Origin of the sequence: Coprococcus sp. AF51-11b1, assembly GCF_027682785.1 — a bacterium.
Taxonomy (GTDB): Bacteria; Bacillota; Clostridia; order Lachnospirales; family Lachnospiraceae; genus Allocoprococcus; species Allocoprococcus comes.
Map to the genome: position 1 here is coordinate 44910 of NZ_JAQCZB010000008.1, position 115343 is coordinate 160252.

The following is a 115343-nucleotide window of genomic DNA, read 5'->3' on the forward strand; positions in this document are numbered from 1 at the left end:
TTTGTCTCTCGACAATATCTATTTATATCATAAATAAAAGAAAAGCGCAAGGGAATTTATCCAATTCTCCTGCACTTTTTCCAAATTTTTATACCCAGAATGACCACGCTGCATTCATCTGATTTATAATTGTATTCAGATCCCATTTCTTACGGCTGTTGATCTTACTGTTCGGATCATTGATCAGTACCTTGCCCTCCTCTGTCAGCCCGGAAAGGACGATAAAATGTCCCTGGTTTGTAAAATCACCCGGTCCCATACTGCAGATGATCGGATGTCCTGCCGAAAGCTCGGATTTGAGAGTGTCTTCTGACCAGTTTGTAAGCTGTGCAGAGTTTATTCCAAGTTCTGAAGCTCCTGCAGTCATAAGCGTCCAGTCTGTTCCGACTTCATCTACATAATATCCCATATTGACACTCATATCTGCCACATACTTCGGTGTAAATGAAGTATTGCCTGTAAGTCCTGTCGCCACCATGGAAAGGCTGGTCGGTCCGCATCCACCCATTCCGATATTCTCGGAACCATAAGATGCATATCCCCATACTTCGCTCCACTGGAAATATACCGGAATATGGTTCTGGATTCTGTAATCTTTCAAATCTACCGCCTGAAGTCCCTGCGCACTGAGTTCTTCCTCTGATCGTGCTGACTGTTCCGGATAATCAATCACCCACTGCAGTGCTTCCTGATGATCAAACAGCCATGTCAGCAGATCATCGGAATACTTTTCTCTGTTCAGAATGATTTCCTTCGTCTCCGGGTTTTTCTTATATAATTCGCCCAGCTGGTCTTTATACTGGTCAGAATCCAGCACCTCCTGGACTTTCTCAGCTTCTATCTCTTCTGGTGTCTTTGTTTCTGTCTCTGTCTTTGTCTTGGCAGAGGATGTCTTTTTTGCAGATTTCTTTGCATTTCCACTTCCACAAAGCATCAGGATCACAGCCAACACGATAATTCCTGCTGCTGCAAGAATGCCTGCTTTATATAGCTTTCTTTTCATCCTTTGTACTTCCCGCTTGCGCCTCGCTATTTTTTTCTGGCGCTGCTCCGCTCTTTTCCTGTCTTCTCTCATCATATGTCTATGGTTCTTCCTTCCTTAAACGACATCTCGTTAATGTTTGTTCCTTTTTACGCATATTTCAGCCTTACTTTAACATATTTCTTCATGAGAAAACAGTCTTTTCCGACAAGTTTAGAATTTTTTAAGTTTAAAGCTCTGTATAATTACTCTCCAGAGTTACCTCTGTTTTCTGATCTCCGATACAGATCGTATAAGATTTTCCGGAAAATCTGTGAAAAAAAATGAAACAAAAAAGCCAGGCATTTGCTGCAAGTTCTGACAGCAAATGCCTGGTTTTGATATGCGCCCCGCAGGGGCGCCCGCGATTTTATTTTTATTTTGCACAGAGGTCCTTCACTACTTCCCCTGCGATAATCAGTCCGACTACAGATGGCACAAATGCCACACTTCCCGGAATATCTCTTCTCTCCGTACATTTATGCTCTGCTCCTGGCGGACAGATACAATGGTTTCTGCAGCTGATTGCCATGTCCTCGATTGGTCTGGTCGGTTTCTCTTCTGAATAAACAACTTTCAACTTCTTAACATGACGCTTCTTTAACTCCCGGCGCATAACTTTTGCAAGCGGACACATCTGTGTCTTATAGATATCCGCCACTTTAAATGCACTTGCATCCAGCTTGTTTCCGGCTCCCATACTGCTGATGATCGGCACATTCATTGCCTGCGATTTCATGACAAGCTCAATCTTTGCAGTCACCGTATCAACTGCATCAACTACATAATCATACTCATCAAACGGAAATTCATCTGCATTTTCCGGAAGGAAGAAGCATTTGTGGATCCGCACATTCACGTCCGGATTGATCTCCAGCATTCTCTCCTTCATAACATCTACTTTGTATTTCCCTACCGTCTTTCTGGTTGCAATGATCTGACGGTTTAAGTTGGTCAGACATACCTTGTCATCATCGATCAGGTCAAATGCCCCGACTCCGCTTCGTACCAGTGCCTCACATACATAACCGCCGACTCCGCCGATTCCAAATACGGCAACTCTTGAATTCTTCAGTTTATCCATCGCCTCTTTGCCAAGAAGCAGTTCTGTTCTCGAAAATTGTGTAAGCATCTTCTTCTCCTTCTTCTCTCATAAAATACCTGTAAACTCTTAACCAATCCACTTCTTGTTTCATTGGCTTATTTTCAATCTTTAAGTTCCACAATCATTTCTCTTTTGTAAATATCTGTCATATCCAAAATATTTTCGTCAAAATTCGGATTTGTTGAGCACACCGCAATCCTTGCTCCATCTGTCTGATATTCTTTTAAATAATAAGTTTCCCGGATCTCTTCCGGCTGCCTTAAAAAAAACGGATCTCCCTGCTTCGGAATCTGGATCTCGCTGGTATTCAATCCCATCACAAGACCTTTGCGCGTCGCTTTTAAAAAGCTTTCTTTTAAAACCCAGTAGCGGTAAAACATTTCCGTCCGCTCTGCTTCATCTGCATTCCGGATTCTCTCATATTCAGAAGAACAAAAATATTTTTCTGCCAGCCTTTCATGATATTTCCGCATGCATTCGATGTCGCAGCCTACCCTCTCTCCGGATACGCCTGCGCTGCACAGAACATATTTCCCAGAATGTGATAAATTAAAGGACTGCCCTGCATCTTGCGGTATCTTGTGTCTCTCCTGTATCTTCATCCAAAGATACCATGCACCCACGCTTTGAGCCTGATCCTCCCTGTGCTTCAGCCGGTCTGCTTTTTCCTGTCGGAACGCCGGAACTTTTTCATAAATTTTTTGATAATTTTTCTCATTAAGCAGATCAGATATATCTGCCAGGAAAGTTTTTACCTTTTCCATTTCCCGGATTCCCCTTTTCTTTGCCGGCTTTTACGCATCTATCCGCATTTTTCACTATATAACACCTGTAAAAAATATGCAAGGAATATCCTACTGATTTTATTGGATATTCCTTTCCGGTTTTTTATCCCTTGTTAATCTTATATAGACTATGGTATAATGAATAAATCTACAGGCAAAATTAAGTTACTATAATATTTTTAATATGTATCAATTCAGAAAGGATGTGCAATTTATGTGTGGATTTGCAGGCTATTATGGCGCCGGCGATTTTAATAGAGAAGAAGTCATCGACCAGATGGGTGAACGCATTGCCCACCGCGGACCTGACAGCAAGGGAAGCTTTGTTGATGACTATGTAGCCCTTGGCTTCCGCCGTCTGAGTATCATCGACCTTGAAGGCGGATCTCAGCCGATTCACAGTGCAGATGGCAAACATGTCATTATTTTCAACGGAGAAATTTACAACTATCAGGAAATCCGTAAAGAACTGATTGAGAAACACGGATGTCAGTTCCAGACAAACTCCGATACAGAAGTTATTCTTCAGGGATACAAAACCTATGGCGAAAAAATTGCTTCTATGCTCCGCGGAATGTTCGCATTTGTAATTTACGATAAAGAAACTCACAACTTATTCGGAGCAAGAGACTACTTCGGAATCAAACCATTCTACTATGCACAGATGAATGGAAGCCTTTTATTTGGTTCTGAGATCAAGTCCTTCCTGGCTCACCCACATTTCCATAAAGAGGTCAACAAAGATGCCCTCAAGATGTACCTGATTTTCCAGTACACCCCACTTCTTGAAACCATGTTCAAAGGTGTATTCAAACTGGAACCGGGAACATACTTCACTTATGATGGAAAAGAACTTAAGAAAACAAAATACTTCGATCCGACTTATGCAAAGAAAGACCGCAGCTTTGACGAGACAGTAAAACTCATCGGTGAGACAATTCAGGATTCTGTTGATTACCATCAGATTGCTGATGTAGAAGTAGGATCTTTCCTTTCAGGTGGTGTTGATTCAAGCTACATCGCATCTACTGTAAAACCGATGAAGACCTATTCCGTAGGATTTGAAGTCGGCGGATTCGATGAGACAACCTTCTCCAAGGATCTGTGCGATATCCTTCATATGAGCAATGCAAAGAAAGAAATCTCTTCTGACGAATTTTTCGATGCTCTGCCGGAGGTTCAGTATCATTCCGATGAACCACATGCCAACCTTTCCGCTGTACCGCTGTATTATCTGTCACAGCTCGCAGCCAAAGATGTAAAAGTAGTCTTAAGTGGAGAAGGCGCAGATGAGATGTTCGGTGGATACGAGACATATATCCCAAGCAAATCCGGTGATATGTACCGCAAGATCGTACCGGCATCTATCCGTAAAAAACTCGGAGACTGGGCAAAACACCAGCCAGACAAGAGAGGACTTAACTTCCTCAAGAGAAATGCAACTTCCGTAGAAGATTCCTACATCGGCCAGGCATTCATCATGGACAACGAAGAAGCAGATGAAGTACTCTCTCCTGCATATAAGAGCAAGATGCGCTACCAGGACGTAACCAAACCGTACTTCGACCAGGTAAAAGATCAGGACGACCTTCATAAAAAGCTCTTTCTCGATATGCATCTGTGGCTGCCACACGACATCCTGCTCAAAGCAGATAAGATGACAATGGCACACTCCCTCGAACTGCGTGTACCATACCTCGACAAAAAAGTCTGGGAACTCGCCCGCAGCATCGACAGCAAATACTGCGTAGACGGCATGGAAACAAAAAAAGCCTTCCGTACCTCCGCCCTCTCCCATATCCCAATGGACTGGGCAAAACGTAAAAAACTCGGATTCCTCGTACCATTCAGAGTATGGCTCCGAGAAGATAAATACTATAATAAAGTAAAAGAAATGTTCCAGAAAGACTTCGTATCCGAATTCTTCAATCAGGAATTACTGCTGAAATGGCTGGAAGATCATAAGAATAAAGTCGGAAATTATCATAGAAAGATTTATACCGTATATTCATTCTTACTGTGGTATGAACAGTACTTTGTCCTCAGATAGAGCAGTGCCAAAATAAAGGAATAGCCAAATTTCATGCTCGCATGAAAATTTGGCTATTTTTTTATTTTGATAGAGCAATAGCTCGCACAGCGAATGAACCGCCAGGTTCACGAGCTGTGGTGCACTGCTCCTTCCCTAAATCATTCGACCAACAAACTTTCTTATCTAAAACACACAAATCCCCAAGGGGAACAGCGCCAACACCTTCCCCGCCCCTGGCACCATCCTCCCCAGATTGGCTACTCATCTATCGCTACGATGATGATGTCCTTGTCCTCACTCTTACTTGAACCGGCAGTCACAGCGACTTATTTAATCTTTAAAAAATAGAAGCAACTAGTCAATGGTGTGCTACCACAATTCCCATTTTAACTGGCTACTTCTATTTTTATTCTTCTTACACCAACCCAAACGATCTCAGCACATCCAGCCACATTGTAAGCGTAAACGCACTCAATAACGTCGTCATCATAATCACCCCGGAACTAAGCGTCCCCTCATGTCCCATATTCCTTGCCATAACAAAACAGCTGACCGTCGTAGCAGATCCAAGCATCACCAGAATCGCAATCATCTCTTCATTCCTAAATCCAAGAAGTGCCGCCATCGGCAAAAATATCGCACAAAATCCAACCAGCTTCATAAACACTGCAACAAGTGTAGGCTTCATCTTCGATGTTGCCTTTTTCATCTCAAAGGTTGCACCCATCGACATCAGTCCCATCGGCGTCGCTGTCGCCCCGACATTGGATACAACCTTATGTAAAATTGTCGGCATCGGAAGCTTAAGTGCAGACCAGACAAATCCCGCCACAATTCCAATAATGATCGGATTCGTTGCAATCCCCTTCAGCGTTTTCTTTACCAGCGCCTTATCAAAAGAATTATTCCCCGGTTTAAACACTGAAAGCACCACAACCGCCATAATATTATAAAGCGGCACACTGCCGATGATCATAAGCGGTGCCATTCCCGCAGTTCCGTAAATATTCTGGATAAAAGCAATTCCAAGAAGCGCCGCACTGCTCCGGTAAGTCGCCTGTATAAATTCGCCTTTAATGCTCCGGTCTTTCCACAGCAGTGAAATCAAAGTTGATATCGTAATACTGATCGCCGTCACCACAAAACAAAAAAGAATGAACTTAATATCCCATACTTCCGAAAAATCCACGGTCGCCAGCTGTTCAAACAGCAACACCGGAAGCGGAACCAAAAATACAAACTTGTTCATCTTTGCTGCAAAGACTTCATCCATCCACCCCAGTTTTCTGAATAACATTCCAAGTAACATCATCAAAAAGATCGGAATCGTTGCATTCAAACTGAAAATTAAATTTTCCATAATCGTTCCTCATCCTACTCATTTATATTTGCATATCGTTATTTTGAACTCTTTCCAGAAACCTGTCAACAGCATTTTCTCACATCAAAAGAATGATTGAGATTTAAAACAATTTATACTATAATGAAATAACACTTCGGGGTATGGCTCAGCTTGGTCAGAGCGCACGGCTGGGGGCCGTGAGGTCGCAGGTTCGAATCCTGTTACCCCGATTTTTCCTTTATTTACAAGGGTTTCCGGCTTTGATATAGTTTGTAGATTTTATTACTTTTATTACCTTTTTACCCACACGTATGTATTTTAGCAACTATATCTGTTTTGTCTTTCATTGTAGAAGTATCAAATGTATAGTAAGTTCTATTGACTTGTACTGAATGTCCTAGTATTGCAGACATAATAACTTCTGATACTCCCTCACACCTCAATCGTGAATTTAAAGTTTTTCTAAAAGCATGTATTCCCCTTTTGGGTATTCCTAATTGTCCACATTTATTCTTTATACATGATGATACTACGGGCGCATGTATTCTTCCCTCTTCATTCGCAAACATCCATTCACAGATAAAACCATTTTGTATTTGAACTTTATGTATCTTATGGTAAAAATCTTTTATTGTATTATCAACTGGAAATGCTCTTTCTTTCTGATTTTTTGTTTTGTCTATGAAATATTCTTTTGTCATGCGATTATATTTTTCTGACCTACTTATAACAAAATATGGCTCTTTCTCGTCTAAATGAAAATCTTCCCATTTTAAAGCCACTAACTCTCCTACCCTCATTCCTGTTAAATACGCTAATTCAACAACATAATTAGGTATGTACTGTGGTTTTCTTTCATATTCCAAATGTAACAAACCAATAATCTTTTGTTCCTCTTCCTCGGAATATACTTGTTTTTCTATAGGTTTTTCTTTCTCTTCACAATAACGATAAAATTGCTTACATTCAAAATATATCATTGGATTCTCTGTGATATATTTTTCTCGATATGCTTTTTTCAATGTATTATCCACATACCCATATAGCTTTTTAAATGCTCCTTTTGTTAAACAATTCTCCTTAATAGAACCATGAAAAAATACCTTAATCTTATCTTCTGTTATCTCTGTCAGTAATTGTTTTTCAAATTCTTTGTCCTTAAAAAACCTATTGTAATCTGTATTATATTTATACGCCGTATTACCAGATACCATTTTATCTTGAACTTCTCTCCATTTAAAATACATATCTTTAAATGTTAAAGCCTTATTCTGACAACCTTTGTAATACTCAACAATCGCATCTTCTATCCCTTTTTTTGTCGTTCTTTTAATCATTCTAAAACCTTTAGGGTGCGTATCATCATCTATGTATGTTCTCCACTTTCCATCCTTTCCTTGTGATATTTTTCTGGAATGTTGTTTTAAAATTTCCTCTCGTTTCATTCTCTGTATATACTCTTGTATATATGCTACCTCTATAATACCATTATCTATTACAAAATTTAAATCCCTTTCGGTAATTTTTTTCATTTATAAAATCTCCATTGTGAATCAAATACATATATAGTTACCTCCTTTTAAAAAATGTTCTCTTAAATTATTTTCTCAAAATGTTCTCTTTATGTTCTCTCAATAAAAAAACAAGAACCCCAGATAAATAATTAAAAAATGTTTTATTACTTACTGTTGTTCTTGTTTTGTTTCGGGGATATCTGATATCTTCTTGAAACATTGTTGCATTTTGACTATGTTACATCTATACGACAAATAAGTGTTTGTTTTATAGATTAGCTACAATTCTGATACAATTCGCTTGTAACAATATTGCCATCTGCGATATCTATATCCGTTTTTCCTTCAAATTTGTTTGTTTTTTGTTCTTGCTCTAAAATTGTGTAAACAATTCGACTATTGTTTTAACTCATGCAATACGTTCATTTCATGCATTAACATGAATATCACAGCATCTTCTGGTAAGTGATTTAAGGCACTTTCCAAACCCTCATGTAATAATTCATAGCTTTTCTTATGAGATTCCTTATATGCATCATATAGGAGCTTATAAGTGGCAAGGGTATCTTTTTCCTGCTCTGTCATTGTTTCCACCTCCTGTTAGTTCAATTCATCTATATAGTTGAGAAAGTGTTGATAATTGATATAATACTTAGCATTTATTTTTAAGTACGGGATTTTATTCTGTTCTATTATCAGATGCCTTAAAAACTTATATGGTAAACGTGTCTTGTTTGCTAGTTCATTCAGTGATAGAAGAGGGGGACAATTTGGAAGTCCCATAACAAAATCCTTTCTCTTTTGTAAACTCTGTTTTCTACGTGTGTTTGCAATGTCCTGTGCTGTTTTTTGTATTGCATTGGCTGTTGTTTTGTTCATCAGTTTTCACCATCCTTTTCTAACGCCGTTAATTTGTTTGACATCTGCGCTTGAATGTTACGCAACCCAAACCCGTTTAAATATGTTTTGGCAAGTTGTGAATTTTTTTCCTGTAGTACTGGTTGCACAGCCTGTTCGTGAGCTACTTCCTCTGGATTTCTGCCGTTTGCAACAATCACTTCTTTCTGATGTGCTGTAAAAAGTTTCTGGTATTGTGGAAGGGCGTATAACTTCTGTAACGCAATTGACTCCTGTCTTGATGGATTCTTACACCAGTTTCCAACCCTACGTCTATCACTGTTTTCATTTATACCGTTATGTAATTGTGCCATCATTGAATATAAAATATTATTACTTTCGTATTCTAACTTCTGTAATTGTTCTGTAGATTCTTCAACTTGAATTGATTTGATATCAGCAATTTCCTTTTGTATTTTCTTCATGTTTTCGTCATTTTGTTGTAATAAAGAAGCTATCTTCTCAAATAACAGTTTATTCAATCTGTAAATATCCAATTGGCTGTCCGTTTCATCTGCATAAGAATTGATAAGTTCCTGTGCTTTCTTATAATCTGTTCTATTTTTGATTTCACTAATAACACAAGAACAGTTATTATACATTCTGGATAACCTATAGTTTTTATCTTCGAGACTTTCCCGTTCCTTTTTCGCTTTCGGATTCCTCTCGTAATACATTCGCTCGGCATTACTTGTATGCATAATTGTCATGTTAATTTTCCTCCTTTTTTATATACTCTTGTAAGCTCGTATTTGCCTGTTTAAGGAATTTTCAAATTACCCCTTATAAATTGTCTGCTCCCATTCTTCATCTTCTGTATCAATCGTGTTTTCTGCCTGTTCTAACTCTGCTGTTAAATTGTTCATATCGATTTTGTTCCGTGGATTTATTACTGTCAGTGTCATGTGTGTTTCTATGTTCTGTTCTTTCTGTTCTTGTACTACAGCTCTGTAATCTCGTCCATAACAACGGTCTAAAATGTACTGATTTGCTTTTAATCGAACATTTACATCAAAACTATTTTCAGCTATGGAAATAATGTTTTTAAGAGCTGTTGCACTATATGATTTTAGTTGCCTGTTAAAATCTTGTTTTGTTTGTTTCATTCCCACTGAAAGTGGTTTTCTTCCTCTCACACCTAACACCTCTCTTATATTGTATTTGTTTAATCTTTAGTAGTATTTTTGGGGAAAAATAAACGTATTTTCGTCTGTTCTGGATTGTTACACGTGACACAAACGTCACGCAACAACCTGTCTACAAAACATAACGAACTGTGTTGCAACCCCTTCGTGTATCTCTATTTCACCGCTTTTTCGTACTCTATAAATTGCTTGTCTAGCGCTAGCTGAATTATTATAGTGACTTTTCACGGCTCTGATAAAAAATTCAAAATCCTGTTCTACGATATTTCTATTCATAAGCGCAACTGTTAAGGGTTTCTTTGTTTTTAAATCATTCTTTAATATTTGAATACATTGCCTGTAATATGGCAAACTCCCTGTATTTGACCAGTAACGATCGCAAAAGTATAATTTAAAATCCCGTTTGAAACACATAATCAAATTATGTATAGAACCAACTGTTAGGAATTCTTGCAAGCTATTCCCTGTATGCGCATAATTTAAACCACGTTTGTTGTATATGTGTTCTACTCTAATAATTCCGTGTTCATCTGCAATATCCTTTTCCAGTCCCTTATCATAATATTTACTAGCGAACCTTCCAGAACTGTTTTGTGGAAGTTTAATAGACTCTACATTTATACCAGATGCCAATGTCTGAACCTTGTTGTACCTTTGTCCTACTTTCTTACCTCTGCAAGCTATATAGACAATATTCTCTTTGTCTTGCAATAGCATACCTGTTATCATGTTCAAAATGGGTTGTACATTTTTTTTGTTTGCAATTTCCATAGTAGCGCCCACCTCGGCTGATTTGACTGTTAGGTCTGGCAATTGTTCTCCAAAATGCTTTTTTAACTGCTTTACTACTATAGTTGTTATCTCGTATATTTTATCTGCATCTAAAACGCTAAAAGGTTGTATGTTGTTCTGCCTAACACAACGAGGAAGATTTAATATCAAATTGTATCCCTTTTTCTTTCCCTGTCTGTGTACAAGCTTTCCTACTTCGTTTCCATTACTACTATAAAATGTTATATTGTTTTTGTTTAATATGGTTTGCGTATCTATCACAACTTCTATTGTATCGATACCTAAAAGTACTTCATGTTTCAAAAATCTCTTTTTCCTCCTGTTCGTATTTCTGTAACAAAAAAAGACCTAAAACATAAGAATAGTCTGGTTAGGAACTTTTCTGAGTTAAAGGTCTTTTCATTCAATAAAGAACAGGCAGAAAACACACTAATATGGCTGTTTTTAAGATTATCATTTAATACACTATCTTATTATACGTGCAACCATAAAATAATATTGAACAGAGAAAACGCTAACCAATATCGGACTCTTACAATAATTACAATATTTAATTATCTACACATTTTGCTTTGGGATTGCGGTACTGACTTAGTACCCAATGAATTTTGTTTACTTTACTATCTAAAGAAAGATAGTATATTTTGAATATAAATGTATTATATCAGATAACAAAAAAAATGTCAATAGCTATTCTTGATTTTTTTTAAATAATATGATATAATTTTTTGTTAAATATATATTATTCTTATAATGCTTTTATAAGCTCGTATTTTCCAATTTAAAGCATATTTCTTTATTACTCTATATAGTTTAATTTTTATATAAAGAATCATGTAAATACACTGTTTTACAATATCCTTGCATCATTCCTTATTATTAGCATATATACAAAAGCTCTCCTTTCTCAAATATGATTTATTACCTTTTTTATTACCTTTGAAATATCATGTCTTAAAACCATTGATTTTACGCCATTTTTTCTGCCAACTGCGCACCGTGAGGTCGCAGGTTCGAATCCTGTTACCCCGATTTATAATTAAATTTTTACTTATCATATATAAAAAATAAGCCGGGACATTCGCCCCGGCTCAGCATGAATATGCAGTATTACATTTCCAATGCAACTATTATGAAAATTTTTTATTAGTCTTTCTGTTTGCTTTCTTCAATCTTCCGCTTGGAATCTTTCCTCACTTCATCCCGAAGCCTTTGGATATATTCCGTAAACTTACATTCTTCATTCCCATACGTCATCTGAAGATCATACTCCAACGGAATCCATGTCGAGATATCCGCCTCATTATGCTGGATCAGCGCCTCCAGCTTATCCAGTGATTTATAAAGCCTCGCCTCCTGTGTCTCCATCGCTTCCATCTCTTCAAATAATGACTTCCATTCTGCACGGACCGGTTCCGGAAGTATATCCGTCAGCTGCTCCACCTTTTTATTCTCAACCTTTCGGTCTTTATCCGTCTTTTCAAATGCCGGAATATCTCCGGTGATCGCCTCACCCATATCATGGATCAGACACATTTTTATCACCTTATCCATATCCAGCTCCGGAAATTCATCCCCAACCAGCATTGCCATCAAAGCCAGTCGCCAACTGTGCTCTGCCACACTCTCCAACCTGCCACTTGAAGTATACGAATGTCTGGTGTTACATTTCAGTTGTTCTGCTGTCTTTAAAAAATCCAGTAATCTTCCTATTTCCATAATTTTCTTCCGTTCCTCCATAATTTAAGATACCAGCGTCAAAATACCTCTTGACCCCAACATCTAATTTAATTTTCCATCATAAAATAAGACAATCGAGTAGGCTGACTCCTACTCGATTCGTATACTTTGTACACTATCTCGCTTAACAGCTCGATGATGTACATTCGCCAAGTACAGATTCTTGTACAAGTACAAATCTGTACTTGGCTCATCGTATACACAAAATCCCCGGGATGCTACCTGCCTCTTTGCAAATAGCATCCCAGGGACATATTCTTCCACTTAACTTGTGTATCATTTAGGTAATAACTCTGCTTTTCGCAGAAAATACCCTACTCTTTTTTCACTTTTTCGCGCTCTTCTATGTATTCCTGATAAAGATCCAGTGTCATCTGTGCTTCTTCCAGCGTCTTTCCTTTGAACTTGGATACTTTTTCGTTCTCATACCACTTTTCTTCGATACATTTTCTGAGCCATCCGACCAGATTATTGATGTATGCCTGCTCCTGTGACAGCTTAAAAGCTTTCCGGATCACATCCGGCTGGTTATCGGATACCTGAAGCAGCACCTTAATCTCCTGAATCGTGATCGGTTCATTTCCAAAAATATCAGCAACTTCTAAAATCAGTTTTTCATTAACCGGAGTTTTCTTTGCAGCCAGTACATTTGGCGCAATCTCTTCGCCCTCTTCTTCTCCGGATGGCATACGCTGAAGATCTGAATGATGGATACACTTCGGATTCTTCTTCACAAAGAAACGGATTCCTGTAACCTTTCCGCCCTTCCCGCTCTTAACCGGCTCATAATCAAAGCAGATCTCGGAATACTCGGATTCTTCCAGCTCTTTTTTCGCAACTTCAAGTACTTTTCTACGGAAATTACGCCAATCTTCAAACGGTGCATCCTTAATCTCTGCAAGCGCTTCTTCAAAACGTCCCTGCTCAACAAGACGTTTTACTGCTTTAGATGCATTTGCATCCACTACATTCAGTGTAAATTTAAGCTCTGCGATCGTGTATGGATTCTTCGGCGGTCTCGGTACGATCAGCTGGTCACACTGTTCCCTGTCAAAACGATAATACTGGGTTCTCAGGATTTCGTAAACACGGGTTGTGAACAGGGATTTAAAAGAGCACAATACATCAAGACTCATACGGGTATAGTCTTTTTTCAGGTTATAGATATGAGGTTTCATCTCTTTAGTAAATCTGGTTGTAAACACGCCATCTCTATATTCACATTTATTCACTACATTGAACATGATGAAGTTCTCTTTTTCGTCGTCCTCGATACTTACTACATGTCCCAATGTCTCTTTTGATACTTCTTTCAAACGAGAATAGATGGAGTTTCCTGTTATATGAAGATAATTCTTAACATCCTTGGTGGAAACCTTTGCGATCAGCTCACCGTCTTCTACATATGCTTTTGCGATTGCAATATTAAGAAGCTTTCTTTCAAATAATGATGTACTGGATTTACTTTCGATCAGCACATTGGACCGGGAGACCGTATCATGATCCAGCAGTTGTTTCTCTTTTGGTTTTTTCTGTGTTTCCTTCATCGCTCATACCCCTTAATTGTTTTCTTCTGTATTATTGTGTACTTTTGAGGTGTATTAAAATCCCCTCTACACCCCATATAATCCCTTATTGTGTACCATTCGGGGTAACCAACCCCTTTATATTGGGGATTTGTGTACCAAAAAGGAACACCCTCCCCTAAAAAGTACCCCATAAAATGGGGTTTCTGTCTTTTTTTACATTTTGTGTACGTTTAAGGTGTGTATTGTTCTTTTCGTGTACCATTAAGGTACCTTTTTTGATAAAAATTGTGTACCAAAACGGTACATCTAGGTTGATTATATACAAGAACCCCCCTCTTGTAAAGCCTTTTTTTAAATTTTTTCGACACTTGTGTACAGAAAAGGTAAAATCGCCAACCCTTCAAGTACACTGCGTAACCCCGCAAAGTAAACAACAACCCCCATATATGTACACCTCTTTGCCCTCTGAAGTAAACAACCTACCCCGTTTCCGTACACAAAATATGCCCCAAAATGCGTCAACCACGGGCTTTTTCAGCCCTCCTAATATAAACAAAGGAATTTTAATAAGCTGTTGTTATCTTTAATATATATATACATGCAAATTTTCACCCCAAAAGGTACACATCTAGCGATTTCGTGTACTAAAAAGGGGAAAATTAAAATTATCAGGTAGCTTCGCCAATGAAAATATAAACAATCATAGACAATTTCCCAGTAATTCAGTATAATTCCTCTGTGGATATTCTGAAAAAAAGTTATCCACAAGCTTGTCGAAAAATGTGGATAAGTATCATTTCGGCAAGTTATCCACAATTTAATAGAATGAGAGGATTTTTTATGCAACGAGAAAAATTTTCTTCAAGACTCGGATTCATCCTTATTTCTGCAGGATGTGCGATCGGTCTTGGTAATGTCTGGCGTTTTCCTTATATTGTAGGAAAATATGGTGGAGCAGCATTTGTTCTTATTTACCTTGCATTTTTACTGATTCTTGGACTTCCGATCATGGTAATGGAATTTTCTGTCGGAAGAGCCAGTAAAGTAAGTGCGGCGCTTTCCTTTGACCGGCTGGAGCCAAAAGGAACGAAATGGCATTGGTATAAGTATGGAGCTATGGCCGGAAACTATCTGCTGATGATGTTCTACACAACAATTGCAGGCTGGATGGTCCAGTATTTCATCAAGATGATGACTGGTGAATTTGAGGGAAAGGATACTGCCGCTGTTGCAGGTGTGTTTTCCGATATGCTTGCAAAACCCGGAACAATGACTTTCTTTATGATCATTGTTGTTGTTGGATGTTTTGCAATTTGTGGAATGGGGCTTCAAAATGGAGTGGAAAAGATCACAAAGGTTATGATGCTGCTTCTGCTTGCACTGATGTTGATCCTTGCAGTACGTTCTGTAACGCTTAATGGGGCTTCTGAGGGGCTTCGCTTCTATCTGGCACCGGATTTCCACAAAGTCGTGGAATATGGCTTATTTGACACGATTTTTGCTGCTATGGGACAGGCTTTCTTCACATTAAGCCTTGGAATCGGCGCAATTGCTATTTTCGGAAGCTATATCGACAAATCCCGCAGTCTTACAGGAGAAGCAGTCCTGGTAACACTTCTGGATACCTTTGTTGCTTTGATCGCGGGTCTGATCATTTTCCCGTCATGCTTCGCATATGGGGTGGATCCGGGAGAAGGTCCGAGTCTGATCTTTATCACACTTCCGAATGTATTTAATTCCATGGCAGGCGGAAGAATCTGGGGAGCCTTATTCTTCTTATTTATGATTTTTGCTGCGGCATCGACCGTAATCGCCGTTTTTGAGAACATTTTATCCTTTGCCATTGATTTGACCGGATGCAGCCGGAAAAAGGCTGTAATCGTCAATATCGTGGTTGTGGCGGTACTTTCCATGCCTTGCGTTCTCGGATTTAATGTATGGAGTGGATTTATGCCGTTCGGAAAAGGTTCCGGAGTACTGGATCTGGAGGATTTCCTGGTAAGTAACAACCTGCTTCCACTTGGAAGTCTGATCTATCTTCTGTTCTGTACAAGCCGTTATGGATGGGGATGGAAGAACTTCCTGAAAGAAGCGGATACCGGAGAAGGATTGAAATTCCCGAAATGGGCGAAATTTTATGTAAGCTATATCCTGCCGCTGATTGTATTATTTATCTTTGTACAGGGATATATCAGTAAATTTATGTAGGATAAGAAAAAAACCACCCTAAAAGGTACACAAAAAAGATCATGTGTTCGAATTTCGGACGGTAAACATGATCTTTTTTATATGTGCCTTGGCACATTCTTTTTCAGCAAAAAAATCTATTTAAAAAAATTTTAAAATTTATGAAAAAAAAGCTTGCATTTTTTATAGCTGTCTTATATAATAAATCTTGCGTTACGGAAAACCGAATAATGTATGCGCTTTTAGCTCAGTTGGTAGAGCAGTAGACTCTTAATCTATTTGTCCAGGGTTCGAATCCCTGAAGGCGCAGTATCAGCACTGTTTTTGATGAATTAGCATCGGGGACGGTGCTCTTTTTTTAGAATCTGTTTCTACAGATGGAGACATATGTAACAGATGAAGACATATGTAAAAGTAATCGTTTATTTCATTTGTGGAAAGTTACTGGATCTGTGGAAAAATAAAGGAAAATCTATTTCGTGTACTAAAAAGGGGACTATTTTAGTCCCCTTCTACTACATCTTGCATAAAATATTGATTGCATCCTTGTTCAGGAGGCATTTTTCATGTTCATTCAGATAAGCTTCAGAAATTGCATCTTTTTCGACCATGCCACCGAATTCACCGGCGGATACGATGCGCTGAGCCTTTTTATTGCCGTCTTCTGTATTCGGGAAGTCTACCATCAGGTAGTAGACACCGTCATCTTTATACAGACGGCTTTCTGATGCCTGGCCGTATCCAAGGATCTTGCAGAAGTTGATTGCATTATCCAGACTTGGAAAGAGAATCTGCCAGCGAACGGTCTCTTTCTCACTGCTGTCAGGCTCGATCAGCATACCGGAAGCTTCAGAACCATCTTTTTGGATGGATTCCAGAGAATTCTCAGCCTGGCAGGAGATCGACAGCATCAGGCTCCGGTCAGGAAGAAATGCACCGTAAAATCCCTGGATTCCATTGTCTGTGTTAAGCCCAAGAACTTCTTTCCCTTTCTTGAGAAGAAGATTCAAAAATTCTTCGGTACGCTCCCTGTCCTGTGTCAGATCTTCCAGTGAGTAGCCAAGTGCGGCAATCTCTGCTTCTGTGATAAGGCAGTTCATTCTGGTGTCGGATACTTTCCAAAAAGTCATATGCTCACCCCCTGATTTGTAAAATCTATTGCTTTTGTAATCTTATTTGTTCTATAAGTTATATAACAAAACGGGTGTATTGTCAATATATTTTCTATATTTTATGATTTTTTCAGAAATATTATTTGTTTTTCATTCGTTTGATCACTTTTAGTCGGGTAAATTCTTCCCGTTCCTTCTCTTCCAGTGCATTTGTAATCGTATATACGAGATTGTCATACATCGGAATCGTAATATTTTTCAGGGCATTTGCCCTTTTTTGTGTCTTTTTGATACTTGAAGCCAGCCGGTACGCTGCATTTTCTACCTCAGAAAGCTTGAGTGTCAGCTCCTTTACACGGCAGAATGCATCACGGGCGATATCGATGGATTCTCTGGAAGTACTGAATGCATAGGTTGGTCTGGTATTTTCTTTTTCGTACTTCACTTTCGGGATTTCTGTTCCCATAATGCTTCGCGTCTGGATGCGGATAGAATCCTCGATCGGAACTGTATAGGCAAGTTCTTCTACTGTACTGATCCCGTGCTCGATATTCGCCCTCTGAAGGCACTGATAGGCATAGGTGAAGGTTTTATCGATTTCTTCCTGAATATCCTTTGCTTCGTCGATTAAGCCCATCAGCTCGCGGATCAGAATGTTCCGCTTCTTGTCCATCAGCTCATATCCCTGTCTGGCAAGTGTCAGTGAATTTTTCGCAAGTATCAGATTTCCCTTGGTGGGAAATGAACGTGGATCCATAGACTTCCCTCCTTAGCCTTTGTAGTATACGTCAAGAATCTTGGTATCGACACGGTCAAGTTCTTCTTTTGGAAGGATTCTAAGCAGTTCCCAGCCAAGATCCAGGGTTTCCTCGATGGTACGGTTTTCATTCGGTCCCTGGCCGATATAACGCTCCTCGAATGCCTTTCCGAATTCCAGGTATTTTTTGTCAATCGGAGAAAGCTCGTCTTCTCCGATAACGGAAGCAAGATTCCGAGCCTCTCCTACTTTAGCATATGCAGAGAAAAGCTGGTTTGCCAGGTCCTGGTGGTCTTCCCGGGTATATCCTTTTCCGATACCGTCTTTCATCAGACGGGACAGGGACGGAAGAACGCTGATCGGCGGGTAGATTGCCTGTCCGTGAAGATTCCGGTCAAGTACGATCTGTCCTTCGGTGATATAACCGGTCAGGTCAGGAATCGGGTGGGTAATGTCATCATTTGGCATGGTCAGGATCGGGAGCTGTGTGACAGAACCATTTACTCCTTCTACGATTCCTGCACGTTCATATAAGGTGGCAAGTTCACTGTACAGATATCCCGGATATCCTTTACGGCTTGGGATTTCTCCTTTGGAAGAAGAAACCTCACGCATGGCTTCGGCAAAGGAAGTCATATCGGTAAGAATGACCAGAATGTGCATATTTTTTTCAAATGCAAGGTATTCAGCGGCGGTCAGCGCAACCTTCGGGGTGATCAGACGCTCGACGACAGGATCGTTGGCAAGGTTCAGGAACATTGCCACATGGTTTGCAACACCGCTCTCCTCAAAGGTTCTGCGGAAGAAATCAGCTACGTCATGCTTGACACCCATTGCGGCGAATACGATGGCGAAATCCTCATTCGTGTTGCCGCCCAGAGAAGCCTGCTTTACGATCTGTGCGGCAAGCTGGTCGTGCGGAAGACCGTTGCCGGAAAAGATCGGCAGCTTCTGTCCACGGATCAGTGTGGTCAGTCCGTCAATCGCAGAAATTCCGGTGCGGATATAGTTACGAGGGTATTCACGTCTGACCGGATTTAACGGAAGTCCGTTGACATCGCGCACCTCTTCAACCGTGATCGGTCCAAGGTCGTCGATCGGTTCGCCGATTCCGTTAAAGGTTCTTCCAAGCATTTCTTCGGACAGACCGATTTCCATCGGATGTCCGGTAAGTCTGGTGTGGGTATTGTTAAGAGACATATTTTCCGTGCCTTCAAATACCTGGATGATTGCTTTGTCCTTGTAGACCTCCACAATACGTCCCATTTTGTGTTCTTTGCCGTTTACGACAAAATCTACGATTTCATCATAAAAAGCATCCTGAACGCCTTCCAGCGCGATCAGAGGGCCGTTAATGCTGCTGAGGCCTAAATATTCAATTGCCATTTTGTTTTCCCTCCTTACGCGTTCTTTTCCATGATGCGGTCATGGAAAGCATCAATGTCTGCCAGATACTGGTCAAGAAGCTGAAGATTGTCATTTGGAACATCGTATTTGATCGCAATGACACGTTCAAAAATATTTTCCTCCTTGAGGACAGACATTGGCATATTCATGGCTACCAGTTCGCGGCAGCGTTTGTATAAATATAAAATGATTTCCATCATTTTGTACTGCTTCTGCAGAGAGACACAGGTATCATCCTTGTGGAATGCATTCTGCTGCAAAAATCCGAGACGGATGACTCTTGCAATTTCCAGAACCAGTTTCTGATCGTCCGGAAGTACATCACTTCCGATCAGCTTTACGATTTCCATCAGGCTGCTCTCCTGGTTCAGAAGTGCCATGATGCGGTTGCGGTAGTCAACGAATTTGGGTGATACATTGTCGTGGTACCAGGCGGCGAGATCGGTCAGATACTCGCTGTAGCTGGTCAGCCAGTGGATCGCCGGAAAATGTCTTGCGTAGGCAAGGCTCTTGTCCAGGCCCCAGAAGCAGCGGACGAAACGTTTGGTGTTCTGTGTGACCGGCTCGGAGAAATCGCCTCCCTGAGGCGATACGGCGCCGATAATGGTCACGGATCCGTCACTGCCATTTAAGTTATGCATCATGCCTGCGCGCTCGTAGAAAGCAGACAGACGGCTGGCAAGGTAAGCCGGGAAACCTTCTTCTGCCGGCATCTCTTCCAGACGGCCGGAAAGCTCACGTAAGGCTTCCGCCCAGCGGGAAGTAGAGTCTGCCATGATCGCTACGTCATAGCCCATGTCACGGTAATATTCAGCCAGGGTAAGTCCGGTATAAATACTTGCTTCACGGGCAGCTACCGGCATGTTGGAGGTATTGGCGATCAGAGTGGTTCTGTCCATCAGCGGATTGCCGCTCTTTGGGTCCACAAGCTCTGAAAACTCTTCCAGCACCTGTGTCATTTCATTTCCACGCTCGCCGCAGCCGATGTAGATGATAATATCGGCATCAGACCATTTGGCGATCTGGTGCTGGGTCATGGTTTTTCCGGTACCGAATCCGCCTGGGATTGCGGCAGTTCCACCCTTTGCGATCGGGAACATGGTATCCAGGATCCGCTGTCCGGTGATTAGAGGGACACTTGCCGGGAAACGGTAGCTTGTCGGGCGCGCCTTACGGATCGGCCAGTGCTGTATCATGTTGAGCTGTTTTTCTGTTCCGTCGGAAAGCCGCAGAGTGACAAGTGTATCTTCAATCCGGTATTCTCCGTCCGACGCGCAGCAGATTACTTCACCTTCCACATCCGGCGGAACCATACATTTGTGTACGATCGCACTGGTCTCCGGAACCTCCGCTATAATATCTCCGCCATGAAGGTAATCTCCTTTGGCCACGGTGATGTGGGTATCCCATAATTTGTCGCGGTCAAGCGAATCAACGCTGACGCCGCGGGTGATAAATGCACCGCCGCCCACATTTGCGATCTGCTCAAGCGGGCGTTCGATTCCGTCAAAAATATTGTTCAGGATTCCAGGTGCCAGAGTTACAGATACCGGACTTCCGGAAGCCTCTACGATTTCTCCCGGTTTCAGCCCGGAAGTCTCTTCATAGACCTGAACAGTCGTGATGTCTTTGTCCAGGGAAATAACTTCGCCAACCAGCTTTTCCTTTCCCACATAGACCATTTCCGACATCATGAATCCGGTGTCACCCTTCAGATAGATGACCGGACCGTTTATTCCATAAATAGTTGCTGTCTTATTCAATTCCTGCACCTCCTGCTGCAAAACTGAACTGATGATATTCATAATCGACTGCAGCCTGGAAGCTGTGATCGATCAGAATATTACGGCCTCGGATTACAGCACGCATACCGCCCATAAAATCATATTCACTGATGGTGATCGTCATGCCGGTACGTTTTTCCAGTTCTGTCTGTTTCTCCTTATCAGAAGGAGAAATATAAATGGTCATCTCCTCGCCATCTGCAAAGCGTGCGGCTTCGCGGATTTTGCTGCAGAGATAGTCCAGATATTCGTCTGTTTTTGTAAAGTCAGAAAGAAGTTCCTTTACTTCATCAAACAGCCTGACTTTTAATTCATTTTGTGTTTTGCCAAGAGCACGTTTCAGTTCGGTTTCGGCTTTTGCCGCAGCTTGATTTACCTGCCTTCTGGCTCTTAAGGTCTCGGATTTGATACGGACCTCAGACTGTGCGGTCGCTTCTTTTTTATGCTTTTCAAATAAAGATTCAAGCGCTTTTTTGTGATTGTCAATGATCGCATTTCCTTCAGAACGGGCTTCAGTCATGACCGTTTCCTGTAAATGCGCTATTTTCTCTTCAAGCGTCATTGTCTCACCTTCTATGCCTTTCTAGTTAAAGTTTCAGTCCAATCGCTTCATTGACGTATGAGGTAATGAAATCCTTTTTACGTCCTGTTCCGTGTCTGTCCGGAATTTCGATCAGAAGAGGCATCTTTCTTTTTAACTTGATCTCATCGATGAGATCCGGAAATTCTCTTCCAAAGCGTTCCGTCAGAAGAATGATACCGATCGACTTGTCGTTCATGGCAGTTTCCAGCGCATCACGCAGCTCCTGCTTTTCATGAACTACGACACCGTCCACGCCGGCAAGCCGCATTCCGGTATAAGTATCCACGTTGTCACTGATCAGATACATTTTCATGATTACAGTCTGCTGATGATCATGAAGGAGATGATAAGACCGTACAGGCATACACCTTCTGCAAGACCTACGAAGATAAGGGATTTACCAAGGACGCTGGAATCCTCGCTGATAGCTCCAAGAGCTGCGCTTGCTGCACTTGCTACGGCAATACCGCCACCGATGCAGGAAAGACCGGTAACAAGAGCTGCTGCAATGTAACCAAGACCGGTTGCAAGGCCTGCGCCTGAGGCAGCGGCGTCTGCCGCATGTACCGGTACACTTCCAAAGAGCATGATCCCTGCTACAAGGAAGGTTCCAAAGTAAGAAAGAACATTGAAGGCAAGCGCACATTTATAACGTCCTTTATTTTTTTCTCCGAGCAGGTAATATCCGAATGGAATGAAAATGCTTAAAACCAGTGCGGCAATGAGAATAAGTTTAGTTGCTAAAGTCATGATAATTTCCTCCTAAAATGAAAAACTAATTTTTTGCAGTACCTGTATAAGGTTTAAATTCGCGGCCGCTGCCTTTGTAGAAGCGGCTGAACATCTCGTAATAGACAAGTCTCAGGACCTGGATTCCAACGATCAGTCCTTCGAATCCACATACAAACAGGTTGCCGAGTACGATCACTACCCAGTTAATATGCCCGCTTTCGGCACCGGCAAGCATCAGTACAACCTCCATGATGGAAGCGTGGCTGACTGCGAATGCACCGATACGGATAAAGGAAAGCGTATTTGAAAAATAGCTGAGCAGGGTTTCAAATAATTCAAAGAATGCCTGGGTGACAAACATTGCTTTGCTTTGTTCCATTTTTTCGGTTTTCTTTTTGATCTTGTTCGTCAGCGGTTCTTTCAGTGCGATCAGAAGAAGCGGTACTCCGAACATCACTGCAAGAACGATTCCACCCGGCAGAGAGTGACCTGTCATGAAAAGAACGATGCAGGTAACTGCTGCCCCGTAGAATATCAGCCCTGCCACGCCGTTTGCATCAAACCAGGTTGCTTCGGTATCTTTGGCACGAATGCCGTTGATAATATGGAAGATCATAGAAATCAGGATGATTCCCATACCAAAAGCAATCGATACGATAAATACGGTATTCAGCTTTCCGATAAATGGTAAGGTGGTCATATGATTGATCGGTCGGATCCATTTGGCTTCTATAATGTTTTCAAATCCAAACACACTTCCAAACATAAATCCAAAGAAGGTGGAGAAGATTCCGGCAAGTGATACGATTCCGGCAAGGTTCATTTTCTTTGTGAAATACAGGATTGCACCGCCGATAAAGAGCAGCAGCCCCTGACCGACATCCCCGAACATGGCGCCGAAGATAAAGCTGTACATGATACCTATAAAAATGGTCGGATCCATCTCACCGCTCTTGGGAAGTCCGTACATCTTGATGAACATTTCAAATGGTTTGAAAAGCTTTGGATTCTCAAGCTTGGTAGGAGGTTCTCCAAAATACTGTTCCCGGTCCTCTTCTACTACGATATAAACCTTGTCATCTCCCTGTGCCTCTTTGATAAATGCATTTGCATCTTCTTCGGACATCCAGCCGCAGAGGATGTAGTATTCTTCCTGCTCGTCTGTCTCGGTTCGTGCCGCAAATTTCCGGATATCAAAGTTATCGGAAAAACGTTCCAGCTGAATTCTTGCACCGAGTAGTCTGGAAGCGTTCTTGCGAAACATCTCCTGACGTTTATCCTTCACTGCCTGGATTTCATCGGTCAGATTCTGGACTTCTTTATCCAGGCTCCGGTAAGCTTCCAGCGGGGTTCCGCCAAAGTCTTCCAGCAGATCGATTTTTTCAAAGTGGAGAGACCGCATGATCGAATCGACCTTTCCTGCATCAGCATCCGATACAAAATAAACGCCATAGACATAAGAGGCATCTCTGGAGCCTTCCAGAAATAATGCATCAATGTCTTCAAGAAGCGCTTTTTCCAGCCGGTGATAATAATCTACATTGATTTTTCCAAATCTTGTGCGGATGTATTTGTACTGCATGATCTCATGCAGGTCAAAATCCAGAGAAGTAAAAGGTTCCAGGACTTTCATACGTGCCTGGATATTCTCTCTCTTTTTTTTCAGTTCTTCTTTTTGCTGCTGCAGATCCATGTAGTCATGATTGATAGAACGAATCATCTCAAGGATCTCGTCTTCGCTCTGATCAAAGGATGGCTCTGCTGGCATGTCTTTCATATATCCCAGAAACTGTGTCACTTTTGCGAGTGGATCACGGTAAGGGTTCATTTCCAGAAATGGCATCAGATTATCTACTGTCTTGAGCTCCGTAAGTGCATTTTCAAGCTGCATCTCATATTTGGAAAGATATCGGTTTGTCATGCGGTCGATGTCGGCGCGTGGTCCGGTAATGCTCAGGAACTTCATCTTAACAATCATTTCGCTGTTCCTCCTATATAAGTTAATGTCTCACGTGCAGGAAGTCCGTAGCGAACACATTCGAGCACAGTTGTAAGCTTATCAAGCTCCTCCTCTTTCAGAAAAAGATAGGTATTCACGGTTGCGATGGAATAAGGGTTACTTCTTCTGTCTGCCAGGTAGAGACGGTACAGGCAGTCTTTGTAAATCGTCTCGATGGACGCTGGTGTCTGAGTATCGGTGTGACGCAAATAAGGCGTTCTGGTAACCAGCTTTAAAAATTCATCGACAGACGGTGCTTCTACAAGATCCTTCAGCTGATCTACATGAATCCGGTAGTGTATCGGGATCAGCAGTGCGGAAATATCCGGCGGAAGCATGTTGTAATATTTTTTTGCACGGTAGATCCACTGCAGGTTCAGCAGGTCGATCTTTGCTCCGGCATCTCTGGTGAAAATTTCCAATTCCTTATGCTTCAGAATCTTTTTGCGTTTCTTCCACATGGTTGTAAAATAGTACAGATTCAGTGCCAGATCGTAATCAAAAAGGGTAGGGTTCTCCGCATTTTCCAGACGTTTTAACGGCGCATAGTATTCTGTGTCCTTTAAATTTTCCACCAGCTCACTGATATTCCCCGAAGTGATCAGTTTATCGATGGAGAGATCCGAATATTTGTCGAAGAATATTTTCTTATGATCCAGATCAAAAGGCTTTTCATAATGATTAAATACGATACGCAGGCAGTAATTGATCAGATTCATCTCATAGCGCTTCAGATAAAGCTCCAGGAATTTTTTCTGATCCATTCCGGAAAAACGGTACAGGCGTGTATAATCACTGTAAAGTGACTGCACAAGAAGCTTCTCAATCTCACCGCGGTGAAGACGGTTTTCGTCCATATCTGCAAGGACATTCCGATATCCGGGATGTTCTTTGAGATAGGCAGCAACTTCGGTTACTGTATGAAATGCGGCGATATTCCGGAAATCTTCATCAGTGAGCAGTTTCGCCTGCATGGCGCGTACTTTTGTTACGATGCCACTGTATGCAAGTAAATTTCCCATATGCTATCCCTCTATGATACGTCTGACAATTTTCTCGGCATATGCCGTATGCTTCTCTTCAAAATCTTTTTTAAGTTCTTCGATCGCTGTCTGGTTCTTACGGTTCTGCCTTGCAAGAATCTCATCCATCTGACGATTTAATCCTTTGTGGATATCGTTCAGCTCCTTTTGGGTGTGATCTTCAAGTTGTTTGTCGAACTGATTGCGTTCATTTTGAATGCGTTCTTCCAGTTCTGATTTTTCCAGTTCCGCGTGTTCCACAACAGCTTCGGCTGCGTGTTCGATTTCGGAGAGCTTTTTAACAATATGATCCATTGTCCGACTCCTTTCTTAGAAATTATTTATATATTTTTAATAATGCATACATATTCTACTACTTTAAATTGGAAAAATCTACTAAATAATAAGAGAATATCATAAGAATATTTTATACAAAACTTATAAAATATATTTTTGGGTTTTCAAATATTTCAGAATAGTATAAAATAAATAAGGTTATACATATTTTCACTAAAGGAAGAGAAAGATATATGAGGTTAAGAAATGTACCGGGAGCAGATGCTTATCTGACAGCTCATCCCCTTGTAATTAAAAATGAGACCAGATATCGCGGCACCTGGAAAGAGACTTTTCAGAATCCGGAGAATCCGATCCATATTGAGATCGGGATGGGAAAAGGACAGTTTCTTCTGACACTTGCAAAGGAGAATCCATCCATCAACTATATCGGTATCGAACGTTATTCAAGCGTACTGCTTCGGGCGCTGGAACGCTTTGACAATGACGAGGAATACAAGGATGTCAACAATATTCGTTTTATTTGTATGGATGCGACAAATCTGCCGGAGGTTTTTGCTGTCGGAGAGATTGACAAGATTTATCTGAATTTTTCAGATCCGTGGCCGAAAGCACGTCATGCAAAGCGCAGACTTACTTCCAAGCAGTTTTTTGAGCGGTATGACAAGATCCTTGCCTTTGACGGAGTCGTTGAATTTAAGACAGACAACAGAGAGCTGTTTGACTTTTCACTGGAGCAGGTGGAGTTGGCAGGCTGGGTACTTCTGGCGAAGACCTATGATCTTCACAATGATCCGACACTCAGCAGAGGGAATGTTATGACTGAGTACGAGGAGAAATTTTCCGGGCAGGGACATCCGATCCATAAACTGATCGCAATGCGCCAGTAAGACAATTGAATAAAATGCAACAGGCAGATCATAAAGGCGCTGAGTGCGTAAGATGATCCCTGGCAATATAAGAGACAGCAGATACGGAGCAATCCGCACATCGGCTGTCTTTTTGCATATATTGTAGAAAGAGGAAGTCAGGAAGGAACAGATATGCGGAAAAAGCATCATTTTCAGAATTGTATGCGGGGGTTTTGCTATAAGAATCCAAGATTTAATAAAAAGCTGATCTGTTTCAGAAATTCTTTTCAGGAAGTCTATAAAATCTTAAACCCGAAATGTGGATGCCACTAATCCAGTCCTTTTTACATAGCCTGAGATGGCAGAAATGAGGAAAGTGTATGGGTATCGCATTGATCACGAAGGATTATGAAAATATAGTCGGAAAGCAGAGGATGCCGGTAATTGTGGAATTTTACGCATCATGGTGTCCAAAGTGCGGAATGATGTATCCTGTTGTGGAAAGGATTGCCAGCCGGTATCAGGGAAAATGGATTTTTTATAAGATTGATATTGATATATCGAAAGAGCTTGCAGAGTATATAGGCATTGAGATCGTACCGACGTTTGTGGTGTACAGAGATGGAAAAATCTGTGGATATACAACCGGAGTTCTTCCAGAAGAAACTCTGGAAGAACGAATCCGGGAAATGTTAAGAAAATAATTGGTGGAATCAATTATTCGTATGATGAATATTTTGCGCAGGTTGCATTGACTTGCTATGTTAAAATTCGAATACAGCAACACCGTATGGCGGAAGATCGTAACCAAATGAATATGGTCTTCCATCACATTCCTGTTTCTTTGCTTTATATACTGCCGGGCGGGCTTTTCCGCTTCCGCCATACTGCAATTCATCACTGTTCAGTACCAGGCGGTACTGTTTGCCGCGTGGTACGCCGACACGGTACTCCGGTCGTTCGATCGGTGTGAAGTTACATACGAATAAAAGGTTCTTTTTTGCGCCCTTTGAATGACGGATGAAGCTGTAAATACTTCGTGAGCTGTCATCTGCATTGACCCACTCAAAGCCTTCCATGCAGGTATCCTGTTCATACATGGCTTTGTTGTGTGTGTAAAGATGCAGTAGGTCACGGTAGAAATTCTGGAGTGCCTGATGCTCCGGCTCTGCAAGGAGATACCAGTCAAGCTCACGCGCCTCGCTCCACTCGCGGAGCTGTCCGAAATCCTGTCCCATGAAGAGAAGTTTCTTTCCAGGATGTCCCATCATGAAAGCATAACCGACCTTCAGGTTGGCGAATTTCTCAAATCCAAGACCAGGCATCTTATTGAGCATAGAGCATTTTAGATGTACCACTTCATCATGTGATAATACAAGAATATAATTCTCGCTGTATGCATAGGTTAAGGCAAATGTCATACCGTAGTGGTCGCCTTTGCGGAAATATGGATCCAGCTTCATGTATTCGGTAAAGTCATGCATCCATCCCATGTTCCACTTCAGGCTGAATCCAAGACCATCATCTTCCGGTTTGCCTGTTACTTTTGGCCATGCGGTGGATTCTTCTGCGATCATCAGTGCGCCAGGGTTACGTCCGGTAGTAACGGAATTCAGATGCTTGAAAAATTCGATTGCTTCCAGATTCTCATTGCTGCCGTATTTGTTGGCGATCCACTGACCGTCTTCTTTACCGTAATCAAGATACAGCATGGAAGCAACAGCATCTACGCGGAGACCATCGATGTGATAATGTTCGATCCAGAACAGTGCGTTGGCGATCAGGAAGTTCTTAACTTCTGCTTTACCATAATCGAAGATCTTGGTTCCCCAGTCCGGATGTTCCCCTTTCTTAGGATCTGCATATTCAAAGGTAGCTGTGCCGTCAAAATCAGCGAGTCCGTGTGCATCGCGTGGAAAATGTGCCGGTACCCAGTCAAGGATTACGCCAATCTTATTCTTATGGAAATAATTGATCATATATGCGAAATCTTCCGGCGTACCATAACGGGAGGTCGGAGCATAATATCCGGTCACCTGATATCCCCAGGAGCCGTCAAATGGGTATTCTGAAATTCCCATCAGTTCGATATGAGTATACCCCATCTTTTTTATGTAGTCTGTAGCTGCATGCGCAAATTCACGGTAGCTGTAGAACCCCTCATCTTCACGTCCCGGATGGCGCATCCAGGAACCGATATGTGCTTCATAAATGGAAATCGGTGAGGAATGGAAATCCCATTCTGCCCGGTGCTTCATCCAGACACTGTCACTCCATTTTAAATGGGAGATATCAGCAATCCTTGAGGCTGTTCCCGGTCTCAACTCTGCACTGTTCGCAAATGGATCAGCTTTGTAAAGCTTATCTCCGGTCTGTGTCTCGATACAGTACTTGTAAAGCTGTCCGAGCTGTGCTTCCGGAACAAATGCGGTATAGATTCCAAGTGGTTCCTGACGCTTCATAACGTTTGCATCTTCACTCCAGCCGTTGAATTCACCGACTACGGCAACTGATCTGGCGTGTGGAGCCCATACTGCGAAATATACGCCGGTTTTTTTTCCATCTTTTACAAAATGTGCACCCATTTTTTTATAGATTTCATAATGGGTTCCCTGTCCGAATAAATATTGATCTAATTCGCCGATTCTATAATCAGCGGGTTTATCTGTTGTTACAGTTTTTACAGACTTTTTAGCTGTAGACTTTTTAGCAGCAGTTTTAGCAGCTGCCGGTTTTTTTACAGTAGATTTTTTTACGGCCGTCTTGCGGGTCGTGTTGGTCTGTTGTGCTGTTGTTTTTTTTACTGCCATCCCATTCACCTTCTATCAAAGATATTTAGGAATATTATACTAGAAATAGCGATAAAAAGAAAGAGTTTTGGACAACTTATACATTTCTTATGTAAGATATCTAAAACTCTTTGTTTATAGTTATCGGTTTTGTCTGCGTATACAACAAAAGAACGCGCCGGAAGCGCGTTCTTTGTAGAAATCTTATGCTTTAAAATCTTCTTCTTTCAGGATGATGTGGTCTGAATTATCAGTGCTTCTTCCAAATACCCGTTTCACAAGATGTTTTACATTTGCTTTCTGGGAATGTGAAATTGCTTCATCCATGATCTCTTTTACTTCTGCAACAGTAACCGCATGATCTTCTCTCTGCATCATATCAATCCGGCTGTATAATGCAAGGATTCCCATTTCATCGATACGGTATCCGTTTTCCTTAGCATAGGTCTGACCGAATGTAACCAGTTCATCATTGATGAATACCGGAAGCTCCAGTCTGGAAGTAAATTTACGTTTGAATTCGCGATGGGATGCAAACATTCTTTCCAGCGGTTTCTTCTGGTCTTCCAGAAGGAAGAGAAGTTCGCCGGTCTGTTCATCCATCATGTCATTCAGTTCGCGGATGGTTCTGTCATTCATCTTGGAAGCTTTTTCGATGATCAGTGCGCCACCGTTCAGCTTATCGATGATACTTCCGATGTCCTTTTTGTTCAGAGAATCACCGGTTACGATTGCAACTTTACCCTGTTTGAGTCTGCGCTGTTTCTGGATTGCTTTTACAATATCAACTGCGAGGACTGTTTTTCCGCTTCCCTTGCGGCCAAGGATCAGGATGTTGCCTGTGCGGGAAGTTCCATAACGGTTACGGCAACGTTTGTCGTTATCAAGGATTTCAACAAGCTGTTCACTGACACCACGGATCGGTACAAAGTAAGAGAACAGCTGCTTCTGCTCTTCAGTAAGTCCAAGCTTCAGTCCAATCTCACTTGTTGCACTCAGATCGTAACGACCCTGTACAACGAATCCGGTATCGAATTTACCCATGCGTTCGGTGATTTCATCTTCTGACGGTTCTTCGATTTCAAGAACTTCGTCAATATCAGGAGTTGGCGCTGATTTTGAAGTTTCTTTCTCTGGCTCAGGAGCCGGTTTCTCGTCAAATTCAAGATCAAGATAATCATCACTGCTATCTAATTCTTCTTCATCTTCAAAGGAATCAAGGTCTGCAAAATCACTATCATCTTCGTCAGAATCATGATCATCGATATCGAGAGCAGATTCTTTTTCAAAATCAAAATCCTCTTTATGATCTTCATCTAATTCATCATCGATCTGGTAGTCATCTTCGTCTTCATCCTCGTATTCTTCGTCATCGTCATACTCGGAATCGTCTTCATCCTCGTATTCCTCGTCATCGTCATACTCGGAATCGTCTTCATCTTCGTATTCCTCGTCATCGTCATACTCGGAATCATCTTCATCTTCGTATTCCTCGTCATCGTCATACTCGGAATCATCTTCATCCTCGTATTCCTCGTCGTCGTCATACTCGGAATCGTCCTCATCCTCGTATTCCTCGTCGTCGTCATACTCGGAATCATCTTCATCCTCGTATTCTTCCTCGTCATACTCGGAATCATCTTCATCCTCGTATTCCTCGTTGTCATCATACTCGGAATCATCCTCATCTTCGTATTCTTCCTCGTCATCATACTCGGAATCGTCTTCATCCTCGTATTCCTCGTCGTCGTCATACTCGGAATCATCTTCATCCTCGTATTCCTCGTCGTCATCATACTCGGAATCATCTTCATCCTCGTATTCCTCCTCGTCGTCATACTCGGAATCATCCTCATCCTCGTATTCAGCTTCTTCATCGTAAACCGCATCCGATTCATCATCTTCTTCGGAGTCAACGATTTCTTCAAAATCATTTTCTTCCGGCTCTTCCTCGTCAGTGTCTGAAGCTTCTTTGGATGAATCTTCCGGGCTTTCAGTCGCTTCATCCTCTTCATCATCAACGAAATCTTCAGCATCTTCATCGGTGATTTCAGGCTCTTCACCATTTTCAAGCTGTTCCATCAGTTTGCGGATATCATCAGAAAGGATTGGTTTTGTAGCTCCAAGAACTTCCTCTTCTTCTTCTTTCTTCTTCTCGCGCAGGGCTTTTTCTTTCTCAGCTTCCTCCTGGCTCTTTTCAAGAATCTTTGCATTTTCACGCTGAGTTGCTTCCCAGTTGGCAAGAATTTCTTCAATCTTCATCTTACCGGTCATCTGTGAATCGTCTGAAGCAGATTCAGGAGCAACTGCACCACTTGCAACGGCAACACCGGCTTTCAGGGCATCTGAAAGGGAAGCACCGGAAATGGTTGTGGAAATATCGGAAGTGCTTCGAATCCGGGTTTTTGGCTGTGACTCAGCTTCTGGTTCGGAAGCATGTGTCCGGGCCATTGGCTCTGGAAGATCCGGAAGATCAATACTGTCTGTGACATGTACATCTTTGCGGACCTTGTCTGCAATTCGTGGATTCGGTGCCGGACGTTCTTTGGATTTTCGGAAGGAAGGTTTTCTCTTGGAAGAATCCTTACGGCCGATACCATCATTTCGATGATCGTATTTTTCCTGCTGAAGTGGAGTCAGCGGTTTGTATTTCATTTTAAGTTCCATTGCCTGGTATACATAAGTACCTTCGCTGAACCAGAGAATCAGATCATCACATTCATCAAGACATTCGGAAGTCATACCGGCTTCAGCGTATAATCTGGCAAGTTCATATGCCCATTTTTCAACGTATTCAGAATGCTTGAAATCTTCAAGAGCTTCAATCTGTTCTTTGACTGGCGCTTTCTGTGCTTTTAAGATCTTATACCGGAGAATGTACTGGTTTGGATCTTTCGGAGCAAGCTTGACAAATTCTTCGTAGCAATCAGCTGCTTCATCGAAATGTCCCAGCTTCAGAGAAATAATTCCCAGGCGGTATACAACCTTTCTGCTGGAAGGTGCTTTATCATACGCAATAAATAAGGTATCACGTGCTTTACCAAGTTCCCCCGCATTTTCATAGATTTCGCTTACGGTAGAGAGCATGGCGGTATTTTTTACTTTACGCCAGTCGATCGTATCTGCAATCGACATCGCTTTCTGGTAAGACTTCTGTTCGGCATACGCAAGCATCTGCTCTGTCTTTGCGCGATATTCATATTTATCCAACGTTTCTCACCTCATATGATTATTATTAATTATTTTACTTTTCCTCAGTAAGTCTGACTTTTGTACCAGAAACGGAAAACAAAAGTCTTATAATTTTACTTACTAAGTGTATCATAGAGCGTTGTCAATGTCAAAAATTACGGCTGATATTTTTCAGAAATGTTAAAAAAATATTACAAAAAATTCACAAATTGGGAGCTGGTAACAGAAAAAAAGGAGACAGCCATCTTTTGAATGGCTGTCTCGGAATATTCAATTGTAATTTTTATTTTTATATCGGAGGAATTAAGTAATTCTTATTCCTGTAAGTTCTTTGAGCATTTCATATGATATTCAGATTTTATAAAATTTATAAAAATGAAATCATATGAATCGATTTTGATCAATTCTGATCGTTCGTTATTTTATATAATCAGGTAATCCAATTTTGGTATTTATCAGCTTTCTCGTCACTGTTAAATTTACTTATCAATGAATGTTTCTTTACACATTTTCTGATCTTGAATTACTGTGGTATTTACTTCAATATGTCAACAAATGCTGAATCTTTTTATATCTTATAATCGCTTCCGGTTTATCTACTACTCCGACCTTTTTTATCATTAACTTTTCTCTTACCGGATTATAATCTATGGTTAAGGCTCATCTCACAGGAATTTACATTTGCCATACCATTAACATATTGAGTTTTAGATGATGAAATATCCAACGGTCAAAGCCTCCTTCCTTTCGTTCTCGTTCCAAAATTTTATCCGGATATTCTTTTTCTCTTATACTTTTTTCTGTTCAGAAGTCAGATATCAATTTTCTCTTATTATTATAAATTATCAATTTTAAAAATTGTTCTCTACACACTCCGCTTACAAAACGCTCATAACCAAAATGTATAGTTGCTTTTTTAAAACTTTCTAACCTTCAAATAACAATTATTCTTGTTACCCTTTTCTGATCTGGTTCTTCATCTTATACTCTTGGCGAGTATATATGAAACTATGTAACAGATTAAAAAAATATCTTTTTGAAATTCCCTTTCTCGTCAGGAACTTCTTTTCTTTTGGATTGACTTAATAATAACACCCAAATGCTTATTTGTCAATATAATTTTAAAATAATTTTGTTAAAATTAGAAAGAATTGAAATTGTAATATATATATCAGAAAATTCAAACAATTATAAATACGATTAGAAATAGTTATAGCCATTTGCAATATATTCGGGGTTTTGCTATTGTTTCCATCCATAAATGCATGATACACTAAAAAATAGATGAAAAATACAGGCTATGGCATTGGGATAAAGAAAGGAGACCTACAGATATGGGAGGATTTTTTGGCGTTGCATCAAAAGAAGCATGTAATCTGGATCTTTTTTATGGAACAGATTATCATTCGCATCTTGGAACCCGCCGCGGAGGTATGGCTACTTACGGAAGTGATGGCTGGAAGAGAGCGATTCATAATATAGAAAATTCGCCGTTCCGTACAAAATTTGAAAAAGATGTTGATACAATGAAGGGAAATATTGGAATTGGATGTATTTCAGATTATGATCCACAGCCAATTCTGATCCAGTCGCATCTGGGGTGCTTTGGAATTACGACAGTAGGTAAGATCAATAATGCGGATCAGCTGATCCGGAATCTTTATGAAAATGGACATACACATTTTCAGTCTATGACCAATGGACAGATCAATTCTACAGAGCTGGTTGCGGCATTGATCTGTAAAAAGGATTCGTTTGTTGAGGGAATCCGTTATGTGCAGTCAGTAGTTGAAGGCTCGATGACACTTCTGCTTCTGACAGAGAATGGAATTTATGCAGCCAGAGACCTTCTCGGACGTACACCGGTTGTGATCGGAAAGAAAGAGAATGCATACTGCGTTTCCTTTGAAAGCTTTGCATATATCAACCTTGGATACACAGATTACAAAGAGCTGGGACCTGGAGAAATCGTCTACGTGACACCGGAATCTGTGGAGACTGTAAGTCCTGCATGTGAAAAGATGAGAATCTGTTCGTTCCTGTGGGTATACTATGGATATCCTACTTCTTCTTATGAAGGGGTTGGTGTAGAAGAAATGCGTTACAACTGTGGAAAGCTTTTAGCACAGAGAGATGACCATTCGATCGACGTGGATATTGTTGCAGGAGTTCCGGATTCGGGTATTGCTCATGCGATAGGCTATGCAAATGAATCAGGTATTCCGTATGCAAGACCATTTATCAAATATACTCCGACCTGGCCAAGATCCTTCATGCCGACAACACAGAGTCAGCGTAATCTGATCGCCAGAATGAAACTGATCCCGGTACATAGTCTGATCGAAGACAGGAGCCTGCTGCTGATCGATGATTCTATCGTGCGTGGCACACAGCTCCGTGAGACGACAGAGTTCCTGTATCAGAGTGGCGCAAAAGAAGTGCATGTCCGCCCGGCATGTCCACCGCTTTTGTACGGATGCAAATATTTGAACTTCTCCCGTTCCAAATCAGATCTGGATCTGATCACAAGAAGGATTATCCGTGAGTGGGAAGGCGACAATGATGTCAATGTACTGGGTGAATATGCGGATCCGAACAGTGACCGGTATGCAGCAATGCTGGAGGAAATCCGTAAGAGACAGAATTTCACTTCACTTCGTTATCACAGACTGGATGATCTGATCAAATCAATCGGGATTGATGCATGCCAGGTATGTACCTACTGCTTTAACGGTGTGGAATAACAGGTAAATGAAAATATAAAACAGGTGTCCACGTAAGTATATCTTAGTGATATATCCCAGTGGGCACCTGTTTTTGTATATACGATTTTGGTGTATAAGGTGATGTGGAATGGTGTACAAAGCATGCGGAGCGGCAGCTCCTTCTGCAAAGCTGCACTATAGCAGCAGATCATCTATCTTCACATAGTCTCCCATCCGGTATGCTTCAATTGCATTTCCATTGATCACATAGAACTTTTCATTTGCATACACACCGCGGGTTCCAAGATAAGAATTACCGTTGACTTCCTCCTGCATCTGTACCTGGAAGCCCTGATCTTTATCGTAAGAAAGGATCACATACTGGTTGGCAGATCCGGAAAGCGGAAAGCCGATCAGATTCTTTTCCGGATCAACCAGTGCTGCACGGTAGTCAGAAAAAACATCCGAGTAATAGTACTGATCCAGTGTGTACTTGCTGACTTCCTTCACATCCGAAGGATCACTGATATCAAACATGGAGATCTTTACCCCGTTTGTAATGCCATTTTCATCGGTATCCATACCGATGCCAAGAAGCAGGTTATCACTGTAAAAATGCAGGTATTCCGAAAAGCCGGGAATTTTCAGCTTGCCAAGGATCTTCGGATTCTCCGGATCGGAAAAGTCTACGGAGAATAAAGGATCTGTCTGTTCATAAGTTACAAAGTAACCGGTATCGCCCAAAAATCTTGCGGAATAGATCTGTTCATTTTTGGCAAGATCCTCGATCTTACCGATTGTTTTCAAATTTGCATCCAGCACATAGACTGCATTGGACTGTGAAGAGCTTCCGACATTATGCGTAACCGTTGTCACCAGCCGCAACGTATTGTCATACTCATCAATGCTGAAGGAATCGTTCAGATATCCTTTTACTTTGCCCTGGGCAGAGCCGGAAAGTTTTCCTTTATTGTAAGACAGCTTGCGGAGGATCGTCTGATTCTTTGCCGCAAGATTATCTGCGAGGATACTGCTGTTCGCATACTCGTAAATATAAATGTTGTTCTCACTCACATAGACTTCGCCATTCTCAGACATGACTGCTTTCTGGTCTGCTGCCTCATCCGGACTGGAAGCGGAAACGGAGCTGACAACAAGGTACTGGTCTGCTGCATGGTTCGTCGGGAGATAGATATCCGACTGCTTCAGAAGATTGTCACCAACAAGCGGAACATAGGAAGGATAATCTTTTTTGGTGATCGTATCGTAAATATAATAGTCGCTGAATACATACAGATATCCGTCTTTAAAACGTGAAGTGCGGTAGTAACCACTCTGATCCACGGTTCCGATGGATTTCGGATTGTTGATATCTGCCAGATCATAAGTCTGGATACGGGTACAGCTGCCGCGGTACAAGGTTTTACTGTCAGAATCAACCTGCGTGTTCTGCATGTTGCCAAGGACAAAAAGCTTCTGGTCACTCAGGTAAAATTCGGATGCCTGAAAATTCTCATTCAGCGAAATACCGGAAACAACCTTCATCTGATCAGACCGGATATCTACAATGGAAATTTCCTGTGAGTTTGCTTTCAGTGTATAAAGATAACTTCCATCCGTTTTTACAATGTCTGCTTCACCGACGCTTTCTGTGCGGACGTTGGTATCGGAAAATGAAGTATCCACAGCACGTGCAGAGGCTGTTGAAGAATCCGAAGAGGAGCTGGAACTATCGGTGCGTGCACCACTGTCGGCTGTTTCAGTTGAATACATGACAATTCCGCTGTCGGTTGAACCGGTAACAGATGAAGAATCCAACTCATCCTGATAAGATTGCAGGTATGTGTAGATTTCATCATAATCGGTTGCCGTCTCTAAAGTATCGGAAGAGACAAGCTTACCGGAGGATGTACCGATTGAAGAACTGCCTTTTGTGGAAAAAGTGGCTGAGTCTGAAGAAAGATTCTGCTGGCGGATGTGGGCGCCAATGCCGACAACCAGTACCAGTGCGGCAGCGATAAGTCCTCCGCGCATCCGGTGGCCGCGGGAAAATCCATGCTTTTTCGGGATATGTCCGGAAGCCTGAGTGCTGTTATGCTCTTCCAGCATTTTCATAATCTGATCCGGTGCAAGGCTTTCCGGAACAGGAGTTTTTTCCGTAGATTGTTTTATTTTATCCAGTATTTCTTTTTCGTGATCTGTCATATGAAACACCTCCTATTACTCTTTTATCCTACTCTTTCAGAAGCCAGCTCATCTTTTCGAGGGCACGCTTTCTGCGGGAGCGGACTGTATTCGGGTTCAGCCTTAGCATTTTTCCAATCTCTTTACTGTTGTAACCGCCATAGACGGATAAGCCGATGATCAGCTGATCGTCTTCATCGAGAATAAGAAAAGCACGTTCCACATCTGTGCGGAGTCCGTCACAGTATGTGGCAGAAGCATGATCTTCTTTCAGCTCGGTCTCGGTCCGTTCACGGCTCTTTAACTTCCGGCGGCACACATTTGCCAGAATCTGAAAGATCCAGGAACGGAATGCTTCTTCTTTGCGTAATTTATGTATGTTCTCATAGGCGGAAAGAACGGCTTCACTGACGGCGTCTTCTGCATCCTGCGGATGATGCATCATGCAGAGTGCAAAACGATACAGATCCTGATAAACCGTCTTATATAATTCTTTAAATGCAATTGCATCGATCATAAAGTCCCTCCTCTCATAACAGGTTCTTTGTATATAAGAGTATAAAAAAGTCGGAAGTGTTGCAAAAAGGGACAGAAAAATTTCCGTCCCTTTTAAATCATATCATTGTCTGAGAAAAATTAACCTCTGTAATAATTGATCAGACATCCTTTGAGGATGATCTCACGTTCTGCATCCGTCAGATCACCGAGCTTCAGATCAATCTCCTTCAGATCATCGCCTACGACATAAGCCTTGATCGTGGAAGCTTTATCTTCTACTGCTTTGCGGATATCCGGCACGAAGAGATAGTCACCGTTCCTGAAAGAAAGCTTTGTGTGTTCCTCTTCGGTAATAAACGGAAGCATGCCCCAGTTGATCAGGTTCGAGCGGTAACGTTTGGTTGCGTACTCATTCGCGATATTCGCCCAGCCGCCGAGAACCTTCTGGCAGGAAGCAGCCTGCTCACGGGCAGAACCATCACCAGGTTTGACCGCGAAAATGGTACTTCCGACACCGATATTTCCTTTGCCGACTTCCGGATAAGACTTCTGGATTGCTGCCATCACCGGTTTTAATTCATCCAGTACATCCAGTGGACAAGTACCTGCTTCAATCGCTTTCTGGGCTTTCTGGACCTCTTTCGCGCGTCCTACATAGGCAGGATCCTTTCTGGAAAGTGCAAATTCAGCAAGTCCAAGCGGGTTGGAACGATAAGAAGAAGTCTCGCCGGACGGGATCAGTTCGTCTGTCGTTGTAACCGGATCGTGGATCTCAGATACGACCTTCAGGATCAGATTCTCAGGAAGAGCGCTCATTGCCGGCCAGTCTTTGATGTTCGGTCCGAATTTGATCTCAACCGAAGGATCAGCAACGCCGTGGCTGTCAAATACACGGTTGGCGTAAATTCTGGAATCAAAGTGGTAGGTCGGGTTCTTGTATTCAATATCAAAATCTGTTGCCGGAGTAAGGAAACCTTTGTTCGCAGCAGTTGCGGCAATGGAACGTGCATCCATAAGGGCAACAGATGCGATCTGTCCACTCTGCAGCTTGCTTCCTTCACGGTTCGGGAAGTTACGGGTAGAGTGACGGATGGAAAATGCATTGTTTGCAGGAGTGTCCCCTGCACCGAAGCACGGTCCGCAGAAGGCAGTCTTCACGATCGTACCGGCTTCCATCAGGTCAGCAACCGCACCATTTTTCACAAGCTCCATGTAGATCGGTGTACTTGCCGGGTAAACACTGAAGGTAAATTCATCTGATCCGATGTATTTGCCACGGATGATGTCTGCGGCAGCACAGATATTTTCAAAACCGCCGCCGGCACAGCCTGCGATGATACCCTGATCGACATAAAGCTTACCATTTACGATCTTGTCCTGAAGAGAGTAATCCACAGCACCGTCCAGGCTTACCAGCGCGCGCTGCTCTACATCGTGGAGAACATCTGCAAGGTTGGCATTGACATCCTCGATGGTGTAGACATTAGACGGATGGAACGGCATGGCGATCATAGGCTTGATCTCGCTCAAATTGACGTATACAAGACCGTCATAGTAAGCGACTGCGCCAGGCTCCAGTTCCCTGAAGTCATCACTTCTTCCGTGGATATCGTAGAACTCTTTGATCTTGTCATCGGTTCTCCAGATAGAAGAAAGGCAGGTTGTCTCTGTCGTCATAACATCGATTCCGATACGGAAGTCTGCACTTAATTTGCCAACGCCAGGTCCGACAAATTCCATGACCTTGTTATTGACATAGCCATTGCCGAAGGTTGCGCCGATGATCGCAAGGGCAACGTCCTGCGGTCCGACACCTTTCACCGGTTCGCCGTCCAGATAGATTCCGACAACGCCCGGCATCTTGATATCATAAGTCTTGTTCAGAAGCTGTTTTACAAGTTCCGGTCCGCCCTCTCCCATTGCCATGGTACCGAGTGCACCATAACGGGTGTGGCTGTCAGAACCAAGGATCATCTTGCCGCCGCCTGCGAGCATTTCACGGGCAAACTGGTGGATAACGGCCTGATGAGGCGGAACATAGACACCGCCGTACTTCTTCGCACAGGTCAGTCCAAACATGTGGTCATCTTCATTGATCGTACCGCCGACTGCACACAGAGAGTTATGGCAGTTGGTCAGAACATAAGGGATCGGGAATTTCTCCAGTCCGGATGCTCTTGCAGTCTGGATGATTCCGACAAAGGTAATGTCGTGCGAAGTCAGCTTGTCAAATTTGATCTGAAGCTGCTGCATATTACCGGAAGTATTATGCGCACTTAAGATCCCATAAGCCATTGTCTCTTTTGCAGCAGCTTCTTTTGTTGTCTCAATACCTGTCTTGCTTTTTACGGCAGCAAGTGCATCGGGTGCATCTGCAATTACCTCAGTACCGTGTAAAAGATAGGCACCGCCTTCGTATAATTTCACCATATCATGTCCTCCTATTTTCTGTTTTCTATAAATTTCATGTGGTCTGCGACCATCAGAGCAATCTTAAATGTCAGGGCGTCCTCAAAGACTCTGACATCCAGCCCGGTCTGCTTCTGGATCTTCTCCAGCCGGTAGACGAGCGTATTCCGGTGGACGAAAAGCTGTCTCGCTGTCTCCGAAATATTCAGGCTGTTTTCAAAAAATTTATCAACTGTGGATAAGGTTTCTTCGTCAAACTGATCAACGGTATTTCCGGCAAATACTTCTTCCAGGAACATCTCGCATAAGGAAACGGGAAGCTGGTGGATCAGCCGTCCGATACCGAGTTCGCGGTAGGATAAAATATTGCGTTCCGGATAGAAGATACGTCCCACATCCAGAGCCATGCCAGCTTCTTTGTAAGACTGTGAGACCTCTTTGAGTTCGGGAATGATGGTTCCGAAGGAAAGCCGGACATTGACCATAGCTTCGGTGTTGATCGCATTCACCAGCATATCGGCAGTCGAACGGATCGTATCATAATCATCCGTACTGTCAAGGGACTTGATCAGAATAATATGTCCCTCATCTACGGCAGTAACAAAATCACCGGTTCCCGAGGAATAAATCCCACGGATCATATCCAGGACGATCGTGTCATCCGGATTCTTCGGTTCGATCAGATAGACGACTCTGCGCTGCTCAACTGTAATACCAAGCTTTTTCGCCTGATTGTAGATATCTACGAGAAGCAGGTTATCCAGGAGCAGGTTCTGGATAAAACGGTTACGGTCAAGACGTTCGCTTCCGGATCTTAAAAGGCTCTCCAGCTGGCAGACACTTAAGCGTCCGCTGGTATGCACATCAATCTCATTATTGTGCTCGATTACGAAAATATAAGTCAGTTCATCATCATCATAAACCGGAAACAGACCATAGCATTCATCCAGGTGCTCCTCCGATACGCCGGTAACCTCCAGCTCTTTTAAAAATGAGCAGACAGCTTTTTTTACTGCAGGCTTCTCATTACCTACAGCTGCAAGCATCACTCCGTCTGTGTTCCAGATGGAACAGTTACACTCGATGATATCCCCTATTTCATTGATTGTTCTCTGTAAAATCTGGTTGGATAACAATCCGTTCACCTCTCCATTCTTTTCAATATATGACAAATGGGAGAATTGTGAAATTCCCCCATCTTCTTCTGACAATACAATCTGATATTATTTTAGCAAATGTTTCACACTTTAGCAAGCTAAAATGAAAAACGTTCTCTCTTATTCGTCTTCGCGTCTGTCAAGCATGGCAGCAACGATTTCAAGAATCACAGCAAGACCGATGATGGATGCAGCGGCAATCTTTCCGGCAGTGCCGGTTGCAGCCTGTGCGATACCGCCGACAACCGGAACAGAAAGCTTTACTTTTCCGATGTAGTTGTTGTAAGGGATCGGATTCATATCTTTTTCCTCATTGGCATCCCCTTTGGTGATAAACTGTCCCATCGCCGGGCTGTTGGATACTACACGGTGGGTGATGATCGAGCCGTCTGCATTGTTGCTGTAAAAAGCAATGACATCATCTTTGACGATCGTGTCTGGTTCTTCATATCGGACATAGACCAGGCTTCCCGTCGGGATCGCCGGTTCCATGCTCCCACTGATCACGGTGTACATCTGAAAACCAAAAGCTTTCGGAAGCGTCAGCGGAATACAGGCAAGAATCAGTACTGTCAGTAAAACAGTGCCCAGTGCACTGCAAAATGCAGCCACCGGGCTTTTCTTTTTCTTCGTTCTCTTCAAAAAAGACTTCTCCTTTAGTGCCGCGCTTTTTTATTTTGCACGTTTTTTCAAGAATACGATCAGTCCTACGAGAGCTGCTACCGCAACAACGATAATGCCGATCCCTGCTGCAATCGGAGTTTTGCTCGTTTTGTCTTTCGCATCGATATTTCCTTTTGGAGTGTCTTCATCATCCAGATCTACCAGAGACTTTGGTGTCTGTTCATCCTCAGATGTTGCAGTATCTTTATCTTTAGCTGTCGTATCCTGAGAATTGTTATCTGTCGTTGTACCATCGGTTGTACCGGTTGTGGTTCCGTCTGTTGTGCCACCGGTAGTTCCGGTTGTAGTGCCACTGGTAGTTCCGGTTGTAGTTCCACCGGTAGTTCCGGCAGTTCCACCGGTTGTGCCGCCTGTCGTGCCACCTGCTGTACCGACATTACCGGTACCTGTGCCAGGAGTTGCTGTACCAGGAACAGTCGTTGTGATGGTGGTTGTTGTTGTAACAACACGGTCTGTAGCACCCGGTTTGTAGGTAAACGTAAATACATTCTCAGATTCATTATTACTCAAAGTCTTGGTAAGTGCAAGAGCATCTGGAATATAATTTTCAATATACTGATAAGCGACGATTGGTTTGTCACCGACATTTCCGTAGAAGGTCTGGCTTTCTGCAAGCGCCTTACCGGAAGCATCCTGATAGTTTACGGTGTAGGCAACCATGTCCTTTTTGATTCCATAGGCTACTACATAGTCGGCATCGCCGGTTACATTGTCTAATACAGGAGAAGCAAGAGCTTCTTCATTGTCACGTCCGCTGAGACGGATTCCTTTGATATAGTATTTGTCATCGGTTACCTGAACGTCCTTCAGATTAAAAGTAACAGTAGAACCGGCGACAACAGAATCCCGCTCCATCTTAGCCTGGCCGTTTATCGTTCCTTTATTACCTGCCGATAAAGTTACCTTATAGGTATACCCGTTAGCAGCCATAACGCTCATCGTGGATGCACCGATCGTCATTGATACAGTCAGAAGAGAAACCAGTAATTTTTTCCATCTTTTCATCTGCTTACTCTCCTTTCCGTCTGCGTTTCTTTGTGTTCTTGTTATATGTGTAGATTCCGTATGCCAGAAGGATCAGTCCACTGATCAGTGTAAGTACACTAAAGAGAAGGACTCTTGCGGTATCACCGGTCTTTACGGTATTGGTTGTCTTGACGATTTTCGTCTTGGTAATGGTATTGCTTACTTTTACCTTTTCCACTGCAAAGTTCATACGAAGCTTTGCGAGCGTGTTCTGATAACCATTGCCCTGTGTCTCACCTTCGATACCGATGGTAAGGTGTACGGTTCCGGTACCATTGGAAGCAAGACGGCCGAGGTAGAAATATTTCTCGGTAGAGTTTCCAAGCTCCTTCAGACCTTCACCGGTCTTAGAAGAACCTTCACCTCCGACGGTATCACTGTTATAGAGTACCTTTTCGGTATTGTCACTTCCAACATAAGTCAGCTTGTATTCGTAAGCACCACCTTCAGCGGATTCCTGTGCTTCCTCCAGTGTCTGGATGATCTCATTGGTCATGTACCAATCGGTCTCGCCTTTATCGGAGTTCTTCAGCTGAACCTTCAATTCGATGCTGTCACCCGGCTGGATATTTGCCAGCTCGTCAGTAACATCGGAGCTTTTAAAATTACTGTCCATCTTGCCGCCGGTGAAATTAACCTGCCATCTGTCGGCTCCCTGAGAATCCTTTGCAAATGCAGTTGTGTGTACCCCTGCTGCCATTATCACTGTCATGGCGAGGCACAAAATTTTCTTTTTCATACTCTGTACCTCCCTACTGTAAGCTCATTGTTGTTTCGTCGTCTGATACATTTACGTCCACGCCCCAGGCACTCTTGATCGCGTCCTTTGCGTTGTGTGTCTGAACTGCATCCACCTCTGCGTCAATGTGGAAGGTGTAACCATTGTACTTGTAAGTATAAGTGATGGTTTTGTCCTTTACTGTTTTCTCTACCTCTGTTGCAATCTTCGGATCAATGCGGAGTGTGTCAGATAATGCTGGTGTGGTATCTCCGGCTTTTACTGCCTTTGTGTAATAAAGAACGGTTCTTTCGTCGGTGGTCTGCTGATCTGCAACTACCCAGCCGTTAGCGGTAAGGAAATTCAGTTCGATCAGATCTGGTGAAAGAGTGGTGTTCTTATTGCCCTCTTTGTCCTGCCAGCTCTTGGTAAGGATCACACGCACGAAGGTGTCGATGTTACCGCTGTTCTGAACACTGAGCTCTTCTTTGTATTTCTTTCCGGGTGCGAATTTCTCCTTTTCTCCGAGAAGGCCTGTCAGGAGTTCCCCGTTTGTTACTTCTTGCTGGTTCTTAGATGTAAAATCCTGGCTGCTGACGACATCGCCATTCTCTAAAAGAGATACGCCGATATTCTGCATCTCGATCTGTGCGGAATAATTCTCACTGTAGTAGGTGAGTGCGGCACGTGTACTGCCGACAGTACTGCCAATCAACAGGAGCGCTGATGCTGTCAGAAGCAGGGCCGATTTTTTTGGAAATGATTTCTTTTTCATATTCGTTCCCTCCTATTCTGTGGTTTTACTGTCTTCTGTTGTCTCAGTTGTGATTACATGATTCCAGTCTGCATATGGGTTTCCATTTTCATCGTAAAGAACCGGTGTGCATTCCTGGATAACTACGATATTGAATTCTTCCGGTTTATCCTTCCCTTCCGGGAATTTGTAAGAGATATTGAGTTCCGTTGAGGTTAACTCTTTTGCCGGAAGAACTTCTTTATAGTGCCAATAACCATCATTTTTGGCTTCCCATTTATCCGGATCAGCAGTATAGGTAAGTTCCATTGGGGCAAATGCTGTTACTCTTACGAAGCAATCATAATCACCGTTATTTTTAATGGTGACATGTTTTACTTTTTCGCCTACTTTTTCCACTGGGACAGTTTCGGTAAATCCCATATTCATCTTCACACCGCCACCGGCTGTCGTATAAGTTGTAAAGTATGCCATTGCACTTCCAACTGCCAGGGTTCCGGTAAGAGCAAGTGTTGCCGCTGCCATGATAAGTGGTTTCTTATGTAACTTTCTCATTCCGACTCCCCCTTCCTAGTTCTTTGCTGGTTCGGTGTACTGATACTGATCATATTCGTCCAGTTTGAAATTATTTTTTACACCGTAGCCGCCATTCATATTGTTATTGATATCATTTGTAAATGAAACGGATGCAGGAGTGTTAGTTGTACCTCTATCAGTTGCTACAATCGTTGTCGTTTGATCATTTGCTGAGGTAAGTTTGTAGCTTGCACCGCTGTACACTTCTGTAACTTTTACCGCAGCTCCTGCAGGGATCTTTGTAATTGTTACGGAAGATTCACCTGCGGCTTTAAAGTCAAGGGACTCGATGCGGGTTTCTGTTTTATCGCTCTTACGTGGTGTAATATCAATCTGGAATACGAAGGTTGTTTTCTTACCGGTTGTTGCATTATGATTTGCAAGTGTTTTATAGATCTTCAGATCACCATATCTTGCATGTTCTTCCGGTTTCAGACCAATTGCGTTGGTATCTGTCAGATCGTAGATCCAGGTATCGTTACCATTGCTGTAATAATTGTTGGTCGGAAGTGATACCAGGTAAGGGGTAAAGGTATAGGTATAATTCGTGGTAACTACTTCCGGTGTATCTACAAGGTAAAGTCCTGTAGCAAGATCAGCCAGACTTCCGGTTCCAGCTGCTAAAGTAACTGTAGTGGTTGGTTTTACGGAATCTTTCAGCAGCTTCTGTGCCTCTTTGGCACGTGCAGCCCATTTGCTTGCTGCATCGTTATTATCAGCCCTTACCGAAGATACATCCAGTTCGGTGAAAGCTCCGGTTGCGGTATAGTTACCGGATACGTCTACATCTGCCACCTTATAAAGATTCACTGGAATGTTAGTGCCATCAGCTGTCAGTTCGTTGCCTTCCCCGCTTACACTGAATGCAACCGAACACTTCTGGTCCGTATCGATCGCATTCGCAGCTCTGGCACCAGGCAGAGTGAGAAGCGGAAATGCAAGAGCGAGAGCTAACAAAAACGTTGTTCCTTGTTTTAATCGTTTATTCATCATCGCCTCATGTCCTCCTTAAAAATCTTGGTTATTCTTTGTGAGCTTTTCTCTTGGAAAGGAATCGCAAGAGAATGATCACAAGAATCGTGATTGAAAGTCCTAAAATTAAATAAAGCATATAATAATTCTGAATGGCTTTTACCATAGAATCTGTAACTGATTCGGTAGCATCCTCTTCGCCGTTATATGGAACTCTGGTTCCTCTTACGAGAAGACGATGGGAGTTGACTCCATATGGTGTACAGGTAAATAAAGTTACCTGGTCTTTTCCTTCTTCAATCTGGAGTGCTTTCTCCAGTGTTTCATGATCGTCTTTGTCTACCATCGGAAGAATCTGGTCTACCTTGTAGGCAAGGACTTCGTCCAGTACATGGATGTAAAATTTATCGCCAACTTCGAGCTGATCGATATCGGTAAAAAGCTTTGCGCTTGGAAGTCCACGGTGTGCTGCGAGAACACTGTGGGTACTCTCCCCTCCGATCGGAAGCTTTGTGCCGTTCAGATGTCCGACACCGGTCTGCAGATCCTTGTCACCGGTACCATGGTAAATGGCAAGCTTGATGTTGATCTTCGGAATGGAAAGGTATCCCATTACTCCGTCATCTGCAACGTTCAGGATCTTCCAGTATTCGGTGTCTTTGATGTCATTTTCATCTTCACCAAATACATCTCCGTAGAGGTTGTTCTGCTGAATGGTATCATTGAAAGCTTTTGCTTTCTCCCACTCGGATGTGAAGTCCTCTGATTCCATGTCCTGTATTGTATTGTCATAGCTGCTGATCAGCTGATTCTGTCTGTAGGTGTTCCACTGGTTGGATACCGTCGGGTAGATCAGAATCCCAAATCCTATCAAGAATAACAGACCGAAAAGGAAGGTTGAGATTTTTCTTTTCATAGGCATATTCCCTTTCTCGTTCTTATTCTCTTTTTAAGAGGTCTCATTTTTCTTCTTTTGAAGCTTCTTCTCCTTTAAGTATAACACAAGGATGAAGATTGTGGTAATTACAAGACCAATAATTACCCATAAAAGATAATTTGTATGAAGACTAATTCCGCTGAGAGGTGTCTTCTCATCGGCAACTTTCTGTTCCACATAAGGTACTCTGTGACCACGGACCAGAAGCCGCTCGGTATTGACTCCGTATGGAGTACAGGTAAGAAGTGTTACAAGATCTTTTCCTTCTTCTACTGCAAGAGAGGAAGTTTCTTCCGGTTTTACTACGGAAATCTTGTCGACTTCATAACATAATGTTTCGTTTAATACATGGATCAGAAAATGATCGCCTTCTTCCAGCTGATCCAGATCGGTAAAAAGAGACGCACTCGGAAGTCCACGGTGTGCGGAGATAACGGCGTGTGTACTTTTACCGCCGATTGGAAGAGAGCTTCCTTCCAGATGTCCGGCTGCCTGTTTGAGAACATCTTCCTCGGTGGTGTGGTAGATCGGAAGTTTGATGTCAATCTTCGGGATTTCCACGATTCCCATCATCTCATCACCGGCAATATTCAGAGCATCCATGTAGGACTGGTCTTCTTTGTCACTGGCTGAGGCTACTGCAAATGAGTCAGGAAGGATACTTGGAAGTAAGGCTTCGTTGTAAGCTTCTGCTTTCTGCAGTTCTGCGTCATAATCAATCTCATGTGCTGCATCCTTTTCGGATACAGTCTGTTCATAACTGCTGATCAGTTGCTTCTGCCTGTAGTTATTCCACTGGTTTGCAACGAATGGATACAGCAGTAAGGACAACCCGGCTAAAAATATGATGCCAATAATAAGTTTGTTTGCTTTGCGTTTCATCCGAACTCTCCTTGCTGTTGTATTATTTTTTAGGAATCCGGGGCGACCTGCCCCGGATTCAATATCTGATTATAAATAATTATTGCAATTATTTGTTGTCTGATTTCTTGCGGCTTGCGAAGAACAGACCAGCTGCTGCGATCATGATAACGCATCCAGCGATTGTGAAGATTGTAGTACCGATACCACCTGTATGTGGAAGGGAATGTAATTTTGTATCTGAAACATTTGCTGTAGCTACTGGATTATCTCCGTTTTCAATTGTTACATTATCAACAGGTACTACTGAATATCCTGCAGGAGCTTTTGTTTCGACGATTTTGTATTCGCCATTATCAAGACCTTTAGCTACTACTACACCATCTTTAGCAACAATATTTGTTACTTTAGTAATGTTAGTATCAGCAATTTCTTCAGCAGTTGCTTTTTGGTAAATAGAAACGCCACCTTTTTCTTCAACCTTTACGAACTTGATTGCAGTTGTACTGTTTTTAGGAGTAATACTGAATTCTGCACCTGCTAAAAGCTTATTACTTGTAGCTCCTTCAACATAGTTTTCATCATATTTGTTGATTGTGATAGAACCTAATTTACCATTTACGTTTGGTGTATTGCTTCCTTTATCACTGGATGCTGTGTTTGAAAATCTATCTGCATCTGTAATCTGTGCTGTTACTTCTACTGTTACAGTCTGACCAGCATGAGTGTTTGTTCCTTTAATTCCAATAAAGTTTTCTGTAAATCTTACACGCACTTTATCTGTAGTTGGGAGTGTTGATGCACTACCATCAGCACCAGTCTCGGTTACAACATTTACTAATGTATAATCAGTGCCTTTACTTAATTCGCTTCCATTAACTTTTACTTTTACGTCAGTCACTTTCATACCTGTAGGTTCGTCAGTAATCTGGAATGTTCTATCTTCTGTATCTTTATCATAACTTGGGAATACAGCTGTAATAGTAAATGAAATTTCCTGTCCACGTTCTACTACCTTGTATGTTGTTTCTCCATTTGCATCTGTGAAAGTTTTTGTAAGTGTATATGTAGAACCTTTAGCATCGATTGTTTTATCTGCTGGTTTCATTAATCCATCAGTGCCGTACTCGTAAACAGCTTCGCCCATTGGATTGTATGTTGTTTTACTAGACTGTGCATAAACATAATATGCGCCAATATCAAGGTTATCAAATGTTACGCTTGTAGTATCAACATTCTCCTTTGTCTTTATTGGTGTAAGAGAGTCACGGTTTTTTGCAATCTCAGCCCAATCAATAGTTATCGGGTTTTTCTTAAGATCAGTTACTTCCTTATTTGTTATACCTTCTTCAAGTTTCCACTCACTTTTAGCAGCATCCCATCCTACAACTTTATAAATACTTAATGTTGTTTTTTCATTCGGTACTAATCCCTGCACGGTAATAGATCCTTTTGTTGCTGGTGTAGCAGGTGCTTCTTGATCTGATTCGCCAGCTGCAAACGATGTCATACTCATTCCGAGTACCATAGCCAGTGTTAATAACACTGCAAAGATTTTTCTCATCTTCTTCATATTGTTGTCTCCTTTTCTTTTAAGGGCTTTGCCCATTTTTTATTGTCCCCTCATATGGGATAATAACGTTTTTGTGTGGCAAGAAGCCACTGAAAAATTAATCCTTACAATTATTTTTTCAGCACCTCCTTGCATTTGTTTTTATATAAGATCCATGCGGCTGCGAACATAAGTAAGATACCGCCAATCATATACAAGTAAATTCCGGTGCCTCCGGTGTGAGGCAGTTCATAAAGCAAATCATTTGCCACTGTAATGACGTATGTATTATTTGTTGTTTCAACTTTTACATTTGTATTATCTGAAACGGTAATACCTTTATCATTTACTGTTACAGTGATAGGATTTGCCAGCTTGGTATAACCTGATGGTGCTTTCGCCTCAGTCAGTGTATAAGTACCATAAGCAATATCACCTTCCAAGACCAGACCATTTTCATCTGAAATGTAAGTTCCATTTGTATTTGTGCCAATCTTTACTACATTTTCATTACTGTCTACCAGAGTAAATTCTGCACCTTCCAGATAAATATCCGGTGTACCTTCTGCATGTCTTGTTTTCAGAATTTTAATTTTCTGAGCACTCTTGGTATTTGTAATAGTATACTGATTACCGGATCCACTATAAGTTACTGTGTATGTCGTTCCACTGATAGTTGTTGTTCCATCTGCGTTAATCATACTATACTTATGACCATTATAATTAATTGTCCCGTTTGTGTCATCCAGCTTCAGCTCACGAACACCGCCATAATTGTCTGCCTCTTCTACAGTGAATGAACCCATGTGATTATTTCTAGGTAACAATTCAAGAGTGCGTCCGGAAACTGGATTTCCAGTTTTATCAACTAACTGTACTAAAACGGTATTCTTTGGATCACTGATTCCCACCCAATTTTTTTTGACCGCAATCTGTTCAACTTGAACAACTGGTTTTCTATAATTTTCTGTAACATTGCTGTCTTTCCACTTATAGGAAATCGTTGCTTCGCTGTTTGAATAGAAACCTGCCTTTTCTGATGATGTTCCAGTTTCAACTGCAGAATAACCATCTGAAGATGCATCTGTGTATTTATCACCTTTATTAGGATAAGCTCTCTTTTGATATTCATCAAATGCAGTCTGGTTTGGCACAACATTTGTAATGGACAGATAATAATAGTAATCTTTTTTGAAAGTATAATCATTTTCAAATTTTAGTGTTGCAGTTTTACTATCTTTATCATAACTTACCGTTGCAATTTTAGTAGTACCTTCGTAAACATCACTGGCAGCTAAAGAACCATCTGTTAATGTAAATTCACGTCCCTTGCCTGACACATTTGTGTAACCATTTGCGGTTTTCCGTGCGATATTTACTTTGATTTTTGTATTAGCTGTTGTATCAACATACTGGCTTAATGTATCAGTAATTGTAACATTTGAGCATGCCAACGTTAAGATGTCACCTGCAATACTTGTAAATTCTCCTGTAAGATCGGAAGGATCTGAATAATTAATCGCTCTTTTGGTACTTGCTGTAACTGCTCCAGATAGTCTCTCTAAAATACTTAATCCACTGATTTGTTCAGAAATATCGTATCCATTAGAATAAGTTCCACCATCTGGACAAGTTCCTTGATGCCAGTTCCATGGATATTTATTATCACGATAATCATGATCCCATTCTTTAATATTATCATGTGTATAAACATTAACAGAGCTTGGAAGTCCAATTCCAACTGCATAAAACCTCTCGCAGCTAATCTTACCAGCAGATGTTACTGCTGCCTCAAGCGTTTTTTTGCTTGTCTGATCTCCATATCCAGATTTGTTTGTTCCATAGTAAGTCGGTTTTCCATCTGTCAGGAAAATGACAATTTTCTTTGCATTTTCTCTATTACTGCTATTTATTGCGGTGGCAGCTTGGGATAATCCCTGGTCATAATTTGTTCCGCCATCTGCGGACAAATTTTTTACTGCTTTCTTCAGGCTAGTTCCATTAACCCAATCATCTGTTTTTGTTTTAGCTGATGAACTAAAGGTGACTAATTTGTAGTTTGTATCTACTGTTTCCTTTTTTGCATCAAAAACATCTACTAAGGCGTTAATTGCCTTCTTTGTATTTGTTAAATTACTTCCTTCCATACTACCAGAAGTATCAACCACTAATACAATATCAACAAAAGCTTTCTTTACATCGGAACCAATTGTTCCGGAAGCATTCAGTGTAATATCATATGTACCACCGGTATTACGTTTGATGTACTTTTCATGAAACATCTTGCTTTCAACAGTTTCACCAGAACCGCCATTCTGAGAATAGTTATTTTTAAATTCTACACTCCTGGAATTTCCAACTGCAATGTTCATATTTGTAGAAGTAATTCCGCTTCCGGCTACCGTACTGTCTACGAATATAGATGTATTTCTAGTATATCCCGATACATCTAATGTACCTGTTTCTTCGATATTGATGTCACCACATTTATCCTGTGGAATATTTACAATCGTACTTCCTCTGTAAACACCATTTTCATATGTCCAGGTCATATCATTATATGATAAGGTGCTTACATTTCCTACTTTAAATGAAAGATTCTTAGCCAATGTCTCTGCATCTGCAGCACTCAAACCGGTAATGGTTTTGGTTACAGTAACATTTGCTGTACCTGCTACAGGTGTCAATCTGTCTCGTGTAAATCTTACATTATCAATAAAGTTTCCGACTGTAGCATTATTGGATGCTGTACTACCTGCAACGAAGAAGAAACGTGTAGAATACTGATTACTTGCTACAGTATAAGTTCCCTGATGAGTTGTCCAAGAAAGATCTCCGTCTCTATAGGTAGCAACCATTGCTCCCGGATACTTTTCCTTATTATTGACAACGTCTAACACCTGATCCTGAGTCGTAATACTTTTAGCCAGGTCACTGGACATTGCAACAACATACATTGTATCATATTCTACCTCAGAGTTATCATTTCCGTTCGATCCTCGTGCTCTATGTGCCACCTGATAATTTAAAACTTCTCCAGGTGTCGTAAGGACATCCTGATATAATGCTCCGGCGGCTGCACAGTTAAGTTCTGCAAACTGATTTCCATCTGCTGCTGTTTCAGCTCCATGCCAATTATATCTCTGATCTCTTTCATCCTGACGTTTTAATGATATTCCTGATGTCGTTGTAACAATTTCGATATCCGCGCCTTCCGAATCAGACCATTTGGTACCTGGAGCTGTACCTGTTGTCTGCCAAACACCGTCTAATCTTTTATAATTTTCATTTGAGAACTGCCAGTTATTTGTATTCTGATGATAATCCGTAACAATTGGTGTCTCAAAACTTCCATTCTGTACTTCATAGTATCCGGTCACATTATATACAGAACTTGTTGCAAGTGCTGTTACTCCGTCCCTTGGCAAGCCGTACTCATTTAAATCATTTTTAGCATACGCTTTTACTTTATAGGTTACTAAGTTATTCCCATTATATTTGAGCGCTCCACCATTCAATGCAATGTAGAGATCTTTTCCATCAGTGCTAATATCTTTTCCGAGGTTTGTACCTGTCGTACTGGAATACTGTGTTGGAATCTGCTGTTCCTCAGCTGCACCATTTATGCTTCGATACCAAACATATCCAACATCTGCCGTTGTATCACTGTAATTAGCTGTCAGCTTTCCATAGTTTTCTGTAATACTTACTGTTCTTTGTGTATCAGCAACCTGAACATTATTGTTTTCCTGTGGGGTAGATTCATTTTTTTCTGCTTTTGGATTTTCTGGTTCAGTAACATCTTCTGTAGTTTTGTTAGTTGCCTTTTCAATTACATCAAAACATCCAACTACGATTGACTCTGTTTTCATCTCTACATCTTCTTCAAACTGAAGTGTATTTTCATTCAGTTCATATAATGTAGTTGTATTATTAGAAGAATCATATACAAATCCCATTGCATGGGTTGTATCTAATGCTGTGTTTTCAAAACGGAAATGAATCGGTTTTTCAGGAATCTGTGCATTTGCTTCAGGACTGACAGAAAATGATACATCTCCCATTATCGTCTGATGAATCGTATATTCAGTGATTCCACGAGCTTCCAGTTCATTCTGAATATTTTCGATTACGGTCGACTCTTCTGTTTCCGATTGTAGATTCATTTGTAGAGTTGCATTTTCTTCCGTTGACTGGAATGCTTCTCCCGGTATGGTAGCAAATAAAGTACCCTGTGAGACACCATCTTTCATGATTTCACTGGATAACTCCACTGTATCTGTTGGAACACGATGAACGGTTCCTTCATCAGCAAATGCTGATATCGCACTGCTAAGCACAAGTACCATGCAAAGCATGAATGCTATTAATCGTTTCTTTGTATTACTTTTCATGGCGTCCTCCTTCTATTCCTCAATTCTGACTTCATAATTGTTATCAAGTGCTCCGTCTATCAGCTTCAATAATTCAAGGGCACTGCGGAAATGCTGCTCTCGCTGCTCTTCCACCCAAGTAACGCTGCCCTGCCAGGTACCGTTCTGCTGATCCATGATTTTTATTAAAAAAGTTCTTGTATTTTTTTGCTTTTTATTCATGTCAGTTTTCATCTGCCCTTCCTAATTATTTAGACTTTTTTATCTTATATAGGTATTGTATCTGACAAAGCATTACGTGAATCATTACCAATAACAAAAAATATTAACTTTTTTAAGCTATAACAAGAAATAGTAATGTTTTTGTAATAATATAATGATTTGATACCAGGGGCAAAAGGTCAGAAAGCCGATGCAAGCTTGCTTGCAAGAGGATTTTTGACCTCTTGACCCGCCAAAAACATGAGTAAGTAGCCATTTTTCAAAGAAAAATGAGCGGATTACGAATGCTTTTGAGGATTGCGAGAGTGCAAAGCACGTAGTAATCTGGTATCAAAGGGGTCAAAATACCTTTTACCCCAACATCATGATTTGTAGGAGTGCGTAATATTTGTGTCTGACTCTACTATATGTATTGGGATATTAGAATAGAAGTAAAAGTGGGGAATAATGTGATGGAAGTGCAAAAAGTATAGATTGCGGGGGGCGCATAGAAAAGGAGCAATCTGGTTATAGCGGTGAGGGAGAGGGATTTTCCGGACAAAAAGATCCCGTGACTGATATTGGGGAGATGCACTGCATCTTAGACGGTGATCAGTCACGGGATGGGGGTAAGGGTTATTTAGTTTTTATTCAATGCCTAATTCTTTTAATAGTTTCTTTTGGTATTCGATGTCTTCTGCGGCACGTTCCAGATCGTTGTAGCGTTTGGTATTTAGAAGACATATGGTTAATTGGTTTAATTCTGCTCTGATTTCTTCTCTGCCTTCTTCTCTTGCGTCTTCTTTCAAAGTCTTTTCATACAAGTCTTTATCGTATGTCGTTAAGATCATATTTGTTACCTCCGTTTGGCATAACGTAGATAATTTACTTAGTATCATTCGATTCAATACCAAATTCTTTTAATAGTTTCTTTTGATATTCGATATCTTCGGTAGCACGTTCGAGGTCGCTGTAGCGTTTGGCTTTCAGAAGACATTTGTTTAGTAGTTTGAATTCATTTAATTCTGCTCTGATTTCAGCGCGACCTTCTTCTCTGGCATCTTCCTTCAAGGTTTTCTCATATAAGTCTTTATCATATGTCGTTAAGATCATATTTGTTACCTCCGTTTGGCATAACGTAGATAATTTACTTAGTATCATTCGATTCAATGCCAAATTCTTTTAATAGTTTCTTTTGATATTCGATATCTTCGGTAGCACGTTCGAGGTCATTGTAGCGCTTGGATTTTAAGAGATATTTGTTTAGCTGATTTAGATATTCCATACCTTCTTCTCTGCCTTCCACTCTGCCTTCTTCTCTGCCTCTAGCGCGTCCTTCCATAAGCCCTTCTTCTCTACCTTCCTCTCTGGCATCTTCCTTCAAGGTTTTCTCATATAAGTCTTTATCATATGTCGTCAGAATCATATTCGTCACCTCCGCTCGATGTTTCTTGAGAAAATCTGCCAACACATCCTGGTGAATACAGGTATCAATTGCTTTTTCTAATGCATCTTCTACAGAAGGTTCCGACTGTATATAGTCCCTGACACATTGGACGAATATGGAATATTCTTCAAGCCTTCTGCAGTGCTTCATCAGTTCCTGATTGTGACCATAGTTGATGTTCAACATGGTTGCGGTGCATTCCAGGCAAGGTGATTCGTTATCTGTATTTTCAAAGCAGTCTGAAAGCCTTAACTCCATGGAATCTGGCTGATTTTTTGTACCATTGTAAAAGACAATATATTTCGGTTTTGGAAGCCGGACTCTTTTTTCATGGTAGATCATCAGATTATTATCTGCAACATACTAAAGATCATTCTCCATAACCGGTCCTTATACTGCCGGTTGTGGGTTTGTTTGCTATGGCGAGATTTCTTCTTTTGTTTTCTCATTGCTTACCTCCATTATAATAGAAAACAGTTCATAAGTAAATTCGCCATATCTCATGTTTCATGTAGATATATAATTTTTTCTACAATCAAAGAATTCATATATCATATATGATTCGATTTTCTACATACGCCTATTCAAATGGTACTGGAGTTTTTTGTGAAAAGCAATTAAGAAAGAATAAAATTATAAGATAATTAAAAGGCACCGTCCGATCACATTCCGTGATCAGACAATGCCTGTATAATTCTTATTCATTCATGTAATGATATCTCTCACAATGCCATTCCTTTAAACGAATGCATTGCTGAGAATTTTAAGCAGTTCAAGTACGCTTACAAACTGTTGTGTAGAGTTACCTTCAATCCAGCGGACGATGCCCTGCCAGGATGAATTCTGGCGGTATCTGACATTGAGAAAGAAAGTCCCTTTTTGTCCACGATTCTCGATGAAATCTTCCGGTGACCGTACTTTATCAAGCCGGTCAACACCTGAAAACTGGGTTGAAGTGAAAGAACGTGCGCTGGTGGATGCCTGTGGAAATTCGAGTCTGTCGAAGAAATCATCAGCTAATTCGATCAGCTGAAGGATATTGGTGAATTTCCAGGGTTCTTTGCTGTAGCAGTGATAAATCCGACCGGACAGCTCTCCATCATTAATATTATCAATACACATGTTAATAAAGTTTGGTGCATACCAACTGATTTGATAGCTCTGTTCCATAAATTATCTCCATTTCTGCCCTGCTGCGAAGATAACATGATTGCAGCTTACCAGGTTTTATTCTCAGTATTGAACTGAATCGGTGAATCTTGCCGGTCTACTTCGGCTACAGAGGACACGAAGTAGTCCAGGTACTGCTTCCAGCTTTTATGCTCTCTGGAGAAGTATCTCTGGATTCTGTCGAAAATCATGCTGCAGTTCTCTTTGTTCGTACCAACGAGAAGTATCAGAAACTGTGATGGGCTGTATTTGGTAAAGGAGTCTCCTTTACGCAGACACTGCTGGATCGTATTCTGAAGCTCACCTGAAAGAACTTCAAGCTTGTCCGGCTTGTCCATCGGCATCCCTTTTCCGTTGGTGATGCTACATAACATTAAGTATACGGACTGTCCGTTCCTCTCAATGATTCGGGAAACGAGACGGTAACTGTCACGGAAACTTGGCAGGCTGCAGTAAAAAGCACCGCCGCGTATATCGTCCTCTTTCAGACGTTCCTTGATGTCGCCGAGTTCCTGTGGTTTGTAGTTAAGGCGGCTGCTCATCTGCTCGAACTGCTGCATCATATGTTCAGAAGGGCGGATTCCAAGCTCTTCGAAAAATAATTTGGCAGTGTTCTCATATTCCTGCACAGCATCCTTATAGCGGTTCAATGCCATATAGCAGTCGATGCGGACGGATTGCCACTCATCGAACGGATATAACTGGCATGCCGGCTCACAGAAACGAAGTGTCTCTTCATAATCTCCGCGTTCGATCAGAAGCTTACAGAGCTCCTGAAGGGATTCGGAATAAATATTCTTATATTGGACGCTTTCAACAAGAACCCATTCATCTCCCGAAAGTTCCGGAAGAAATTCCCCACGGTACATCAGACAGATCTTCTTAAGAAGTGCCAGCTTTTTTACCTTATCGGTACACGTCTGCACGTCTTTTGACAGAACCTTAAACTGATGTGCATCAACTTCGGTCGGCATCGGAGCATCCCATCGATAAATACCTTTTTTGATGTTGATATAATCATGACTCGGAAGTCCGGCATCTACGATGATCTTTTTAAGACGGTGTGCGGTTACCCGAAGGTTGTTGGCAGCATCGGCAAGTTCTTCTCTTCCGTACAGTTCATCAAGAAGCTTATCTCTGGAAATACCGGTATCGCCATGGTAGAGTAATATCTGCAACAATTTCATTGCTTTTGTCGTTGTGTTGCGTCCGAATGATACGGGAATCTCTCCGTAGCTTGCTGAGAATCCTCCGAATAAACGAACCTTTAAGACAGGTAAATGATCACTCATAAATTAACCCCCAATTTTACTATTGTGATGGTTTATAACTGATTTCTATTGTAATGGTCTTTGATTTCTTTGTCAAATAAATTAAAGCATATTAGACCAAATAACTTCTTTTAATGTTTTGATTATGCTATAATTTTTCTAGTTGAGTTTTTGAGACTGTTTCACTGTGGAAAAGAAAGGAGGAATTCTGTGCGGCAGAACGGTTTATATGAACAAAAAAGACGTTGGCAGAGGATTTTTCTTTTCTTTTTTCTGCTATTTCTGACAGGTGTACTGATACCTGGCGGATGTGCATCGGGGGGAAAAAAAAGCCAGTCCGGGAAAAAGGGGGATCCGAGAGATTCGTCGGCGCAGGTGCTTCAGACGGAGGCTTCCGGTGAAGTGACATATGGAAATGACCTGGTTGTACTGGATGCATCCCATACGGCAGATGGCTATGTGATGATCTGTTATAATGGAAGTAATGAAAAAGTCAAGCTCCAGGTGACATCCCCGGATGGCACAGAGTATACCTATCCGGTTACGGTTGTTGGTGATTATGCGGTTTATCCGCTTCCGGGCGGGAATGGTTCTTATAAGGTAACACTTCTGGAGAGTGTGTCTGTAGAGGACAATCTGTATGCGGTAAGCTTTACCCAGGATCTGGACGTACAGATCACAGATGAATTTGCCCCGTTTCTGCATCCGAATTATTATGTGAATTTCATGGCAGATTCCAAGTGTGTAAAAAAGGGTGAGAGTCTTGCAGGAAAGGACTGCTATTCTGATCTGGATGTGATAACGCAGATTTATAATTTTGTAATTAAAAATATTTCCTATGATAAAAAGAAAGCGGAGAATGTTCCGTATGGGTACACACCGGATCCGGATGAGACACTGGATACCGGGAAAGGAATCTGTTTTGATTATGCGGCGTTGATGTCGGCAATGCTCCGGTCGCAGCGGATTCCGACGAAGCTGGAGGTTGGCTATTCCGGTGATGTGTATCATGCATGGATCAGCTGTTATGTTGATGAGATCGGCTGGGTGGATAACATCATTGAATTTGACGGAAAGAACTGGTCGATCATGGATCCGACACTTGCTGCAAACAACAGTGCTTCGGATGTGAAGAAGTATGTGGGAAATGGAAAGAATTATGTCACAAAGTATACCTATTAGATAAAAGGAAGCCGGATAAGAAGAATGTGGCAGGAATGTGAAAAGGAGGATGGCATATATGGAAAAGCGGACACAGCAGGGGAAGCTTACGAATCTGGAAATTGCTTCGTTCTGCAGTGAAATGGCAATGATCCTGAAGTCTGGGATTTCTTCCCTGGAGGGAGTTGATCTTCTCCGGGAGGATGCGCAGACGAAGGCAGAAAAAGAGCTGTTGGATGAGATTTATCAGTCAGTGATGGATATGGGCAGGCTGGATCAGGCGCTGGAAGAGACGAAAGTATTTCCGGAGTATCTGATCCGTATGACGCAGATCGGAGAAGAGACAGGAACTTTAGATGAAGTAATGGAATCTCTGGCGGAGCATTATGACCGAGAGGAAGCGATCAGGAGAAGTGTCCGGAGTGCCATCTCCTACCCTCTTCTGATGATCGGGATGATGCTGGTGATCATTATCATTTTGATGACAAAGGTTATGCCGGTATTTGATCAGGTGTTCCGCCAGTTTGGTCAGGAAATGACCGGATTTTCAAGAGGGATCCTGCTTGCAGGCAATGCTCTTTCCAGATATTCGGTGGTGTTTGCGGTACTTTTGGCGGTGATCGTCTGTGCGGGTATTTATTTTACAAAGACAGAGAGCGGCAGAAAGAAACTGTATCACATCGGATCCGGGTTTGCATTTTCAAGGGAGCTGAAGGATAAGCTGTCGGCATGCCGGTTTGCCGGAGGAATGTCACTGGCACTGAAAAGCGGACTGACGCCGGAACAGGGAATGGAATTTTCAGAGAACCTGATCGAGGATGATGATTTCCGGAAGAAAGTAGCAGAATGCAAAGCGGATATGGAAAATGGAACGGATATCGCAGAGGCACTGGTGAAAGCCGGAATCTTCACAGGTGTTTATGCGCGGATGACATCTATTGCCGGGAAAGCCGGAATGATGGATGAGATGATGGGAAGGATTGCCGATGAGTGTGAGGAGGAAGTGGATGAAAAGCTTTCTTCTATGATCGCAGTTCTGGAACCGACGCTGGTGATCATCCTGTCGGTGATCGTCGGAACGATCCTTCTGTCGGTTATGCTTCCGCTTCTTGGAATTATGTCAGGACTTTAGGAGGTCATTAACAGTTAAAGATAAATTATAAAATCATATAAGTAGATATTGAGTTTTATAAGATATTAGACTAGAATATTATTGAAAGGAGTTGATACTTTGAGTAAATATTATTCTATACACGAATTTTCAAAAATTATAGGCGTATCTGCTCAGACATTACGAAATTGGGATGCAAATGGAAAACTTCATCCGCATCATACTACAGTAAGTGGCTATAGATATTATTCTGATGAGCAACTCAACCAGGTAATAAATGTAAAGCCTAAAAATCGCATTACAATTGGATATTGTCGCGTTTCCAGCCATAAACAAAAAGATGATTTGGAACGACAGATTGATAATGTTAAGACATATCTTTTGGCAAAAGGACAGCCGTTTGAGATAATAAGCGATATCGGTTCTGGGATTAATTATAAGAAAAAAGGACTTCAGGAATTGATTAGACGAATCTCTCAAAATCAAGTTGAAAAGGTTGTTGTTTTATATAAAGACAGGCTATTGCGATTTGGTTTTGAGTTGATAGAATATATCGCTTCACTTTATAATTGTGAGATTGAGATTATTGATAATACTGAAAAATCTGAACAGCAGGAACTTGTTGAAGATCTGGTTCAAATAATCACAGTATTCAGCTGCAAATTACAAGGAAAACGAGCGAACATAGCTAAGAAACTTATCCGGGAATTGATACAGGAGGAAACAGATGGTAAAAGCCATAAAAGTAATGCTGATACCAAACAACGTACAGAAAACTAAGATGTTTCAGTACGCAGGTGCTTCAAGATTTGCTTATAACTGGGCTTTGGCCAGGGAAAAAGAAAATTATGAAAAAGGTGGCAAATTCATTTCAGATTCAGAACTCAGAAAAGAATTTACAAAGCTCAGACATTCTGATGAATACGCATGGTTGCTGAATATTTCAAATAATGTAACCAAACAGGCAATCAAAGATGCCTGTACTGCGTATAAGAACTTTTTCAAGGGTTTGCAAAAATTCCCAAGATTCAAGTCTAAAAAGAGATCAATGCCGAAGTTCTATCAGGACAATGTTAAGATACAATTCAGTAATACCCACGTTAAGTTTGAAGGCTTTTCTTCCAGCAGGAAAGCAAATAAGCAGAAAATGAATTGGGTAAGACTTGCAGAACATGGACGTATTCCAACAGATGTTAAATATATGAATCCGAGAATATCCTTTGACGGATTGAACTGGTGGATCAGTGTATGTGTGGAATTTCCTGATTGCAAGGAAACACTTAATGATGATGGAGTTGGCATAGACTTAGGAATCAAAGATTTGGCTGTCTGCTCTGATGCTGTTAAATATAAGAACATTAATAAGAGTCAGAAAGTAAAGAAACTAGAAAAACAGAAACGCAGATTACAGCGTAGTATCTCTCGTTCTTACGAGAAGAATAAGAAAGGGGAAAGTTACTGCAAAACCAATAATGTAATCAAAAAGGAAAAACTTTTATTAAAACGAAATCACAGATTAACAAACATCCGTAAAAACTATTTGAATCAGACCATATCTGAGATCGTAAATCGAAAACCAAGATTTATCTGTATTGAAGATCTGAATGTCAGCGGAATGATGAAAAATAGACATTTATCCAAAGCAGTTCAGGAACAAGGATTTTTTTGGTTTAGAAAACAGCTTGAATACAAATGCAGTGATAAAGGGATCCAGCTTATTGTGGCTGATCGGTTTTATCCATCATCAAAGCTTTGCAGCTGTTGTGGAAATATCAAAAAAGATTTGAAGTTATCTGACAGGGAATATAGATGTGAGTGTGGGAATATAATTGACAGAGATTTCCAGGCATCAATAAATCTTAAAGGTTATGGAGAACGATTTGCAAGCTGACACTGAAACGTTAATGCAAATATGTACGGATACGTTAGTCCGGAATTTACGTCTATGGAGAGTACAAGAACTTGTGAGTAGATAGATATTTATATCATCAAAAGCATACTCGTTGAAGTAGGAATGAAACATAGAAGTTTGTAACTTTTTATAAGTTTTCAGTAACGGCGTATGCTATGTGGAGAAAAGAACGGGAACGGTTTTATCACGGAAAACGGCAGCGCCCACTTCGGAATTTCTGTCTGTCCCTTCTGCTGTTTGTATGTATCTGCAGTGCTTTTTTCAGTGGATTTGAAAGGCTTTCGGACACGACAAGACGCAGGCAGAAGGAAAGTCTGGAAAATGCACTCTGGCGTGGTGTGACGCAGTACTATGCGCTAGAAGGACACTATCCGGAGACGCTTGATGATCTGACGGAAAACTGTGGGATCCAGTATGACAAGAAGCAGTTTTTTATTGATTATCAGATTGCCGGTGCCAATATTCTTCCGGACATTACGGTGATCGAACGATAGGAGGAAATGGTCATGAAGCGTAGAAATGAAAAAAAGCATGTGATTGATTTTCTTTTTCCTCTTGCAGTCTTTTTCGTGCTGGCGGCATCATCGGTCGCCATTGTGGTTCTTGCATCGGGATTTTACAGCCAGCAGGTGAAGGCATCGTCGGATTCCTATTCGGGACGGACGGCACTTGCCTATGTGACGGAGAAAATGCACCAGAATGATGAAAATGGTGCGATAGCAGACGGAACTTTCGATGGGGAAAATGCTCTCGTGATCCGGCAGCGTTATGATGAGAAGGATTATGTGACATATCTGTATGCGTATGATGGATACTTAAGAGAGCTTTTTATCCGGGATGGAACGGAAGCAAAAGCATCCGATGGACGGAAGATCCTGGCAACAAAGGACTTCGAGGCTAAGGAAACTTCAGATGGGATTTTTCATCTGTATTGTGAAAATGAAGACGGGAAAAAGACAGATACATTTGTCAGTGTGAAGAGCGCTGCAAGATAGGAGAAGATTTATGGAACGGACACCGGCAAAGCGTTCCAGCCTGTTTTTGCTGGAACTGATGATTGCAATTTTATTTTTCTGCCTTGCTTCTGCGGTGTGTGTGCAGATTTTTGTGAAGGCGCACACGATCAGCCGCGAGACACAGGAACTGAATACGGCGCTTGAGAAGGTTTCCGGGTATACAGAGCTTTTTCTTGCGGATGCGCTGACGGAGGACACGGAGATCTTCTATGACGCAGACTGGCAGGAATGCAGTAAGGATGAGGCTTCGTATGAGATCGTGATCCGGGTGGAGCCGGATGGAAAGCTTTTGCATGGAACATTTACGGTGCAGCGCCTGTCCGGAGAACAGCCGGAAGAAATCTATTCGGTGGAAACAGACCGGATGACAGGCACGGAAAGGGAGTGACAGGATGAAGAGAAAGAAAAGGGGATCATACCCGGGGATTCAGATCGGAACGTCGTACCTGCTTGTGATCTTTGTAATCCTGTGTCTGGTGACATTTGCCACACTCTCACTGTCAAGTGCAAAAAGGGATCAGAGTTATAGTCAGCAGCTTGCCGGCCGGGAAACGGCGTATTGTGAGGCAAATGCAAAGGCGGCGCAGATCATGGCGCAGATCGATGATGCATTTGCAAAAGAGGATCCTGTATTTGCGATTCGGCAGATTGAGGGCGTGACAGCTGAAGAAGACGGAGCGAATCTGGATATTTCCTATGTGGTTCCGGTCACGGACAGTCAGAATCTGGAAGTCGAGATCCTGGCAGATCCGGTAAAGGGAACGCAGAAGGTTGTAAAATGGAAAGAGTCAGCATCTGAGAAATGGGAAGAAAAGTCAACACTTCCGGTCCTTGGAAGTGACTGACGCGAAAGGAGTTTGAGCTATGGATATCATTGTACTGCTTCAGCAGGCAGTTTTAAATCATGCATCGGATATATTTGTTGTAGCAGGTCTTCCGGTTTCTTATCGGGCAAATGGAAGAATCTGCAGGGAGAAGGAAGAAAAGCTGATGCCGCCGCAGACGAAAGAATGCGTTGAGGAATTATATAAGCTGGCAGGAGGACGGGACATCCGGGTTCTTGAAGAAAAAGGAGATGATGATTTTTCTTTTGCTGTTCCGGGACTTTCGAGATTCCGTGTCAGTGCGTACAAACAGAGGGGTGCGCTCTCAGCCGTTATCCGTGTGATCACATTTGAACTGCCGGAGCCGAATGAGATCGGGATTCCGGACCCGGTGATGAGCTTTTATAACCTGTCAAAAGGTCTGGTGCTTGTGACGGGCCCGGCGGGAAGTGGAAAATCTACTACGCTTGCCTGTCTGGTGGATAAGATCAATCATTCAATGGAAAAGCATATCATTACGCTGGAAGATCCGATCGAGTATCTGCACCGGCATGATAAAAGTATTGTAAGCCAGAGAGAGATCAATGTGGATACGGAAAGCTATGTCAATGCGCTACGTGCTTCGCTCCGGCAGAGCCCGGATGTGATCCTGCTTGGTGAAATGCGTGATTATGAGACGATCGATGTGGCAATGACAGCAGCGGAAACCGGGCATCTGGTATTTTCTACCCTGCATACGATCGGAGCAGCAAATACGGTTGACCGTATCATTGATGTATTTCCGGCAAACCAGCAGAGGCAGATTGCAGTTCAGCTGTCCATGGTATTGCAGGCTGTAATTTCACAGCAGCTTGTGCCGACAGTGGATGGAAAACAGGTCCCGGTATTTGAGATCATGACGATCACTCCGGCGATCCGCAATATGATCCGCGACAATAAGGTTCCGCAGATTGATGGGATCGTGTATTCATCTAATAAAGAAGAAATGCATTCGATGGATTTTGGCCTTCTGAATCTGTATAAAGAGGGGAGGATCACGGCGGAGACGGCTCTCTCCTATGCATCAAATCCGGAAATGCTGAAGAAAAAGCTATAGAAAAACATAACAGGAAGGGGCTGCGGTGAAGCAGTCTCTTCCTGTTTATCGTCAGTGTTTTAAGATTTAGCCAAGGGCTGCAATTGCTTCGATCACGATATCATACTGTTTTTTGACATCGGTAATCAAACCGTCAAGGTTGTCGTATTCCTGGCTGCGGAGCTTTTCGGTCAGAGCATTGCTGACATTGTAAAGTGCAGTAAATCCAAGGTTTACGGCAACACCTTTTAAGGTATGCATTGCACGAAATGCGGTTTCGTAGTCCTTTTTAGCCCAGGATTCTTCAAATAAAGCCATATTGTTGTCTTGCGGAAATTTGAGGACAAATTTGTGTATCATATTTTCATTCATAAACCGGTGAAGAATATCATTATAATCGCCACCAATTTTTACATAACATTCTTGAAGTGTCATTGTCTACAGTCCTTTCTGAACTTTTTTATCTTTGTGAAATCCGTATATTTTTGCCCCCAACATTTTAACATGATTGTAGCATGGCGCGTTATGCTTTACAAGATATTTCATATTATGAATTGTTATGGTAATGAAAAAGGCTTATTTATTCGAAGAAATTGCATCATTTAACTGATTGTACCATTCTTTAGTCTGTGCTTCGTTGCTGCTGTTCAGAAAAATGGTGGTATCTGTTGTCTTTATCTGAAGAACCGGAGGATGTTCAATCCAGATATACATCTGGCAATGTCCGGTTTTACTGCCACGGAAATTACCGAGAAGTTTGCTGTTATCTTCGGAACCATCAGACCGGTAGAATTTTTCATCCGGCAGATTATCCAGAAGAGTTACTGATTCCACATCAGCGAGAGCAAAGGTTGCTGTTTTATAGCCGGATGTAATAGAATACTGGGCAGCATTTTCCGTCAGGCGGATCGGTGTAAAATCGATCCGGATACAGAGGATACACATCCAGAGGAGAAGAAGTCCGGTGCCGACGAGCATTCCTCCGGTGACATATTTTGCAGAAGGGTGTCCGTAGTTCAGAGAATAATTCATGCTGTTCACACGGTCCTGTACAAAATACCGTTTGTCATTTGGATTGTTGTACCAGCCTTTTCGCCAGTAATAGTCATCATCAATATAAAATGGTGTGCTGTCCTGGGAGAGGATCCGCTCTTTTTCCTTACGCAGCCAGAAAAACATGATCAATATGATGGCAGCCGGTATCAGTTCGAGGAAAATGTAGATGCCCATTCCAACTCCGCCAATCCAGTTGCTAGATGCAATATCCCGGATGATCCCGAGATAGGCGCCGGTATTGCAAATGTTGGAGACAAAAAGGAATATGGTGTATAAACGCTTTTCTAGTGCATTGATCTGCAGGTTGATCTGTGAATTTTCACTGTAAATTTTGTTTGGCATATGGGCGAATAAATAGCCGGTACCCATGTAAGCTGCCGCGACAAGAATTGTGCAGAGAAGCATGACTCTTCCATCACTTTCGGTCAGTAGATAAGTACGGACCTGCGGGAAAAACAGAGGGATCAGAATCACTGCAGCCGGGATCAGATGAAGCTTTGCCGGCAGTATCTTTTTCGCAATTTGTGAGGAAGTGCGGGTATCCACTGCAGCGGACACATCTGCATTTGCTGAGCTGATCCATCCATTTTTCTGCTTAATGTCGTATACTTTCTGGTGATAATGATAGACACGGAGGATGGTAAGAAGGCAGAATTCTACGAACCACAGTGTCCATACGGTAATAAAAATAGAAAAGTAAGTAAAGCAAAGCAGGCATACCGCAATTCCTGCCAGCATGTTCCACAAATAAAACTGGCGGTTGCGCTTTTTATAAAGCTGGAGAAGCTCTTTTACGTCGGGATGTTCAAGTTCAGATTTAGGAATATGGACTCCCATCAGCATTCCTTCCCGGTATTTTGCAATATTTCCATAGACTCCGGCAAAGATGCCGACCATGGAAATGTCTGTAATTAAAAATATAATCAGCATCATCATTTCACTGTTACCTCCATTTCGTTAAATGTTCTCTGGCAGAGTTCCAGGAAGTCGGTCAAAGTCATGCCGTGGAACTTTGCTTCTGCGCTTAAAAGTTCCAGTTCATCTGCCAGCTTTTCGTCAAAGCGGTTATCTTGTGGAGCAGAGGAAGTGGGATAACAGATGGTTGTTCCCTTACGCCGGTCTGTCTCGAGGAAGCCTTCTGTTTTCAAAAGCTGGTAAGCTTTGCTGACGGTCATGGTGTTGATACCGAGATCGGTTGCCATCTGGCGGACGGTCGGAAGCGATTCCCCCGGCTCAAATTCCCCTCGCCCGATTCCTTTGACAATCTCGTTGCGCAGCTGAAGGGAGATCGGGACTTCGGACTGCATGTTGATCTTGATGATCATATATCGGCATCTCCTTTCTGTGAGATATGATTGTATTATACCACGTAATACAATAGGAGGATAAAAAAACAGGAAAATGATGTACACGCTTTCAAGGTGCAAATAAATCTTAGAATTTGTTTTCCTGAAAGCGCGTATGTCAGTTCCTTGATTTCGTGAACTAAGAAGGTTAAGATAACCGACTGCCTGTATGTGAGTTAATAAACTTCTGCATATAAGTCCGAATTTTTTCCATTTGCTTTTTTGTAGAAGGATTGCTATATGGAATCCTGTCGATAATGCGGTTTAAGTAGTCATTTTCCGCTATGATATCAAAGCTTTCTTTGAAGTTAATATCGAAGAAATAGACAATATAAGATACCCAGTAATCCATCTGTGTGACGCGGTCTGCGGAAAGGATACATTTGTTTTTAAAAACTGTTTCGTATACCTTTTGGGTTATGTTCTGTGTACCGAGTTCTTCTTCAGAAACGTTAATAAAGGTGCTTGTGGAGTCTACGAGCTTTACCCGGCAGTTGTCCAGCTTGTCCTCATCACGGATCAGCTTTGCGTGTAAAAGTGTCTGCGAATCTGAGATTTCAGGGAGTTCATAATCGCTGTGGTGGGCGATTGCAGTGTAAATGATGGAGTCCCATTTGTCATCCGGAAGAAAGCGGCGGATCATGCCTTCATCAAAAAGCACTTTTACACCGTAAGCAGCGTGATCCATTGTGCCAGGCTCAAAGCTGTCGTAGCGCTTTAACTGCTCAAAACGCCCGATGTCGTGAAGGAGTGCAATCAGCCTTGCAAGGTCGGTGTCTTCGGTTGAAAGATGCATCCTTTCGGCAAGCTCTTCTGCCTGTTTTACAACGCCGTAGGTGTGGATGATTTTTAATTTTATGCGGTCATTTTCGCGGTCGTATCCGTTAAGGTAAGATTCAAATTCTTGTTGTGCGAGTGGATAGTACATGAAATTAAGCCTCCTGGAAATATATGGTTAGTGATTAAAAGCTTTATGAATATGATAACACAAATTTTATTATTTTTTAATTGCTTCTGCCAAGAGAAACCAGTATTATTTGAAATAAGGCGAATGTAGAAAATCAAATCATATATAGATATGAGTGTATTTATTGTAGATAAAATTTTATATCTACACGAAACATGAGTTATGACGAATTTACTTATTAACCTTTTTCGATTATAATGGAGGCAGAAATGAGAAAACAAAAGAAAAAGATTCGTCATAACAAACAAACTCATAACCGGCAATATAAAGATCGATTATGGAGAATGATCTTTAATAACAAAGAAGATCTGTTGCAGCTTTATAATGCAATCAATCACACAGACTATCAGAATCCTGATGATCTGGAAGTAAACACATTAGAAGATGTCCTTTATCTATCTATGAAAAATGATGTATCCTTTCTGGTGGGTGGTACAATGAATCTGTATGAACATCAAAGTACCTTTAATCCCAATATGCCACTACGTGGCGTGTTCTATTTCGGAAGGCTATATCAGGGATATGTAGCAAAGAATGATCTGGATATATACGGAGAAAAAAGACTACGGCTCCCGATACCGAAGTACATTGTTTTTTATAATGGAACAAAGGATGAACCAGATTCAATGGAATTAAAGCTGTCTGATTGTTTTGAAGCGACAGATGATGAAAAATCGTGTCTGGAATGTACAGCGATTATGCTGAATATCAATTATGGTCATAATCAGGAGCTGATGCATCAGTGCAGACGGCTGGAGGAGTATGCAATATTTGTGCGATGTGTCAGGGAATATATGCAGTTGGAAGATACAATGGAAGATGCGGTTTCTAAAGCAATGGATGCCTGTATCAGGCAGAATGTGTTGACGGATTTTTTGAAGAAACATCGAGCGGAGGTGTTGGAAATGATTTTGACAACATATAATAAAAAATTGCATGAGAAGACGTTGAGAAGAGAAGGGCGTGATGAGGGGATACAAAATATCAATCGACTGAACGGATATCTGTTAGCAGATAAAAGATACAGTGATTTAGAACGCTCAACGAAAGATACCGAGTATCAGGAAAAACTCCTGAAAGAATATGGAATAGAGTAAAATAAGAATCCCGTGTCAGATGTCAGGAGCAAGTGTAAGTTACTTTCTCCTGACATCTGACACGGGAATTTTCGTTTTGATAATTGCGGATTTCTTCTGCAATCTGTGTATAGTCTCGCTCAAAAAGCTTCTGGCTGATCTGCTCATTTAATATCATCTCCGGCAATTTTTCTACAAGCTTCTTCTGGACAAAAGCCTTACTCTTCTGCTTATATTCTGGCAGATGATATTTTTGCTGGATTGAATACAATTCTGGTCGCCAGAGGATTCGAATTTTTCAGGTGAGGTCAACGTGAGGATTTGCCAGCATTTCCCGGACAACATTTTTCAATTGTGTTGATATCATTTGAAGTTGCAGAATATTTTTTTGCCAGATTTATAATTTCTTCTAAAATACTATTGATTGTCATAAAAATACCCCTCTATTCAGATATCCTAATAAATTCATAAGCGATCCGCGGAGTCCCGTCACTGACGTAAATAATCCCACATTCTTCAAATCCATTCTGCTTAAAGCAAGCCTGCATTGGTTGATTATCCTTGTGGGTATCTACACGCAGATGTGAGATTTGTGTCTTGCAAAAATCAAAGCAAGCCCGTGCAATCCCTTTGGTTGTTCCGTCAGATGCAAGGCGGTGAACGGTTCCATATGGAGCCTCGGAACGCCAGCTTCCATTTTCAATGAGTTGATAGTTCGGCTCGTCTCCGATGATAAGTGTAAAAGTGGCAACGACCTTATCATTTTCTACGCAGACATAACTGTTACCATTCTGGATATCCGGTTCGAGATCTTCGAGAGCCGGATAATTTACATTCCATTGTGTCGGGTTTCCGGTTGCGTGCATGAATTGGCGTGCGGTGTCAAAAATATTTAAAATCGTGTCTACATCTTCTGGAAGTGTTTTTCTGATTAACATGGTGTTTCGTTACCTTTATCTGTTTTTTGTTGTATATGAAGTATAACATTTGAAATAAAAAAAGAAAAGGTGGAGAAGAAGGGTTTTCTGGAAGCGGTAAGGATTTTGCTTTCAGAAAAAAATATGCTGTTTGAGTCGTTGCGTGAAAAACTGGAAAGCTATCCGGAACTGAACAGTATGCTCTATTCGCTTTTATTTACGGGAAAAGCAATTGTGTAACAGTCAGAATTAAAAATTGTGTAACAATCAGAATTAAAAAATGCCAGGCAGGATACAGCATGCAAAGGAGGAAAAGGGATTGCTGTACCCCGTCTGGCGTTTTCGTATACGGGAAGCTTGGGGGATTTCCCATATACGATTTACTGAATTTTATCGAATGTAATGTGGGCACTTGGGGAATGCACCACAATCTTATAATCATTTGGATAATATCTTGTAGAGAATACGAATTCTCCGTCATTTACAAATACTTCAACGGAAGAAGTATCTGCAAGGATTTTTACATTTTCCAGAGTGCCGACTTCAGCGTAGCGAAGGCTTCTGCCTGCGGATACGGAAGTTTTACTTTTGTTTGTGAAATGCATCTGGAACCGTCCATTCTCATAGTCAAGGATCAGTTCATCTGAAAGGACAGCCTGGAAATGATTCTCCTTAATTCCATCTACATTTACTTCATATACCGGGCAGCCGCTCTGGGTAAGTTCATTCTGAACATCTTGAAGCTGTTGTTTTTTTGCATCCAGCTCGCGAACCGGTTTCTGGCAGACTTTGCCATCTTTTATGAAGACTTCTCTTGGAAATGTAAAGCAGTGCTGCCATCCGTCTTTGATGGTCGGATTGGTATATTCTTCGCAATCCGGCATTCCCATCCAGCTGATATGGATGCGTCTTCCATCTTCTGCTTCGAAGCTCTGCGGAGCGTAATAGTCAAAACCATAATCCCACAGATGATAAGGGGATAATTTGTAGGAATCTAAAATGTCGCCGTCCACAAGAAAGTAACCGGACTGGTATACATTTCGGTCAGCCCACTCTTTGCCTTCCAGGCCCTGGACGGAGGAGGAAAGGATTTTGATGCCGTCCGTTTCAAAATAATCCGGGCATTCCCACATATAACCGAAAGGCTTTTCGGATTCTACACGGCTGCGGAAGTGCCAGTTTATTTTATCGGAGGATTCAAAAATCAGTGCCTGACCGACATCATTTTTAGTACGTGCGCCCTGGATCATGTAGTAGGTATCGTCCTTTTTCCAGACCTTCGGATCGCGCACATGGCAGGTCAGGTCAGAAGGATAATCGCTGTTGCGGAGCAGTTCTTTTTTGCTGCCAAAATGGATTCCGTCTTTGGTTGTGACGAGTACGGTATTTGCCTCACGGCCGGTGTTGATATAATCAAAATCTCCATCTTCCAGTTTGACATTTCCGGTGTAGTAAAGATACATTGTACCGTCTTCGAGGAAGGCAGATCCGGAATATACACCGTGGCAGTCAAATGGCTGATCCGGGTAGAGGGATACACCTTTGTATTCCCAGTCGATCAGATTGGTGCTGGTGTAATGACCCCACATTTTCACACCGCCTTCGGCGTTAAATGGGGAGTACTGGAAAAATGCGTGGAACACACCATCCATCTGACAAAGTCCGTTCGGATCGTTGAGCCAGCCAACCGGAGGCATCAGGTGCAGTTTCTCGCGGAACTGTGTGCCGGATGTCTGTTCTTTTGCTGTCTGGTTCTCTTCTGCTGTATTTACTAAGTTTACAAGATCTCTGGTTAATGCGTTCATATTGATTCACTCCTGGAAATAGTTCCGCAGGCAACGGTTCGGAAAACGTATTGATACGGATATCCGACACCTGCCGCGGGAGACAAATCTGATTATTTGTCATGAGTTATTTTATTTCGTAAGTTTCATAACAGATGATTTACCGGTTACAGTGCCGGGTGCGGCACATTCTACAGAATCATACAGATCTGTATTGGTAAGAATCATCATGGTTGTTGCCGGATGTCCGGCTTCTTTTATTGCATTTAAATCTGCTTTGATCAGCACGTCTCCGGCGTGTACTTTTGCACCGTCAGATACTTTCTTTGTAAATCCAGTTCCATCCATTTTTACAGTGTCGATTCCGACATGGATCAGAAGCTCTGCGCCGCCGTCAGTCAGGATGCATACTGCGTGACCGGTATCAAAAATGCTTACGATTTCGCCATCACAAGGTGCGGTGATGATGCCGTCAGCAGGTTCGATCGCTACGGTTTTTCCAAGGACTTCTGCTGCAAATGTATCGTCTGCGATTTGATCATTTGGAATGATCTTTCCATTTACCGGAGCATTTAACACTTCTTCGGAAGAAGTGGTTTTTGTATTGTCTGAAGCTGTTTTGGTTTCGGAAGCAGCAGATTCTTCGCTGTCTGTTTCCTCTACGGAAGCTGCAACAGTAACAGGAGCTTCTGCGACTGGTTCTTTCTTCTTGTCTTTGTAAAGTGCGAAGGATACTGCAAATGCAACACCGACTGCGATTGCCATCTCAATGACGTACTGAAGTGGCTGGTTCAGGCAGAGCAGGATTCCGAAGATACCGGTTACACCTGTTCCTTTTGCACCGAGGTGAACAAGGGAAGCATAAAGGGCTCCGCATCCTCCACCGATGCATCCGGCGATAAATGGTTTAAAGAATCTTAAGTTTACACCAAAGATTGCAGGTTCTGTAATTCCCATAAATGCACTGAGTGATGATGGAAGTGCAAGGGATTTGATCTTCTGATCTTTTGATTTTACAGCAACGGCAAGTGCTGCCGCACCCTGTGCCACGTTTGCTGCACTTGCGAGTGGCAGCCAGTAGGTTACACCGTATTTTGCAAGCTGTCCGATATCGATGGCTGTGTACATTTGATGGATACCGGTAACAACGGTCGGTGCATATAAACTACCCATGATCAGACTTCCAAGTCCGAGTGGAAGTGTCAGCATCCACTGGATTGCTCCGAGGATTGCATTTTCAGCCCATACGAAGATTGGTCCGACGATGGAAAGTGTAAGGTATCCGGTTACGAATACGCTGACAAGCGGTGTGACAAAAAGGTCTAAAACTTCCGGTACGATCTTGTGAAGCTTCTTTTCAAGTACGGATAAGATCCATACAGCGATGACAACCGGAATAACGTGTCCCTGATAGCCGACCATGTCAATGTGATACAGTCCGAAGAACACGCTCTGTGTCTGCTGAACACCTTCTGTTGCAACGGTGTAGGCGTTCTGCAGGGACGGATGGATCATAATCATACCGATAACTGCGCCCAGGTAAGGATTTGCGCCAAATGCTTTTGCAGCGGAGAATGCAATCAGGATCTGCAGGAATGTGTAAGCAATGTTACTGAAAAGGGTTGCAAATACATAGATCGAGCTGGTTGTGCTGATGTGTAAGAACCCGTTACTGTTCATGAAATCCAGTGCGTTCATGATTCCCATAAGGAAACCGCTGGCTACGATCGCCGGGATGATCGGCACGAAAATGTCTCCCAGAAGCTTGATGGCTTTCATAAACCAGTTCTGCTTTTCGGCAGCAGCTTCTTTTGCTTCTGCTTTCGTGCTGGCTGTGATGCCTGCGATTGCAATAAATTCACCAAATACTTTGTTGACGGTTCCTGTTCCGAGAATGATCTGGAGCTGTCCGGATGCTTCAAATACCCCCTTTACCCCGTCTACATTCTCAAGTGCTGTCTTATCCGCTTTCGTGTTGTCTGCAATGACAAGGCGAAGTCTGGTAGCACAATGGGCAGCAGATACGATGTTCTTACTTCCACCCACATGATTCAGAATTTCCTTTGCGGTTTTTCTGTAATCCATATTCTCTCCTCCTTTATATACAATGTGTAATCGATTTCATACCTTATGCTTAAATAATATGAAAAAAAATGCCATTTGTAAAGATGGCATTTTTACTGATAATTCATATTGTTTTTTGTGAAAAGTGTTGAAAGAAACTTTCGTTTCCTTAAGAAACTCCGGGAAATCAGGAAAATCAGGTAAGATTTTCGGAGTCTGAAGGGTCTGCTCCAACAAGACGGAAGCCGAGCTTCATCTCGATCGGGATCTGTTCTCCTCTTTCAATACTGTCAAGAAGTAGCTCTGCGCCGCGGATTCCACTGGTTTTGTAGCCGAAATGGATGGTTGGGATTCCTCCGGTGACGGCTTTTAACATCTGGTTATCTCCGAATCCGGTTACTCGGATGGACGTATTTTCAAGGATATAGCGCATTCTTGCACCTGCATCGGCTGCATTTGTCGGAATCTGCTTTTTTAAGTAGGTCTGAATGGCTTCGATTGCTCCCGCTGCTATGGTATCGGTTGCACATGATATGACATCGATATCACATTTGCTTTCCAAAAGATCCAGAGCAGACTCATATCCAGATTCCAGCGTGAAGGCTGAGGTTCGCTTATTTTCCTCGAAAAGCGTGACACCTGCATTTTTGAGTCCTGCGATAAATCCGTCCTCTCTTGCGGCACCTGCCGCCTTGTCATCGCGGGTAACGCCGATGTAAGCAACTCCTTTTTTACTGAATCCGGCAACGGCCTGTCCCATTGCCTTTCCTGCACCGTAATCGTCGTGGTAAATGCAGTTTGCGTGTGAGGTGCGCTGCCCGATCACGACAACAGGAACCTTTGTCTCTTTTAAAAATTTCCGGTGACCGGCGGTGAACATCGTACCGACCAGGATGATTCCGTCCACCGGATAATTTTCAAATAACCGGAGGTATTCTACTTCCTTTGCAGGGGTGTTGTCGGTTCCGGCAAGAAGCATCTGATAGCCTCTTTCGGCGAGAACACTTTCAATTCCGGCAGTGATCCGGCTGATGGATTCGGAATTGATCTTCGGGACGACCACGCCCACCAGGCTTGCCTTTTTGGTACGAAGCATACGCGCCTGTGCGGATGGCTGGTATCCGGTTTCTTCGATGACTTTACGGATCTGTTCTTTTTTCTCTTCACTGACGTAGCCGCCGTTCAGATATCTGGATACAGCTGCGCTGGAGACACCGGCGAGCTGTGCGATTTCTTTGATGGTCATAATCTGGTAAATGAAACTCCTTTGTATTTGATACTCTTATTATAGTGGAAAGCAAAATAACAGACAAGACCGGAGAAAGGAGAAAATCCAATCTTGGTCTTGCCTGTATTATTTTGGTTATAACTTTTTAAAATGATGTAAGTGTCAAAAGTAAATTTTGCCGTTCACATCATTATTATAATCTGCGATACAGATTTTTATAGCGTTTTTTGTCCGCTTTCGTTAAGAGAACAGCCAGAAGCATGAATGCGACTCCTGTCAGAAGAACGATGATCCAGGTAAAGATCGGCGTATGATTTTTGTAAATAAATCCGATCAAAAGCTGGTACAGACTCATAAATCCGATACGGATGATCTCCATCAGCCCGTGGATTCTTCCGCGGTGGCTGGATGGGATACGCCTGGTCATGTACGGGCTTTCCGCCAGCATGTAAGAAATCTCACCCCATGTCAGTACGACCATTGCCGCATAATAGAACGGGATGTGTCCGGAAAAGAGGATGAACATCACGTAGCCGACCAGTGTCAGTAAAAATCCGTAGATTGTCTTTTTCGGTTCGGAGGATCGCTTCAGGATCTGGGTGATAAGTGGTGTGAAGAGAACAACGATAAAGCAGTTGATGCTTGTAACTGTTCCGAATATCACCGCACCGGTATCCCCGTGCAGACGGATCAGATCCATAGGAAAGAGATAATTATACATCTGGTAAAGTGCTGTGTACCCGCTGGTGATCAGAATGAACAGCAGAACAAGCCGGTTTTCTTTAAGAATCGTCAGCAGGCTTTCCCCGTGGCGTTCGGCCTGATAAATGGCGTTGCTATCATTTTCTTCTTTTTCCGGTGTGATATTCTGTACAAAGAAATAGATCAGCACAGAAGAAGTGCCGATGGAAATTCCACTGAGCAAAAATGCAAGCCATAAGTAATTGCGAAACATAAATCCGGCTACAGCAGAAGCCATCACGCCGCCGAGATTTGCTGTCAGATACTGGAGGGAATACCCTCTTTCCCTGTCCTTGCTGAGGGTGATGTCCGCAGTAAGCGAATTGTAGGACGGATTTTCCATGTTCTGGCAGGTCGATGCGATAAACATCAGCACAATGGATTTTGTCGTCAGCGGGAGCAGTCCGCAGATGATATAAGAAATGACGGAAATCATATCCAGGTAAACGATATTCATTTTCTTATTAAAACGATCGGCCATCTTTCCACCAATCAGATTTGCCGGGATCGTCAGGATCCCCATCAGTGCCGTGATCCAGGCAACCTGCACGGCATTCATCCCAAGCTTCTGGCTTAAGATCATCGTCAGCATCGGACGGACCATTGCCCCCATGGCCGTCACAAAGCGTCCGAAGCATAAGACATAGTTTTCTTTTCTAAGACCTTTGTATTGTGAAATTAGATTCATGATACATTTTCCCCTTTGCATATTCCCCAGTTTTAAACTATTAATAATATACAATGAGGGCACTTTTTTGTCTATCTTATTCCGTCGGGTTTCAGCAAAAAATGGTGGTTGATTGAAGCCGGAAAATGATGTATGTTAGTACTTAGGAAATAGAAGGTGTAGGGGATTACGACTGAGCGAAAAAGGAGAATATGATGAAATCAGAAGAAGTTACGAGAATACTGGAAAATGCCATCCGTATCGGAAAAGGTGTGATCCGGTATGGAAGTGTCGCATCGTATATTCCGGAGCTTGCCAAGGCAGATAAGAATAAACTTGGGATCTGCCTTTACACAATAGACGGCAATCAATTTGAGACCGGAAATACAGAGGACAGATTTACGATACAGTCCATTTCCAAAGTAATGGCACTGTGTCTGGCGTTGGAAACGTTTGGAGCAGAGTTTGTGTTTGATCATGTGGGCGTGGAGCCGTCGGGAGAGGCTTTTAACTCACTGGTAGAACTGGATAACCGGAGCAACCGGCCCTTTAATCCGATGATCAATTCCGGAGCAATTACGGTTGCAAGTCTGCTAGTGAACCATTATTCCATCGAAGATATGCAGAAGTATATGCAGGAAGTATGCGAAGATCCGGAGATCGCGATAGACGAAGCCGTATTTCAGTCTGAGATGGCGACCTGCGCAAGAAATAAGGCGATTGCCTATCTTTTAAAAAGTAAGGACATCATTGATACCGATGTAGAAGAAAGTGTTACCTTTTATACCAAGATGTGTTCCATGTCGGTAAATGCAAGAGATCTGGCAAGGTTCGGTCTTCTGCTGGCAAATGACGGAGTGCAGCTTTCCACCGGAAAACGTCTGATCTCATCTCAAACTGTGCGGATGGTTCAGACCATTATGCTTACTTGCGGAATGTATGACGGATCGGGGGAATTTGCATTAAGAACAGGAATTCCGACTAAGAGTGGAGTCGGCGGAGGTCTCCTCAGCGTGTCGAAAAAGAAAATGGGAATCGGGATCTACGGACCGTCTCTTGACAAAAAAGGAAACTGTATCGCAGGCTGCGAATTGTTGGGATATATTTCAGAAGCACTGCATCTTCACATCTTTGATACCAGAGAGTGGAAGGTAGAAGAATAAAAAAAGACGATACTACAGAAATTCTTTCATAAGAGTTTCTGCGGTATCGTTTTTCTTTTATCTTAAAACAGATTTTTGAAGTTTTTCTAAATCAGCTTTATCCGGATGAGATAAAGCTCTGTCAAAGTTTTCAATCAACATATCAAGATTTGGTTTGTGGTTTGGATCTTCTTTCATTTTCACATACCGTTCTCTCATAGCCATCGGCATCTTGCCCTGGCACATATACTCTCCTACTATCTGATTGCTCGGATCAATATTTTCACGTACGTTGTGAAGTACTTTCTGATAATACTCTTCGCTTCCACCAAAGCCGGCTGTTCCGAATAAGAAGATTTTTTTATTTCTAAGTGATTTTAACAGTGTGGTTGTCGCTTCGTCAGCAGTTCCTTTGTCTGTCCAGAAGCCGATATAGAGTATTTCTGACTGCGGATCTGCATCTTTACATAGGCCAAAATAATCGAGAGTTTCTTCCGGAAGTATTTCGCGGATCGCATCGGCAAGTTCCTTTGTATTGCCTGTCATGCTGCTGAATAAAATAGAATATCTTTCTTTTCCCATGTTTATTACCCCGTTTCTTTTAAACATATTTTAATTATAACACTATTTTTTAAGATTGACAGTTTTTTTGTGGTAGGCATAATACAAGAAATAAGGTAATATATAGATATGAATCAAGTCATGGAAAGAGGGGGATGAAAGCAATGGTTGATTTGAAAATGCTGGAGGAAAAGACTCCGATCTTGAAGGAGATCTGTAGTGAAAAAGAGGTGTTCTGGAAAAATCCGGACAAAACAGTTTGTGGGGAAGCAATGGAACAGATCGAACTTGGTATGGAAGATGTAGAAGATGCGGAGCGCAGACTGGAGCGTTTTGCACCGTTCATTATGAAATGTTTCCCGGAAACAAAGGAGAGAAACGGAATCATTGAATCTGTTCTGACACCGGTTCCGAAGATGAAGGATTTGCTGAATGAGAAATACGACAGCAATCTGGAAGGAAACTTATTATTAAAGCAGGACAGCCATCTGGCAATCGCCGGTTCGATCAAGGCACGCGGCGGTATTTATGAGATTTTGAAGCACACAGAAGAACTTGCATTAGAGCATGGGTTTTTGAGTCTGGAAGACAATTATGAGAAACTGGCGAGTGAAGAATGCAGAGAGTTTTTCAAAAAGTATACCATTCAGGTGGGTTCCACCGGAAACCTTGGACTGAGTATCGGAATCATGAGTGCAGCAGTTGGCTATCAGGTGATCGTACACATGTCAGCAGATGCGAAACAGTGGAAAAAAGACTTGCTCAGAAGCCACGGGGTAACAGTAAAGGAATATGAGTCAGATTACAGTGAAGCGGTGAAAAACGGACGTGCTTTATCTGATGCAGATCCGAACAGCTACTTTGTGGATGATGAAAATTCAAAAACACTCTTTCTTGGTTATGCAGTAGCGGCAAAACGTCTGCAAAAGCAGTTGGAAGAAAAGAATGTTGCAGTAGACGAGGAACATCCGCTCTTTGTATATATTCCCTGCGGAGTAGGCGGAGCACCGGGTGGTGTATGCTTTGGACTTAAGCTGCTGTTCGGAGATTATGTACACTGCTTTTTCATAGAACCGACACAGGCACCGTGTATGCTAGTCGGAATGGCAACCGGACTGAACCAGGAGATTTCCGTACAGGATATTGGGCTTACCGGACTTACCCATGCAGATGGGCTTGCCGTGGGACGTCCTTCTGGATTTGTAGGCAGAGTAATGAAGAATCTGCTTGGCGGCGAATTTACTATCCGCGATGGGAAATTATATGATTACATGAGAGACCTTCTCGGAACAGAGAACATTTTTCTTGAGCCAAGTGCTTGTGCTTCTTTTGAAGGACCAATACAGATTGAAAGGAATGAATCTGCACGTAAATATTTACAGGAGAATCATCTTGAAGAGAAAATGAAAAATGCGACACATATTGCATGGGCAACAGGCGGAAGTCTTGTGCCGGAAGCAATTCGTGAAGAATACAAAAACACGTATCTGGAGAAATAAAAAGAACCGGCTGATTCATGAATGCCGATTCCTGGTATAAAAAACTGAGGTCATTGTTCCATGATTAGGAAATGCTGACCTCAGCGTTTTTGAAATATTTAATTGTTGCGCTATATGGAATAAAAGTTTTGCTCGCCATTGTTGTATAAATTTAAACTCACATTCCATATCAGGATTTCTTTAATTCTTCCCTATACAATTCGGTTATATATGCCGGACCATTGCACCACAGTTTTGTTTTCTCATCATACAGTGCTTTTCCTGTCTTTGAACATAGAAAATCTGTCAATACCTCTTTTCTGTCCTTGCCCGTCTCTTCTGCGATTTCTTCTGTCACCATAGCGATAAGAAGGTCGATTGTATAATCCAGTTTTTCTTTTGGAATTGTTACTTCAGCCATATCTTCTCACCTTTCACAAATTTCAGACACTCAATAGCGGATTCTGTTTTGAAGCAATATTGATCTTTTAATTTATTTGGCAGCAACTGTTTAATACAAAAATCATCTGCTTCCTGATCACCTGCTGTTCCAAACGCCCCTGCAAGGTAGGCTGTAAGAGTTGCATTTGTCGCATCATCCGCAATCTTTCCTGCAATGATATCATACCTTGCCATTTCTTTGCAAAAATTCAGTAATATCTTCAAGCACAGCTTCATCACCTTCACAATGAAAAATCCCATAGCATTTTTCTATATATCCAAGAACATCTGCTTCTTTAAACAAGTGGATAATCTGTTCAACAGGTAAATGCCACTCTTCTGAAGCAAGCCGGATTAATCTTGTTTGCATGAAAGTAATCTCTGTTTTCTCACTCATAATGAATCCTCCTTAATTTCTTGGTCAATAATACTGGAATTTTCTACTCTTATCAATAACCCCAAGTCATCAGATTCCATTCTCCGCCTTCACTCCGTGCAAGCCACCATGACCAAGTGTATTCTTCGTTAGCTTCCCATGCACCGCCACCTTTTTTCGGCGAACGGAAACTGCTTTCAAATGCAATACATTGCGTAAAGGCTTCTTTATTATCATCCGTTCTTAAATTGTTCATCCATTCAATGTTATCTGCATTGTTGCATTCTTCATCAGGCATATAAGAAAGGCTATGCAATTCACAGCCCTCAAACGAAGTGAACTGCTTTTTTATAATCTCAATGGCAGAGTCTATTTCTTCTTTTGAATAAACGGAAGATGTTCCATAATCAATTTCCACTTTTGATGTATCGCCGTCTTTTCCGCATCCGGCAAAGAGAAGAACCAGCACAATGCAAAGCATTACGGTTATAATCTTTTTCATAGTGAATACCTCCAAATACCGTTTTTTCATTCTCTGCGACTTCCCGATAAACGGGAAGTTAACCTCCTGTTACTCATCATCTGTAAATTCCATCATCTCATCAACAGTGCAGTCTAGCTTCTTGCAGATCTTCTCAATCGTCTCCATTGATACATACTGATTTTTCCCCATCCGGGCAAGAATATTTCCACTGATTCCAGTGAGGTACTGCATCTCTATCCGCTTCATATTTTTATCTATGAGCATTTTCCACAATCTGTTATAACTTACGCCCATAAGCTATCTCCATATTTCTCATTCAAATATATTTTGATTATATCATGACCGTTGCTTCGCAACTATCATGATCCAATTCGCCGTTCGCCAATCATGCAAGCATGTTGGCTCTCTTGCGCTCATTATATCACGATTTCGTTAGGTCGAATACCTGTAATTTTTGATTTCTTCTGTAAAATGGAAAAGAGGATGCCCCGGCAAAGGGCAGCCTCTCCAACCATTTATTCTGAATTAATCAAATGGAATCTCACCATCTGGTGCTTCCATGAATCCATCCTTAACTGTTTTGGATGTTTCCGACGAATCCGCTCAAGCACCGTTATCCTTTTATGACACTGCCTGGAACTGGCTGTTATACAGATGACTGTAGAAGCCGCCTTCTTTCAGCAGTTCTTCATGAGTTCCCTGCTCAATGATCTTACCGTCTTTCATGACGAGGATCAGGGAAGCGTTGCGGATCGTAGACAGGCGGTGTGCAACGACAAAGCTTGTACGACCTTTCATCAGGTTATCAAATGCTTCCTGTACCTGCAGTTCGGTACGGGTATCGATACTTGAAGTCGCTTCGTCCAGGATCAGCATTGGCGGCAGACAGAGCATAACTCTTGTGATACACAGGAGCTGTTTCTGTCCCTGGCTGATGCTGTCCTCATGCAGGACGGTATCAAGTCCCTGCGGAAGTCTGCGGATGAAATCCCAGCTTTTTGCCTCTTTTGCTGCCCGGATGATTTCTTCATCCGTGGCATCCGGTTTTCCGAAGCTGATATTTTCACGGACAGTACCGGATTTGATCCAGGTATCCTGAAGCACCATACCGAAGCTCTTTCTGAGCGAATGTCGGGAAAGCTCATCGATCGGTTTACCGTCGATACAGATTTTTCCGGAATCCACGTCATAGAAGCGCATCAGGAGGTTGATAAATGTTGTTTTTCCGCATCCGGTAGGACCTACGATCGCAATACGCATACCAGGTTCAACCTGAAGGTTAAAGTCTTCAATCAGAGATTTACTCTTGTCATAGCTGAAATCTACGTGGTCGATATCCACATTTCCATCCACCTTTTCAAGTACTTCAGAAGAATCGTTTACTTCTTCCGGTTCTTCTAAGAGGTCAAAGATACGTGTCGCACATGCAAGGGCGTTCTGCATTTCCGTGATTACGGATGTAATGTCGTTGAATGGCTTCATGTACTGGTTCGCGTAAGAAAGCAGTACGGAAAGACCGCCGACAGTCAGGGCTCCAAGCGGGATCAGGAATGCACCTGCAAGCGCTACGGCAGCGTAAATAATGTTGTTTACGAAACGGGTGGACGGATTGGTAAGGCTGCTGTAAAATACGGCTTTCTGGCTGTATTCTTTGAGCTCTTTATTGATCTCATCAAAACGCTTTGAAGCCTTGTCCTCATATCCGAATGCCTTGACAACCTTCTGATTTCCGATCATTTCCTCGATCAGAGCAGTCTGTTTTCCACGGGTTTCACTCTGCTTTTTAAACATGGTAAAAGAGCGTGAGGAAATAAATTTTGCCACCAGGAAGCTGAGTGGTGTCAGAAGGATGACCATCAAAGTGATCCACACGTTCTTGGAAAACATGAAGATCAAGGTTACAACAACGGTCACAACGCCGGAAAATAACTGGGTAAATCCGAGCAGTAATCCGTCAGAAAGGATATCAGTATCAGCAATGATACGGCTCACAATATCGCCGGTGCTGTGCTGGTCCAGATAAGAAAGCGGAAGCTTCTGGATGTGGCGGATTGCCTGGGATCGGATATCCTGTACAATATGATAGGTCATGCGGTTATTGACAAGGTTCATGATCCAGATTGCGGCTGCAGCGATCACTACGAACAGAAGAATCTGCTTCAGATAGAGCCACATCTGGGTAAAGTTTACATTGTGCGCTGCTACGATCTCATCGATCGTATTACCGAAGAGAACCGGCACATAAAGCTGAAGAACCACTGATATTCCGGCAAGGATGATGCTGAGGATCAGGAGGATCCAGTATTTTCCGATATATTTAAAAAGCTTTTTCATTACACTGTCTTTTTTCATACCTACATCTCCCCTCTTTCATATTTTGCACGGTCTTCCGGGAACTGTGAGAAATAGATCTCACGATAAACTTCGCAGGATTTCATAAGTTCATCATGTGTACCGGATCCGGCGAGCTCTCCATTATCTAATACTAAAATCTTGTCTGCCTGGCGGATGCCTGCAACCCTCTGGGATACCAGGAAGGTTGTTGTCTCTCCTTCCAGTCCTGCGAGGGCTTTCCGAAGTGCTGCGTCAGTTGCAAAATCAAGTGCGCTTAAGCTGTCGTCGAGGATCAGGATTTCCGGCTTTTTCACAAGAGCGCGGGCAATGGTAAGACGCTGACGCTGTCCACCGGAAAGGTTCTTTCCGTTCTGCTCGAGCATGAAATCAAGCTGTCCGTCTTTTCCTTCTACGACTTCTTTTGCCTGTGCAACTTTCAGTGCATTCCAGATCTCGGAGTCAGATGCATTTTCATTGCCCCATTTCATGTTATCGCGGATGCTGCCTTTGAAAAGGACGGAGCGCTGCTGTACGATTCCGACCTTGTCGTGGATTTCCTGATTGGTGAGCTCTTTTACATTGCGTCCATTCAGTTTAACGGTTCCGCAGGTTACATCATAGAAACGGGAGATCAGGCTGACCAGAGTGGATTTTCCGCATCCGGTACCACCGATGATACCGACTGTCTGCCCTTTTTTTACAGAGAAACTGATATCAGAAAGGCTTGATGCACCGGCACCTGCATAGGTGAAGGATACCTTGTCGAATTCGACTTCATTTGCAGAAGGATCTGCCTTTGCAGAAGGGGTTTCCGGATAATGCATGGTAGTCCTGATATCCAGGACACCGGCTACACGGTCTGCACATGCCATCGCCTTGTTCAGTGTAATGATCAGGGAAGCCAGCTTGATCAGCTCGACGATCATCTGTGCCATGTAGTTGTAAAGCGCGACAACCTGTCCCTGATGCATGGTTCCGAGATTGACCTGGAGTCCTGCTCTTGCGATCAGGATGACAGTTGCAATGTTAATCAACACGTAGGTAAATGGATTTAACAGGGCGGAAATTCTTCCGACAAATTCATTTAACCTGGTCAGTTCGGTGTTGCTCTTTTCAAATTCATTTACCGATTCTTCTTCGCGGCAAAATGCGCGGATCACGCGGACACCTGTCAGATTCTCACGGGTAAGTCCTGTGACGCGGTCCAGGGCAGCCTGCACTTTTTTAAAAAGCGGGATGCTGACCAGCATAATGAAAATGACGCCGACAAATAAAAGAGGGATCGCCACAACGAATACCAGCGCACATTTAAAGTTGATCGTAAATGCCATGATCATCGAACCGATTACGATAAACGGACTTCTCAGAAGAAGACGAAGTCCCATGTTGATGCCGTTCTGGACCTGGTTGATATCATCGGTCATCCGTGTGATCAGGGTGTCCGTACCGATCGTATCAAGTTCGGTAAATGAAAAGCCCTGAATGTGGTCAAATACGGCCTGTCTTAAATTGGTTGCACAGCCGACACTCGCTCTTGCAGCAAAATACTGTGCGGTAAAACTGCAGCTAAGACCGACTGCAGCCATGAGGATCAGCACCAGGAACATCTTTACGATGTAGCCGTGGTCATTGTTTGCAATACCAATATCAATGATCTTGGCGACAACCACCGGAACCAAAAGGTCAAATACGACTTCCAGCAGTTTGAATAATGGTGCAAGAATGCTTTCCATCTTGTATTCTTTCAGATAAACCCAAAGTTTCTTCAAACACACTCACTCCTGTTCTTTACTTCTTAGTTTTTTCTTGACCTACTCATTATAATGCGCTACCATCAATATGAATAATATTGTTTTTATGACAGCTTAATAAAAAAAAAGTATAACAATGTGAGTGGAAAAAGGTATTTTGACCTATTTGATACCAGATTGCTACGTGCTTTGCACTCTCGCAATCCTCAAAAACATTCGTAATCCGCTCATTTTTCTTTGAAAAATGGCTACTTACTCATGTTTTTGGCGGGGCAAGAGGTCAAAAATCCTCTTGCAAGCAAGCTTGCATCGGCTTTCTGACCTTTTGACCCTGGTATCATCATATAACTAAACGGAGGGAAAAAAGAAAATGGAACTCAGACAGCTGGAATATTTCCGGGAAATCGCGAATACGGGAAGCATTAATGAAGCGGCGAGAAAGCTCAATATGTCACAGCCACCCCTCAGCTATCAGATCAGGCAGTTGGAAAATGAACTGAACGTGCAGCTGTTTGAGCGTACCCATAAAGGGGTGATCCTGACGGCGGCAGGTAAGCTTTTGTATGACCGTGCGGCGAGCCTTCTGGATTATGCCAGATCGACAGAGCTTGAGGTGTCCCAAACGGGTAAAAAAAGGGTTCTGAGAATCGGGATCACGCCGACGACGGTCGGCACAGTCATGCCGTTTATCGCAGAATTTTCAAAGAAAAATCCCGACGTGAATTTTGAGGTTCACGACGGGATCACGTATACGTTATATGATTATCTTCAGGAAGGGATCATCGATATTTCGGTTGTCCGCACGCCGCTCCGGCTGGATGATGTGGAGTCCGCAGTCCTGCATTCGGAGCCGATGATCGCTGTCTCCAATCCGGAGATGCCTTCAGAAGGACGAAAATCGCTCATTCTTGAAGATTTAGTCCACAGACCGTTAATTCTCTACCGGCGCTATGAAAAGCTGATTATGGATGCATTTCACACGCAGAATCTGGTTCCGGAGGTGTTCTGTCTGTGTGATGATGCCAGGGGCGCTACCCTCTGGGTGAAGGAAGGGCTTGCCACGGCGATCTTCCCACAGTCCATGGAGCCGCTTTGCGAAGGGCTGACTTGTCAAGTGCTTGATGAACCGGATCTGGTGACGAAGATCCTTCTGATCTGGCAGAAGGGGCGGAAGCCGACGGCGGTGGTACAGGATTTTATGGATGTCTGTCTGAAATAATTTAAACCGTATCAAAAATAATAATCCTTAGTTTATTTTTGATACGGTAAGTGAATTGTAAGACGGATTCTCCTTGTTCTGGCAGGTGGAAGCGATAAACATCAGTATGATCGATTTGCGAATTGTTTTTCGATTATACTGCTTTTTCAAAGTTTGCCCCTATACCCATTTTCACTTCAAATGTCGTTCCGCTATGCTTATTTGTATAAACTTCAATCGTTCCGTCATGAACCCGCACAACTTCTCGCACCATCGCAAGGCCAAGCCCCACACCTCCGAGTTCCCGGCTTCTTGACTTATCTACCCGGAAGAACGGTTCGAAGATCTGCTCCCTGAATGCTTCATCAATTCCATTTCCTGTATCCGAAACCGTCAGAACAACTTCGTTCTTCTCCCTTATTGCCGATACCGTAACGGATCCATTTTCCCGATTATATTTAATCGCATTTTCCACAAGATTATATAGCATTCTGTAAATCAGAATATCACTCCCTGTCAAAAACAATTCTTCATCTGCCTTTGCTCCTGCTCCCTGTGACTTCTGTATCAGTTCAACCTTTTTTTCCTGTGCCAGCGGTTCCAGATCTGTCAGCACTTCCTCGATCAGACTATGGAGCTCAATTCTGTCATTTCGCGATACGGTCTGTAATTCGCTCATATCCAAAAGCGTTCGGACCAACTTGCTAAGACGTTCATTCTGCTCCGTTACCATCTGAATTGTCTCTTCTGCCACTGCGGTACTCTCCGGATGTTCTGTTGTATGGTATAGATCCAGTTGTGCCTGGATTAAAGCCAGTGGAGTACGTAACTCATGTGCTGCATTTCCCGTAAACTGGCGCTGCGTCTCGAATGATTCTGAAAGCCGTATAAGCATCTTATTGTAAGATATGCGAAGTCTGTCCAGCTCTGCAATCTTATTCTCTTCGATCGTATAATCTTTCAGATTCTGTGCCTGAACTTTTTCCACTGTCTCTGAAAATTTCCTGAGTGGTTTCAATGCCCGTCCACTGATAAAATAAGTCGCTGCGCCGCCAAACAGCGCTACAATAGCAGTAATCAGAAGGCTTCTGCTTCTATAATCTGATTTGGAGTTATAAACCTTCATGGAAAACTGTGCCACAAAGTCATCCCACTCATTATCCGGAATATCAATGTACACCGATTCCGGCTCTGTGCCCTGATCCGTGATAGACTCCTGAAGCGTATCGAAATAATAGACTCCGTTTTTATATAAGAAAAAGGTAAGACATCCGCATAATATGGTGATCAACACGGTTGTAAGAAGTGTTAATTTCCACTGGAGTGATATTTTCTTCATGCTTTGCTATTTCCCCCTATCTTATAACCCTCACCGATTTTGTTCACGATTGGATCATATCCGAGTCCTGCTTTCAGTTTTTTTCTCAAAGAAGACATATGCACTCGGATGGAACCGCTAAAACTATCCACAGAAGAATCCCAGACATGCTCGATTAGTTCTTCCTGACTGACCGGTCTTCCCTGATTTAAAAGGAGATATTCTAAAATCCCATTTTCTTTTCTCGTCAACGCAACCGGGTTATCGTCTGCATATGCAACCCTTTCTCTCGTATCAAATCGAAGTTTTCCGCATTCCAGACAGATATTTTTTTGTATAAATTTTCTCCTTGTCAGGCTTCTCACGCGCGCTTCCAGCTCCTGCAGGTGAAATGGTTTTTCCATATAATCATTTGCACCGGAATCCAATCCTTCAACCTTATCTGCGATCTGACTTCTCGCAGACAGGATCAATACTTTTGTCTCTTCATTTTCTTTGCGAAGTTCCCGAAGGATCTCCATCCCATCCACCCCGGGCAGGTTAAGATCAAGCACGATCAGGTCATACAGTTCCGCATAGATCATCTCCAGTGCCTGCTCTCCGTCATTACACATGTCCACCTCATAACCTGCCAGATGCAGACTTTTCGCGATCATATCACATAATTTCTTTTCATCTTCAACAACTAATAATCTCAATTTACTTTTCTCCATTTTCTTAACAGGAAATTTACATCCCATATTATATAATGTAGTCACTGAACGGTCAATAAGCCGACTTTGAGCAATAACATTGAAAGGAGCAGTTACTATTTACAGTAACAAGTGGTATCTTAATGAAATCAGAAAAAGCAACACAAATTTTTTTACTTGCAGCCGGTCTTGTATTTTTCCTTGTCGGGATTTACCGTGGAGAAGCTGCAACTGTACTCAGTAAGGCAATAAAATTATGTATGGAGTGTGTCGGAATTGGATAAGAAATTAAAATCAAACAAGAACTTCCTGGTTCGTTTCCGCGGATGGTTTCAGGCAGCTGCAACACTGCTGACCAATCTTCATATTCCGAATCTGTTTAAAGGGAAAATTTATCAGGGAAAGGTAAAAACAATATGTGTACCCGGACTGAACTGCTACTCTTGCCCGGCTGCTACAGGTGCCTGTCCGATTGGAGCTTTCCAGGCTGTAGTCGGTTCATCAAAATTCAAGTTCACCTACTACATCACCGGATTCTTTATCTTGCTGGGAGTTCTGTTAGGACGATTTATCTGCGGTTTTCTCTGTCCGTTTGGATGGTTTCAGGATTTGTTGCATAAAATTCCGGGTAAGAAACTGTCTACTGCAAAACTAAAACCCCTGCGGTATCTGAAATACGCGGTTCTGGCCGTTTTTGTTATACTGCTTCCGGCATTTGTGACTAATTCGCTGGGGATGGGCGATCCATTCTTCTGCAAATACATATGTCCACAAGGCGTACTTGAAGGTGCAATTCCACTGGCACTTGTTAATTCGGGAATCCGCGCGGCACTCGGACACTTATTTACGTTTAAGTTTACAATCCTTGTACTTGTAATCATCTTAAGCATTTTGTTTTACCGCCCATTCTGTAAGTGGATTTGCCCGCTTGGTGCCATCTACTCGCTGTTTAACAAAATATCATTACTTAAGATTAAGGTGGATCCTGAAAAATGTGTTAACTGTCAAAAATGCAGCCATGCCTGTAAAATGGATGTAAATGTAGTAGACACACCGGATCACCCGGAATGTATCCGATGTGGAGCATGTATGAAAGCCTGTCCGACAAATGCGATCTGCTATCATTACGGATTTTCAGGCAAGAAACAGGCTGACAATAAATAAGCAAAAATGAATCAAATGATATTCAAAAGGAGATTAAAAATCATGAAAAACAAAACAAGTAGAACAAACTCAATGAAATTAAAAAAAGTAATTGCGGCATCTCTTGCCGTTTTCATTCTTTTTGCATTCACAGGTTGCAAAACTTCATCCGGTTCCGCAACAACTGAAAGCTCAAAGCAGGAAGATACTTCCACAACAGATTCAAGCAGTTCGGGTGATCTGAATGAAAAGCTGAATGACCTTTACCAACAGGAAAACCAGATCTTTGCAGATCACAAAGATGTGTGGGACAAAGCATTTGGCTTTATGAGCAAGAACGTTGACGATGATACCAAGAATGAAAACTATGCGGACTTTCTTGCAAATATAATAGAATCAAACAAAGATTCTTTTTCCGAAGAAGAATATGCTACTCTGAGTAAAGACATTGAAACGATCCGCGGTATTGAAGAAGAAATTGCAAAACTTGAAAAAGAAATTGCCGCAGCTGATCCTTCCGGCAGTAGTTCCTCCGGCACAGATGACTCTACAGGTGTGTTTCACGGTTTCAAAGGGAAAGACCTGGATGGTAACGATGTAGATGAAAGCCTTTTCGCCAAAAATAAAGTTACGGTTGTAAACTTCTGGTTCAGTGGATGCAAGCCTTGCGTTGAAGAACTTTCTAAACTGAATGAATTAAATGATACAATTAAGAAAATGGGCGGTGAAGTTGTTGGTATCAATACAGATACATTAGATGATAATCAGGATGGTATCAAAGAAGCGAAAGAAATCTTGAAGGCCAAGGGAGCTTCCTACAAAAACCTGACTTTCGACTCCGATTCAACAGTTGGAAAATATGCAGGAAACATTATGGCATTCCCGACAACAGTTCTCGTAGATAAAGACGGAAATATCGTTGGCGAACCTTTCATGGGCGGAATCGATGATCAATCAAACTACGAGCAATTAATGAAACAAATTCAGTCCATACTTGATCAGGAATAATTCATTTACTGAAGATGTATGCTAAATGAGGCTGTCGCATTAGTGCGGCAGCCCCTATTTTTTTTGGTGTATTCCTATTTATCAGGATTCCATGTTTAACCTTCTGCTAGCTCTGAGGTTTTCCGAATGCTTTGTTTATGATTTAGGTAACATTCAAGCGTAGCAATACAATTCTCTGTTAGTATGTCTCGAAAATGCTTTGTTTCTTTTATGTATTGTATTTAAAAACTCATAACCTGCTCTTCGTCAAGTCTTTTAAGAATTTCGCATGCCAGCTTAACAGCGTTATCAAAGTCGCTATAAGCTGAAATTCCATAATGTGTGTGCGCATAGCGAACCGGAACACCGATAACGATGACCGGAACCGCTTTTTCAGTCAGATGTATAGCTGCACCGTTGGTTGAACCGGCACTGCGAACTGCATCCTGAACCGGAATACCAAGCTTTTCTGCCAGATCCAGAGCATATCTTTGATAATGTGGATTGGTGATCATACGGGCATCAATGTGACGCAGCATCGGTCCTCGCTTGATAGCTGTCTGAACCATATACGACTCAACGCAGGTATCATCTGCCGGGCATCCCTCAAAAACAATTGCGATATCCGGCTTAATTACCTGTGCTGTTACAGTGGCACCGCGTACACCAACTTCTTCCTGTGCTGCACAAGCGCCAACAATATCCACATTCAGCTCCTGACCAGCCAGGGTATGCATGGTCTTAAGAATTGCCGCACATCCCAGACGGCAGTCAAAGCTCTTGCCAACCATCAGATCTGTGGTTTCTGAATATGTAAATGTCACATCCGGCACTACGGGTTCACCGATACGAATGCCGAACTTTTCAACCGCCTCTTCTTTAGAAACAGCGCCAACATCTACCGTGATATCTTTCATATCCAGAGGTGCTTTACGCTCCTGCTCTGTCATGAAATGCGGAGGCTTGCTGGCAGTAAGCCCCGGAATATATTCTCCGAACCGGTTGCGAACCAAGACTTTATGAGCCGGAATATTGTGGTTAACCCAACCTCCGATCTGAATGATGCGGAGAGTTCCGTTCGGGCAGATAGCCTGCACCATAAAACCAACCTCATCACTATGTGCGTCAAGCTGAACAACCGGACGTTTGCCGTTATTTTCTTTACGGCGGATATACAGGTTGCGCATGCGATCTTCTGTAATTTCTCCGAGTCCTTCTGCGTAAGGACGAATCGCTGCAACCACTTCATCTTCGAAACCGGATGTACCGTTTGCATTTGAAATTGCTGCAATCATTTCCAATGTTGTTTTTTTATCCATTATGACACCTCTTTATGAAAGTTTTACTTTCTTGAATTCTTCCATGAAATCAACAATATAGTTTGCTGTAGTCTCAAGCATTTCCTTGCCCCACTCTTCTGTAGCGGTACTCGGATGATCCGGTCCGATCCAGCCGTTGTCTGTTACATGCGGAGTATTGCGTATAATATCAACGTTAACTCCCTTGAACTCAACAGAACGGAAACCGGTTGTCTTCAGATTATCAGACAGGTGCTTAAACTGGAGTTCACCACCTATCTCACTCTTATCAACTAAAGACGGATCAATTCCAAGAATCGCAGCTGTTTCCTCACCACCGCCGTGGCCGCCTTTCCACGCCGGGTTCATATCCCATGCCATCAGCCACCAGTTAAGCATAGCCACCAGACAGCCCTTATCTTCGAATTCCATGCCAAGGCGTTCAATCATCTTGATGTTTCCGCCATGTCCGTTCAGGAAAACGAATTTTCTTGCGCCGTGACGATACAGACTCAGAAAAATCTGACGGCAAAATTGATAGAGTACCTCATTGTCAATATCAATTGTACCCGGATATGGAGCTAAACACTGGCAGGAACCATATGGAATGGTCGGAGCAATCAAAACATCACTCTTTTTCTCGATTTTCTCCAACAAATGCTCCGGAATCAGTGTGTCGGTTCCAAGCGGCATATGACGGCCGTGACACTCAATACTGCCGATAGAAATAAGTACCATATCGTTTTTTTCAAAATATTCTTGAGCTTTCGGCCAAGTCAAATTTGTAAGTCTCATAAGTTCTCTCCTTCCTACTATAATTATTCTTCTCAGCTGAAAATCGGACTATTCGGAAACCAGACAGTCCGACATCCATCAATTACTGCGTTGCTTCCTATTCCCCTTTAGGATTTTTTATGACAATGCAGAATTTTTGAGCTACTCTTGATAACCCAAGTATAGTCCATGCAAATATGATTGTCAACAATTTCAACTTAATGTTAACAGCGGGAAAATAGTGCTTTCGTTTTTGCTAACAATCCACTATAATTATAATAAGTTTTTTGCTAACGGACAAAAGACATCCGTATAATTTTTTCTATTAATTAGTAAGGAAATGAAACATGCGAGAAATTGGCGGTATGTTCTACTATGAACCAAGCGTACCTATCGAAAACGGATACTTATTCTGAAAATTTTATGAGGTAAATATGCAGAAACAAAGAAAAACATCAAATACTACTACATCAGAAATTGTTCTTGAATCTCTGCGGGAGCAGATCATCAATGGAATCCTTCAGCCTCAAGAAAAACTGGTAGAGGCTGAAATTGCCCGGAAATTCGGACTCAGCCGAGGTCCTGTGCGCGAAGCACTCCGACAGCTCGCTGTCGAAGGTTTAGTCGATTACTGTCCTAACAAAGGATGTACAGTCGCACTGCTTTCTCCACAAGACGCTTATGAAGTCTTTTTTCTGCGCGGCAGCCTTGAAAAACTGGCAATCCAAAAAAGTAACTGCCTTCTTAGTGACTATAGTCTCATGATAATGGAAGCCAGTATTGAAGAATTTCGAAAGGCTATTCTCGAAGGCAATACTATGAAGGCTGTTCGTGCAGATGAGACATTCCACCTGCAGATCATTCGTTCTGCCCAGCTTAACCGACTGACCAAAATGTGGGAGCTGCTGAGTCCACTGAATGGTGCCATGTTCCTCTCGGTTCAAAATGCTAATCGCTTTGGACAGTTAAGCGGAGATGCTGAAACGCTTCAGAATGCCAAATGCTTAGAACCAAACACACCGGATCAAAATACCTCTTATAACGGAAGCGCTGCAGTATGGACACACCAATGTCTGTTGGAGGCCATCCGGATTAACGATCTCCAGACAACCTGTGATCTTCTGGATCAGCATTATGAAGAAACCGGCAGACGTGTATACAGACTTTCACTCATGAAAGAACAGAGCTTTTGATCCGTTTCATTAATAATGGTTTGAGGGGCAAACTTGAGGGTTTGGTTTGAAGGGTTCATAATATGTTTCTTTTGTCTTTTGGATCGACTTCATCACCAAGGATTTCTTTCATTTCATGTATAAGGATTATGCACAGTCCGTTTTTCATAAAACTTATTCTGTTTTTCAACTTCTGTGATATAATGCTTTATTATAATAATTCCCATGGACAATGAGGTGAACCAAGTGAAAAAGAAAACACTTGTGCCTCTTATCATTTTTTTACTGGGCATATGCCTTGTTAGTTTGATTGTATACAAAACAGACGCCCACGAAAAAGAGCAGAGACACATAACAGCACAATTAAACGTAGCCACCTATGGCGAACGAATAAAGAATGAAATTACAAATGGAATTGAGATCACAGATACCTTGAAGCAAATCTTAATAAGTGAAGATGGCGAAATCCATCAGTTTGAAACAATTGCAGGAAATCTTATGTCTGATTCTATTGAAAGTGTACAGCTCGCTCCTAATGGTGTTGTTACAGATATTTATCCGGCTAATGAAAAGGAGGCAGGTAAGATTGATTTGATTCATGATAAAGACCGCGGAAAAATTTCCTGTTACGCAAGAGACAACCATACAATCATTACGCAGGGCCCCTTCAAATTAAAACAGGGAGGATATGGAATTGCAGTTCGCAATCCCGTATACCTGAAAGATAAAAACGGACATGAGTATTTCTGGGGATTTACTATTGTTATCCTGCGTGTTCCGGATATTTTTTCAGATTCAATCAGTGCACTTTCAAATTTTGGATACGAATACAAAATTTCAAAAACAGACGCTCCATGGAGTGATACTTATAAAGTGGTTTATCAATCAGATGGGCAAATAAATCATCCTGTTTCTTATACATTTACAATAGGAGATGAAAACTGGAAATTTGAAGTAACTCCTAAAAGTGGATGGAGAAATGCCACATTACTGATAATCATCATCGGAATATTTCTTACAATAAGCCTTCTCCTGTCAGTTCTTACCAGAGTATGGTTAGTAGCAAAAGAACATAAGAAAAAGTTTCAGATACTGGCGCGCACAGATTCTCTTACAAATATTTATAACCGCTATGGATTTGATGAATTTGCAGAAAAAATGATTCAAAAAAATCCAAAAGCACATTTTGTGGCTGCGCTCCTTGATATTGATGATTTCAAGTTTATTAATGATATCTATGGACATAATTATGGAGACAGGGCACTAAAGAATCTTGCAGACAGCATGAAGACTTTTTTCCCATCCGATGCATTACTTGGAAGAAATGGTGGTGACGAATTCTGCATTCTTTTACCAAATTGTACCTTTGCAGAAGCAGATATACAGCTGCAGAAATTCACCAAACTTCCTAAATCATTCTCATACCATGGTAAGGAACATGCATTTTATATTTCTCTAGGATATGCAGAATATCCAACATTTGCATCCAATCGTTCACAACTCATGCGCTGCGCAGATGCCGCTCTTTATGAAATAAAGCTTCATGGAAAAAATGGATGTATGGTCTACAGAGAAGGACTTCGGTCAGGTGCCCGCAAACAGCTTGGATTCGCATTCAAGGATATCTCTGAACATCTTCCAGGTGCATTCATCATATACAGAGCTGACAAAGAAGATGATGAACTATTTTTTGCAAATGATGAATTTCTTCATATGTCAGGATATAAAGATATAGATGAACTGTTCAGACTTACTAAGAAAAGTTTTCGCAACTTGATCCGGGAAGATGAACAGCAACAGATAGAATCAAGTATCTGGGAACAGATTGACAGTGGTAATGAAAATGACTATATTCACTTCCATCTTCGAAAAGCTGACGGAACTTATTTTTCTGTGCTTGATCATGGAAGAATTGTAGAGAACCCGCAATACGGAAAGGTATTTTACGTATTGTTTATGGATTGGAAAGATATGCATATTCGTTACAATGATAAATTCGCAAGATAATAAAATATTGCAAAAAAACAGAGCGTATGATCTATTTTCATACGCTCTGTTTCGCAGTTTTCTTTGCTGCTTGAGGATTTTGCAGGATTTCTGCTATATACACAATTCATTGGCAAAAATCTTGTAAAATTCTGAAAGTCGGTACAAATTTTTCATCGGATAACATTTCTTTTTCTTTATCCATGTTCTACCTGCCTTTTACAGTTTCTTCACAAACAGACAGCGAATTGCATTTAATATGGTGATAATCATAACACCTACATCAGCAAAGATTACTGGAACTTTATTTCATTTTTAATTCAACAAATTTTTGTTTATCTCGTTCTTAAGTTCATCTTTATTCTCGTATGTTCTCACTATCGGAATCGTACTCTGTCTGTTCTACATAATCTGCGGAACAGTCTCGTTTGTACGGATAAAAAAATAAACTGAGCCACGGCTGTTCCAACATGAAATCAGCCGTGGCCTTATTTATATCATTTCTCCAGTAAGTATCTCTTAAAGATGGTAAACAGCAAAAAGGATTTGCCACATCTACGAATGCCGATAATCACCTTTATCATTCCATTATCTTTTCGCTCGATCAGCTGCTGTAGGTAAGCGTCTCTTTTAATCTCCATCGTTATACTCCCCATTTCCGTGCATCTACACACTTTTATGTAATGTTGATAAATATATTTTCAGATTTTTTTGATTGCAGTGTCTATAATCGACTACTCCAATCGTTATTATAGGTAGACAACAAAAAGAAGATGGTTCCGATGTTTCATTAAATATGTTCGTTAGTCTTTTACGCAAAGGATTCTATCTCCTCTGCGCCCTAATGCTTTTCGGATTCAGTTCAACAACTGGAAGTTAATTATAAAGGTCTTTGCAAATACACCATATCTACTAACTGTACTCCGCTCTCGTAGATTGGGTGATCGTAATTATCTGTAAAGAAATTTGATATAATATGTGAACGGACAAAACCACACTTTTCATAAAATGGTATTGTCAGTGGGCTATCGCCTGTTCCGACTTGCAGAATGGCGTATTGTTCTCTGTAATTATTAACAATAAACTCAATTAAGGCTCTTGCATAACCTTTCCCTTGATATTCTGGAACTGTCGCAATGTTCTTGATTTCGAGTATATCATTTTTTTCATCCGTTATGACACACTCGCACTTGACCCCATTATCATCAAGTACATACATCTTGCCGCTATCAAGATAACGGTCAACCATATCTTCCTGCTCATCTGCTAATAGGAGCAAATCAAGATATTGTTTTTTATTCTCTTTAACTTCGATAATTTTCATCAATCGCACCTTCAAATTCCGATTTCTATTTTTGTTTCCAGAGCATGGTGTACTCTTTTTCACCAGTAACTTCATCCAAACCTTCACATTGAATAATGAAACCTTCTCTTTGGTAAAAAGAAATTGCTCTGGTATTCTTCTGGTATACATTTAATTGTAATCTGACTTTTTTATCCTTAATATAATCCAATAAAAGCTTACCTATGCCACATGACTGCATTTCTTCAGAAACAAAAATACCTTCGATATATTCATCGTTTAGTCCTACAAATCCTTGTATCATTTTATCTGCTTCAAACACATAGACTTCGGATTGTGACATCATTCCTTTTACTAGTTCATAATTACTTTTCCAGTATTGCTTGGAAATAAAATAATGTGCTTTCAGATTTGTCTTTAACCATATGTCGGCAACTCTATCGATATCTCCGTTCAGCAATTTTCTAATCATAACAAATATTCTCCACAACTACATCCTTTATGCTTTTCTCTTTTTTCCATTCTATCACAAGCTCACCATTAATCATCAAGTTTTTGATTTTTTTCATTTCCCCCACTGTAAAACAGCCTCTGAGCGTTTCGTTATATAGAGGGGTACAAATAAGAGCAAGATCCACCCATGTTTAACAGTATTGCCATTTGGCATCTTGTTCTCCTATGGGATTTATCTTGATGGGGATTTCCCAATACCCTCTCAATAACAGACGTTTCACTTGTCTGTTGGTTCCACCTAAAGGTGTTCACAGCACTATTTCTAATATCGGAAGGGACAGCCGATATTAAAATACGTGGACTCCCGGTGGGAGGAATAGTCGCAGCGAAAGGAGGAATATGAGAACAGAAAACAAAGATAAAGAACTAAATCACAGACATTTTATAGGATTACGTCTTACAGATGTCGAACTGGATTTATTAGACCAAGGCGCTGCTTGTTTATCTATTAGTCGATCAGAATATCTGAGAAAACTCCTGCTTGAAAAACAAATCAATCATCAGATTGAAGTGGTTGCAGACATGAATGACCTCAGAAAACTGGTCAGTGAATATGGAAAGATCGGATCGAATCTCAATCAGATTAGCTGTCAGCTAACAAAAATCGGATTGCGTTAGCTGGAAATTGATCATTTTGAATGGAATTTTGTGTCACGAACGTGATTAGAAAATAACAAAAGCGTTCGTTGTCAGCTAATCCAGCTGACATTTTCGAACGCTTTGAAGCCCGTCGCCAAGAGGATTTGAACCTCCGACCCCTCGCTTAGGAGGCGAGTGCTCTATCCAGCTGAGCTATGACGACACATGCCGTAAACCCTTGATTTTACTGGGTTTCTGGGATTTTTCCCTTCGGCCATATATAAGATTATCAACTCTTTTTCAAGTTGTCAATCTACAGATTTTTTTGATTTGGTAACATTAGAACGTTCCCCAATTTGGGGAATGCTTTGTTGTCACCTTTGGCATTTTTCAGAATAGATTCGAACTGAAAGTTGTTTTTCATTTTTTCCCTTTGGGGAATGCCTCGGCTTTCTCTTAGGAGACGATTCTTATATTCATTTGACTAATAGAACATATACATATATCATACCGTTTGAACATGAAAATGTCAAATGCTTTTCTAAGAGGATGATCATGGTGAGGTAACAGAGCGGGATCTGATATGTGAAATAGCTTTTACAGGACTTTTTCATGTAAAGCCGAATGTTCTGAAACGCATATACAAAAAGCACGACTAATTTTCAATTAAAAGAAATTTGGTCATGCTTTTTATATAAGTCAAAAATCTTTCCTAAAAATTAATATGCCCCTGCAGCCAGATCTGTGCCTTCAGCCGTCTTCCAACTGCCGGTTCGCCAATCACCTTTTCAACCGGTACGCATACATCAAATTGAAGCTCATTGGTTTCAACTGTAAGAACATAAAGTTTTTTCCCGGTAAGAAGATTTTCGATGGTATCGATATTCAGAATCTCACCAAGGATCGCATACTGGTCACATTCAAGACCAGCTGGCATAAAATGCGTATCGACAATACTGTAAATATCTTCCACGCGAATTCTTTTTGATACTGCGGCATAGGTGTCGATGTCGTCAAGCGTAAGGCTTTCAATGGCATCGGGATTCCCTTCCTTTGCTGCGCTCATAAGCATCATCCGGTTGCGGAGATCTTTCGCTCTCTTGTCCGCAGCACCTGCATCCTTTGTGACCGGAAGCAAAATTTTCCCACTTAAGGCAAGCCCAGAGAAGGTTATAGAGATTGAACTTTTGTTCAGACCACCGAGAGTGGCTTCTTTTATGTATTCCATTCCGTTCTGGATATGGAAAATGATACTGCAGCCGAGCTTTACATCTTCGCAGACACCAATATAGGTCGGTGAGGATGCTTTCTGTTCTACTGCAATATCAGCATAAGAGCTGACTCCACTGCCTGAAAAATATGGGAAATAGCATTCTCTGCGGAACTCTTCATCATTTTCATCGATAAAGCCGCAGGAAGAAATGCCAATCCCGTTGCCGTATTCCCTGCGAAGCTCACAGAGATCTGTGTGCTCGTCCAGGGCAATACGGTCATATCCGGAAAATTTCTTTTCGGATTCAAGAAGAATCTGATACCATTCGCGTTCAGATGCGATATCGTGGAATCCGATAGCGTTTAAATATTTATGCAAAATTTACCTCGTTTTCTATCTGATTTCAGACTTACCGCCCATGTATGGACGAAGTACTTCAGGAATGCGGACAGAACCGTCTGCCTGAAGATTGTTCTCGAGAAATGCGATCAGCATTCTCGGAGGAGCTACTACTGTGTTGTTCAGTGTGTGTGCGAAATATTTGTTTCCGTCACTTCCTTTTACACGGATGCCAAGACGTCTTGCCTGTGCATCACCAAGGTTAGAACAGCTTCCTACTTCAAAGTATTTCTTCTGTCTTGGAGACCATGCCTCTACGTCACAAGATTTTACTTTAAGGTCGGCAAGGTCACCTGAACAGCATTCCAGTGTACGAACCGGGATATCAAGAGAACGGAACAGATCAACAGTGTTTTTCCATAATTTATCATACCATTCTTTGCTTTCTTCTGGTTTGCATACAACGATCATTTCCTGTTTTTCAAACTGATGGATTCTGTATACACCACGTTCTTCGATTCCATGAGCTCCTTTTTCTTTACGGAAGCATGGAGAATAAGAAGTCAGTGTCTTTGGAAGTTCAGCTTCATCAAGCATGGTATCGATGAATTTACCGATCATAGAATGCTCGCTTGTTCCGATCAGATATAAGTCTTCGCCTTCAATTTTGTACATCATAGAATCCATTTCGGCAAAGCTCATAACGCCTGTAACAACGTTGCTTCTGATCATGAAAGGTGGGATACAGTATGTGAATCCACGATCGATCATAAAGTCACGTGCATAAGAGATAACTGCTGAGTGAAGACGTGCAATATCTCCCATCAGATAATAGAAACCATTTCCGGCAACCTTTCCTGCACTTTCAAGATCGATTCCGTTGAATTTTTCCATAATTTCTGTATGGTATGGGATTTCAAAGTCCGGAACAACCGGTTCGCCAAATTTTTCAATTTCAACATTCTGGCTGTCGTCTTTACCGATCGGTACAGATGGATCGATGATATTTGGGATAACCATCATATCTTTTTTGATTTTTGCTTCAACTTCTTTTTCTTCAGCAGAAAGTTCTTCCATACGGGCAGCGTTTTCCTGAACTTTTTTCTTAAGCTCTTCTGCTTTCTCTTTTTCGCCATGAGCCATGCATGCACCGATTTCTTTGGAAACTTTATTTTTCTCAGCACGGAGTGCTTCTACTTCGCCTTTGATTTCACGGTTTCTCTTGTCAAGTTCGATTACTTCATCTACAAGTGGAAGCTTTTCATCCTGGAATTTTTTCTTGATGTTTTCTTTTACAACATCCGGGTTCTGTCTTAAAAATTTAATATCTAACATAACTGTTCTCCTGTCTTATTTCTTTATTTTTATTACTGTGGTTTGATCGCATCCTGTACATCCGGATCATACATTTCCTGGTAAACGGCCTGATCTAGTGATTCGGCCTCTTCTTCAGAGAGCTCAATGTAACTTTCACCACGCACAATTTCTTTTATATAAGTGTAACAGCCATCTCTGCTGTGCATGGAATTGAGGATCCATCCATTGTTATCATTGTCAAGCATTGTGAGGGCGAAGCTGAGTTTTCCACCCATTTCACCGAAAGCATCGTATTTTACAATACCTACTTTCTGGTAGCTGCTTCGCAACGCGCGATACAATATGCGGATGTCCGCTTTGTTTTCGTGGGCAATGTTGGAAAGCTCGTCGAGTTCATCGAATCTTGCACTGAAACTTTCTTCGAGCGTTTTACCGTCCTGTCCGCGCATGAATACGTTATAGCTTGATTTCAGACGATTGTATTTCATATTAACATTAATATAAAGAAGAAACATCAATATGATCAGCATGATAAGAAAAAGAAATATATACGCCGGATCAATTCCAATTGATTTCAGAATTTTACTTTCCATATATTATTTTCCTTCCTGTATTGACATCAACAATTCAAATATACGTTCCAGATCGTTGTCCGAATAATATTCAATTTCAATTTTGCCTTTTCCGTTGGCTTTATGATTGACATGGACTTTGGAACCGATGATTGACTTTATACGTTCCTCCAGATCTTCATATACAAATGCATTCTGGATAACAGGCTTTTCTTTTTCTTTTTTGGGTTTCTTCAGTTCTTTGACAAGTTTTTCGGTATCCCTGACACTGAGCTTTTCATCAAATACTTTATTGGCAAGAATATACTGCTGCTCTTTATCCTCGATTGCAAGAAGAGCACGTGCATGTCCGGTTGAAATCATGTCATCGATGATCATCTGCTGTACTCTTTCGTCCAGCTTTAGAAGACGCATGGAGTTTGTAACAGCAGTTCTGCTCTTTGAAACGCGCTCAGCTACCTCATCCTGCTTCAGACGGAATTCATTTAGCAAGCGTTTGTATGCCTGCGCTTCTTCGATTGGATTCAGATTTTCGCGCTGAATATTTTCAATAAGAGAAATTTCAACGATTTCCTGATCTGTGTATTCTTTAATGATAACAGGGACCTCTTTGACACCGGCCTGCTTTGCTGCACGCCAGCGACGCTCGCCGGCGATGATCTCGTAGTAATCGTTCCGTTTCTGAACAATCAGAGGCTGCAGGATTCCAAACTGTTTGATTGAATCAGCAAGTTCCAAGAGAGCATCTTCCTCAAAATGTTTTCTTGGTTGGTCACGGTTTGGCTCTACATCATTGATTTTCATCATAATTGGCCCGGCATTCACTACTTCTTTTTTGACCGGTGCAGTATGTTTTGCGGTTTTGTTTTCTTTGATTAAACTATCCAGACCTTTTCCAAGTCCGCCTCGTTTTGCTGTCATGCTTACTCTTCTCCTTTATGAATTACTTCATCTGCTAATAACATATAACTTTCAGCTCCTGTTGAACGAGGATCATATAAGTTGATTGGTAAGCCATGACTTGGGGCTTCTGCAAGTCGTATATTACGTGGAATGATAGTTTTGTAAATTGTCTGATCAAGATTATCTTTTACATTTTCAACAACTTGAAGAGAAAGATTGGTTCTGGCATCATACATGGTAAATACAACGCCTTCCATTTCAAGGTTTTCGTTCAATCTTTCTTTTACAAGCTCGATTGTTTTAATCAGCTGGCTCAATCCTTCAAGTGCATAGTATTCACACTGAATTGGAACCAATACGGTATCGGCTGTAGTCATTGAATTGATTGTCAGCATACTAAGTGAAGGTGGGCAGTCGATAATGACGTAATCGTAATTACTTCTTATCTTAAGCACCTCATCTCTTAATATGTATTCTTTGTTCTCAGTATCGAGCAACTCTATTTCGGCACCAGACAGATCAATGTTTGCGGGAATTACGTCGAGATTTTCAATTGCTTCTTTGCATAACACCTGATCCATAGTGGCTTCGCCGATTAAAAGATCATATACAGTATAGGCAACATTATCCTTATCTATACCAAGACCGCTGGACATATTTCCCTGTGGATCCATGTCGATTGCGAGAACTTTCTGCCCTTTTGCCGATAAACACGAGGATAAATTGATCGCTGTTGTAGTTTTTCCAACGCCACCCTTTTGGTTGGCAACGGCAATTATTCGTCCCATTGCAATTACCTCCTTTCTAATAGTGTGCAAATATATATGAAGTTTTATTTACATCTAGGTATAATTGTAACACTAAACTTTATCTAAATCTACTAAATGTTTCACGTGAAACATTTATTTTGGCATTTTTTATAAATAAGGGGATTTTTTGCGCGAAACATTCTACACAAAGTGAAATGTGAAAATGTATAAAAATATTCGTAATCCGCTCATTTTTCCTTGAAAAAATGGCTACTTACTCATTTTTCTGGCGGGTCAAGAGAACAAAAATCTCTTGCAAGCAAGCTTGCATCGGCTTTCTGACCTTTTGTCTATGGTATCATCATATTTTGGATATATTAAAATATATTTGGTTATGAGCAGCTGGAAAAAGAGGAGACAAAATGTTTCACGTGAAACATTTTGTCGAAAACCAAGGAACAATAACATGATGAAAATCTTTAAACTGTAAGGAGATTATGGTATACTTATCTATAAGCCGCAAGGTGAAACATTACACAAAACAGATACTATTTGCGAGTATGATCTTGCTGAATCGGGGCAAAAATGATTCGGAGAAAGGACAATTAACGATGAAAAATAAATTGAAAAGTTGTGCGGTTTTAGCAACACTTGGTGCGATTACAATCCATCTGATAAATAAAACACTTATAGAAATGGCAACAAAAGACAGCTTGTTAAACTCATCTGAGGGAAATTATTATGACTGGAGATTTGGAAAAATCTATTATAGAAAACAGGGAAATGGTAAACCACTACTGCTACTTCATGATTTGGATGCAGAAAGCTCTGGCGTAGAATGGAAAAAAGTAGCGGCAATTCTTGCAGAAAAGCATACTGTTTATACCGTGGATCTGCTAGGTTGTGGACGATCTGAAAAGCCAAATATTACTTATACTAATTTCCTTTATGTACAAATGCTGACGGATTTTATTAAACATATCATTGGCGAAAAGGCAGATGTTGTGGCTACGGGAGAATCGGCTGCTATTGCAGTTATGGCATGCGGAAATGATGAAAACGTGATTGGAAAGATTTGTATGGTGAATCCACTGTCACTTACGGAACTTGCAAAATGTCCGAATAAGAGAACCAAGACGCTGAAGTTCCTTATCGAAATACCGATTATTGGTACGCTGCTGTACAACATTATTCATTCAAGAGAAGCGATTGATGAAAAATTTGTGGATAAGTATCTGTATGACGAAGATACGATAGATTATCAGATGACGAAGATATACCATGAATCTGCTCATAATGAAAACGCACATTCAAAATATTTGTTTGCAAGCATCAAAGGTGGATATACAAAGACAAATATTTATCATTGTATTCGCAAGGCGACAAATAGTATCTGTATTATCTCTGGACAATATGATGAAAACAGTATTGAGATTGCTAAACAATATCAGAAGCATGTACCTGCTATAGAATGCATGTGCATAAAGGATACGAGACATCTTCCGCAAATTGAACAACCGGAAGGATTCGCAGAACAGCTGGATATCCTTTTCTCTGCTGAATAATATAAAGTACTTTCAAGTACACATTATAGCCAAATGCGGGATGTACATTTCGGTGTACATCCCGCATTTGGCTATATATGGCTCTTGATCAACTTTTGCGATTATCTAATAGCAAACAGAACTGGTACTTAACTGGTACTTATTCTACTCATGAACACCATGAAAACCGACATGCAACTCTGGGAATTTCTATGGAAATTGTCTTTCTCTGAAAAACAAAACAGAAGGATGATTATTGGGCTTTTTGCAGAAATAATCAAGCTAAATGAAAATAAAAAATCAGATTTTAAGCGGGTAAAAAATTGAACTTACCCGCTTTTTGAAATGAAATAGGAAAACAAATTTCTGGCAGAACTGCATACAAAAAAATAAAAATACATTTTCAAAGCATACAAAAATTGAACTATCAAAAATACAAAATAGAATAAACTATAACAATTAAAATTGAACTATTGTAAAAAGAACTAATAGCAGAAGTTCAATGCAAAGAAAAAATAGTTCAATTTCAATTGTGGCATATACAGACTACAGGCATGTATAGCTGTTTATCCGTGGATAGGTTCTTTGGAAGGAAGTCCTGCTTTTCGAGGAAACTTCTTCCCGGTGGGCTTGATTTTTTTGATCTTTACAAATGAACGGCTGATATCACTGCCTGGAAGCTGGAATACAACTGGTTTATTTTGTGTACCTCCAAGGACATGTACTGCGGTTTTTGCAGCGGAAAGTTCATCGACAATATCACCGGATTTGTAAGAAACAAAGAATCCACCAACTTTTACATAAGGGAGGCAGTATTCGGATAATGTAGATAAATTGGCCACTGCACGTGAAACACAGAGGTCAAACTGTTCCCTGTAGTCTGCCTGACGGGCAAAATCTTCTGCTCTGCCGTGGATTGTATGGATATCCGTAAGATTTAACTCTTCAATCACACTGTCAAGGAAACGGATTCTCTTATTTAAAGAGTCAAGCAACGTGATTTTCAGGTGCGGAAAGGCGATTTTTAAAGGAATTCCGGGGAATCCGGCGCCTGTTCCTATATCGATCACGGTTTGAACTTTACTGATATCCAGGGCCTTTACTAATGCAAGGCTGTCGACAAAATGTTTTTCGTTTACTTCTTCGTACTCGGTGATACCGGTGAGATTCATAACCTTGTTCCATTCCACCAGCATTTCGTAATATTTATCAAACTGATTAAACTGGGTCTGCGTTAATGTGATACCTAATTCTGCAAGCTGTTGCTCAAATTTTTTACTCATATTGCTCCTTTTGCCCCTGAAAGTACACATCTTTGCGGAAAATAAACAGTAATTTACACTGTTTTGCACCAAATAGGTACACAATTTCTGAGAAGATAGCACCTTAAAGGTACACGATAAAGTGATAATGTTTTAAAAAAAATACAATCATGCACCTGAAAGGTATACGAAAAGATGAAAAAACATACTTTTTGCCCTATAAAGTACACGATAAAACCATTTCTTTGAAAATAGATGTGTACTTTTTGGGTGATGCCCTAAAAAGTACACATCTATATAAAGGGAAAAACAGAAACCAGAAATAATGGATTCTGTAATATCCCAAAAAAGATCAAAATACAGGTCTGGTTATCTGGTGGTCTAATGTCCTAGATATACCAGTAATACAGAAATATCGGCAGGTGAGACACCGGAAATACGGGATGCCTGACCGATGGAAAGCGGTCGGAACTGCTTTAATTTCTGCACAGCTTCGATTCGCAGGCTCGGAACAGCATCGTAATCGATATCTGCCGGTATTTTCCTGGTTTCAAGCTTTTTAAACTGTTCTACCTGTTTTAACTGGCGCTTGATATAGCCTTCATATTTGATGTTGATATCAATTTGTTCCACAATCTCTCGGCTGAAGCGTTCTGTTCGCATATGGTCGATAGGTTCGAGAAGCTTGTAATTCAGCTCAGGACGCTTAATAAGCTCAGCAAGTGTAGATCCTGAAGTGAGAGGTGTACTGCCGCAATTTGTGAGAAAATCCGTGATTTCCTGGGAAGTTCCAACGTTGGTATGCTCAAGCCTGTGGATCTCCTTGCGGATGATTTCTTCTTTGTCTAACAACATCTGGTATCGCTCGTCTGAAATAAGCCCTATTTTGTGCCCTATTTCGGTTAGTCTCTGATCGGCGTTGTCCTGGCGCAGGAGTAACCGGTATTCGGCACGTGAAGTCATCATACGATATGGTTCGTGGCTTTCTTTTGTAACCAGATCATCGATCAGAACACCAATATAAGCCTGGGAACGGTCTAAAATTAACTGTTCTCTTCCAAGAACCTCCAGTGCGGCATTGATTCCGGCAATAAGTCCCTGAGCGGCTGCTTCTTCATATCCCGAACTTCCGTTGAACTGACCACCGCTGAACAAACCATGAATAGATTTGAACTCAAGTGTCGGATGAAGCTGTCTTGCATCGATACAGTCATATTCAATTGCGTAAGCATTTTTAACTATTTTTGCGTGTTCAAGACCAGGCACACTTCTGTACATTTCATATTGAACATCCTCTGGAAGTGAACTTGACATTCCGCCGATGTACATTTCATTGGTTTCCAGACCTTCTGGTTCAATGAACACCTGATGCCGTTCTTTATCGGCAAATTTTACAATTTTGTCCTCGATAGACGGACAATAACGTGGTCCGGTGCCTTCGATCATACCGGAATAAAGTGGGGAACGATCCAGGTTTTTGCGGATGATCTCATGGGTTGTAGGATTGGTATAGGTAAGCCAGCAGGAAGCCTGCTCAATCTGCACATCTTCTGGATCCGTTGTGAACGAAAAAGGTACGACCCTCTCGTCGCCGAATTGCTCTTCCATTTTGCTGAAATCAATGCTGCGCTTGTCGATACGTGCCGGTGTACCGGTTTTGAAGCGGTACATCTTAATACCAAGCTCCTTCAGACAGTCGGTCAGATAATTTGCTGCCTGCAGTCCGTTTGGACCGGTATGCGTGCTGACATCACCGTAAATGCATCTTGCCTTCAGGTAGGTTCCGGTACACAGTACAACGGCCTTGCAGCGGTATATAGCGCCAGAATAGGTCTGAACGCCCGTTACAGAACCATCTTCCACAAGGATATTGACGACTTCACCTTGCCGGATCTCCAGGTTCTCCTGGTTTTCTAGCGTCTGTCGCATGGTATTGCTGTATTTGTTCTTATCTGCCTGGGCGCGCAGGGAATGAACGGCAGGCCCTTTAGATTTATTCAGCATCTTTGACTGAATAAATGTCTTGTCGATGTTCTTTCCCATTTCACCGCCGAGCGCATCCAGCTCGCGTACCAGGTGCCCCTTTGAGGTACCGCCGATATTCGGGTTGCATGGCATCATGGCGATACTTTCTACACTTACGGTGAAAACAATCGTTTTCAGACCGAGTCTTGCGCAGGCAAGGGCAGCTTCGCAGCCGGCATGTCCCGCACCAACTACAACGATGTCGTATGCGTCTTTATTTTCCCATACAGAATTTGCTGAATATTTCATTTACTAAATCTTCTCCTATCGTCTCTCCGGTAATGCTTCCCAGAGATTCATATGCATCCATTAAGTCAATTGTGAAAAAGTCTTCCGGCATCTGGTTTTCAATGCTCTCTTCTACCTTTTTCAGGCTGGAAAGTGCATCGGCAAGAGCTGTTTTGTGTCGGATATTGGTGATATAAACCTCATCGTTAAATGATATATCACCGTGATAAAACATCTCTTTTAAAGTAGATTCCAGTTCATGGATCCCAGTCTCCTCTTTTGCGGAAATATCGATCATTGGCTTAGTTATCAACGTTTCTAATGCCTTTTTATCAACAACTGTGGATAAGTCACTCTTATTCAGTAGTATCACAGCTTTCTTATCCCGGATCATCTCGATGATCTCGTGATCATTTTCATCAAGAGGTCTGGATGCATCGACCACATAGATGATCAGATCGGCTTTTTCTGCATTTTCTTTTGCTTTATCCACACCGATCTTCTCTACGATATCAGAGGTATCGCGGATTCCGGCGGTATCCATGATGTTTAAAGAAACGCCCTGAAGCTGGATATTTTCCTCCAGAACATCTCTTGTGGTTCCGGCAATCTCGGTTACGATTGCCTTTTCTTCGCCTACCAGAACGTTCATCAGAGAGGATTTCCCGGCGTTCGGTTTCCCGACGATAACCGTCTTGATACCTTCTTTGATGATACGTCCGTCATCGGCAGTATCCAGAAGACACTGGATTTTCTGCTGCAGATCCTTTACGACGCCCAGGAGACTGTCACCATACCCGTCTACGCTGATATGCTCTGGATCATCCAGTGCACTTTCGATAAAAGCGGTATGGTAAAGGATTACTTCACGGATTTCTTTAATCTTATTGTGGACAGAGCCTTTCAACTGGTTTACCGAGCTTTGTAGTGCATAGTCATTCTTGGAGCTGATGATATCGATCACGGCTTCGGCCTGTGACAGATCCATTCGGCCGTTCAGAAAAGCCCTTTTGGAAAATTCACCCGGTTCAGCAGGTCTTGCACCGTATTTGATCACGGTTTCAAGTATCTTTCTTGTGACAAATACACCGCCGTGACAGTCGATTTCCACAGTATCTTCACCGGTGTAGCTGTGCGGCCCACGCATTAAAAGAACCAGCACTTCATCAATCGTCTGCTCTCCGTCCATGATATAGCCATAGTGAATGGTATGGCTTTTTTGTTCGGACAGAAGCTTCGGGCTTTTGCCTTTGTAAATTTTGTCAATAATAGAAAACGCATCTTCTCCGCTGAGACGTACGATTCCGATTCCGGAATTAGTCATTGCTGTGGAGATTGCTGCGATTGTGTCTGTTTTAAATCCCATTTTATTGCTTCCTTCTATATTTTTGTAATAAATGCGATGTTATCATTTTACCCCGAAAGCTGTCAAAATGGAAGTGCCTATTGTGAAGAGTAGAAAAAAACCGCGTTACTGTTCACAGTACCTGTGACCAGCAATGCATCTCGCCATTTTAAATCGCCTTTGGCGATGGGCGAGATGCCATTCAAGATAAAACGTGCATCCTCCGTGCCAATCAGCGTAGTGATTGACACGGGAGTGAACAGTAAAAAAACCGCAGCCATTAAATGACTGCGGTTTACTGTGAACGATTCAGTTATAACGGTGTATGCAACCAATTTGCGTTACTGTTTAACGGCGGTTCGGTGTTACAACAACACGTCTGTATGGTTCTTCGCCCTCGCTGTGGGTAGAAACTCTGTCATCAGCCTGCAGAGCGGAATGGATGATTCTTCTTTCATAAGGATTCATCGGCTCCAGTGAGATCGGCTTTCTGCTTCGTTTTACTTTGTAAGCGATATTCTTTGCGAGATTTTCAAGAGTCTGTTTTCTTCTCTTGCGGTAGTCTTCTGTGTCGAGTTTGACACGTACATAACCATCCTGTGACTTGTTGGCTACACGGTTGGTGAGGTACTGGAGAGAATCCAATGTCTGTCCACGCTTACCGATCAGGATACCCATGTTGTCACCGCTCATCTCAATTGCAAGAGCACCTTCTTCATCAATGGAGGATACGATAGTTACTTCGCCCATTCCCATTGCCTGAAGAACTTCCTGTAAGAATTTCTCACAGATCTTCTGTGTAGCTTCTGTTACAACGGCTACATGAAGTTCTTTCTTTTCTTCATAAACCGGAGCTGCTGCTGTTACGGCAGAGGCTGTTTCTGTTTTGTTTTCTTTTACAAATTCTTTCTTAGGCTCTTTTTTGAAGTCCTTTTTCGAATCTTTTTTGTATTCTTTGTGTTCTTTGTACTCTTTACGTTCTTTGTGTCCAACGAATTCCTTGCGGTCTTTTCGGAAATCCTTCTTGAATTCTTTTTTGATCTCTTCCGGTTTGATTTCTTCGGCTTTGATTTCTTCTGTTACAGTTTTTTTGATACGGGCACGGATAACTGCCTGACGGCTTCCGATTCCGAGGAAGCCTGCACTTCCTTTTTCAATTACGTCATATTCCATCTGATCACTTGCTACGCCAAGCTGGATAGAAGCTTCTGTGATGGCATCGTCTAAAGTTTTTGCTGATACTGTAATCTCATTCATTTGACTTGTCCCCCTATTTCTGGCCTTCGTTAAAGCGCTTTACAAGGTTTGCTTTGTCTGCAAGGCTTCCGGCCTTTGCATTTTCATTTTTCTTCTTGGCTTCTTCAAGCTTTTCTTCAAGTTCTTTTGTCTGAGCAGCTGTTCTTACCGGCTCATGAATGTTTTTCACGTTCTTATGAGCCATTTTGTTTACATTGCTTGCATCCACTTCGTTTTTGTTCTTGCGTTTTTCAGCAGCTTTTTCCATATTCTCTTTGATCAGTTCATCCATCGGAATCTTATTCAGATGTTTGTTGATAAAGAACTGCTGTACCATACGGACAACGGCACTTGCAACCCAGTAGATTCCAAGACCTGTAGGTAATGTGAAACACATAAATACAGATACAAGAGGAAGGGTAACGTTCATTGTCTTCATGGTTGAAGCCATCTGGTCAGCCTGCGGATTGTTCGTAACTGCAGTTGTCTGCTGAGAAAGCTTCACGCTCAGGTACTGGGAAAGTCCTGAAAGGACAGGAATCAGCACTGCCATGATCACAATTCCCCATGCGCCGGCTTTTACACCGTTGCTAATGAGGTTCATAGGAGTTTCCGCAATGTTAAGTCCAAGGAAGTTATTCATGGACTTTAATGTATCGACGGTGCTGTCGATCGTAGACTGCAGATCCGGAAGCTTCTTGCCGAGAGTTTCCCAGGTTGAAGTCTGGAATTTGTACAGTACGTCGATCAGTACGTTTTTATCAGAGTAATCATATTTGGAGGCGGACATAAGGATCGGTTTTGCTTCGCCGATCTTTTCCATGACCTTCTGCCATCCATCCTGTGCCATGATAGAGGTAAGAAGCGGTGTGTATACCGCTTTAACCTGCCCAACATAAGCAGGGATGTTGCGGATTACATAGTACATTGCCCAGAGAATTGGGAACTGGATAAACATACTTAAGCATCCGCCGGTCGGTGATACTCCGTATTTTTCATAAACCAATTGTGTTTCTTCCTGCATCTTCTGCATGGAAGCCTGATCATTTTTTCCTTTGTACTTCTGCTGAACCTTCTGGAGCTCAGGGTTCATTGCAGCGGACATCTTGGAAAATTTCTGTTGCTTGATGGTGAGCGGCATCAGTAAAGTGTAGATGACAATTGTCAAAAGAATAATACATACACCCAGGTTGTGAATGCCGATTAAATCCATTACCCGGTAAATACCATCCATGATCTTACCGAGCAGCCAGGCAGCCTGTCCGATGATTGGTGTGCTGACCTGTGTCATTAAAATTCCTGTCATAACCTTTCCTCCATAAACATTTCCGTCCCGGTATTTGGACGGCCTATAGGTTTAAGGCACCGGATCATATCCACCTTTGGCGAATGGATTGCATCTGAGGATTCTCCAGACGGTCAGAAGGCCTCCTTTAAACGCACCGTATTTTTCAATGGCCTCCAAAGCATATTCTGAGCAGGTTGGAATGTAAATACAGTGGGTATATACCTTCATAGGTGATAAATATTTTCTGTAAAAACGAATCAAATATAATAATATCTTTTTCATAATTTCAGTGCCTCGTAGTGTATATCCGTCTTCTCGATATACTGAACTGGCTAATTGCAGTCCGAATAAATGTGATGAAGTTTGCCCAGATGGATGAGAGCGCTTTCAATCTCATGGTATGACCGGTCTTTGGCGGTCGTCCTTGCGATGATCACGATATCATATCCACATTGGAACTGTTCTTCGTGTAACCTGTAACTCTCACGGATCAGCCTTGTTAAATGATGTCTTATGATGCTGTTCCCAACTTTTTTGCTGACGGAAATTCCGACGCGGTTGCGTCCGAGATCATTCGCCAGGAGATACATTACAAGGTACTTGTTGCCATAAGGTTTTCCCTTTCTGTATACAGACTGGAAATCCCTGTTTTTCTTCAATGATTCGGAAAATTTCATACTTTATTCTCCCGATTTACATAAATTTGCATAGAAGAAAAGGCCACATATATGTGACCTATGCTGATAATACTTTTCTTCCTTTTGCTCTTCTTGCTGCAAGAACTTTTCTTCCACCTGCTGTGGCCATTCTTGCTCTGAATCCATGAACTTTCGCTCTGGAACGTTTCTTTGGCTGGAATGTCATCTTCATTGATATCCACCTCCTATCGATTTCTTCTTATATGAATAGAAGCTTATTTACGTTTTTAAGACATCGTACTTCATTATAATCAAAAAAGCTGTCTCCGTCAAGCAGTTTTAATAAAGTTTCGACCCTTATTTTAAGGAAATTATGAATAAGTTTATGGTTTTTGATTGATTCTGAAATCGTTTTAAGGTAGAATATAAGAGTATGATTATGCTTATTTTGAAGATGAATGGGGCAGGAATATGGACGTCATAAAAGAAAAATGGGAAGAGATCATTCAAAAGCTGAAAGTAGAATATTTTCTATCGAACATTTCTTTTGAAACGTGGATACGCCCGCTGGAGGTATATGAGATCAGAGGCAACACTCTGTATCTTACCGTTAATTTTAAGGCGAGCATCGAACACATTCAGAATAAATATCTTCTTCCGCTTAAAGTATGCATCGCGGAAGTTACCGGGACAGAGTATCAGATTAAGTTTATTCCCAGAGATCTGCCGCGCGAGCAGCAGCGCAGATATCTGGAGAAGACTGTGCCCGTAAAAGAGAAGACACATAAGCATAAAGAGGTAAGCCCGATAGCTGAAAAAGCGAATCTGAATCCGAAGTATACGTTTGATACCTTTGTGGTAGGAGGGAATAATAATTTTGCACATGCCGCATCACTGGCAGTTGCCGAATCTCCCGGTGAGGTTTACAATCCTCTGTTTTTATATGGTGGGGTAGGACTTGGCAAGACCCATCTGATGCATTCGATCGCACACTACATACTGGACCGGGAACCATCGAAGAAAGTCCTGTATGTGACAAGTGAGACATTTACCAATGATCTGATCACGGCGATCCGCAACGGAAAGACCGGCAACGATCTGGCGATGAATGCATTCCGCGATAAGTACCGCAATAATGACGTACTTCTGATCGATGACGTACAGTTCATTATCGGCAAAGAAAGTACACAGGAAGAATTTTTCCATACGTTCAATCATCTGCACAATGCCGGAAAGCAGATCGTCATTTCCAGCGACAAACCGCCAAAGGATATGACGACACTGGAGGCGCGTCTGCGGACAAGATTCGAATGGGGACTGATCGCAGATATTTCGGTGCCGGATTACGAGACACGTATGGCGATTCTTTATAAAAAAATAGAACTGGACCAACTGGAAAGATATCAGATTCCGGATGAGGTGATCCAGTATATTGCGATGAACATCAAGACCAATATCCGGGAACTGGAAGGCTCACTTAACAAGCTGATTGCATTATACCGGATCGGTGGAAGAAAGAACTTTGATGTTTCTCTGGCGGCAGAGGCACTGAAGGATATGATCGCACCGGACGATAGCCACAAGGTGACGCCGGAGCTGGTTCTGGATGTTGTCTCCGATCATTTTAATGTTTCCGTCTCTGAACTTAAGGGAAGTCGGAGAAATGCAAGAACGGCCGGAGCCAGACAAATCGTGATGTACCTGTGCAGGCAGATGACGGATGCGTCTCTTCAAAGTATCGGTGATCTGCTCGGAGGGCGTGACCATTCCACTGTGAACCACGGTGTGGACAAGATTGCCCGGGATGTGGAAAAAGATGAGACTTTGAGAAATACGATCGAGATCATTCAGAAGAAAATCAGCCCGCTGTAGAAAAGTTTTCCATGATCTGCCAGGGAAGAAAAAGAACTGTCCACGGACTTGTCAAAGCCTTAAATCCTTTTGGATCAAGGCCTTAAAGTACTTGTCCACAATTCAACAGACACTACTAAGATAACTACGGATTTGTTTTATATAAATATATATTTTGCGCGTCGAAAGGAGTTTTACACATTATGAAAATCAGATGTCTTAAATCAGATCTTGTGAAAGGGGTCAGCA

General features: G+C 41.8%; 109 protein-coding genes, 3 tRNA genes and 2 pseudogenes (1 of these 114 only partly in view). 30 read left to right on the top strand and 84 right to left on the bottom strand.

Annotated features, from left to right (window positions below; all coding sequences use genetic code 11):
- Window positions 1-88 precede the first annotated feature (88 nt).
- From PGY05_RS09040 to PGY05_RS09050, 3 genes are all read right to left on the bottom strand, one after another.
- Window positions 89-1003: a C39 family peptidase gene (locus PGY05_RS09040; protein ID WP_167531620.1), complete on the bottom strand. Its 915-nt coding sequence runs from the start codon at window positions 1001-1003 to the stop codon at window positions 89-91.
- 394 nt (window positions 1004-1397) lie between these two features.
- Entirely contained in the window at window positions 1398-2153 is a 756-nt protein-coding gene (locus tag PGY05_RS09045) for a tRNA threonylcarbamoyladenosine dehydratase (protein ID WP_055155992.1), read from the bottom strand.
- Between the two features lie 74 nt (window positions 2154-2227).
- On the bottom strand, window positions 2228-2890 hold the full coding sequence (locus tag PGY05_RS09050) for a 4'-phosphopantetheinyl transferase family protein (protein ID WP_195548803.1): 663 nt from the start codon (window positions 2888-2890) through the stop codon (window positions 2228-2230).
- A gap of 205 nt (window positions 2891-3095) precedes the next feature.
- Between PGY05_RS09050 and asnB the strand changes: the two genes are divergently transcribed.
- The gene (gene asnB, locus PGY05_RS09055) at window positions 3096-4961 is read left to right on the top strand and encodes an asparagine synthase (glutamine-hydrolyzing) (protein WP_211133716.1); all 1866 of its coding nucleotides are present in this window, start codon (window positions 3096-3098) and stop codon (window positions 4959-4961) included.
- Window positions 4962-5358: 397 nt separating this feature from the next.
- On the opposite strand, the gene PGY05_RS09060 is transcribed toward asnB, so the two are convergent.
- A complete protein-coding gene (locus PGY05_RS09060; RefSeq protein ID WP_270475711.1) occupies window positions 5359-6303 on the bottom strand; it encodes an AEC family transporter in 945 nt (314 codons plus the stop codon).
- A gap of 137 nt (window positions 6304-6440) precedes the next feature.
- Here PGY05_RS09060 and PGY05_RS09065 point away from each other — a divergent pair.
- Window positions 6441-6515, top strand: a tRNA-Pro gene (locus PGY05_RS09065).
- A 69-nt stretch (window positions 6516-6584) separates the two neighbouring features.
- Here PGY05_RS09065 and PGY05_RS09070 read toward each other — a convergent pair.
- The 7 genes from PGY05_RS09070 to PGY05_RS09100 all read right to left on the bottom strand — a co-directional run bounded on the left by PGY05_RS09070 (window position 6585) and on the right by PGY05_RS09100 (window position 13920).
- Entirely contained in the window at window positions 6585-7817 is a 1233-nt protein-coding gene (locus PGY05_RS09070) for a tyrosine-type recombinase/integrase (protein ID WP_270475712.1), read from the bottom strand.
- Between the two features lie 378 nt (window positions 7818-8195).
- Window positions 8196-8384 (bottom strand): hypothetical protein, encoded by a 189-nt coding sequence (locus PGY05_RS09075; protein WP_270475713.1) that lies wholly within the window; start codon window positions 8382-8384, stop codon window positions 8196-8198.
- Between the two features lie 293 nt (window positions 8385-8677).
- A complete protein-coding gene (locus tag PGY05_RS09080) occupies window positions 8678-9406 on the bottom strand; it encodes a hypothetical protein (protein ID WP_270475714.1) in 729 nt (242 codons plus the stop codon).
- A gap of 66 nt (window positions 9407-9472) precedes the next feature.
- Window positions 9473-9832: a hypothetical protein gene (locus PGY05_RS09085; protein WP_270475715.1), complete on the bottom strand. Its 360-nt coding sequence runs from the start codon at window positions 9830-9832 to the stop codon at window positions 9473-9475.
- Between the two features lie 105 nt (window positions 9833-9937).
- Window positions 9938-10936 carry a hypothetical protein gene (locus PGY05_RS09090; protein ID WP_270475716.1) on the bottom strand — a complete coding sequence of 333 codons (999 nt, stop codon included), beginning with the start codon at window positions 10934-10936 and terminating at the stop codon, window positions 9938-9940.
- Window positions 10937-11779: 843 nt separating this feature from the next.
- A complete protein-coding gene (locus tag PGY05_RS09095) occupies window positions 11780-12352 on the bottom strand; it encodes an HD domain-containing protein (protein WP_270475718.1) in 573 nt (190 codons plus the stop codon).
- A 335-nt stretch (window positions 12353-12687) separates the two neighbouring features.
- Window positions 12688-13920, bottom strand: a complete 1233-nt coding sequence (locus PGY05_RS09100; RefSeq protein ID WP_008371101.1) for a replication initiation protein — start codon at window positions 13918-13920, stop codon at window positions 12688-12690.
- Between the two features lie 822 nt (window positions 13921-14742).
- Here PGY05_RS09100 and PGY05_RS09105 point away from each other — a divergent pair.
- Together PGY05_RS09105 and PGY05_RS09110 are read left to right on the top strand one after the other, a co-directional pair.
- On the top strand, window positions 14743-16110 hold the full coding sequence (locus tag PGY05_RS09105; protein WP_055297627.1) for a sodium-dependent transporter: 1368 nt from the start codon (window positions 14743-14745) through the stop codon (window positions 16108-16110).
- A 215-nt stretch (window positions 16111-16325) separates the two neighbouring features.
- Window positions 16326-16398, top strand: a tRNA-Lys gene (locus tag PGY05_RS09110).
- A 206-nt stretch (window positions 16399-16604) separates the two neighbouring features.
- Here the strand turns inward: PGY05_RS09110 and PGY05_RS09115 are convergent.
- From PGY05_RS09115 to PGY05_RS09160, 10 genes are all read right to left on the bottom strand, one after another.
- Window positions 16605-17219: an adaptor protein MecA gene (locus tag PGY05_RS09115; RefSeq protein ID WP_270475719.1), complete on the bottom strand. Its 615-nt coding sequence runs from the start codon at window positions 17217-17219 to the stop codon at window positions 16605-16607.
- 121 nt (window positions 17220-17340) lie between these two features.
- A complete protein-coding gene (locus PGY05_RS09120; protein ID WP_008371109.1) occupies window positions 17341-17958 on the bottom strand; it encodes a V-type ATP synthase subunit D in 618 nt (205 codons plus the stop codon).
- A 12-nt stretch (window positions 17959-17970) separates the two neighbouring features.
- Window positions 17971-19344: a V-type ATP synthase subunit B gene (locus PGY05_RS09125; protein WP_270475720.1), complete on the bottom strand. Its 1374-nt coding sequence runs from the start codon at window positions 19342-19344 to the stop codon at window positions 17971-17973.
- 14 nt (window positions 19345-19358) lie between these two features.
- Complete coding sequence (locus PGY05_RS09130) at window positions 19359-21170, bottom strand: V-type ATP synthase subunit A (RefSeq protein ID WP_082421065.1); 1812 nt, start codon at window positions 21168-21170, stop codon at window positions 19359-19361.
- A complete protein-coding gene (locus PGY05_RS09135; RefSeq protein WP_055248772.1) occupies window positions 21121-21711 on the bottom strand; it encodes a V-type ATP synthase subunit E in 591 nt (196 codons plus the stop codon). The genes PGY05_RS09130 and PGY05_RS09135 overlap by 50 nt, the downstream gene beginning before the upstream one ends.
- A gap of 25 nt (window positions 21712-21736) precedes the next feature.
- The gene (locus PGY05_RS09140; RefSeq protein WP_008371119.1) at window positions 21737-22045 is read right to left on the bottom strand and encodes a V-type ATP synthase subunit F; all 309 of its coding nucleotides are present in this window, start codon (window positions 22043-22045) and stop codon (window positions 21737-21739) included.
- A 2-nt stretch (window positions 22046-22047) separates the two neighbouring features.
- Window positions 22048-22482 (bottom strand): ATP synthase subunit C, encoded by a 435-nt coding sequence (locus PGY05_RS09145; protein WP_008371120.1) that lies wholly within the window; start codon window positions 22480-22482, stop codon window positions 22048-22050.
- 25 nt (window positions 22483-22507) lie between these two features.
- Complete coding sequence (locus tag PGY05_RS09150; protein ID WP_270475721.1) at window positions 22508-24442, bottom strand: V-type ATP synthase subunit I; 1935 nt, start codon at window positions 24440-24442, stop codon at window positions 22508-22510.
- Window positions 24439-25485 (bottom strand): V0D/AC39 family V-type ATPase subunit, encoded by a 1047-nt coding sequence (locus PGY05_RS09155; RefSeq protein WP_270475722.1) that lies wholly within the window; start codon window positions 25483-25485, stop codon window positions 24439-24441. The genes PGY05_RS09150 and PGY05_RS09155 overlap by 4 nt, the downstream gene beginning before the upstream one ends.
- A 3-nt stretch (window positions 25486-25488) precedes the next feature.
- A complete protein-coding gene (locus tag PGY05_RS09160) occupies window positions 25489-25800 on the bottom strand; it encodes a hypothetical protein (protein ID WP_008371126.1) in 312 nt (103 codons plus the stop codon).
- 215 nt (window positions 25801-26015) lie between these two features.
- Between PGY05_RS09160 and trmB the strand changes: the two genes are divergently transcribed.
- Complete coding sequence (trmB, locus tag PGY05_RS09165) at window positions 26016-26672, top strand: tRNA (guanosine(46)-N7)-methyltransferase TrmB (protein WP_008371128.1); 657 nt, start codon at window positions 26016-26018, stop codon at window positions 26670-26672.
- 341 nt (window positions 26673-27013) lie between these two features.
- The gene (locus PGY05_RS09170) at window positions 27014-27337 is read left to right on the top strand and encodes a thioredoxin family protein (RefSeq protein WP_270475723.1); all 324 of its coding nucleotides are present in this window, start codon (window positions 27014-27016) and stop codon (window positions 27335-27337) included.
- Between the two features lie 60 nt (window positions 27338-27397).
- On the opposite strand, the gene glgB is transcribed toward PGY05_RS09170, so the two are convergent.
- Both glgB and PGY05_RS09180 read right to left on the bottom strand, forming a co-directional pair.
- Complete coding sequence (gene glgB, locus PGY05_RS09175) at window positions 27398-29443, bottom strand: 1,4-alpha-glucan branching protein GlgB (protein ID WP_270475725.1); 2046 nt, start codon at window positions 29441-29443, stop codon at window positions 27398-27400.
- A 183-nt stretch (window positions 29444-29626) separates the two neighbouring features.
- Complete coding sequence (locus PGY05_RS09180; RefSeq protein WP_270475726.1) at window positions 29627-32632, bottom strand: tetratricopeptide repeat protein; 3006 nt, start codon at window positions 32630-32632, stop codon at window positions 29627-29629.
- Between the two features lie 1316 nt (window positions 32633-33948).
- On the opposite strand from PGY05_RS09180, the gene PGY05_RS09185 reads away from it, so the two are divergent.
- A complete protein-coding gene (locus PGY05_RS09185; protein ID WP_055155981.1) occupies window positions 33949-35358 on the top strand; it encodes an amidophosphoribosyltransferase in 1410 nt (469 codons plus the stop codon).
- A 156-nt stretch (window positions 35359-35514) separates the two neighbouring features.
- Here the strand turns inward: PGY05_RS09185 and PGY05_RS09190 are convergent, their stop codons facing one another.
- From PGY05_RS09190 to PGY05_RS09285, 20 genes are all read right to left on the bottom strand, one after another.
- Complete coding sequence (locus PGY05_RS09190) at window positions 35515-37524, bottom strand: beta-propeller domain-containing protein (protein ID WP_270475727.1); 2010 nt, start codon at window positions 37522-37524, stop codon at window positions 35515-35517.
- A 28-nt stretch (window positions 37525-37552) separates the two neighbouring features.
- Entirely contained in the window at window positions 37553-38020 is a 468-nt protein-coding gene (locus tag PGY05_RS09195; protein WP_008371152.1) for an RNA polymerase sigma factor, read from the bottom strand.
- A gap of 119 nt (window positions 38021-38139) precedes the next feature.
- Window positions 38140-40431, bottom strand: a complete 2292-nt coding sequence (locus PGY05_RS09200) for a hydratase (RefSeq protein ID WP_008371154.1) — start codon at window positions 40429-40431, stop codon at window positions 38140-38142.
- Window positions 40432-40442: 11 nt separating this feature from the next.
- A complete protein-coding gene (locus PGY05_RS09205) occupies window positions 40443-41546 on the bottom strand; it encodes a PucR family transcriptional regulator (RefSeq protein ID WP_215634134.1) in 1104 nt (367 codons plus the stop codon).
- Window positions 41547-41687: 141 nt separating this feature from the next.
- On the bottom strand, window positions 41688-42209 hold the full coding sequence (locus PGY05_RS09210) for a signal peptidase I (protein WP_270475730.1): 522 nt from the start codon (window positions 42207-42209) through the stop codon (window positions 41688-41690).
- 30 nt (window positions 42210-42239) lie between these two features.
- Window positions 42240-43256 carry a hypothetical protein gene (locus PGY05_RS09215; RefSeq protein ID WP_270475731.1) on the bottom strand — a complete coding sequence of 339 codons (1017 nt, stop codon included), beginning with the start codon at window positions 43254-43256 and terminating at the stop codon, window positions 42240-42242.
- Window positions 43257-43260: 4 nt separating this feature from the next.
- Window positions 43261-44016, bottom strand: coding sequence for a sortase B protein-sorting domain-containing protein (locus PGY05_RS09220; RefSeq protein ID WP_270475732.1), 756 nt, complete (start codon window positions 44014-44016; stop codon window positions 43261-43263).
- Between the two features lie 13 nt (window positions 44017-44029).
- Window positions 44030-44770 carry a hypothetical protein gene (locus PGY05_RS09225; protein ID WP_270475733.1) on the bottom strand — a complete coding sequence of 247 codons (741 nt, stop codon included), beginning with the start codon at window positions 44768-44770 and terminating at the stop codon, window positions 44030-44032.
- A 12-nt stretch (window positions 44771-44782) separates the two neighbouring features.
- Window positions 44783-45304: a hypothetical protein gene (locus tag PGY05_RS09230; protein WP_227120890.1), complete on the bottom strand. Its 522-nt coding sequence runs from the start codon at window positions 45302-45304 to the stop codon at window positions 44783-44785.
- A 15-nt stretch (window positions 45305-45319) separates the two neighbouring features.
- A complete protein-coding gene (locus PGY05_RS09235; protein WP_270475734.1) occupies window positions 45320-46318 on the bottom strand; it encodes a DUF5979 domain-containing protein in 999 nt (332 codons plus the stop codon).
- 28 nt (window positions 46319-46346) lie between these two features.
- Window positions 46347-47213 carry a class C sortase gene (locus tag PGY05_RS09240; protein ID WP_118199507.1) on the bottom strand — a complete coding sequence of 289 codons (867 nt, stop codon included), beginning with the start codon at window positions 47211-47213 and terminating at the stop codon, window positions 46347-46349.
- Window positions 47214-47246: 33 nt separating this feature from the next.
- Window positions 47247-48116: a class C sortase gene (locus tag PGY05_RS09245; RefSeq protein ID WP_270475735.1), complete on the bottom strand. Its 870-nt coding sequence runs from the start codon at window positions 48114-48116 to the stop codon at window positions 47247-47249.
- A gap of 88 nt (window positions 48117-48204) precedes the next feature.
- The gene (locus PGY05_RS09250; RefSeq protein ID WP_270475736.1) at window positions 48205-49668 is read right to left on the bottom strand and encodes a SpaH/EbpB family LPXTG-anchored major pilin; all 1464 of its coding nucleotides are present in this window, start codon (window positions 49666-49668) and stop codon (window positions 48205-48207) included.
- A 110-nt stretch (window positions 49669-49778) separates the two neighbouring features.
- Window positions 49779-54041: a DUF7604 domain-containing protein gene (locus PGY05_RS09255; RefSeq protein WP_270475737.1), complete on the bottom strand. Its 4263-nt coding sequence runs from the start codon at window positions 54039-54041 to the stop codon at window positions 49779-49781.
- 12 nt (window positions 54042-54053) lie between these two features.
- Window positions 54054-54242: a hypothetical protein gene (locus tag PGY05_RS09260; protein ID WP_044998872.1), complete on the bottom strand. Its 189-nt coding sequence runs from the start codon at window positions 54240-54242 to the stop codon at window positions 54054-54056.
- Window positions 54243-54868: 626 nt separating this feature from the next.
- Window positions 54869-55072 (bottom strand): hypothetical protein, encoded by a 204-nt coding sequence (locus PGY05_RS09265; protein ID WP_270475738.1) that lies wholly within the window; start codon window positions 55070-55072, stop codon window positions 54869-54871.
- A gap of 34 nt (window positions 55073-55106) precedes the next feature.
- Window positions 55107-55334: a hypothetical protein gene (locus tag PGY05_RS09270; RefSeq protein WP_195479752.1), complete on the bottom strand. Its 228-nt coding sequence runs from the start codon at window positions 55332-55334 to the stop codon at window positions 55107-55109.
- A gap of 34 nt (window positions 55335-55368) precedes the next feature.
- Window positions 55369-56010, bottom strand: coding sequence for a hypothetical protein (locus PGY05_RS09275; RefSeq protein WP_270475739.1), 642 nt, complete (start codon window positions 56008-56010; stop codon window positions 55369-55371).
- Between the two features lie 396 nt (window positions 56011-56406).
- Window positions 56407-56838 carry a hypothetical protein gene (locus PGY05_RS09280; RefSeq protein WP_270475740.1) on the bottom strand — a complete coding sequence of 144 codons (432 nt, stop codon included), beginning with the start codon at window positions 56836-56838 and terminating at the stop codon, window positions 56407-56409.
- 47 nt (window positions 56839-56885) lie between these two features.
- Window positions 56886-58130 carry a BTAD domain-containing putative transcriptional regulator gene (locus PGY05_RS09285; protein ID WP_270475741.1) on the bottom strand — a complete coding sequence of 415 codons (1245 nt, stop codon included), beginning with the start codon at window positions 58128-58130 and terminating at the stop codon, window positions 56886-56888.
- Between the two features lie 189 nt (window positions 58131-58319).
- Between PGY05_RS09285 and PGY05_RS09290 the strand changes: the two genes are divergently transcribed.
- From PGY05_RS09290 to PGY05_RS09330, 9 genes are all read left to right on the top strand, one after another.
- Window positions 58320-59291, top strand: a complete 972-nt coding sequence (locus PGY05_RS09290; protein ID WP_270475742.1) for a transglutaminase-like domain-containing protein — start codon at window positions 58320-58322, stop codon at window positions 59289-59291.
- A 58-nt stretch (window positions 59292-59349) separates the two neighbouring features.
- Entirely contained in the window at window positions 59350-60402 is a 1053-nt protein-coding gene (locus PGY05_RS09295) for a type II secretion system F family protein (protein WP_270475743.1), read from the top strand.
- Between the two features lie 99 nt (window positions 60403-60501).
- Entirely contained in the window at window positions 60502-61161 is a 660-nt protein-coding gene (locus PGY05_RS09300) for an IS607 family transposase (RefSeq protein ID WP_270223483.1), read from the top strand.
- The gene (locus tag PGY05_RS09305) at window positions 61109-62272 is read left to right on the top strand and encodes an RNA-guided endonuclease InsQ/TnpB family protein (RefSeq protein ID WP_055297353.1); all 1164 of its coding nucleotides are present in this window, start codon (window positions 61109-61111) and stop codon (window positions 62270-62272) included. The genes PGY05_RS09300 and PGY05_RS09305 overlap by 53 nt, the downstream gene beginning before the upstream one ends.
- A gap of 176 nt (window positions 62273-62448) precedes the next feature.
- The gene (locus tag PGY05_RS09310) at window positions 62449-62787 is read left to right on the top strand and encodes a hypothetical protein (protein WP_055248727.1); all 339 of its coding nucleotides are present in this window, start codon (window positions 62449-62451) and stop codon (window positions 62785-62787) included.
- A gap of 12 nt (window positions 62788-62799) precedes the next feature.
- The gene (locus PGY05_RS09315) at window positions 62800-63288 is read left to right on the top strand and encodes a DUF4860 domain-containing protein (protein ID WP_195370609.1); all 489 of its coding nucleotides are present in this window, start codon (window positions 62800-62802) and stop codon (window positions 63286-63288) included.
- 10 nt (window positions 63289-63298) lie between these two features.
- Window positions 63299-63697, top strand: coding sequence for a hypothetical protein (locus PGY05_RS09320; RefSeq protein ID WP_195370607.1), 399 nt, complete (start codon window positions 63299-63301; stop codon window positions 63695-63697).
- A 4-nt stretch (window positions 63698-63701) separates the two neighbouring features.
- Window positions 63702-64154 (top strand): hypothetical protein, encoded by a 453-nt coding sequence (locus PGY05_RS09325; RefSeq protein WP_008371201.1) that lies wholly within the window; start codon window positions 63702-63704, stop codon window positions 64152-64154.
- Window positions 64155-64173: 19 nt separating this feature from the next.
- On the top strand, window positions 64174-65229 hold the full coding sequence (locus PGY05_RS09330; RefSeq protein ID WP_055261851.1) for a type IV pilus twitching motility protein PilT: 1056 nt from the start codon (window positions 64174-64176) through the stop codon (window positions 65227-65229).
- A gap of 66 nt (window positions 65230-65295) precedes the next feature.
- Here PGY05_RS09330 and PGY05_RS09335 read toward each other — a convergent pair whose 3' ends face one another.
- The 4 genes from PGY05_RS09335 to PGY05_RS09350 all read right to left on the bottom strand — a co-directional run bounded on the left by PGY05_RS09335 (window position 65296) and on the right by PGY05_RS09350 (window position 68538).
- A complete protein-coding gene (locus PGY05_RS09335; protein WP_270475744.1) occupies window positions 65296-65643 on the bottom strand; it encodes an Hpt domain-containing protein in 348 nt (115 codons plus the stop codon).
- Window positions 65644-65784: 141 nt separating this feature from the next.
- Complete coding sequence (locus PGY05_RS09340; RefSeq protein ID WP_270475745.1) at window positions 65785-67200, bottom strand: hypothetical protein; 1416 nt, start codon at window positions 67198-67200, stop codon at window positions 65785-65787.
- Window positions 67197-67589 carry a GntR family transcriptional regulator gene (locus PGY05_RS09345; protein ID WP_270475746.1) on the bottom strand — a complete coding sequence of 131 codons (393 nt, stop codon included), beginning with the start codon at window positions 67587-67589 and terminating at the stop codon, window positions 67197-67199. Before PGY05_RS09345 ends, PGY05_RS09340 begins: the two co-directional genes overlap by 4 nt.
- A gap of 169 nt (window positions 67590-67758) precedes the next feature.
- Entirely contained in the window at window positions 67759-68538 is a 780-nt protein-coding gene (locus PGY05_RS09350; RefSeq protein WP_195413246.1) for an HD domain-containing protein, read from the bottom strand.
- Between the two features lie 248 nt (window positions 68539-68786).
- Here PGY05_RS09350 and PGY05_RS09355 point away from each other — a divergent pair, with 248 nt between their 5' ends.
- Complete coding sequence (locus PGY05_RS09355) at window positions 68787-69674, top strand: Rpn family recombination-promoting nuclease/putative transposase (RefSeq protein WP_055248710.1); 888 nt, start codon at window positions 68787-68789, stop codon at window positions 69672-69674.
- 22 nt (window positions 69675-69696) lie between these two features.
- On the opposite strand, the gene PGY05_RS09360 is transcribed toward PGY05_RS09355, so the two are convergent.
- Genes PGY05_RS09360 through PGY05_RS09370 form a run of 3 tightly spaced genes read right to left on the bottom strand, consistent with a single transcriptional unit; the run spans window position 69697 to window position 70591 of the window.
- On the bottom strand, window positions 69697-69924 hold the full coding sequence (locus PGY05_RS09360) for a hypothetical protein (RefSeq protein WP_270475747.1): 228 nt from the start codon (window positions 69922-69924) through the stop codon (window positions 69697-69699).
- Between the two features lie 37 nt (window positions 69925-69961).
- The gene (locus PGY05_RS09365; RefSeq protein ID WP_270475748.1) at window positions 69962-70084 is read right to left on the bottom strand and encodes a hypothetical protein; all 123 of its coding nucleotides are present in this window, start codon (window positions 70082-70084) and stop codon (window positions 69962-69964) included.
- Between the two features lie 12 nt (window positions 70085-70096).
- A complete protein-coding gene (locus tag PGY05_RS09370; protein ID WP_270475749.1) occupies window positions 70097-70591 on the bottom strand; it encodes a GNAT family N-acetyltransferase in 495 nt (164 codons plus the stop codon).
- Between the two features lie 69 nt (window positions 70592-70660).
- On the opposite strand from PGY05_RS09370, the gene PGY05_RS09375 reads away from it, so the two are divergent.
- A complete protein-coding gene (locus PGY05_RS09375; RefSeq protein ID WP_008371218.1) occupies window positions 70661-70810 on the top strand; it encodes a hypothetical protein in 150 nt (49 codons plus the stop codon).
- A gap of 140 nt (window positions 70811-70950) precedes the next feature.
- Here the strand turns inward: PGY05_RS09375 and PGY05_RS09380 are convergent, their stop codons facing one another.
- From PGY05_RS09380 to PGY05_RS09395, 4 genes are all read right to left on the bottom strand, one after another.
- Window positions 70951-72375 carry a glycoside hydrolase family 32 protein gene (locus PGY05_RS09380; protein WP_270475750.1) on the bottom strand — a complete coding sequence of 475 codons (1425 nt, stop codon included), beginning with the start codon at window positions 72373-72375 and terminating at the stop codon, window positions 70951-70953.
- A gap of 111 nt (window positions 72376-72486) precedes the next feature.
- Window positions 72487-74439: a PTS beta-glucoside transporter subunit IIBCA gene (locus PGY05_RS09385; RefSeq protein ID WP_270475751.1), complete on the bottom strand. Its 1953-nt coding sequence runs from the start codon at window positions 74437-74439 to the stop codon at window positions 72487-72489.
- A gap of 175 nt (window positions 74440-74614) precedes the next feature.
- On the bottom strand, window positions 74615-75664 hold the full coding sequence (locus tag PGY05_RS09390; RefSeq protein WP_008371226.1) for a LacI family DNA-binding transcriptional regulator: 1050 nt from the start codon (window positions 75662-75664) through the stop codon (window positions 74615-74617).
- A 175-nt stretch (window positions 75665-75839) separates the two neighbouring features.
- Complete coding sequence (locus PGY05_RS09395; protein WP_270475753.1) at window positions 75840-77075, bottom strand: MFS transporter; 1236 nt, start codon at window positions 77073-77075, stop codon at window positions 75840-75842.
- A 191-nt stretch (window positions 77076-77266) separates the two neighbouring features.
- Between PGY05_RS09395 and glsA the strand changes: the two genes are divergently transcribed.
- Window positions 77267-78217: a glutaminase A gene (glsA, locus tag PGY05_RS09400; protein WP_008371229.1), complete on the top strand. Its 951-nt coding sequence runs from the start codon at window positions 77267-77269 to the stop codon at window positions 78215-78217.
- 57 nt (window positions 78218-78274) lie between these two features.
- On the opposite strand, the gene bilS is transcribed toward glsA, so the two are convergent.
- On the bottom strand, window positions 78275-78778 hold the full coding sequence (gene bilS, locus PGY05_RS09405; protein ID WP_022220512.1) for a flavodoxin family protein BilS: 504 nt from the start codon (window positions 78776-78778) through the stop codon (window positions 78275-78277).
- Window positions 78779-78921: 143 nt separating this feature from the next.
- Here bilS and PGY05_RS09410 point away from each other — a divergent pair, with 143 nt between their 5' ends.
- Complete coding sequence (locus PGY05_RS09410; protein WP_055156006.1) at window positions 78922-80256, top strand: D-serine ammonia-lyase; 1335 nt, start codon at window positions 78922-78924, stop codon at window positions 80254-80256.
- 169 nt (window positions 80257-80425) lie between these two features.
- Here the strand turns inward: PGY05_RS09410 and PGY05_RS09415 are convergent, their stop codons facing one another.
- The 7 genes from PGY05_RS09415 to PGY05_RS09445 form a co-directional block, all read right to left on the bottom strand.
- The gene (locus tag PGY05_RS09415) at window positions 80426-80656 is read right to left on the bottom strand and encodes a hypothetical protein (RefSeq protein WP_055155952.1); all 231 of its coding nucleotides are present in this window, start codon (window positions 80654-80656) and stop codon (window positions 80426-80428) included.
- Entirely contained in the window at window positions 80644-80871 is a 228-nt protein-coding gene (locus PGY05_RS09420) for a DUF3990 domain-containing protein (protein WP_243861769.1), read from the bottom strand. Before PGY05_RS09420 ends, PGY05_RS09415 begins: the two co-directional genes overlap by 13 nt.
- A complete protein-coding gene (locus tag PGY05_RS09425; RefSeq protein ID WP_055155951.1) occupies window positions 80858-81073 on the bottom strand; it encodes a DUF3791 domain-containing protein in 216 nt (71 codons plus the stop codon). The genes PGY05_RS09420 and PGY05_RS09425 overlap by 14 nt, the downstream gene beginning before the upstream one ends.
- Window positions 81074-81125: 52 nt before the next feature.
- Entirely contained in the window at window positions 81126-81554 is a 429-nt protein-coding gene (locus tag PGY05_RS09430) for a hypothetical protein (RefSeq protein WP_055248699.1), read from the bottom strand.
- 69 nt (window positions 81555-81623) lie between these two features.
- Window positions 81624-81830, bottom strand: coding sequence for a helix-turn-helix domain-containing protein (locus PGY05_RS09435; RefSeq protein WP_005341250.1), 207 nt, complete (start codon window positions 81828-81830; stop codon window positions 81624-81626).
- A gap of 327 nt (window positions 81831-82157) precedes the next feature.
- A complete protein-coding gene (locus tag PGY05_RS09440) occupies window positions 82158-83888 on the bottom strand; it encodes an ABC transporter ATP-binding protein (RefSeq protein ID WP_270475754.1) in 1731 nt (576 codons plus the stop codon).
- A 2-nt stretch (window positions 83889-83890) separates the two neighbouring features.
- Window positions 83891-85639 carry an ABC transporter ATP-binding protein gene (locus PGY05_RS09445; protein WP_008371239.1) on the bottom strand — a complete coding sequence of 583 codons (1749 nt, stop codon included), beginning with the start codon at window positions 85637-85639 and terminating at the stop codon, window positions 83891-83893.
- 352 nt (window positions 85640-85991) lie between these two features.
- On the opposite strand from PGY05_RS09445, the gene PGY05_RS09450 reads away from it, so the two are divergent.
- On the top strand, window positions 85992-86840 hold the full coding sequence (locus tag PGY05_RS09450; protein ID WP_175306276.1) for a LysR family transcriptional regulator: 849 nt from the start codon (window positions 85992-85994) through the stop codon (window positions 86838-86840).
- Between the two features lie 133 nt (window positions 86841-86973).
- On the opposite strand, the gene PGY05_RS09455 is transcribed toward PGY05_RS09450, so the two are convergent.
- Window positions 86974-88158, bottom strand: coding sequence for a sensor histidine kinase (locus tag PGY05_RS09455; RefSeq protein ID WP_270475755.1), 1185 nt, complete (start codon window positions 88156-88158; stop codon window positions 86974-86976).
- Window positions 88155-88850, bottom strand: a complete 696-nt coding sequence (locus PGY05_RS09460) for a response regulator transcription factor (RefSeq protein WP_227084779.1) — start codon at window positions 88848-88850, stop codon at window positions 88155-88157. Before PGY05_RS09460 ends, PGY05_RS09455 begins: the two co-directional genes overlap by 4 nt.
- Before the next feature lie 122 nt (window positions 88851-88972).
- On the opposite strand from PGY05_RS09460, the gene PGY05_RS09465 reads away from it, so the two are divergent.
- From PGY05_RS09465 to PGY05_RS09475, 3 genes are read left to right on the top strand one after another with little or no spacing between them, the layout of a single operon-like run.
- Complete coding sequence (locus tag PGY05_RS09465; RefSeq protein WP_055155946.1) at window positions 88973-89113, top strand: CD1871A family CXXC motif-containing protein; 141 nt, start codon at window positions 88973-88975, stop codon at window positions 89111-89113.
- Complete coding sequence (locus tag PGY05_RS09470; protein ID WP_227084778.1) at window positions 89106-89993, top strand: 4Fe-4S binding protein; 888 nt, start codon at window positions 89106-89108, stop codon at window positions 89991-89993. Before PGY05_RS09465 ends, PGY05_RS09470 begins: the two co-directional genes overlap by 8 nt.
- Before the next feature lie 42 nt (window positions 89994-90035).
- Window positions 90036-90980, top strand: coding sequence for a TlpA disulfide reductase family protein (locus PGY05_RS09475; RefSeq protein ID WP_270475756.1), 945 nt, complete (start codon window positions 90036-90038; stop codon window positions 90978-90980).
- 221 nt (window positions 90981-91201) lie between these two features.
- On the opposite strand, the gene PGY05_RS09480 is transcribed toward PGY05_RS09475, so the two are convergent.
- Window positions 91202-92278 (bottom strand): M42 family metallopeptidase, encoded by a 1077-nt coding sequence (locus PGY05_RS09480; protein ID WP_008371255.1) that lies wholly within the window; start codon window positions 92276-92278, stop codon window positions 91202-91204.
- 12 nt (window positions 92279-92290) lie between these two features.
- On the bottom strand, window positions 92291-93052 hold the full coding sequence (locus tag PGY05_RS09485) for a creatininase family protein (protein WP_008371256.1): 762 nt from the start codon (window positions 93050-93052) through the stop codon (window positions 92291-92293).
- A gap of 413 nt (window positions 93053-93465) precedes the next feature.
- On the opposite strand from PGY05_RS09485, the gene PGY05_RS09490 reads away from it, so the two are divergent.
- Window positions 93466-94224: a GntR family transcriptional regulator gene (locus PGY05_RS09490; protein WP_055155945.1), complete on the top strand. Its 759-nt coding sequence runs from the start codon at window positions 93466-93468 to the stop codon at window positions 94222-94224.
- 225 nt (window positions 94225-94449) lie between these two features.
- A complete protein-coding gene (locus tag PGY05_RS09495) occupies window positions 94450-96210 on the top strand; it encodes a diguanylate cyclase domain-containing protein (protein WP_270475758.1) in 1761 nt (586 codons plus the stop codon).
- Between the two features lie 482 nt (window positions 96211-96692).
- Here the strand turns inward: PGY05_RS09495 and PGY05_RS09500 are convergent.
- The 3 genes and pseudogenes from PGY05_RS09500 to PGY05_RS09510 all read right to left on the bottom strand — a co-directional run.
- Window positions 96693-96830 (bottom strand): annotated as a pseudogene (locus tag PGY05_RS09500) (ATP-binding protein); the annotation flags it as partial.
- 239 nt (window positions 96831-97069) lie between these two features.
- Window positions 97070-97513, bottom strand: a complete 444-nt coding sequence (locus PGY05_RS09505; protein WP_055248683.1) for a GNAT family N-acetyltransferase — start codon at window positions 97511-97513, stop codon at window positions 97070-97072.
- A 25-nt stretch (window positions 97514-97538) separates the two neighbouring features.
- Complete coding sequence (locus tag PGY05_RS09510; protein WP_055248682.1) at window positions 97539-97964, bottom strand: GNAT family N-acetyltransferase; 426 nt, start codon at window positions 97962-97964, stop codon at window positions 97539-97541.
- Between the two features lie 380 nt (window positions 97965-98344).
- Here PGY05_RS09510 and PGY05_RS09515 point away from each other — a divergent pair.
- A pseudogene (locus PGY05_RS09515) lies at window positions 98345-98593 on the top strand (plasmid mobilization protein); the annotation flags it as partial.
- Between the two features lie 140 nt (window positions 98594-98733).
- Here the strand turns inward: PGY05_RS09515 and PGY05_RS09520 are convergent.
- The 6 genes from PGY05_RS09520 to PGY05_RS09545 form a co-directional block, all read right to left on the bottom strand.
- A tRNA-Arg gene (locus PGY05_RS09520) sits at window positions 98734-98807 on the bottom strand.
- 489 nt (window positions 98808-99296) lie between these two features.
- Complete coding sequence (locus tag PGY05_RS09525; RefSeq protein WP_195502926.1) at window positions 99297-100175, bottom strand: DUF3881 family protein; 879 nt, start codon at window positions 100173-100175, stop codon at window positions 99297-99299.
- A 15-nt stretch (window positions 100176-100190) separates the two neighbouring features.
- On the bottom strand, window positions 100191-101471 hold the full coding sequence (gene serS, locus PGY05_RS09530) for a serine--tRNA ligase (protein ID WP_008371361.1): 1281 nt from the start codon (window positions 101469-101471) through the stop codon (window positions 100191-100193).
- Between the two features lie 32 nt (window positions 101472-101503).
- Complete coding sequence (locus tag PGY05_RS09535; protein ID WP_173690764.1) at window positions 101504-102046, bottom strand: DUF4446 family protein; 543 nt, start codon at window positions 102044-102046, stop codon at window positions 101504-101506.
- 3 nt (window positions 102047-102049) lie between these two features.
- Complete coding sequence (locus tag PGY05_RS09540; protein WP_195488495.1) at window positions 102050-102946, bottom strand: ParB/RepB/Spo0J family partition protein; 897 nt, start codon at window positions 102944-102946, stop codon at window positions 102050-102052.
- Between the two features lie 2 nt (window positions 102947-102948).
- A complete protein-coding gene (locus PGY05_RS09545; protein ID WP_008371366.1) occupies window positions 102949-103716 on the bottom strand; it encodes a ParA family protein in 768 nt (255 codons plus the stop codon).
- Window positions 103717-104288: 572 nt separating this feature from the next.
- Between PGY05_RS09545 and PGY05_RS09550 the strand changes: the two genes are divergently transcribed.
- Complete coding sequence (locus PGY05_RS09550; RefSeq protein WP_243172308.1) at window positions 104289-105242, top strand: alpha/beta fold hydrolase; 954 nt, start codon at window positions 104289-104291, stop codon at window positions 105240-105242.
- A 545-nt stretch (window positions 105243-105787) separates the two neighbouring features.
- Here the strand turns inward: PGY05_RS09550 and rsmG are convergent.
- The 9 genes from rsmG to rpmH all read right to left on the bottom strand — a co-directional run bounded on the left by rsmG (window position 105788) and on the right by rpmH (window position 113475).
- Window positions 105788-106504, bottom strand: a complete 717-nt coding sequence (rsmG, locus tag PGY05_RS09555; protein ID WP_008371371.1) for a 16S rRNA (guanine(527)-N(7))-methyltransferase RsmG — start codon at window positions 106502-106504, stop codon at window positions 105788-105790.
- A 360-nt stretch (window positions 106505-106864) separates the two neighbouring features.
- Window positions 106865-108757 carry a tRNA uridine-5-carboxymethylaminomethyl(34) synthesis enzyme MnmG gene (gene mnmG, locus PGY05_RS09560; protein ID WP_195502922.1) on the bottom strand — a complete coding sequence of 631 codons (1893 nt, stop codon included), beginning with the start codon at window positions 108755-108757 and terminating at the stop codon, window positions 106865-106867.
- Window positions 108723-110102: a tRNA uridine-5-carboxymethylaminomethyl(34) synthesis GTPase MnmE gene (mnmE, locus tag PGY05_RS09565; protein ID WP_008371374.1), complete on the bottom strand. Its 1380-nt coding sequence runs from the start codon at window positions 110100-110102 to the stop codon at window positions 108723-108725. Before mnmE ends, mnmG begins: the two co-directional genes overlap by 35 nt.
- A gap of 77 nt (window positions 110103-110179) precedes the next feature.
- Entirely contained in the window at window positions 110180-110362 is a 183-nt protein-coding gene (locus PGY05_RS09570) for a hypothetical protein (protein ID WP_270475759.1), read from the bottom strand.
- Window positions 110363-110429: 67 nt separating this feature from the next.
- A complete protein-coding gene (jag, locus tag PGY05_RS09575) occupies window positions 110430-111338 on the bottom strand; it encodes an RNA-binding cell elongation regulator Jag/EloR (RefSeq protein WP_022220246.1) in 909 nt (302 codons plus the stop codon).
- 13 nt (window positions 111339-111351) lie between these two features.
- The gene (locus PGY05_RS09580) at window positions 111352-112623 is read right to left on the bottom strand and encodes a YidC/Oxa1 family membrane protein insertase (protein ID WP_055158103.1); all 1272 of its coding nucleotides are present in this window, start codon (window positions 112621-112623) and stop codon (window positions 111352-111354) included.
- Window positions 112624-112674: 51 nt separating this feature from the next.
- A complete protein-coding gene (gene yidD / locus PGY05_RS09585) occupies window positions 112675-112887 on the bottom strand; it encodes a membrane protein insertion efficiency factor YidD (RefSeq protein ID WP_008371384.1) in 213 nt (70 codons plus the stop codon).
- 50 nt (window positions 112888-112937) lie between these two features.
- Window positions 112938-113282, bottom strand: coding sequence for a ribonuclease P protein component (rnpA, locus tag PGY05_RS09590; protein ID WP_008371385.1), 345 nt, complete (start codon window positions 113280-113282; stop codon window positions 112938-112940).
- 58 nt (window positions 113283-113340) lie between these two features.
- Window positions 113341-113475: a 50S ribosomal protein L34 gene (gene rpmH / locus PGY05_RS09595; protein ID WP_022220244.1), complete on the bottom strand. Its 135-nt coding sequence runs from the start codon at window positions 113473-113475 to the stop codon at window positions 113341-113343.
- A gap of 239 nt (window positions 113476-113714) precedes the next feature.
- Here rpmH and dnaA point away from each other — a divergent pair, with 239 nt between their 5' ends.
- Both dnaA and dnaN read left to right on the top strand, forming a co-directional pair.
- The gene (gene dnaA, locus PGY05_RS09600) at window positions 113715-115115 is read left to right on the top strand and encodes a chromosomal replication initiator protein DnaA (protein ID WP_055261659.1); all 1401 of its coding nucleotides are present in this window, start codon (window positions 113715-113717) and stop codon (window positions 115113-115115) included.
- A 182-nt stretch (window positions 115116-115297) separates the two neighbouring features.
- A protein-coding gene (gene dnaN / locus PGY05_RS09605; protein WP_008371388.1) for a DNA polymerase III subunit beta crosses the window boundary here: on the top strand, window positions 115298-115343 show its 5' portion. It continues 1064 nt past the right edge of the window; the window shows 46 of its 1110 coding nt (coding positions 1-46); the start codon lies at window positions 115298-115300; the stop codon falls past the right edge of the window.

Coding starts and splice junctions, on each gene's coding strand:
- PGY05_RS09305 (WP_055297353.1), top strand. CDS start 61,109: ATGGTAAAAGCCATAAAAGTAATGCTGATACCAAACAACGTACAGAAA.
- PGY05_RS09315 (WP_195370609.1), top strand. CDS start 62,800: ATGAAGCGTAGAAATGAAAAAAAGCATGTGATTGATTTTCTTTTTCCT.
- PGY05_RS09135 (WP_055248772.1), bottom strand. CDS start 21,711: ATGACGCTTGAAGAGAAAATAGCGCATTTACAGGAAACGGTCATGACT.
- PGY05_RS09070 (WP_270475712.1), bottom strand. CDS start 7,817: ATGAAAAAAATTACCGAAAGGGATTTAAATTTTGTAATAGATAATGGT.
- PGY05_RS09280 (WP_270475740.1), bottom strand. CDS start 56,838: ATGGAACAGAGCTATCAAATCAGTTGGTATGCACCAAACTTTATTAAC.
- PGY05_RS09395 (WP_270475753.1), bottom strand. CDS start 77,075: ATGAATCTAATTTCACAATACAAAGGTCTTAGAAAAGAAAACTATGTC.
- serS (WP_008371361.1), bottom strand. CDS start 101,471: ATGTTAGATATTAAATTTTTAAGACAGAACCCGGATGTTGTAAAAGAA.
- PGY05_RS09095 (WP_270475718.1), bottom strand. CDS start 12,352: ATGGAAATAGGAAGATTACTGGATTTTTTAAAGACAGCAGAACAACTG.
- glsA (WP_008371229.1), top strand. CDS start 77,267: ATGATGAAATCAGAAGAAGTTACGAGAATACTGGAAAATGCCATCCGT.
- PGY05_RS09200 (WP_008371154.1), bottom strand. CDS start 40,431: ATGGTGAAATTATACGAAGGCGGTGCCTATCTTTTACACGGTACTGAG.
- PGY05_RS09140 (WP_008371119.1), bottom strand. CDS start 22,045: ATGAAAATGTATCTGATCAGTGACAACGTGGATACTTATACCGGAATG.
- asnB (WP_211133716.1), top strand. CDS start 3,096: ATGTATCAATTCAGAAAGGATGTGCAATTTATGTGTGGATTTGCAGGC.
- PGY05_RS09105 (WP_055297627.1), top strand. CDS start 14,743: ATGCAACGAGAAAAATTTTCTTCAAGACTCGGATTCATCCTTATTTCT.
- PGY05_RS09465 (WP_055155946.1), top strand. CDS start 88,973: ATGAAATCAGAAAAAGCAACACAAATTTTTTTACTTGCAGCCGGTCTT.
- PGY05_RS09255 (WP_270475737.1), bottom strand. CDS start 54,041: ATGAAAAGTAATACAAAGAAACGATTAATAGCATTCATGCTTTGCATG.
- PGY05_RS09275 (WP_270475739.1), bottom strand. CDS start 56,010: ATGATCTACCATGAAAAAAGAGTCCGGCTTCCAAAACCGAAATATATT.
- PGY05_RS09060 (WP_270475711.1), bottom strand. CDS start 6,303: ATGGAAAATTTAATTTTCAGTTTGAATGCAACGATTCCGATCTTTTTG.
- PGY05_RS09100 (WP_008371101.1), bottom strand. CDS start 13,920: ATGAAGGAAACACAGAAAAAACCAAAAGAGAAACAACTGCTGGATCAT.
- PGY05_RS09415 (WP_055155952.1), bottom strand. CDS start 80,656: ATGGCTGAAGTAACAATTCCAAAAGAAAAACTGGATTATACAATCGAC.
- PGY05_RS09490 (WP_055155945.1), top strand. CDS start 93,466: ATGCAGAAACAAAGAAAAACATCAAATACTACTACATCAGAAATTGTT.
- PGY05_RS09230 (WP_227120890.1), bottom strand. CDS start 45,304: ATGAGAAAGTTACATAAGAAACCACTTATCATGGCAGCGGCAACACTT.
- PGY05_RS09365 (WP_270475748.1), bottom strand. CDS start 70,084: ATGACAATCAATAGTATTTTAGAAGAAATTATAAATCTGGCAAAAAAA.
- PGY05_RS09435 (WP_005341250.1), bottom strand. CDS start 81,830: ATGGGCGTAAGTTATAACAGATTGTGGAAAATGCTCATAGATAAAAAT.
- PGY05_RS09355 (WP_055248710.1), top strand. CDS start 68,787: ATGAGAAAACAAAAGAAAAAGATTCGTCATAACAAACAAACTCATAAC.
- PGY05_RS09215 (WP_270475731.1), bottom strand. CDS start 43,256: ATGAAAAGATGGAAAAAATTACTGGTTTCTCTTCTGACTGTATCAATG.
- PGY05_RS09075 (WP_270475713.1), bottom strand. CDS start 8,384: ATGACAGAGCAGGAAAAAGATACCCTTGCCACTTATAAGCTCCTATAT.
- PGY05_RS09310 (WP_055248727.1), top strand. CDS start 62,449: ATGTGGAGAAAAGAACGGGAACGGTTTTATCACGGAAAACGGCAGCGC.
- PGY05_RS09045 (WP_055155992.1), bottom strand. CDS start 2,153: ATGCTTACACAATTTTCGAGAACAGAACTGCTTCTTGGCAAAGAGGCG.
- PGY05_RS09120 (WP_008371109.1), bottom strand. CDS start 17,958: ATGGATCCACGTTCATTTCCCACCAAGGGAAATCTGATACTTGCGAAA.
- PGY05_RS09270 (WP_195479752.1), bottom strand. CDS start 55,334: ATGATCTTAACGACATATGATAAAGACTTATATGAGAAAACCTTGAAG.
- PGY05_RS09245 (WP_270475735.1), bottom strand. CDS start 48,116: ATGAAACGCAAAGCAAACAAACTTATTATTGGCATCATATTTTTAGCC.
- PGY05_RS09330 (WP_055261851.1), top strand. CDS start 64,174: ATGGATATCATTGTACTGCTTCAGCAGGCAGTTTTAAATCATGCATCG.
- PGY05_RS09335 (WP_270475744.1), bottom strand. CDS start 65,643: ATGACACTTCAAGAATGTTATGTAAAAATTGGTGGCGATTATAATGAT.
- rnpA (WP_008371385.1), bottom strand. CDS start 113,282: ATGAAATTTTCCGAATCATTGAAGAAAAACAGGGATTTCCAGTCTGTA.
- PGY05_RS09540 (WP_195488495.1), bottom strand. CDS start 102,946: ATGACAGCAAAACGAGGCGGACTTGGAAAAGGTCTGGATAGTTTAATC.
- PGY05_RS09390 (WP_008371226.1), bottom strand. CDS start 75,664: ATGACCATCAAAGAAATCGCACAGCTCGCCGGTGTCTCCAGCGCAGCT.
- PGY05_RS09325 (WP_008371201.1), top strand. CDS start 63,702: ATGAAGAGAAAGAAAAGGGGATCATACCCGGGGATTCAGATCGGAACG.
- PGY05_RS09440 (WP_270475754.1), bottom strand. CDS start 83,888: ATGAAAAAAGACAGTGTAATGAAAAAGCTTTTTAAATATATCGGAAAA.
- PGY05_RS09430 (WP_055248699.1), bottom strand. CDS start 81,554: ATGAAAAAGATTATAACCGTAATGCTTTGCATTGTGCTGGTTCTTCTC.
- rsmG (WP_008371371.1), bottom strand. CDS start 106,504: ATGAGTAAAAAATTTGAGCAACAGCTTGCAGAATTAGGTATCACATTA.
- PGY05_RS09235 (WP_270475734.1), bottom strand. CDS start 46,318: ATGATGAATAAACGATTAAAACAAGGAACAACGTTTTTGTTAGCTCTC.
- PGY05_RS09185 (WP_055155981.1), top strand. CDS start 33,949: ATGGGAGGATTTTTTGGCGTTGCATCAAAAGAAGCATGTAATCTGGAT.
- PGY05_RS09340 (WP_270475745.1), bottom strand. CDS start 67,200: ATGATGATGCTGATTATATTTTTAATTACAGACATTTCCATGGTCGGC.
- PGY05_RS09145 (WP_008371120.1), bottom strand. CDS start 22,482: ATGACTTTAGCAACTAAACTTATTCTCATTGCCGCACTGGTTTTAAGC.
- jag (WP_022220246.1), bottom strand. CDS start 111,338: ATGAATGAGATTACAGTATCAGCAAAAACTTTAGACGATGCCATCACA.
- PGY05_RS09220 (WP_270475732.1), bottom strand. CDS start 44,016: ATGAAAAAGAAAATTTTGTGCCTCGCCATGACAGTGATAATGGCAGCA.
- PGY05_RS09480 (WP_008371255.1), bottom strand. CDS start 92,278: ATGGATAAAAAAACAACATTGGAAATGATTGCAGCAATTTCAAATGCA.
- mnmG (WP_195502922.1), bottom strand. CDS start 108,757: ATGAAATATTCAGCAAATTCTGTATGGGAAAATAAAGACGCATACGAC.
- PGY05_RS09350 (WP_195413246.1), bottom strand. CDS start 68,538: ATGTACTATCCACTCGCACAACAAGAATTTGAATCTTACCTTAACGGA.
- PGY05_RS09170 (WP_270475723.1), top strand. CDS start 27,014: ATGGGTATCGCATTGATCACGAAGGATTATGAAAATATAGTCGGAAAG.
- PGY05_RS09225 (WP_270475733.1), bottom strand. CDS start 44,770: ATGAAAAAGAAATCATTTCCAAAAAAATCGGCCCTGCTTCTGACAGCA.
- PGY05_RS09160 (WP_008371126.1), bottom strand. CDS start 25,800: ATGGATCATATTGTTAAAAAGCTCTCCGAAATCGAACACGCAGCCGAA.
- PGY05_RS09190 (WP_270475727.1), bottom strand. CDS start 37,524: ATGACAGATCACGAAAAAGAAATACTGGATAAAATAAAACAATCTACG.
- PGY05_RS09455 (WP_270475755.1), bottom strand. CDS start 88,158: ATGAAGAAAATATCACTCCAGTGGAAATTAACACTTCTTACAACCGTG.
- PGY05_RS09380 (WP_270475750.1), bottom strand. CDS start 72,375: ATGAACGCATTAACCAGAGATCTTGTAAACTTAGTAAATACAGCAGAA.
- PGY05_RS09040 (WP_167531620.1), bottom strand. CDS start 1,003: ATGAAAAGAAAGCTATATAAAGCAGGCATTCTTGCAGCAGCAGGAATT.
- PGY05_RS09370 (WP_270475749.1), bottom strand. CDS start 70,591: ATGTTAATCAGAAAAACACTTCCAGAAGATGTAGACACGATTTTAAAT.
- trmB (WP_008371128.1), top strand. CDS start 26,016: ATGAGGTTAAGAAATGTACCGGGAGCAGATGCTTATCTGACAGCTCAT.
- PGY05_RS09475 (WP_270475756.1), top strand. CDS start 90,036: ATGAAAAACAAAACAAGTAGAACAAACTCAATGAAATTAAAAAAAGTA.
- PGY05_RS09410 (WP_055156006.1), top strand. CDS start 78,922: ATGGTTGATTTGAAAATGCTGGAGGAAAAGACTCCGATCTTGAAGGAG.
- PGY05_RS09240 (WP_118199507.1), bottom strand. CDS start 47,213: ATGAAAAGAAAAATCTCAACCTTCCTTTTCGGTCTGTTATTCTTGATA.
- PGY05_RS09570 (WP_270475759.1), bottom strand. CDS start 110,362: ATGGCTGCGGTTTTTTTACTGTTCACTCCCGTGTCAATCACTACGCTG.
- PGY05_RS09260 (WP_044998872.1), bottom strand. CDS start 54,242: ATGAATAAAAAGCAAAAAAATACAAGAACTTTTTTAATAAAAATCATG.
- rpmH (WP_022220244.1), bottom strand. CDS start 113,475: ATGAAGATGACATTCCAGCCAAAGAAACGTTCCAGAGCGAAAGTTCAT.
- PGY05_RS09550 (WP_243172308.1), top strand. CDS start 104,289: ATGAAAAATAAATTGAAAAGTTGTGCGGTTTTAGCAACACTTGGTGCG.
- bilS (WP_022220512.1), bottom strand. CDS start 78,778: ATGGGAAAAGAAAGATATTCTATTTTATTCAGCAGCATGACAGGCAAT.
- PGY05_RS09580 (WP_055158103.1), bottom strand. CDS start 112,623: ATGACAGGAATTTTAATGACACAGGTCAGCACACCAATCATCGGACAG.
- PGY05_RS09130 (WP_082421065.1), bottom strand. CDS start 21,170: ATGAATATCATCAGTTCAGTTTTGCAGCAGGAGGTGCAGGAATTGAAT.
- PGY05_RS09505 (WP_055248683.1), bottom strand. CDS start 97,513: ATGAAAATTATCGAAGTTAAAGAGAATAAAAAACAATATCTTGATTTG.
- PGY05_RS09345 (WP_270475746.1), bottom strand. CDS start 67,589: ATGATCATCAAGATCAACATGCAGTCCGAAGTCCCGATCTCCCTTCAG.
- PGY05_RS09250 (WP_270475736.1), bottom strand. CDS start 49,668: ATGAAGAAGATGAGAAAAATCTTTGCAGTGTTATTAACACTGGCTATG.
- PGY05_RS09295 (WP_270475743.1), top strand. CDS start 59,350: ATGGAAAAGCGGACACAGCAGGGGAAGCTTACGAATCTGGAAATTGCT.
- PGY05_RS09050 (WP_195548803.1), bottom strand. CDS start 2,890: ATGGAAAAGGTAAAAACTTTCCTGGCAGATATATCTGATCTGCTTAAT.
- PGY05_RS09485 (WP_008371256.1), bottom strand. CDS start 93,052: ATGAGACTTACAAATTTGACTTGGCCGAAAGCTCAAGAATATTTTGAA.
- PGY05_RS09115 (WP_270475719.1), bottom strand. CDS start 17,219: ATGACTTTTTGGAAAGTATCCGACACCAGAATGAACTGCCTTATCACA.
- PGY05_RS09195 (WP_008371152.1), bottom strand. CDS start 38,020: ATGATCGATGCAATTGCATTTAAAGAATTATATAAGACGGTTTATCAG.
- PGY05_RS09125 (WP_270475720.1), bottom strand. CDS start 19,344: ATGGCAATTGAATATTTAGGCCTCAGCAGCATTAACGGCCCTCTGATC.
- PGY05_RS09155 (WP_270475722.1), bottom strand. CDS start 25,485: ATGGGAAATTTACTTGCATACAGTGGCATCGTAACAAAAGTACGCGCC.
- PGY05_RS09385 (WP_270475751.1), bottom strand. CDS start 74,439: ATGGATTACAGAAAAACCGCAAAGGAAATTCTGAATCATGTGGGTGGA.
- mnmE (WP_008371374.1), bottom strand. CDS start 110,102: ATGGGATTTAAAACAGACACAATCGCAGCAATCTCCACAGCAATGACT.
- PGY05_RS09150 (WP_270475721.1), bottom strand. CDS start 24,442: ATGATTGTTAAGATGAAGTTCCTGAGCATTACCGGACCACGCGCCGAC.
- PGY05_RS09460 (WP_227084779.1), bottom strand. CDS start 88,850: ATGGAGAAAAGTAAATTGAGATTATTAGTTGTTGAAGATGAAAAGAAA.
- PGY05_RS09420 (WP_243861769.1), bottom strand. CDS start 80,871: ATGGCAAGGTATGATATCATTGCAGGAAAGATTGCGGATGATGCGACA.
- PGY05_RS09545 (WP_008371366.1), bottom strand. CDS start 103,716: ATGGGACGAATAATTGCCGTTGCCAACCAAAAGGGTGGCGTTGGAAAA.
- PGY05_RS09080 (WP_270475714.1), bottom strand. CDS start 9,406: ATGACAATTATGCATACAAGTAATGCCGAGCGAATGTATTACGAGAGG.
- PGY05_RS09510 (WP_055248682.1), bottom strand. CDS start 97,964: ATGATTAGAAAATTGCTGAACGGAGATATCGATAGAGTTGCCGACATA.
- yidD (WP_008371384.1), bottom strand. CDS start 112,887: ATGAAAAAGATATTATTATATTTGATTCGTTTTTACAGAAAATATTTA.
- PGY05_RS09535 (WP_173690764.1), bottom strand. CDS start 102,046: ATGGAAAGTAAAATTCTGAAATCAATTGGAATTGATCCGGCGTATATA.
- PGY05_RS09285 (WP_270475741.1), bottom strand. CDS start 58,130: ATGAGTGATCATTTACCTGTCTTAAAGGTTCGTTTATTCGGAGGATTC.
- dnaA (WP_055261659.1), top strand. CDS start 113,715: ATGGACGTCATAAAAGAAAAATGGGAAGAGATCATTCAAAAGCTGAAA.
- PGY05_RS09450 (WP_175306276.1), top strand. CDS start 85,992: ATGGAACTCAGACAGCTGGAATATTTCCGGGAAATCGCGAATACGGGA.
- PGY05_RS09265 (WP_270475738.1), bottom strand. CDS start 55,072: ATGATCTTAACGACATACGATAAAGACTTGTATGAAAAGACTTTGAAA.
- PGY05_RS09320 (WP_195370607.1), top strand. CDS start 63,299: ATGGAACGGACACCGGCAAAGCGTTCCAGCCTGTTTTTGCTGGAACTG.
- glgB (WP_270475725.1), bottom strand. CDS start 29,443: ATGGCAGTAAAAAAAACAACAGCACAACAGACCAACACGACCCGCAAG.
- PGY05_RS09425 (WP_055155951.1), bottom strand. CDS start 81,073: ATGAGTGAGAAAACAGAGATTACTTTCATGCAAACAAGATTAATCCGG.